Raw genomic sequence first — 96782 nt, 5'->3', positions numbered from 1 at the left:
CTGAACAAGAATTATATGTTAATCCTTTGCCTGTCTCTTTGTATACGTTATTCCACTTCTCTAAAAAGTGATTGAATACAAACCGAGAACAACCGATTGTTTTTGCAATTAGAATTTCTTGTTCTTTATTCGGGTAGATACGGAATTTATATGCCTTTTTGACCAACATTGATTTCTACCTCCTTCTTGGTATACACTAATTATATATTTAATATATAATTAGTGTCGAGTATATACTGAAAGGGTCTTTTAAGTTTCCTTTATACATTACTCCTAAATAGTAATGGAACCATAAAGTAGTAACGTAAAGAAGCACTCCAAATCCAGCTTCCTCCCTGTAAATCCATTGCCGGGTTTAAAATAAACGTAAAGGCAAAGAAAAAACGATGCCAATATCCCTGCTGCAATTGCTTTCATCCTAAAATCCCTTATACTTTTCTTCTACTATATAATGAAGCATAATCAATTCGAAGAAAAATCTGAAAAAATACAAATCTTTCCTTATCATCTTTTTCTTTCACAAAAATAACACCATATATTCGTCATCATGGTACATACCGTTCATTTTTAGCGCATTTTTTTCTATTCCATACGTTCTAAAGCCGATAGATTGATACAGTTTCTTTGCTGCGTTGTTATCGGAAACGACTCCTAAATGGATTTGCTCTGTGTCTATTCCTTTTGCCTTTTCTATTAATGCTTCAATTAATGCTTTCGCAATTCCTCTTCCTCTACTTCGATGATCAACATACATCGCAACAAGATGGCCCTTGTGCTTATATACCGCTTTTTGCTCTAGCAATAACGTTACTACCCCTACCAGTTGATTATCGTTCTGAAAAGCACCAAATGTGTAACTAGTATTTGAACTTAAATTTCGCTTAATCTCTTCAAGAGGTTTTTCTTTTTGTAGCGCTTCTTCGTAAGTGGTTACAAATGCACCTGGACTCATTTGTAATGCTTGTAAACGTAAGTCCCAATATTGTAACGCGTCTTCTTTTGTTAAAATACGAATCATATCTTTTCACCCCTTCATCAAACTAAGTAACGAACAATTAATTTACATAATAATATTATGATTATCTATCTTTCCCAATCGAAAATCCTTCAAACAATCTCCCTCCATAACGATCTAATGTTTGTTCAATAAAATAAATAAGCTCTCTCTTTTCTCCAGTTCTATAAAAATAATCAAACGCCGCTACAAACGCTTCAGCAAATGTTTCATCATATTTTCTTAACACACGAAAAAACCATTTTGAATTTCCAACCCATTGTCTATTTACTCTCAGTACAAATTCATGTAATAAATCTGCTAGGAGATTTGCAATAAACAATTCCTCCTCCCTTTTTGTTGCACCAATAAAATCATCTAATGCGTCTGTAAGGAAATAGCGCTTTCTTCTAATTATTTCTTCTGTCCAAGTTTCAGGACCTTTCTCTAATAATTGCTGCGCTTCCTTCTTCACATGTGACACGATTTCCTTTTCTCCCTTTAACATAATCCCTTCTAAAACAAGTTGAGGAAGCGTTGGTCTTCCCCTCTCACAATCACTTTTAAAATATTGTTTATAGGTTTCAAAATTATGTACAAACACCTCAACTGGCCAACCGTTGCAAAAGAATGATTCTCGATAACAAGACGGCAGCTTTCTATCTAATACAACGATGTCGAGATCTGATGTTATTGTTTCTTCTCCTCTTGCAACGCTACCTCCTAATAAAGCAACATCACAATTTGGAAATCGAACTTCGATTATGTTTTGTGCAGCCTCAATCGCTTTCATCTCTCTCTCTCCTTTTTTCTCTATATACATACAAACATTCGACGCTATTTCTAAATTTCCTATTTTTATTTTTACAATACGATATGTGAAATTTTCAAAGTGATGATCTTATCTTTTTTATTCAGCCCTTATCACTTAACCATATAACAATGACGAAATGAAAGAATCTTATACAATTTTTATAAACTTTCTTTGCATTTCCCTACCTAAAATTGCTAATATAGTAGAGTAGAATTTTTATAGAGAGAAGGAAAATTATGCACAATGGAATTCCAATGACAACTTTAGTAAAAAGGGTACTGCTACTTTGCATCGGGGCTATTTTTTTATCCGAAATGGTTTTAGGATTAGGGAATGCTGTTCATGCAAGTACAGAAGATGATGCAAAATCTGTTCAACTTGTAAGTGAAATTCAGACAGCTCTTGCTCCGAAAGAAGCACCGAAGCAATATAACGGGCAAGTTCGAAAAGTCGCTTACTTAACATTTGACGATGGTCCTGGAAAATACACTGCTGAACTTTTAGATATGTTGAAAAAAGAAGATGCAAAAGCCACATTTTTCCTAATCGGTTCAAATGTCAAAGCATTCCCTGATTTAGTTAAACGTGAACACGCAGAAGGTCATTATGTTGGTATGCACAGTATGACGCATAACTACAAAAAACTTTACACAGAAGGTCGTTACGTTGATGAAATGAAAGAGGATCAGGGCTTAATTGCCGGCGTTATCGGAAAATCACCAGTTTTAACACGCCCATCTTACGGATCTATGCCTGGATTAAATGAAGCTCTTCGCAATAAAGTAGTCGAAAACGGCTTAAAAGTGTGGGACTGGACAATTGATTCTTTAGACTGGAAATATAATAAAATGCCAGTCGATGCAGCATCTGCTCAAATTGTTCAAAACGTGCTTGCTGGTGCAAACAAGCCAACGGAAGTTATTCTTATGCATGACATTCATCCACAATCCGTAAAAGCAGTGCCTGCTATTATTAAAGGCTTAAAAGAAAAAGGATACGAGTTAGAAAGCTATAAAGAGGACGAACACTTCCCATTAAACTTCTGGCATGATCATCGTATCTAATTGAAAAAGACTTGATTTTCTTTATTAGAAAATCAAGTCTCTTTTCTTTCTGCCTTAGTTAAAATAATTTTGTAATTTCGCTAATCAAAATACCAATAACAGCGAAATCAGAGTCACCAAATGTTGTATTTTCAAATCCTAATCCGCCTAATACTGGCAACAATAATGCTGGAAGGAACGAAATTAATAATCCGTTCACAAATGAACCTAAAATTGCTCCCCTTCTTCCTCCCGCTGCATTTCCAAATACAGCAGCTGTTGCTCCTGTAAAGAAATGAGGAATCAGTCCTGGTACGATAACACTTAAACCAATAACAGGTAAAATGAACATAGATAGTAATCCAGCAATGAAGCTTGTTAAAAATCCAATAATAACTGCGTTTGGTGCGAATGGGAAAATAGTCGGACAGTCAAGTGCTGGCTTTGCATTCGGCACAAGCTTATCTGCAATTCCTTTAAATGCAGGTACAATTTCTGCAATTAACATACGAACACCTGCTAAAATAATATATACTCCCGCTGCAAATGTAATGGCTTGCATAAAAGAATAAACTAAAAAGTTTTGGCCATTACTTAACTCTGCTTCAATAAATTGCTTTCCAGCAAATGGTGCAACAATGAAGAAAAGAACAGCCATTGTTAGTGACATAGAAACAGATGTATCACGTAAAAAGCCTAAAGATTTCGGTACTTGAATTAGCTCTGTAGATTTTTCTTTATTTCCAAACTTGCTACCAACAAAACCAGCCGCTAAATAACCAACAGAACCAAAATGTCCAATTGCAATATCATCCATACCTGTAATTTTTCTAACATATGGCTGTAATAGTGCTGGAAAAATGACCATCAGTACTCCTAAAAGAATGGATCCGATCAATACAAGTGAAAAACCTTTTAGCCCCGCTGTAGAAAATACAGCTGAAATTAAACAGGCCATAAAAAGTGTATGGTGCCCTGTTAAAAATACATATTTCAGTTTCGTAAATCGCGCAATCAATAAATTTACAATCATCCCAAATACCATAATAAATGCTGTTTCTTTCCCTAACGTTTGCTGTGCGATTGCAACGATTGCTTCATTATTTGGAATAATCCCTTTAATATGGAATGCCTTGTCAAACATTTTACCAAAAATATCTAAAGAACCTGTTAATATTGTAGCTCCGCCACCTAATACGATAAATCCCATAATCGTTTTAAGCGTACCAGATACGGTATCTGCAAAGTTTTTCTTTTGTAACAATAAACCACACATGGCAAATAATCCAACTAAAATAGCTGGTTGTCCTAAAATGTCTTTCATAATCAAATCAAACATGGCACCGCTCCCCTTCAGCTCAGAATCAGTAGGACATCAAATCATCCCACTGATTAAAGTTTCTCTTTATTCAACTGTGTTACATGAGGTGTTTTTGCAATGCTTCTTTAATTTCATTTTGATCTAAAATATTTGTCAATCCAGCAACAGTACGAACACCATCTTCTAAATTGCAAATAATATCTTTTGATCCTAAATATAAATCCGCTTGCTCAGATTTGCTCGATGCTAAATCTGTATGCGAAACTTCCGCTTGTAAACCAAGTTCATCTAGTATTTTCTTCACATTCATTTCAACAATAAAACTACTTCCTAATCCATTTCCGCATACAACTAAGATTTTTTTCATTTTAACTTCCTCCTAATTTGAATACTTCGCTATCATTTCTAGCATTTGTTCTTTTGAATTTGAACGAATTAACAGATCGACATTTTCAGGTTGTGATAACATATCACTTAATTGGGCCAACGCCTTCAAATGCGTTTCATTATCAATAGCAGCTAATACAATAATTAAATTAGCCGCATGCTCTTGTTTTTCAGAAAATGAAACACTTTCTTTTAATTGCAATAAGCTCATTCCTAATTTTTTCACACCTGATTCAGGTCGTGCATGAGGAATTGCTATTTTAGGTGCAATGACAATATAAGGACCTAATTTTTTTACATTTGCAATCATTTCTTGCACATATTCTTCAGAAATATATTCCGTTTGTAACAGCGGCTTTGCTGCAATTCGAATTGCACCTTCCCAAGAATCAACATGATCTTGAAGCTGAATATATTCTTTTGTTAATAACTCGTTTAACATCGGCTTGTATTTCTCCTCTCTTCCGAAATGCACTGGTCCACTTATAAATTCTCTCAGTTCCCTTTTTAAAGCATGTTCATCTCTCACATCTGCATATTTGTGAATCATCTGCATAATAATATCAGCTGAATCATTTTGATCCTCACGAAATAAAGTAGCATTCACTTTTCGAAATAAGGATGCCTTTTCAGCATCTGTCAAAATGGGATTTACCATAAAAATAGGTATCAATCCCTTCTCTAATTCAGTAGTTGTAATAATACAATCTACATCAAATGTATTAGATTCATATTCTCTCTTTGAGATTGCTTGTAAAATATCTATATTTGAGAATAATTGTTCTAGCTGATATTGCAACATACGTGACGTACCAATACCATTTGGACATACAAGTAAAGCTGTTTTCCTCGGACTGGGAACGATTCCTTCTTTCCTCATCCAAGCGCTAAAATGCATCGTAATAAACGCAATTTCATCTTCTGAAATTTCTTTCCCTACATATTGTTCAAAATGATGAACCACTTTTTTTGTTAAATGATATACTTCCGCATAACTGTTTCGAATTATCTGCAATAATGGATTTTTAATTTCAATTCCATATTTCACACGATAGAAAGCTGGCTTCATATGTAAATATAAGTCAGAAGCAAGACCTGTAAAATCTCGGAATATGACACAAGCATAATGCTGAAAATCTTGTATCATGCAATCGACAATATGCCAAATGCCGTGAACATCATTCTTTTCATATTCTTTTTGCTGCGCGTTCACTTTTGCTCCCAATAAGTGCGTTGTAATATAATAAATCTCATTCTTTGGAAACTTTATATATAACAATTTTTCAAACTGTGTTCCAATATAGGTAGCTGCTTGAAAATGCTTTGTTTCGCGGAGAACAGCTTTCTCAGTTTCCTCCATTTCAATATATCGCCCTTTCACAATACGGCTACAAAACAAATACATGTAAACGCTTAAATTCTCAAGCACCTCGTCTGTATATTGAACGCCCAAAAATTCCTCACACTTCGATAAAATACCTTTTATTACATGAAGTTTGTCTTGTGCTGTTTGCTTCTTTTCTCCTTCTCCATGATTCACAATGTTCCTCATATGAGAAACTACATATTCCCAGCCATGCTTTGCAATTAACTGTGAAAGATATGCTATTAATACATTTCGCTTCCCTTGCTCCATTCCTTTAATGTAATACCCTTGCTTACGGTGAAACTGTAGAGATAACTTGAACTTTCCTAACTCTGCTTTCAATTTTTTCAAATCAGCTAGTGTTGTATTTCGGCTTACTTGAATGAGTTTTATTAAATCTTCCAGCAAAATTCTTTTTTCTTCCGTTAATAAATATAACGCAAGCCACGCCTTTCGTTCTTGTGGAGAATACTCATATTGAACTGTTAGCAATCCTTGTAACTTTTGAGCTACTTTTTGTTTTGTTTTCTTATCTAAACAATATCCTAACGGACGAACATATTGAATCGGTTCTAGATGTTCGGTAATTAACCAGTCATCTACTTTTTTCATATCATAATAAATTGTTCTTTTCGACACTTGTAGTACTTCTGTCAATTGATCAACAGAAGTATAGCTATCCGCTTGCATCATTTGTTGCAAAATTGCAGCACTACGATAATCTAATATCATATGATGTACACCCTTTCTATACTTGTTCTTTCTTCACCTTGCAAGTATAGATACTAACTTTGCAAAATTAGATAATTGACATCACCTTCTACTAATATAGTATCTCTTATTTCTTGCAAAATTAAGTCCAAATTATCGTTTATGTACGGTGCAATAATTGTACTGTTTTTTCATCTTCTTCATTTTATGTCTTACTGATTTTCTTATATTTGTTTATGATATATTTACAATACGGTATGTGAAATTATAATTTCTCCCTTCCAAATAGATTGCTATGAAGGGGCTTAAGAGCTTTGAATTCAAAAGCCTCCCCTCTCCTTATGTCGCACTGCAACAAATACACGCACGAATTTTCCTTATAACAATTTCCGCATCTTTTTCATCAAATATTGAAAACTCTATATCTGCCCCTGATACATGTTTTGGAACCTCTATTAACTCTTGGTTATGTTTTTCCAATTGTTAAGATTACATATATTTCCATCATATACCATCCCTCTTCTCCCTTTAATCAGCACCTCTATACTTATTATATATAAAATCACATATTTCCTTTTCTAATTGACTCATAATTAAAATAAAAAATCCTACTCATCATGCTTTATTTCATATGAGTAGGATTTCTTATTTATACTTTATTCTGTTTTCGTATCTTGCGTTGTTTTCACCTTCGTTTTATTTTTATCACGATGGTTATAATTGTACTTCGAACGATCTACAGGTGTGAACCCTTCTGGTGTATAGAATCGTAATAAATCACCATTTACCACTTGGTCAGAAAGTTTAAGTGTTTGCTGAACCATTTGTTCATTTTGTTTTATTTCTTCTGTAACCTCTACTGGTTCTCCAGTTGTTGTATCATAATATCTTCCGTTAAGTGCAGTAACAGTCGGACTTACGTAATTACCGTTACGGAATGCTACGACTTGTTTGTGCTCTGGTGATAATAAATCTGTACCAAATTGGATATAATCCTTTGTATCGATGCCTAATAAATGTAATAGCGTTGGGAGAACATCGATTTCTCCGCCATACTGATGTTGAACGCCACCTTTTATCCCTGGCACACGAACAATGAGAGGTACGCGTTGTAATTGTGCGTTTTCAAAGGAATGAATTTCCTTACCCATAATCTGTGACATCGCTCTATTATGGTTATCTGAAATACCATAATGGTCCCCATACATTACGATAATGGAATTGTCATATAAACCAGATTGTTTCAAGTAATCGACAAACCCTTTGACTGCTTCATCTAGATAACGCGCTGTTTGAAAATACGTATCTACAGATGAATCGCCTGTTGTTGCTGGCTCAATTGTTGCTTCTTCCTTATCAATTGGATAAGGGAAATGGTTTGATAGCGTAATAAACTTCGTATAGAACGGTTGCTTGACTGTTTCTAATAATGGAATTGACTCATTAAAGAACGGTTTATCTTTTAAACCATAGTTAACAACGTCTTTCTCGTTCATATCATAGTATGATGCATCAAAGAATTTATTAAATCCAAATGATTTATAAATGTCATCACGGTTCCAGAATGTTTTGTAGTTACCGTGGAACACCGCTGAAGTATATCCTTGTTGCCCCAAAATAGCGGGTGCTGCTTGATACGTATTATGCGATTTTGTTGTAAATACAGAACCTTGCGGTAATCCAAACATGGAATTCTCTAGCATAAATTCCGCATCCGATGTTTTCCCTTGCCCCGTTTGATGGAAGAAGTTGTCAAAATACAACGTATTTGCATCTTTTGTAAATGAGTTAATAAATGGTGTGACCTCTTGCCCATTTAACTTGTAATCAATTAAAAAGTTTTGGAACGATTCCAGATGAATATAGATAACATTCATCCCTTTTCCTTTTCCAAAATACTCTGCGCTTGGGCTTGCATAGTTTGAAGCGATGTAATTTCTGACCTCTGTCATACTGTCACCATCTGCCATAGCTCGTTCTGTTGATGCTTTCATACTTTGAATACCATCATAAATGGTATAATTGTAAGCACCTAAATATTTCACAATGTAGTTGCGGTCAAATGTTCTTGTTAACAATTGCGGGCGATCAGATTCTGCCAGTCCTAAATTAATGCTGAAAATTAAAATTGCTGAAATAAATACAAGTGACAATTTATACTTTGCAACACGAATTGGCTTTGGATTCGCAACTTTTGTTAAAACAAGTACAAGTAAAACGATTGTGTCTAAGAAATATAGAGGATCATACGGTTGTAGCAATGCTAAAACACTGCCGCCTATTTCCCCAAAGTTATTCGTTTGAGTCAATGTTGGAAACGTAATAAAATCGCTGAAGAAACGATAGTATACAACATTTGCATACAAAAGAATTGACAGTAGCAAATTAATAACAATCAACAAAATATAAGATCGTTTCCCTTTTGCAAATAATGCAAGTCCTAGAAACAAAATGGCTGAGCTTAACGGGTTAAAGAAAAGCAAAAACTTTTGAATTGTGTTCGATATTCCTAAGTTGAATTCCGTCACATATGCTGCATATGTTTTCAACCAGAATAAAACAACCGCAAAAATAAAGAACCCAAAGTGATTACTTAGCACTCGTTTGCTCTTTTGTAATAATTGTTTCATCTCTCCACCTCTTTTAATTATCCAAGGCTTATTTTTATAAGTCTATCTCTATTTTTTATCTATTTTCTTCATGTCGTTCATTTATTTAACCATATGAAGAATATTAGTAATTATAATTTGAATCTTTTATTTATTCAACTATTTCCTACTAAACATTTTGACCTTACTTTCCATTTAACAAAATAAATTTGTAATATTTCCACTTCCCCCCGAAACCAATCCAGTAACGAAAACATACATCACTATAAACCTTTGCGGTTCCATTCGCAAACATTTTTATTTCCAAAATTACCAATTGGATTGGTAATGGTTTATTTATATAGGTAGAGAAAGTCTATCCATACTTCATTTCCGATTAAGTGAAACTTTAATCAATGGAGGATTCGCCCTCCACTGATTATATTCTGGCTGTTACTATCTTAAAATGGCGGAATAAAAAATCCCCCCTATATACTTTCTTAGTAAAGGGGGGATTTCATCCGTTTATTTATTTTGGTACATTGCGCTTACTTGCTTTTGTAGCTCTTCATTTTCTAAGTACTCATCGTAAGTCGTTTCTTTATCGATTACACCATTTGGTGTGACTTCAATAATACGATTTGCAATTGTTTGTACAAATTGATGGTCATGAGATGTAAATAAAATTGTACCTTTAAATGCGATTAAACCGTTGTTTAATGCTGTAATAGATTCAAGATCTAAATGGTTCGTTGGATCATCAAGTACCAATACGTTCGCACCGCTTAGCATCATTTTTGATAACATACAACGTACTTTTTCTCCCCCAGATAATACAGAAACATTCTTCTTCACTTCTTCACCAGAGAATAACATACGGCCTAAGAAGCCACGTAAGAAGCTTTCAGATTCATCTTGTGGTGAGAATTGGCGCAGCCATTCAACTAGATTATATTCGCTGTTTTCAAAGTATGCAGAATTATCTCTTGGGAAGTACGATTGAGATGTTGTCACACCCCATTTGAACGAACCGCTATCTGGCTCCATTTCACCCATAAGAATTTTAAATAATGTTGTCATCGCAATATCGTTACGTCCGATAAATGCAACTTTATCACCTTTATTTAAAGTGAAGTACACATTATCTAACACTTTTTCTCCATCAATTGTTTTTGAAAGACCTTCAACCGTTAATAAGTCATTTCCTACTTCGCGTTCTGGCGTGAAACCAACGAATGGGTAACGGCGTGATGATGGTTTAATATCATCTAATGTAATTTTATCTAATAATTTTTTACGAGAAGTTGCTTGCTTTGCTTTTGATGCATTTGAACTAAAGCGTGCAATAAAGTTTTGTAACTCTTTTATTTTCTCTTCTTTTTTCTTATTTGCATCTTGCGTTAATTTTAACGCTAATTGACTTGATTCATACCAGAAGTCATAGTTACCAACGTACAGTTGAATTTTACCGAAATCAAGGTCAGCCATGTGCGTACATACTTTATTTAAGAAATGACGATCATGGGATACAACGATAACCGTATTTTCAAAGTTCATTAAAAAGTTTTCTAACCATTGAATTGCTTTTAAATCTAAGTGGTTGGTAGGCTCATCTAATAATAGAACATCTGGTTGACCGAATAACGCTTGCGCCAGTAATACTTTTACTTTCTCTGCACCTGTTAATTCAGACATCTTCTTATCATGAAGCTCTTCACCAATTCCAAGCCCCTTTAAAAGAATAGCAGCTTCTGATTCCGCTTCCCAGCCGTTAAGTTCAGCAAACTCACCTTCAAGCTCTGCAGCGCGCATACCATCTTCATCACTGAAATCTTCTTTCATATAAATCGCATTTTTCTCTTGCATCACTTCGTATAAACGAGTGTGACCCATAATAACTGTTTCTAGTACTGGAAACTCTTCATATTCGAAGTGGTTCTGTTTTAATACTGCTAAACGCTCACCTGGCGTAATATGTACATCCCCTGTTGTCGGCTCAATTTCTCCAGATAAAATCTTTAAAAATGTTGATTTACCAGCACCATTTGCTCCAATTAAGCCGTAGCAATTACCCGGCGTGAATTTTATGTTAACATCTTCAAACAATTTGCGATCCGCAAAACGCAAACTAACGTTACTTACTGTAATCATTTGGTTCCTCCAATTTCGATACTTTTATTACATACTCCACTTACTATACCATATTTAACATGTTAAAGGTATATCCAATCATCTTTGTATATTGTCAACTAAAATTTTTCTTTTTACATACTTTTCGCCTCCTATCCTCCTTCTTTCATTCGAACTAGTGCCTCTATAATCCTATATAAAAATAAAAAAACGAAGATGCTTTATACGTGCATCTTCGTTTTTTCACTTTTACTCGCGATCCATAAGTAATGGTACCCCATCTCACCTTTCACTCCATTCTTCGCATATTCTATATGAACTTACGATAATTTATTTTTGAATTCTTTTAACTCTTCCATGAATCTATGGAATTCTGGAATATCCATTTGCTGTGCTGAGTCAGATAATGCAACAGCTGGGTCTGGATGTACTTCTGCCATTACTGCATCTGCTCCAATTGCTAACGCTGCTTTTGCAGTCGGTAATAATAAATCTCTGCGTCCTGTTGAATGTGTTACATCCACAACAACTGGCAAATGTGTTTCTTTTTTCAAAATTGGTACTGCTGAAATATCTAACGTATTACGAGTTGCTTTTTCGTATGTGCGAATGCCGCGTTCACATAAAATAATTTGATCATTACCTTGTGCAATAATGTATTCAGCTGCATGCATGAACTCATCAATTGTCGCTGCTAAACCTCTTTTTAGCAATACAGGTTTATTCACTTTTCCTACAGCTCTTAATAAGTCAAAGTTTTGCATATTTCGTGCCCCAACTTGAATGACATCAACGTAATCAAGAGCCATTTCCACATCGTTCGGATTTAAAATTTCACTAATAATCGCTAAATCAAACTCATCAGCCACTTGTCGTAAAATTTGTAATCCTTCTACCCCTAAACCTTGGAAATCATATGGTGATGTTCTCGGTTTGAACGCTCCCCCGCGCATTAATTTTAATCCTTGCTCTTTTATCGCTTGCGCAACTTGACGAACTTGCTCTAAACTTTCTACCGCACAAGGTCCCATAATGAATGATTGTGTTCCACTACCTAATCGCTCACCTTTTACATCCACAATTGTATTTTCTTGTTTTTTCTTACGGGAAACAAGAAGCGCTTTACGGTTATCGTCCTCTTGAAGCTCTAAGCTTGCTTTGAAAATCGTTTTGAAAATGTGTTGAACCGTCGATGTCTCAAATGGCCCTTCATTACGCTCCGCAATCATATCTAGTACTTCGCGCTCGCGAACGGGATCAAAGCGCTTCGTTCCTTGCAGTTGCTTTTGTTCACCAATTTTTTGAACAATTCTACCTCTTTCATTTAAAAGCTTTAATAGCTGTAAATTAATTTCATCCACCTGTTTACGTAATTGTTCTAATTCATGATTTGCCATTTTCATATCCTCCTCAAATGTGTAAAAGTATAGTAAGAGAAATAAAATTCCTTATTTTCTGAATCCATAAACTAAATCGTTATCATATGAAATCGATACCGCCTTTTCTGTGTACAAAAAAGCCCTACTGATCTCTTCAGTAGGGACGATATTTATCGCGGTACCACCCTAGTTGCAGACTAACTTCGTCTACCTCTCTTCACTGTTAACGATCAATCGACCGTCTTTCCCTTCATAAAGATGTTTCTCTTTACTACAAAAAAGATGCTCCAGGACTGTAATTCGCACTTGTTTTTGTACTGGTTCACACCACCCACCAGCTCTCTGTTACAGGGAAACAACTACTACTATTATTCCTTTCATTGCATTTCCTATTCCTTTTTCAAGTTGGGCCACAAAAATACAAAAAGTCCCTACTGATCCAATCAGTAGGGACGATATTTATCGCGGTACCACCCTAGTTGTAGACTAACTTCGTCTACCTCTCTTCACTGTTAACGATCAAATGACCGCCTTTTCTTCATAAAGATATATCACTCTATTCCGAAAAAGGTGCTCCAAGACTGTAATTCATGATAACCCCTGTACTGATTCACACCAACCATCAGCTCTCTGTTACAGGAAGATTCTCACTACTGTGATCTCTTCATTGCACGTTATTTATTCAAATGTTTTCGAAATTAAATAAGTATGATTCGTATTATAGAACTCTTTTTTGAATACTGTCAATAACTTTTTATCTATTTTTTTAAAATTCCACTTTCCACTTATGATTCTTGCTGAAAATTTGTTACTACAATGCCAATTCGAATCATTTCGTTTTGAATTGCGGTCAATATGTCATCATCTACATGACAAGTCTCTAACATTTCTTTCATTTGTATCATTTCATTTTCAATGGAGCTAGCGTCTTGCACAATTTGTAACAAAATAAAAAATAGTTTCGCATATGCTTGTACATGAGCTATGACCTTTTCTTTTCTCGTTAAAATCGTCAACAGTAATTGTTTCATTTCCGCCTCTGAACAATGTTCGATCGGAATTGGAAAGCAGTTCAAAATGGTGTACACCCCTTTTTCTGCTACTTCATCCATATAGAAAACAAAACGCAATAACATTACGTATTCTCGGCCAGTGATCAAACTCATTTTCGGGCGTTCTTTTAAAAATGTAGCTAACCACGAATCCCAAAATTTTCGTTTCTCTCGCGCGCTCAATGTTTTTACATAATAGCACAAGTGTTTCAGAAACTTTATTTTGTCATGCTCTTTTTCTTCTATAAATATCATATAAACCCAGTCTGTTCTCTGCCCCCAGTACAACACACACTTAATACATACAAAGCTTAACCATTTTAAAAAGACTTGTTTTGTATGTGGATGCAATAACTCTAAGTGCTCAACTGCATATTTAATATATTTTTTTATCTCTGTAAATAACGGCAAATTAATTTGTGTATAGCATAGCCCTGCCCATGCATATTTCACTGCTTTATGTTCTCTATTTAATTTAAGATAAGGAAGCACATACTTTCTGCACCATTGTTTTTCAATGTGAAACAAAAATGTAACATCAGCCGTTAAACGCGCTAACATAAAATGCGTTCTCTCAGAAGCAACCTTAATTTGCTCTTCAAATAAAAATAAATATTCATGTATATTGCGATCGTATAAATGGTCGTATGCTAATAATTTCAATAAAACTGACGTCATTTTTCCGACTGGATGCTGGATTGATTCATTATAAAAATCAAGCTCTCCTACTTTAAAACTGCTCTCTCCTTTCATGATATGCGGGAATAAAGAAAATGCAAATCGCTTCACTGCCCGAATCTGATTTTCTTGAAAGTCTTCTAGTCGATTACTAATCTCATATAAGAAGCTACTAATCAACCAATAAAATGCGGGATTTCGTACAAACTGTTGCAATAGTGGAATAATCTTTTGAATCTGCTCATTTGTCAACTTTCGATTATTCCTCCATTCCCTAATGCAAACAAACCATATCTCATCACTTACTCTCTGCTCTCCTATAAGCTGGTAGGCAAGTGCAATACTCCAATCTACATTCAACTTACAAGCCTTTGATAACATCTCTAAAAAATGACGTTGTTCAAATGAATCATCATTTGAAAATAACAAAATTTGTTTCTTGATTTCATGACCTTTCAATTTTAATAACCCGTCAGCTGTTACGTCACATATAATGTTTGGCGCTCTTACTTCTTCTTTTTTCTCACCGTATTGATTCGAAGTAAAATGCGGATGCGTCCGTTTCATTATGCGATAGGCTCTGGCAGTACTCGTACTGTTTGCATCACATGTGTACAGTAAATCTAACACAAGGCACGCATCAAAGAACCTTTCATTTTCAAGATGTTTCATCACTTCTTGAATGACTTCCTTCTTCGTTTTTTCTAATGCATTTTGATAGTGTTTTTTTAGAAATTGAAACACTTCATGCTTATATGTAAAATCAAAAATAAGTTGTTGTTTTCGCAACCACATTAATTTTTCATCAGCTGTTACAAATGTATTTTCACTCATTGCTTCAATCGCAATTTTCTTTTGTAATATACTATCTGTGTCGATCATTTGTGCGATATAATATGCTGCTTTCTCTTTATTATGCTCACATAAATAGGCGAGACATTCTTTCATAATTCGGATTAGAAAAGTAAAATCTTTTGGTTGTAAATCGTGTTCTGAAAATTCCATTGTATGATAAAGAACACCATCTCTTTTTTGTAAAGCTGTTTGTCTTAGCGATAACATTTGTAACTTTTCCAGTCCCATAACTAAAATAGGACCTGCAAAATAGGAAATATGTGGTTTCATTTTTTCTTCCCAAATGCGTTGTACATGTGAAAACACCGATACTGGTAGGCAGCTTGATTCCTCTAACTCAACAGAATCCTGCATATCATCTTCCCATCGCTTTACTCGTTTCAACTTAATTTTCCCGTCTAAAATAAACGTTAATAATAAAACGCTAATTTCTTTATGCTCTGGAAACGAACATTTCTGCAATAGATAGGAAATCTTTTCTATCGACTGACTATTATTCTCAGCTGTCTCTAATAAAAGTAGCGTCCATTTTGCAAATAATATTGGATCCACCGGTTTTTTTGTTTCTTTTAAATAGGTGCAAATGCTCTTCCAAAGTAGCGGTGATATTTTAGAATGATTTTTAAAAATGAGTTGAAATAGTTCTTTTTGATGGCTAACAAGAAATTGTTCAACAAGCCACGCAGCAAGTAATTCATCCACTTCATCGTAATGGGAAGTCATGCGAAATAAATTTTGCAGCTTTCCCTCTGCTTCTAGCCATTCCACCCACCCATAATCACGTGCAAATTCCACAAAGTATCTAAGCATTTCAATTTTTTTAATCGCTTGTTTAATATAAGATAATTGTTCTTGTTCAACAGATGGTGGAACTGTTACAATATCGCGAATACGCATTCTTTTTGTAATATAATTATCTCCCATTAATTCCGCCCATCGTTTTACTGCTCTAACAAGTGCTTGATGGTTATTTGCTTTATTCGGATAGACAATCGGCTTTACTCCCAAATGTTCCCAATGATACGTATTATCCCCGTGTGCAACAAAAGCATAGCGCCTTGTACTAGGCGGTAAACCTGTCGCTAAATATTTCATAACCGGATCATTATGGCTATATCCAATAAACAAAACTGTGTAATTCGAGAATAAATCAACTAAAAAACGACGCGCCCATCCTTCTGTCAAATAAGCCCTTCCAAAATCACCATCTGTTAAAATTAAATTTTCTTTTTCTTGCTCCACATTTCCGTGTATATATGCTAATCCTTTAAACGCTCTTCCCGTCGGCAAAGCAGGCGCATAGTAAATATTAAAATCCCGGTCACTCTCTCGCATAGCAGTAGTAAAATGCTGGTCGAAGTTCGTTGTTACAATTCGCACATCCGTATCTTTCGGAAAAAGTCTTGGAATCGCATAATGTAGCGGATTCGGTTTCGATCCTTCCACGTTTACGAGATCTTTCGCAATTTGATGAACATCTTTCGTCTTTGCAATTTTACCAAGATAGTAATCGTGCGGTTCTGTTATTTCACGTTTTTCAACGTATAAAGCCTTCGCAATTTCATCAACTAAATCATCAAAATTTGGTAAGTTTGATTTTCCTTTCATAGAAACTCCCGCTCCGACAAACAATACGAGCTTCCCTTGTTCAAGATGATCAAATAACTCCTCTGGAATTTCTACTTCTGAAGTAATCCACATTCGGATTCCCTCCTTACCTAAAAATGTCATAACTCCTCAGTTTACTATAACATTTTTCTTATGATATTTCTCAATATTTAGTCAAATTGCTGGCATGAAAAAATGCAAATCTCTCGCCTCAATATCGCTATAGCATGTATGAAGTTATTGCGTTAGAGAAAAACTATGTAGAAACGGGAGGTGTACACGTTGAGTGATATTGCTTTAGTGCTCATAAAATTTATATCTTGTATCATTGCTTTTGCAATCGGACTTGCTTTGTTTTTTCCGGCCACACTCGTTCAAATTATTTCCTTTAGTTTATTTGTAACGATTGTTTCATACGTATTTGTAGATAAAATAATCTTAGAACGCATTGGTCGATCCGCAGCTATTATGACGGATTTCCTGTTAACTTATTTAAGTGTATGGATTTTTGGAAGCATTTTGTTAGATCATTACATGCAAATTGCATGGGGAAGCATTCTTTCTGCTTTAGTCTTTACTTTATGTGAAGTCATTGTTCAGCGCTTTTCCCATGCTTACGAACGGCATAACAGTGATAACATCCATCTTAACCGCCGCTTCTCATACGGAACAGAATTTGCGGAAGAACAAAATCCATTAGACAAAAACAAGAAAAAATAAACAAAAAGACGTCATCATTTAAAATGACGTCCTTTTTGTACACGATTTACTGATTTTGATAATACTCATCGAACACGGATTTCGGTACCATTCCACCGCCTGTTGCCCACATCATATGTGTCGAACGATTCATCTTACCTTCTAATTTATGTTTCTTCACATAATTTTCTTGTCGATACAATTGCACTGGACCATAGACTGCTGCTAATGCAGACGGTTCTAAGCGTATATTCTCCGTGTCTACCATTGCCTTTAATAATTCATAAAGTTGTTGATCTTCAACTGTATAGCAACCACTAAGAAGCGGCTCCATAATCTTTCCAACAAAACCAGATGCCCTTCCAACCGCAAGACCATCTGCTTCTGTTACATTATCAATCTCAAAATCTTGAACTGCAATTTCATCATGAAGCCCTGTCACTAAACCGAGCAACATGCATGGTGAATGTGTTGGTTCTGCAAAGAAACAATGTACAGCATCACCAAATAGTAATTTCAAGCCAAAAGCGACTCCTCCAGGTCCTCCGCCAACACCACATGGCAAATAGACAAATAAAGGATGGTCTTTATCTACTCTAATATTCTTATCTTCAAGCTGCTGCTTTACCCTGGAAGCCGCAACTGCATAACCTAAAAATAAATGTTTCGAGTTCTCATCATCAATAAAATAACAATGAGGATCTTGCCCTGCTTGTTTTCTCCCCTCTTCTACTGCTTTACTATAATCAGATTCATATTCGACAACCGTTACCCCTTTATTACGAAGCAGTTCTTTTTTCCATTCCTTTGCATCAGCTGACATATGTACTGTTACTTGAAAACCTAACTTCGCACTCATAATACCGATACTTAGTCCTAAATTACCTGTTGATCCAACCGCAATGGAATATTGAGAAAAGAATTCTCGAAACCTATCGCTATCTAACTTTGCATAATGATCTTCTTCACAAAGCAAATTGTGCTCTATCGCCAACTTCTCTGCATGCTGCAACACTTCATAAATACCGCCGCGCGCTTTTATCGATCCGGAAATTGGTAAATTGTTATCACATTTTAATAAAAACCTACCTGGCATTTCCTGCGCAAAGGCATCCTCTAAATATTGCTTCATATGCATCGTTTCAACAAGAGGAGATTCGATAATTCCATCCATCTCTTTTGTTTCTGGAAACACTTTCGCAATATACGGCGCAAAACGAAGCAAACGTGCCTCTGCTTCTTTCACATCTTCCGTCGTTAAAACAAAATCCTGTCTCGCTTTTTCATAGGAACTATAATTGGGATTTTCCCAAAACACTTCACTTGTTTCGATTAACTGCCGTAAAATCGGATTCTCCTCAGTCCACTTTCTTATTGTTTTTCCTTTTATCATTTTTTCCCACATATCATTTCCTCCCCCAAATGCCTCTATTTTACGATTCATTAACATTGGAATCTGCATATTATTAACACCAAGTAAGTCCTTTCAATCGAAATACTATGTAGTAATAAACAGCAATACTCTATATGAAGTTTCACTACAACATGCTTGATATTACGTTTGACATCCATCTCTTTTAGAGCGCTTTCATCCCTGCTCGATTCATCATTATACAAAGAACGTTTCGGATTGTCATCCTACAAAAAAGACCCTGTAAAACAGGATCAAAACAACCTTTAACACCTCTTACTGTTATTTCATATTAAGACTTTTCCATAATGGCAAAATAATTCCCTTCATCGTCAGCAAAATTAAAAGCCTTGCCCGTAGGCATATTTACAATTTCGCCAACCTCCACCTTTTTATCAACAAGTTGTTTATGTAACTGCTCAATATTTTCTGTAAAAAACAGCATAGAAGGTGTATTCAAGTTTAATTCTGGCTGCATTTTCGCAATAAATTCTTTATTATGTAACACAATACTTGTTTCAGCTTCCTTCGTTGGCGCAATTTCGATCCATCTAAATCCCTTACCGTTATCTTCTTCAGCAATTAGATGAAAGCCCATCTTTTCCGTCCAAAATTGTACAGCTTCATCTTGATCCTTTACATATAACATAATTTGACCAACTTTATGAATCATCATCTTCTCTCCTTTTCTAGTCACATAGTTATATTTAGTATATAAGAACATTCATTCCCTTTAAAATATTTTTTGAAATGATTTTATGCTCCCTACCCAAAACCTTCTCAATCTATCACCCTTTTTATTGTAACCGATTTATTTAGACGAAACATGCCATGAAAACCGAAAAAATAATCTAACATAATTTTATTATGTAAACAAAATGAAATTATGCTTAACGCCAATTTCTTTTATTTATTCTATTAATCCATGTTTTACACTTTCAGACATTTGCTTTGCGACATGCGTATGAAAAATACATATCGCAAATTCTTTTGGGATTTTTTCTACGATTTCTGCAAGGAGAGCTACTCTATCTCCTTCTATCAGTTTCACTGATATGAACGAAACTTTCAAGTCCTTCCCCATATTTCGGGTTAAAACAATATTTTAAGCAACTCAAAGTAGAGGGTACAAAATTTGGTGTTCCCTCTAGAAAACTTTATACGGAAAGGCGCGCATGATAACCTTACGGGTAAGCGCCAACTTCCTTTAGGAATTTGGCAGCTCGGCGTATGAATCATGCCCGCAGAGGCTCCATGTCAAGTTTTTTAAGGTCTTTACACGATTTCCAGGTTTTTAGGGAGCTATCACTGCGCAATCTACTCCTAAGCTGAAAAGTAAGCGGTAAATCCCATAGCCAGTTGAACCAGCCTCATAGCATGCTTTTAGGTGTTCAACGGCACCTAATTTTTTTATCAGCTTTCTTAGAGATTCAGGTGTATGAGGGATCATTCCTAAATATCTAGGTTCTTCTCTTCCTTCATCCGCGATAGCAACAGCAATTTTTTCCTTTGAAACGTCTAAACCTACGTATTTTGTGGTATCCTTCATAATAAACTAGCTCCTTTCGTAATGTAGCTCTGATTTGGTTTGTTTTTTATAGTTATTCAGTGTAACCAAATTAACCTACGAAATTACGGGTAAGGAGCTAGTTTCGTTCACGATAACTTCTTTCTTTTCTAAAAAACTAGCCACTATTTTAAAAGGTTCTATACCGCTCAGATAAGCATAAATGGCGACTAATTTTGTTTCCATGGGTTATTTAACCATAAGAAAACTGCCTTTCTATTCCACTACGTTCAGATAAAACTCTTCTGCCACCTTTTGGTCATCCACTAGAGCGTTTCTTTATATCCCACTACGTTCAGATAAAACCCCGTTCTGTTCCAACCAATACCTACATACATCTATTCTTTATATCCCACTACGTTCAGATAAAACTTGCCCGCAATAGAGTCAATAATTTGCGTTGTTTGACCTTTATATCCCACTACGTTCAGATAAAACGTTGTTATCACAACAACTGGTAACTATGAAGATGGCTTTATATCCCACTACGTTCAGATAAAACATTTTATCTATGAAAGTACGTTATATTTTAAATCAACTTTATATCCCACTACGTTCAGATAAAACCAACAACTTTAGCTGTAAAAACGTTTTTGTCATCAGTCTTTATATCCCACTACGTTCAGATAAAACCGCTTCCATGACTCTTTTTTGATTTGGTTCATATCGCTTTATATCCCACTACGTTCAGATAAAACTTGATTCGCTAAAAATAGATACAACAAAAAAAGAAATAACTTTATATCCCACTACGTTCAGATAAAACCCCTATAAAAAAACACTATAATCCCTTTTAAATCAAGGAACACATTACATTAAGACTTCCAAATCTTGCAGCGGATGTTGAGTCGTGTTTCAAAAGTATTTTCAAAAATACGCTCCATCCTTTAACAGACAAGAGGTTGGCAGTTTACTCGCTAAAAAACGATGCACTGCAAACTTCTCACTAATAAGAAAAAAACTACTCCTAATATATTATAAAATCGTGTTTAGAGAAATAGCTCTTCGTAACTTTTCTCAATACCAAATACCTTTTTCTTTATATTACGTGGATTATTTACTTCATATAAGTAAATAGAATCCTCACTCGATATTATAATCTGATCTAATTCAGCTAAGCATTTTAAGAGTTGTGTCCTAGATAATTCTCCTTCAAAAACAGAGTTTTGCGTCCAAGTTAAATACTGTTTTAATTTCTTGCACGCTTTTCCTACTCTTTTTTCTCCAATATCATAAGTAATTATAACAAACATTTTTTTACCACCACGCTTTTAAAGGTTTATACAATTCATCACCAATCATATGTTTAATGAGTTTATAACACTCTAAACGTATAAAATATTTGTAAGACACTTTTCGTTTCAAACGACGATGCATCACCGTCTGTCCCAGTTTTCCTTCCCATGCCTGCAAAAACTTTTTTCGTCCTTGTTCATTTAATAATACCATCTCATCAAGACTCTCAAAATGCTTTAAGCTAATCATTTTCTTATTAACAAGTGTAAAGATTAGTGGATCCACAATAAGCGGCTTAAAAATTTCTGCAATGTCAAGACTTAACGAATAACGCTTTGATGATGGTTCATGTAAGTAACTAATTGTTGGATTTAATTGCGTTTTGTAAATTTCTGATAAAACTGTTGTATAGCATAAACTATTCCCAAATGAAATCAATGCATTGATCTCATCTTGAGGTGGTTTCTTAGAACGCTTATAAAACGAAAATTCAGGTGGTAAAATATAATTAAACATAGAATAATACTGTTGTCGAATAAGTCCTTCAACACCCATGAGCTGCTGGATTGTGCTAGCTTGTGATATTTGTGGAGTTAATCGTATGATTTCTCCTAGCATTTCAGCGGTTATTTGTTTATATCCTCTTAAAGTTCTAAGCATATGAAATACAGCTGAAGAGACAAATGCTTTGGCAAGTATTAATCGTTTGTCTGTATCTAAATAGTGAGCACTTTGCTGCACCAATGTAAAGCCTGATAAATTACTTTCGCGTGGTGTAAAACTACCGCTATAAAAACCATAATAGTTGAAAAAATGCACATGAATTTGATGTTGATTTAAAAAATTTAATAATTTCGTATTGAAATCCACCTGTCCAAATACATATAAATTATCAATTTGTGCAATCGGTAGTGATCTCTTCTTTTCCTCCTCATTAATAAAATAAAATGTATTGTCTTTCCTTTTCATTCTTCCGTTTGAAAAAATATAGAAATCTCTCAGCATCCTTCTCCCTCCCCAGAAAAACAAAAATCATAATATGCACACGATGAGCAATACTTTTTCTTTTCCAGTTTTGGAGGTTTATCACTCAATATAATGGCTTGAATACGTTTTTGAATATTTTCTAATTCTTGTTGATTAGCTTCTGTTAAATGAACTTCTTCTGTCCTTTTTTCTTTCTTATAACTTAATAACCCTTTCTTTGTAACTCCTCGTTTCTTCAATTCTGCTAAATAATAAAGTAATTGCCAACGATCCGCTTCTTGCATTTTGCTGGTTAACTTAATTTCGCGAATATATTCCCCTTCAATTCCGTCGATCTTACCTACACCGTCAATATCCAATTCACGGTGTTCCATACGTTGATATGTAGAGTCGTGAAGAATTTTCCCTTCTATCACCCGCTCACTTTCTTTTTCTAATTGAATTTGATGCACAAATAACCAAAGTTTACGATGACAAACAAAATAGTAATGAATGTAAGTCCCTTTCACCTTACCACCTCATTTTAAATTTGTTATGTAACATCCCACTCCGGTTCAATAAACTTATAAAATCAAATAAAATTATCTAGTTCCTGATCTAGTAATACACCTGTACCTGTTTTACTTTTCTCATCAAAATCGTACTGTAGTTCTAAAATTTTAATCCATGGTAGCAAGTTATATTTTTTTCCGTTACTTTGTATACGTTCATGAGGTATTCTAGATGTTTTCCCTCTGACTCTATTTTTCCGCAAACTAACTGTTAACTTTGCAATTTCACGATACAATCTTGCTCGTTCTTCTCTATTCACTATTTTAAGCTGTTCAAATAAATGCTCGTTTTCATCATAAATATTTCTAGGAATTACAAGTTCAGCCTGAATATCGCGAAGTAACTTTTGAGCATCCTTCGAAGATAATGTATAATCCTCAAATGTTTGCAATTGCTCTAGAGCATCGTCGAATGTTTTAAGAAATTCCGTTCCTTTTAAATTTTCCCTGCTATACAATTGAGACACAAGTTCAATCTTTTGAGATTCAAGTAATATTTTTCGATTAAAGGGTCGTAAAATATCTAATGATTTCATTAGAATTTCTTCATCATATACATATTTCACACCACTCATATCAACTGCATATATAAACACATTTGGCTCTTGATGCATCATATATTGTCTTCTTCGATAACAACGTCCAAATCGCTGACATAAGCTATCTAATGTTGCAGCTTCAGTAAATAAAACATCAAAATCAATATCGATAGATGCTTCGACAAGCTGTGTTGTGATCCAAATTCCAGTTGCTTCTTTATTTTCATCAAAGAGAAGTAATTCTTTTTCAATTAGAGTTCTATGTTTTTGAATATACATAGAATGAAAGACATGAACATTGTCACTATGTTCCTTGATTTTGTTATACAACTCCATTGCACGTTTTACTGTATTAGCGATAACCAATATTTTCTTTTGCTTCCCTAAATCTACAATTTTCTCAAAATCATCTACTATTGGCTTTTCTACAACCTCAATACAATGTCGTATAACGCAATCATCTATAAATGTATCTACTCGAAATCCATCGCTAGAGATAATTTCGCTCTCATTCAAGGTTTCTAAATAGATGCTAGGAAGTGTCGCTGTCATGAGTAGAAATTTCCCACCTACTAGATAAATCATTTCTAACGCACGAACCAATACAGCTGCAATTTTCGGATCATATGCTTGAATTTCATCAATGACAACGGAAGAATATGCCATTGTTGCAAGTTCTTTTTCGTAACCACGATAAAGAAACGGGAATTTCAATATTTGATCAATTGTAGTAAACAGCAATTTACTTGAAAAATGCTTAGATTGTTCTGCAATTACTTCCCAGTCTTCTTCAAGATTCTCTGTTAAATAATCCATTGATGATGAATGCAACAAACCAACATTTTTATAGTTCATTTTTTCATACACTCTATGAAATAGTGCATTAATACTAACCCTTAACGGTAGTGTGAAGAATGTTTTGCTGTCACTAGCCCAAAGAAGAGCAGCTTCCGTTTTCCCCATACCCGTTTGTGCTACAATGATTAAATTTTCTTTACGATGTTTATGTGCATGTTTTTGTAAATCGCGATATACTTCTTCAACTGGCACTCTCTTTTTCTCTGCAATTTTTTGAAATCCAGCATCCACAAGTTTCTTAAAATCTTGTTTTGCATCAATTTCAATATCTACATGAGCAGAAGCTGCATGATCAATACGATGAAGCAAACCTTTCAGAATAACATAATCTACATAATTTTCTTTATTATCACTATACTTAATTCGCCTATGTAGTTGAGCTAAAATACGATTAAATTTCTTTTCTAAATTTGCGCCATTAATATTTAAATGTTTATTAATTTCATCCATTTTCGGCCAAAGGTCCTGCCAAAGAGCTTGTCTAATTAATGTATCATTAGGTTCGATATCCCGTTCATGATGATATGCAATTGCTTGAATAAGGGCTTGATAGTCTTTTTTCGGTAATGAAAAAATCGATTCTGGCAATAAGAAAGGAGATAAATAGTTGTGTGGAACTTCTAAATTCCTTTGCAACTTTACTCCTTCTCCAAGAGCACGCCTTATTTTTAATTGAAATGGCTCATGAGCTTTACCAGCATCATGATAATCAACAGCATAAAGAAGTAACTCCCAAATACGTTCATCAAAATAATGACCATATGATTCTTTTAACTTTTTATAGCGTGAGCGTAATTCATCTGTATGTTCGCGTAATGTTTCTTTCGGATTAGATTTCGCTAAAAACATCATCATCACCTCAAAAATAAGTTCGTATTCTTCAAAAAGAATACGAACCCTTTTTATTCATTCCAAAGAACGATATGCTCTCCATCTGTATGAAATAATTTCCCATCTTCAAAATGAGGATTATTTCCATTCACATAAAGAGAAGGAATCTTATTCCATTCTCTTATTCCATTCACAATCTTATATGTCCAATTTAAACGATATGGAATGCCCGCAGGAAAATCCGTTTTATAATAATATTTCGGAACATATATGGCATATTTCGAATACCACTCATCACACTCTTCTAATTCTACAAATGTTACTTCATCTACTCGTACTAAATCCTCATGACGACCAAGAGACAAGTGCTGGTTCAATTCAATAAAGTGTTGGTAAATACGTTCTAGTAACGCTTCTTCCCCAGCAATATGAATAACAAGCTCCACATTAAAAAGCATATGTGTATATAAAGGCATGGAAGTCATATGTTCTTGTTCTGGTACCTCCATTGCTAGCCCATCAAAAATAATAGGCATAGAAACGGATTTCTTTTTCACCATATAACTTTTTCTATAATCTATTAGCTTTGTTTCATAGTTTCCTTGTATTGAAAAACGTAAAGGTAACAGTTCATTTGCTTGTAATAGTTGATGGATCATTCCTTTAACCGTGGAATACGGAGGTAGTGGATATGTTTCCGCTACCTTGTTTGCAAATGGCTTTGTATAGCAAGCTGTTTCTTGAAAAAGTTTTAATCGAATTACCTTCATACTAACACCTTATAAAATTGTTCTACTTCATTCATTACATGCTGATAAAACTCTTCTACGGATACAGTGTCTGTAAGTTGAGAAATCTCCTCTTCATTTGCAAATACTCCATCAACTAAACCAATTTTTGTACAAGTACGTACATCATGACCTAATACTGTTTGTCCTAATACCGATGCTAATGACTTCACATTCAATAAATTCGAATCAAAGTTTTGCAAAGAAATTCGGCCTAAGAAAAACGGATTTGCAATTGGATACACACCGCCAATCACAAATAATGGAGATAAATTTTCTTGCCGCCCACGAATTTCACGATTTAAATACTTCGTAAGCTCAATTAATTGTTTAACTCGATTTACTTTTTCGTCTACTGGTAATTCGATTTCTCCATCTACCCCAACTTTTGATAAATCCACTGTTAATGTGTAAGTATATAAACTTTCATGCTGTTCTAATGTAGCTAAGTTGGGATTCTCCTGAATACGTGAAGCTAATCCCATGTTATTTAAAAATTCTAAATCACTACGATATGGTTCTAATGAGACCGCATGACTTAATCGTACTACAGCTGAACGCTTATCTGCCCCTGCTTTCGCTTTTGTTTTCATATATCCAAATAAATCCATTTCAACAGAATCAGCAATTGTACAATCATCTTTAAATTGAACAACACCTTTGCTTTTATCAACAACATTTAAGTTCCAGTTAAACAATTGATTACCTAAGCGTACAATATCATAACGAATCGCTTGACGAGAGGCGAAAGAATAAACCTCTCCATTCCCACGATGGAACTTTTTTAACTCAGAAATATTCGCTGTGCCTTCCCCATAATTTAAAGAGCTTGCCTTAAATATGATTGTTAATGTTAAAGCTTTATTATTCATTTATCTTCTCCTCCTCTTTTGAAATTAGCCCTGCAATAAACGAATCCCCAATAGAAGCAAAATCAATATTTGATTCGTCTAATATATTCATAAACACTCTTGGGAACGGTTTTTCTACAGACATATATAACCGCATTACTGTATCTAAAAACATCTTCTTATCATTCGATCGAATTGCATTTAATAATCGGTAAGCAACAGATCGTATTTTCCCTTCTTCTACTATGTTTTTTATTGCTACCCCCTCATAAAAAGCACTCCAGATTCTGTTCTTACTAGTTTTCAAATCTGTATTCATTTTCCCCTCTCCTTTTACAAAGAACAAATAGTAACACCGTAATAAACAGGCATAAACAATTTCATTTGCTAATTTCTGTTCTTGCAACTTCTTACGCAAAGCATTATGAATGATATGCTTTGAATCTTGATAGCGTAAAAATGCATGAACAATTTGATTCCTAAGTACGTAATTTAATCTACTAAACCATTTCGTACAATTTTTTTCTTTAAAGAATGAACATAATCCTGGGGTTAAATGTAGGTATTGCAAATCTGTTTTTTTTGCATTATATTCCGAAGAGTATTCTAAAATTAAATAACTATCTCCAGTGTGCTGTGCCTTCGTTTTCTGCTCAGCAATTAAATCAAAAATAATTTCATCAAATGCTTTATCTTTACTTCGCCCTATTTCATATGTTTCATTTGCATAAATAACTTGTTCAAATCGTCCTTCTCGCTGAACAAATAAAGATTTCCCTCCAATAATCGAAGCTCCAGCAGGTGCACAAAATAAAATTAATTTTGCCAATTTGCTTACTGGAATGGTTAATGTTCCATTGGCATTCCAGTAAAAGTTAAGCGCTTTCGAAGCACTCATAGATAAAGGAGAAAAATGCAACTCAGAATACTGTTCAAATGCCCACTGCGAGTCAAAAAAACTACAACAATTTATTTCATTAGATACATAATCTTTTATTTGCTGAATTGTCATCTTTTTAAACTTCGTTTTTAATTTTTTTGCCATTTCATGTGTACTTATTTCAAGATATTTCATAATTTCATCTGAATCTTCAGCTCTTGCAATCATTTGTTGCAACTCTAAATCAGCAAGTAAACTTTCAATATAATCTTTTCTAAAAATTTCTTTTTGTTCTTCAATATCTTTCGATGTATGTGATACATTTAAAAAACTAACTTGTCCAAAATATGTACCTAAAACAGTTGCTTTAAAATAATTTAATGTTAATTTTTCATTAATATTCGGTTCCGATAAAGCTTGGATATACTCTTCAATCCATTTATCCATTTCTGGATTATATGTCTTTTGATTCCGAATTAAAGTAGCATATTCTACTAATCTTTTTTTATGCGAAGAATCCTCAAATTTCTTTTCAACTTTTTCAATAGCCGTTTTTTTTATCGTTTCATCAAGACTCTTTTTAGCCGCTTGCATCCGCCGTTTCGCTTCTTTGCTTCCCTTTAATTCACTTTCTGCTCTAAACTTCAAAAAAGTTCTCCTAATATTTTGTTCATCACGCTTAGCTACACTAAATCGATCCAAAAAGTAGTCAAAATAATAGTGTTCAAAGTTTCTTAAATGTTCAGGGTTAAACAAAATCCCCTCATCAGTCGTTTTCACTTTTATACCCGCATGCTTCAAAATTCGATAATATCCAACTAACCCTTGAGTTATTGTCCATTCCTCTGCCGCTAAAGGAATCTCTTCCGTTACAAATATCATTATACCACCTCCACAGCACCGAATCCTTGACTAGATCTAAAGCCTAATCCAATTTCCGAAAGTATTTTCAAATCTTCCACAGCACCTTGTAAGGAAAAAATCCCATGATAGCCCGTAAAAAATAGCGTATCATGATCACTATGAATTTTCTCCTTGACCACTACTTTTTTCATATTCTTACTTGTAAAAATAAGTGGTTGTTTTAGTCCATACCCACGAAATTCTTTCAGAACTGTGTCAGAAATATAGTTTAATTCTTTTTCAAACTTATCATCATCTATGAAAATTGGCTTGGCGTGTTTATCACGGATTAATAGAGGGGATAGTGTTTTAAAATACACATGATTTTGATTAATATCCGCACTATTTACCATTTGTACCTTCATTCGTTTTAGACTAAAGCCTTTATATCGAAAGTCGTTCATTTTCATAAGCCCATTGTAAAAGTGCAACATAAATTGAGCATCTGGAGAAGTTATTGTAAGACCAACATATCCTTTAATATGAAACTCTGTTGCATTAAGTTTATAATCATGTATATATACGCCGTAAGAGAATGGTCGATTCGCTTTACTTTCTTGGTATATCTGTTGAAAATATGCAGCATCGGATAACTTCAAAGCTTCTTTAATAAAACTCACCATCATCATTCTATATGAAATCGGAAACCGATTCGTTTGTAATTTAATATGTAACCTCATATGCTATCCTCCTTCATTGTATTTGATTTTATTATACCGCCCAATATATTCTATATAAGTGCTTTTTGGTTAACAATTTGTGAATATGCAAAATCCCCTTAGAAGGGTTATAGCCATGAACTTAAGAAAGTGAGCAAAATAATTAAATTACACACCAATTAAGGAATTTATCAGGTATATATATCGATTAAAACACAAACATAGAACTCGACTATCTTATATCGTTTGAAATAGAATGAACGATATAAACGCTTGATGCATCAAAAAAATGAAAAAATACCAAATCTGTGAGCAGAGTAACTCTATTAGTTACCAACACTTCGACAGAAAAACTGCTAGCTACAAAGGGAGGCACTGAAAAAGTCCACTTCATAATAATAAAAAGGCGCCCGCCATCTACTATGTAGGTAAAAGCCTCAAGAAATCGAACATTTACCTGCAAAAATCGATTAGTGCCCGCCATCTACTATGTAGGTAAAAGCCCCCCTTGTATCCTTAACATTTCGATAAAATGCGTGTTATTTTTCAAAACCACCATTTTTCAGTATCCTCTCACAGAAGTGTATGCTTTTTATTCATTACGACAGCAAATAGAACTTCTATTTAAAATAAATTTATACTCCTTGCGTTTATGTTTATTTGCAAGCGTTACACCTATCAACTACAAAGACCTTTATGAGAGACACAAGGAAAAAATGAGTAAGTTGAAATATGCTTATATGGTGCAAATCTATCAAAAAAATATACACCGCAACTTTTTTGTACTTAGCAACCTCTTTCAAGCTATCAGTAAACAAAACATAGAAAAATCAGCGAATCGGCTTCAAATAGCGCCATAAAATATATATCATAGGAAGTTCTATTTGAATATACCCAAAATCCAGGATTGCATTCAAAGATTACAAAAAAGTGTCCCGATACTTTTTTTAGGGGAAGCACTTCTCTAAAGTTGATAGCTATGCCCTAGAAGGACTATTATCATCTGAAGTTTTTTATCTTATCCACTACGTTCAGATAAAACTTTCTAACAATGTCCAAAAACCATTGAATACATTGGATTTATATCCCACTACGTTCAGATAAAACTAATTCATCAAATTCTTTTCCGCCTGCGCTAATTACCTTTATATCCCACTACGTTCAGATAAAACGTACTCATTAAACAAAAATAAATCTATAAAATCCGACTTTATATCCCACTACGTTCAGATAAAACAATGTTATGTTGTAGCGTAAATCCGCCACGTTTATACTTTATATCCCACTACGTTCAGATAAAACAAAAGCGTGGTCGTGAAACTGGTAAAGAGGTAACGCTCTTTATATCCCACTACGTTCAGATAAAACCGTCGCATTGGTTCCGAATTGGACAAGTTCACCGCCTTTATATCCCACTACGTTCAGATAAAACCCGTTGATTATTTACTTGGATTAACTTCTGCAAGACGCTTTATATCCCACTACGTTCAGATAAAACTTATTTTCTCAAAGTGTGAAATAAACTCGCGAAAAATCTTTATATCCCACTACGTTCAGATAAAACCAAGTCGTGGACAGTCTACCCACAACGATTCGACTTTCTTTATATCCCACTACGTTCAGATAAAACCCTATAAAAAATCACCATAATTCTCTTTAAAATCAATACATTTATTATATAATACACTGAAAGTTTTGCAGCACACTGTTAGTTTTGTTTCATATGCATTTTCAAAAATAAAGTCTATCCCTTGAAACATAAGGGTTTTGACTCCTTTCTTTCAAAAATTGATATGCTGCAAAATGAGTATTGGTATAGGTACACTCTTATTTTCTAATATAATACAAAACTACATTTAAGAAAAGAATTCTTTAATCATTAAAAAAAGGGCTAAATCGCCCCCTTTTCATCCACATTATGATTGCTGATAAGCCGATTTCGTTGCTTTCACATAATAAACAGCATGTTCAGCATTTAAAATATGTTCTGGCTTTGGTTTTCCGCGATTTGCACGATGACCAGCCAAATGTTCTTCGCTTGTCTCCCAATTTTTCCATGCTTCTTCAGATTCCCAACGAATCATAATAACGACTTCTTCGTCTCCTCTTCTTACCTTTTTCACAAGAACGTTTAAATCAATAAAACCTTCAAATTTTTCAATCATGCCTTCTCCAGAAAAACGCTGCACAACAAGATCTGAAGTACCTTCTTTTACTGTAAGTGTCTTTGTTTCAATAAACATACATCCCACTCCCTTAATTTCCAAATCACTTTCATATTCTTCTATTATAATTGATTTTGATAATTATTTTCAATTAAAATATTTCATTTGATTTTTGCTGAGTGAATTCATTAAAAAAGGTAAAGTATGGAAGCAGGATTTCTTAAATACATAAATTTAAGAATTGCAAACAAAAAGTAGCTCTTTTTGTTTGCAATACGTGTTTCCCTAATCAGTGTTGCCACCCCTAAAGAGCACTAATGTTAAATAAATCAAAGACACATACTTCCTTTTTCGCATGATATGGGAACTAATCACATATCATTTATAACTGTATCCAAGAAAAGAAAGGGGATTTTTAAATGAGAAAGGCGATTTTAATATTTATTGTCGCTATTTTTATCATTGGAATCGTTCATATTGCTGTAACTCCAATAAATTATAAGTCATATACAATCGAGGCCCTTTGGTTTGCAAGTGCCGGTTGTACACTCATCTTCCTTGCTTTTTTAAACTATGTTCTTATTAGCATCAAACAAAGACAAACAAGATTTTTTGTCATTTGTCATACAGCAAATATTTTATGTACTATTTTGGTTGCTTTCATTCTTACGATTGCATTCGCTCCTCACATAATCCTCTTGTTTGTTTTATTAGTTTCTAAAACTTTACTTGTCATTGGATTTCAATTCTCTTCAAAATCTTAAGAATGTCCATAAATTACGGCATGCTTAAGGTAGGAAACGATAAGAATATAAATAAAGATTCTATTTTTAGTGCGTGTTTAATTAGCAAATTTCTAACAGGAATTCTTGTTTTTGGGTGAGAGAGCTAGCTGGGGGTTTTGGGGCTAGCTCCTAGAAACCGAAACTGTTCTTTCCACTTTAATTGCTGAAAAAAATGATATCGTAACCATTCTATATCCCACTGTAAATAGTAATATTCGTACCATTCTTCAAATTTAGTATGATAGCGTTTGTTCCTTTCTACAATATGATCATCTATATGAAATATATAAAATGATGCACCCTTTTGTTTTAACTTTTGTTCAAGCTGCTTCACCAAAGTTGTTCTCCCTAAGCGACTTAATCCATCTATTCCTAAAACAAATCGTTTACCTATATTCTCATCAATCACTTTTAATACTTGATTGAAAGACATGATTTTTTCTCCCAATCTTCTGCTAATAAGGAATAGATGATGGTATCATACTCTACATTATTTTGAATCATATATTTCCGAAGCAGTCCTTCTTTTTGAAATCCAATCTTTTTCAATAATTTATGAGAAGCCTCGTTCTCTTTATAGACAACAGCTCCAATTCTGATAAGTTTCATCGTTTGAAAAGCATATGTAACGATTGTCTGTACCGCTTCAGTTGCATATCCTTTTCCCCAATATGCATCATCGAGTTCGTAACCAATTTCGGCTCGCTTATGATTAAGATTAATAAAGTGAAATCCACATGTACCAATGAATCGATTTGTCCCTTTCAGTTCAATTCCCCAGCGCACTTGGCTTCCTTCTTTATATTTTTTGCTAAACATCTGAATCATTCTTTTTACCTGCTCCATATTTCGAATAGCGTCCATACCAAAATAGCGCATGACAGATTCTTTTTGAAAATAATGAAACATATTCTCTGCATCTAATAACGTTAATTCTCTTAGTATAAAACGCTCCGTCTCTAAAGTTGGAAATCCCATTCTTTCTCTCCTTTTCCTCCTGAATTCTATTCAACATATGTGCTATGTTCCTCTTTTAGTAATAAACGTTCTTCATACTTTTTAACGTATAACCATCTTCTCTAACATTCGACAAATTATTTTTAAACACCTTGTTTTCAACAAATGATAGCATAAAAAATAAGACCGATTACTCGGTCTCAAACATATTGGCATAAACAGGAGATTGGACATAACCAATTCATGTTTTATTATATTTTATATTTTCAGATTTTTGAACCTTTTATCACATGATCGATATTGAGAAAATTGTTTAGCCCTTTTTATGTAGTGCGCCCTTTTGAATAAATTTTTCCATTCCGCACATGCTAAAGATGGAGGTGTGCACAAATGGAACCAATGTTATGTCCAAATTGTAAAACAAACCGTACTCGCTTTAATATTCTTGAACAACAAGTCAAACCGGTAAAACTCAACCCACAAACAGGACAAATCGAAGAAGAATATACAAACGAAACATTAAATGTGTTTCATATGTCTTACCAAGGTCCTACATACCGTGTACAATGCGCTGTATGTGGATTAGTTGAAAATCCAGAACAATTTATAAAACCTGCACAAAACAAATTATTTTAACATTAGAAAGCTCGGTTCATATTTCATAGCCGAAAAAGTAATAAAACAAGCTCGTTACTTTTTCGGCTGTTTGTCCATTACTCACTTTTTATCCCCTTATCCCTACCTTCATAATATCACGTACAATGAATCTAATAAAAAACAAGAATCGCTCCTTTCACAATCCTTTCTTCTAAAGTCAATTATAGAAATACTATAGTCAAACCAACACTCTAATTCTCTCTTTTTCACACTATTTTATATTATTTCTTTTTTTAACTTTCTAATTTTCAAAATCAATCGCACAAACATATACATATGTATACAAACTACAAATCCTATGAAACCTTTTATGATAATCGACAATTTGTTTGCAGGAGACTCTAAACAAGAAATAGATATGGCTGGTAGGATCGATAAAAAAATAATTACAAGGTGGTTTAATAGGTCTTTTAATTTTTCAATTCTCGTTTCTGTTTCAGAATAAATATCTGGTAGCTCATTCTTATCCACAACTTCTTTACAAAAATAATGCCATTTTGTAAAACTAGATACATATTTCCAACCGGACATCTCATATATTTCCAAATATTCTCTCTGATTCTTTAAAGATTTTTGAAAATCAAAGTTAAAGTCAGCTTTATACACAACATCTTTCGGTTCTGTTTTCTTAAATGTATACATGAAATGATATTTCTGAAATGCCCAACCTTTTTGATGCATTTCTCTTAAGTATGCCTCTTCCTTTTCTAAGTTCCACGCTGTAAAAAATTTAAAGGTTTTCTTAATTTCCATATTACATCTTCTCCCTTAAAATTTGTTTTCCATTTTGAACAGAGCGTTGTAATCTTTTAAATTCAAGTTCTAATACCTCTCTACCAAATGGAGTTAACATATAACATTTTTTTCTATCTGTAGAATCTACTTCTACGATTAATTTTTCCGTCAATAACTTTGTTATGTTTCCATATAATGTACCAGGCCCAAGCTTAACTTCCCCATCTGTCATTTCTTCCACCATCTGCATAACTCCATACCCATGTATTCGCTTTGCGAATGACAACAAAATATAATAGGTTGCTTCTGTTAATGGAATATATTTTTTTGCTTTCTCATCCACTCTATCTACCTCCATTATATCGCCAACATCTATATCAACCAGCGATATATCGATTAACGATATTATATAATGATTGTATTGAAAATGCAATACACATACTCTTTCTAGGGCTCAACGAAGCAAGGAATTTATTAGTATCCATTTAAAACAAAATCCCCCTCGATTAAGTTCCACTAACTTCACCAAGGGAGGGAAAACATACTTTCCTTATTTGATTGGCTACCCATCATACACGTTACTATTTCACGATGCTGTTAAATACCGATTTGTGTTAACAAAGTTTTACAAGTCATCACATACAGCCATCACTGCTGAGGAAGTTCCTATTCGTCGTTGATTACATTTAGTGAGAGATGCAAGTGTTGTTTTTCCTTCTTTACTATCAATAATAAGAAAACGCCAAAGGTTTGTATGTTTACTGTTTTGTTTTTACTTATTCTATTACATTCCTTATGACGTATTATTGCGTCTTCTCAATTTGAATATAAAAAAGACTATTCCTTATAGAAATAGCCTTTACATTCAGAATAAATCCCCTTACTAGTAGCCAGACTACTGTTAATTTTGAAAAGTCTTATAATAACATACAGCAACTAATTCGTTATGAATTACTGCTTGCAGAAGTCGCGGCAGTAGAAGCCGAAATTGCTGCGATGAAAGCTGCTTGTTGCGCCTGTATGAGAATCTCAATCATTGTTTGTAATCCTGTGTTAGCTGCTTGATGTTCCATACCTTTTTGACTCACAAATAGTTGGATCGCAATCAAAATATTTGTATCCGTCTGCCAACGGAATAGCTTATCCCCCTGCAATTTCTCCATAAATGTTCGAATAGAAGAAACTTCTTTTTCTCCATCTTCAAGCAATGCTAGTAGCCCAATAGCTGGATAGTGCATTTGTTTCACTTTTACTTTTTCTTGCTTAAATAAATTCCATATGTTTGTACATCGCGCCACTAACATATCTTCACGAATATCCTTCTTTAGAGAGAGAATATGACTTAAAAATTGAAGATCATTTCCTTTGCGCAAACCAGATGTCGCCAGTTTCTGATAGAGGCGCTCCACCCGGTCCATAAGCGGTCCTATTTCTTCTTGTTGTCCTGCTAATAAAACTGCGAGCGGATAATCACTTGTACTTGTAAGGAAGAAGTGATCCTCTTTCATACGTTTATATACCTTCACGGAACGCTGAATACGTGCTTCATATTGCTCACGATCATCTGGCAAAAGCGTAGCTGCGGCTAAATAAGTAAAGATACTGCGGCTAAAACCACTAGCGATAAACCGTTCATATAAGTCTAAAAACTGCTGAAATGCCGTTTTATAATGCGTAAAGTGAATATCTAACGTTGCCGCAACTACAAAGCGATGATAAGATTTCAAATAGGAAAACATACCTACCTGAGATTTAATATAATGACTAATTTGTAAAAAACGTTCTAAATCAAAAGGTTTATCGCTACTTGTATACATAGCAGCAATCATCATCCCTGTTCGAGAATCACTCGTTTTCCACTTTAGTTCTCTCTTCAACTGTTTATATATGCTCGTATACTGCTCTAATTTTTGTTGCAATGTAATCATAGATGCCCTCCATTTTTTGTTTTTTCTTCTCTATCATAATACGGTTCCATATTTAGGAATATCTTTTTCATATAACTGCCCTATTGACTCTTAACAATATGTTCCACATGAAGTGGCAACTGCGTCATTTTATCTTTTAAAAACTCTGGTTTTACGTTATATTCACATATTTGTTCTAAAGGTATCCATTGAAATTTATATTTTCTCCCTTCTTCTTCAAAAAGAAAAGAATCTGCTCCTTTTACTGGTAACGTAAGTAAATTGACTTCATAATACAAACTTATTTCATGGAACTGCCTTGAATCATACGTAAAGAAATTTTCTACAATCCATAAAGGTCGTTTCACTGCAACATCGACTCCAAGCTCTTCTTTTAGCTCTCTTTTTATTGCTACTTCACTCGTCTCTAGCAATTGTACGCGACCACCTGGTACATACCAGAAATCTTCTCCCTCATTTTGAAGCATTAAAATTTTATTATCATGTTTACATATTGCACCAACTCTATAATTAAAACATGATTGATTGACTTGAAATGTAAGATCCATGATAATCCCCTCTTCATATTATGTTAGATTGAAAAATTACTATATTTTATTTACATTGTCCCTTACTCGCAATCATGATGGACAATACTCCATTGATTCCTAAAAAAATTACAACGCCAACACATACGCAAACATATAAATCACATGTCACGGAGAATTTGTGCTATAAATGAGTGCTGGAATGATAATAAGAGCTATCAGAAAGAAAACAATACCGAAAATATCCACTTATTCCTTTTGTAACGTTTCTTTCATCTTTATTAAGTAAGGAAATGATTCTAAATAGAATCCACTGAACACTCGGTGTACTTGCTGGAATATGTACCGGTTTATTTCCATGTAATGTATTTATTATCCCTTATTTCAATTGAGGGAGCGCTTCCTCTTCAAAAATATGATTCTTATTCGTTAAAATAACGCCGCCCCAATCTGTTTTAGGTATAAAAAACATTTTTGCATGTGAATTCGGTGTTAAACCTGAATGCCGTATCACTTTCTCTTCAGAATGTGAATTGGTAATTCTTACTCCTAGTCCGTAGTAAAGTGTTTCACCCATTCGAACATGCAGCGACATATATAAATTCAACCAAAATATACCTTTCAAAAAATAATTTTCAGTTCATTCAAACAATCCCCCCTGCCTTCAATGAAGGCGGGGGATATACCTTATATTTCAATCATTTATATAAAATTCCTAAACACAATCCACCTCTGCATTCTAACCTTATCTTCTCATCGCATTTTCTCTTGTTGAAACCAAAGCTTTAACAATTCCCTCTCTTTTTCTCTTGCCATACCTGCTTTTCGTTCTGTATCTTTCCTCGATTTTTCCCATTGATACACATCAGAAATCGTATTTTGAATGGGTCTAAAAGAAAGTCCAGCGTTAACAGCTTTTTCAATACTTATAAAAAAACTCCCCTTCCACGGTTCTGTTTCTCCTTCTAACGGAAAAGTTTCAGGAATCCATAGAGGCATCTCCGTCCATGGCTGCACTTTATTTTCTAGTAAAAATTGTTCTTCCACCCATACAAATTCAGCATCGCTGTTGGTAACAGCTTTGCAAGTATTTAATAACTCTCCTATCGTCAATTCATTATTCGGTCCTGTTACATTAAACGTGCCTACTTTTCTGCCTTCTGCCATATTAAACGCCCACGTTGCCACATCTTTTACGTCAATCAATTGAACAGGACGGTTGGAATGCTCTGGAACCAATACTTCCCCCCCTTGTGCTACACGCTGAATCCAGTACGGAAGCCGGTCTGTGTAATCAAATGCCCCAACTAAAAGTCCTGCTCTCATATGCAAAACTCGCCCTGGCCAATATTTTTCTGCTTCCTTCTCACATAACACTTTTAATCCTCCGTAATACTCGTAAGGAGATGCCTCCCCGTCCTCAATCGCTTTCAACTTCTCCCTAGGTGGAATAGACTGTAATTGATAGTCTTCCTTAATATGCAGTGGAATCCAATCTTTATAGGTAGACATGCTTGAAATAAATGTATAATGTTCGATATTTCCTCCAAGTATGGTGGCAATGTTACGAATTTGATGTGGTGCAAATCCACATGTATCCATCACAATATCCCAATTTCGATTCTTTAAAGCAGACACATCTCCATCTCTATCGCCAATTAGCTGTTCTACTTTAGGAAATATTTCTTTATTTGTACCGCGATTAAACAAAGTTACTTCATGTCCTCGTTTCAAAGCTTCTTCTACTAATGCTCTTCCTAAAAAGCGCGTACCTCCTAATATAAGCACCTTCATATCTTTCCCCCATTTCACAAACTAAAAAATTAGCATTCAATTTATATAACGATTTTCCTAGTTAAAAAGTTACGGGAGAATAACGAAATTATTTGTCGCTATTTATACTTTCTTTACAAATAAAACTCTACTCTCTCCATTCCCATCATAATTTGTATGTACAGATACACCATCAACCTCGCTATCACCTGCTTCAATTTCAAATCCAAATTCTTGATGAAATTGAATTGATTTTTTATTTACTAGAGAGGTTACTGCTTTAACGGTATGACGATTATTTGCACGAGCCACATCAAAAAAATAAGAATAGAGTGTAGAGGCTATCCCTTTTCTTCGATACTTTGGGTCCACTCCAATAAAATGAACGTACGCTTCATCGGGATGTGTTTGCGATAAGAATCCACATAAAAAACCTACTATCTCTCCATCCTCTTCCATAACAAAACTCGTTTCTTGAAAATGAATGAAGAATAGTTTTGGTAACATATCCGCCATATTCCGTCCACCCCACCATTCGTTAAGGACAGAATGGATGGCTGTATAATCTTCACTTTGTATATTCCTAACCCTCATTTTTTCCTCCTCATTCGTAGAAACTCAATATTCTCATAAAAGGCAACACCTTATAGTATTTGCTGCTTACTGTATCACTTCCTTCAAACTTTGACACAAAAATTTTTTTCATATAAAATATTCACAATAATCAAAAAATAAAATAAAAAGAGGTGAATTCATGCAACAACAAAGTTCCACTCAAAAAAGAGCATTAATAGCTAGTTTAATTGGCAGTTCTATCGAATGGTTTGATTTCTTTTTATACGGAACAGCTGCCGCGCTTGTATTTAACAAGTTGTTTTTTGTAAACGAGGACCCTCTTATCGCACTTATGCTTTCCTATCTTTCTTTTGGTATCCCGTTTTTCATTCGCCCTCTTGGAGGTATTATTTTCAGTCATATCGGTGACAAAATCGGCCGAAAAAAGACACTTGTTTTAACCTTATCGCTTATGGGAGGAGCGACAGTATGTATTGGCTTACTTCCTTCTTATGAGACGATCGGTATATTGGCTCCCATTCTTTTAATCTTACTGCGAATTATTCAAGGACTAGGAATTGGCGGTGAATGGGGTGGCGCTTTACTACTAGCAGTCGAATATGCACCAAAAGATAAAAAGGGATTTTTCGGCAGTATTCCGCAAACAGGTGTTACAATTGGAATGTTACTTGGAACTGCAGCAATCTCCTTTATGACAATGATTTCTGGTGATAACTTTGTGACGTGGGGATGGAGAGTTCCATTTATTCTGAGTGCCGTACTCGTATTCATAGGATTATGGATTCGAAATGGATTAGATGAAACACCTGATTTCAAAAAAGCGAAGGAAAGCGGAAATATTGCTAAACTGCCAATTGTCGATACGCTGCGCTATCATTGGAAGTCTGTTCTAAGCGCTACAGGTGCAAAGGTAGCGGAAACAGGTCCTTTCTATATTTTCTCAACATTCATTGTTTCTTACGGTACACTGCAACTTAAATTACCGCATACAACTGTTTTAAATGCTGTTACGATTGCTATGCTCATTACGACGATTATGATCCCGTTAATGGGAAAACTTTCAGATACAATTGGGAGAAAGAAAATGTACATATGGGGTACAGTTGCCATTCTTTTATATGCCTTCCCCTATTTCTTCCTATTAAATCAAGGAACCTCTTTTTCTATCATAATCGCAACTGTTATTGGTTTAGGTATTTTATGGGCACCTGTCACAGCTGTATTAGGTACATTATTCTCTGAAATTTTTTCTACTCAAGTTCGCTATACTGGTGTTACATTAGGTTATCAACTAGGCGCTGCACTTGCTGGCGGAACGGCACCAATGATTGCTGTTTATTTAATGAATGTGTATAACAATTCATGGATTCCAGTAGCGCTATATATTGTACTTACTTGCTGTATCTCTTTAATCGCAATTGCTGCCGTTTCAACGAAGCAAATGGCAGAAAATATACAAAATCAAGATATACAAGCTTAATCAATCGGGGGATTTCTAGCTCCCCCTTTTCTATTAAAAAGAAAGGTGATTAGAATGATTCATATTATAGAAGAAATGGTAAAAGAAATTTATAAAATGAAAGATTGCTTACAAGATGTAGAAAGGGCATTCCAATATTACATGAACAATGAAATTGCAACGCCGGTACGACTAAATATACAGCACTCTCAAGAAGAAGCAAACTCCCTTTATATGCCTTCTTATGTAGCTCCCATCGAATTTGCTTCTACGAAAATCGTTAGTGTCTTTCCCAAAAATACGCAAAAAGGGAAAAAAGCACTACAAAGCTTAATCGTTTTAACAGAAACAAATACTGGTGATCATGTCGCAACAATTGAAGCTTCCTATTTAACAACACTTCGCACAGGAGCAATGAGCGGTATCGCGACAAAACATTTCGCTCGTCAAAATGCTAATGTCTGCGTTGTCATTGGGTGCGGCGCTCAAGCGCTCGGACAAATACAAGCCGTTATGGAAGTTCGCCCGGTAACTCGCATTCTCCTCGTCAATCGGACAATGCAAAAAGCATTTGAATTTAAAAATATCTTACTCTCCTTATATCCGAATTGGAGCGGGTCGATTGAAATTATGGAATCAGCTAATGATGCTGTTGCAATAGCTGATATTGTGATTTGTAGCACTACTTCAACTACCCCTGTATTAAATGGAAACTATCTCAAACCTGGTACTCATATAAATGGAATTGGTTCTTATCAGCCCCATATGCAAGAACTTGATGTCACTACATTACAGCGTAGTGATAAAATTATTGTAGATACAATAGAAGGTGTACAACATGAAGCTGGAGATTTCTTGATTGCAAGCAAACAAAATGAATGGGATTTTTCAAACATATATAGTGAACTTGGGGATATTATTATAGGGAAGAAACAAGGACGAGCAAATCCGAATGAGATTACTTTATTTAAATCAGTTGGGGTTGCCTTTTTGGATACAGTAGTGGCGGCTTCGATTTATGAAAAGTATAGAGAGATTGTGAATATCTAAATTATATTTTTTACTTTCCCTGTACGAACAGAACTGTTATAAATACCCCTATTATATTCTTTAACGAACAGTAAGACTCCCACCTCAAAGTTCAGCGAAAGCAAAAAAATGAGGTGGGAGTAAGACTTTTAATCACTTGAAGATGAATCGCAACAGTTTTTCTAACTGTATTCACCTACTAGAATCATTCCTTTACATTTTATTTTAAATCTATTTATTTTAATGTATAATTATATAATAAATTTTAAAAGTGAGGTGTCAATTATGAGAAGTTTTGGTTCAATCGTTACCTCTACGATCTGTTCAATCATTCTTGTTATATGGAATATCTTAACCTTCTATAATAAGTATACAACTGGCAGCAAATATGCATGGATTAGTGGTATTCTAGCTGTTCTTTTCCTTGCGTTCCTTATTAACAACGCGAAAGATATTATTAAGAAAAATTACATAACTTCAATGAATCAGTAGTGAATCCCATTTATGTGGAAAACAATTAGCAAATATTAATACCGTTTATTGGTTAACATTAATTTGCACACTAATAATGATCCTTTCCTTTATAGAAATTAGAAAGAAACTTAAACATAAGGATTATAGAACAACATAATAAAAACCGATTCCTTTGAAAAACAACACGTATTTTACCGAAATGCTGGAGATAAAAAGGAGTCCATCACCTACTGTATATAGATGATGGACTCCTTTTTCTTATGAAGTAAACGTCTTCATTGGCTTCTTCTGCACAAGAGGTCATTTTCATCATTCACTCACCTTGTTCAAATGGAAAGAAGACTTTTTAATTGTTCCTTTTTTCACAACATATAAACCGATAAATATAACAAGGCCACCTATTAGCTGCATGATCGTTATTCTCTCTCCGATGGTCATCGCTGCAAAAATAACCGCAAACAACGGAACAAGATACATATAAACCATTACTTTTGTAGAACCAATTTGACTAATGCCAACGTACCACATTGCAAGACCGAAAATGGTCGCAAATACAATTGAATATGTTAATGATCCCCAGCTTAATAGATCTGCCGGCCATGTTAATGCACTGGCATGGAATAAACAATATATAACGAGTGGTACAATTCCAATTAATGTAGACCAAGAAGTTACTCGCATCGCTGAATACTTTGTAATAAGTGGTTGCGCAAGGATTGGATACCATCCCCATGCAATGGCAGCGACTAGTCCGATTCCATTTCCAAGCCAAGCATACTCATATGTAGATTGACTCGTATGTCCAGTTAATAATACGAGCGCTGCCCCGCCAAACGATAGTACCGAACCAACTTGGATTTTCATTGAAAAGCGTTCTTGTTTGTGTAATACTGCTAAAATCCCTGTAAAAATTGGTGACATTGCGATTAATAATGATGCATTTGTTGCTGAAGTGTATTTGACAGATAACATAAATAACGTTTGATATAACGTTGTTCCAACAATTCCAACGACTACTAATCTAAGCCAGTCTTTTCTTTCAATACGTAACGAGCGCTCCAACATAAATGTAATAACTAATAATACCGGAGAAGCTACTAAAAACCGTAAACTGTTAAATTGAATGGATGACATATATGCCACTCCATATTTTCCAATTGTATAGTTCGCTCCCCATACTAAAGCAACTGATATGAGGAGCCATTCCATTTGCCATCGCTTCATCTTAATCTCCCCTTCCACTACTAGCATAGTAAAATTGGCTGGACACTACACCATCCAATTGGCTGTTTTTTCACCCAACCAATTTGTTATAATGACGATAGATGAGAAATAAGGGGACGATATAAATGGAGTGGAAATTAGATACGAATAGTAAAGTTCCGATTTATCAACAAGTTGTTGATTTCATTGAAAGACGTATTATGTACGGAGAGCTTCCTCCTGGTAGTTTTCTGCCTTCAGAGCGAAAGCTTGCAATGCATCTCAATATCAATCGCAGTACTGTTACAACTGCTTATAATGAACTTCGCGCTATGGGAATTGTAGAGAGTACAACAGGGAGAGGCACACGTGTGAGTACGCATATGTGGGGCGTTTCTCCTACATTAACACCGAACTGGAGAGGATTCGTAGAAGGAGGTACGTTCTTACCAAATTTACCGCTCCTTCGCCATATTCGGGAACAAGTACAACAAAATGAAAATATCATTGATTTTGCCAACGGAGAACTTGGGTATGATCTATTTCCCCATGAACAACTGCAAATGATTTTACAAAAGCAACCTTTCACTCAGTCGCTTAGCTATGATCATCCACAAGGCTATCTTCCGTTAAGACAGGCAGCGGTAAAATACATGAGAGAGTATCTATATATTGATGCAACAGAACAATCCATTATGATTACATCTGGTGCACAGCAAGCACTTCACCTAATTGTACAATGTTTATTAAACCCAGGCGATGCGGTTGCATTTGAAAGCCCATCGCATTGTTATTCTTTACCGCTCTTCCAGTCTGCTGGTATTCGAATTTTCCCATTACCTGTTGATGAGCATGGAATTCATCCAGAAGATGTGCATGAATTATATCGTAAGCACCGTATTAAAATGATTTTTTTAAACCCAAATTTTCAAAATCCAACAGGTACGATGCTGCATCCAAACCGGAGAAAAAAACTATTATCACTATGCGCAGATTTACGTATTCCAATTGTAGAAGATGATCCATCCAGTTTGCTAACACTGGAAAAGAAAAAGCCTTGTCCGACTTTAAAATCCATTGATGAAAATGGTACAGTTATTTATGTTCATTCCTTATCCAAAATGATTGCACCAGGCCTTCGAATCGGCTGGCTCGTTGCTCCGCAGTCTGTAGTGGAAAGATTATCGGACGCGCGTCACCAAATGGAGTTAGGAATGAGCGTGCTCCCGCAGTGGCTCATGCAACAGTTTTTTGAAACCGTTCCGTTTCATATACATATGGAACAACTGCGAAGACAACTAGCGCAAAAAAGAAATCTTCTTGTTCATTCCTTAAACTGTTATCTTCAAGACTACATTTCTTTTTCAAATCCAAATGGCGGAATCTACATATGGGGAAAAGTAAAGAAACCTATTAATGAAAAACAACTTATTATGCAAAGTTTAAAACAAGGTATTGCCTTTATGCCCGGTAGTATTTTTGGCGCAAAGAATGGCTATATTCGATTATCATATGGAAAAGTAAATATCAATCAAATAGATGAGGGGATCTCTCGTTTACATCGTGCAATGAAAACTTGTCTAAAATAGAAAAAAGCGTAAGGAAATTCCTTGCGCCTTTTCTATTTATAGCTTATTTCCCCATATTTGTTTAAAAGATTTCACATATAGGAGAGCAAGCACAGATTGAATCATAATAAATAATGATGCGGTTATCATTTTTACATTCTGATCGAATACGCCCAATACTCCCATTGTTAAACCAATCAACAGAAAAACTACACTAAACGGTGGTGTAATTTTCATTAATATCCCAAACTTTTTGTTCATACTATTCCTCCCTTTCCCCATAATCTTTTCAACAACTATATGTATTCATTATAATTTATATACCAAAAGCTGTATATTAATATATCAAAATAGAACTTTCTATTACAAGCCCTTACGTGACTGTATGAATCTATTTTTTTAATCCGCGATATTGAGCTGTCGTCAATTCTTGTATATAAGCATCAATTTCTGGCATATTACATTCTTTCGCTATTTGTATCGCAAGTTCAATGTTATATGGGAGGCGGACAAGTTGAATCGAAAAACTCGCCGGCTCTTTTTGATCATATATACCTTCAAAGATTAAATAAGAAGATTGTGTAATCTCAAGTGGATTTCCTACACTCCCAGCATTACATAATGTTTTTCCTTTAAAGTTTTGCACAAACGCTTGGTGGACATCTCCATAGCAAACAACATCTGGCTTTCTATCACCTTCTATATTTTGTGTCACATGACTATTTTCAAACATACTCATCCGCTCTTCTCTTGTAGCATGTGGCTGAATTCTTTCATATACACTTCTAGGCGAAGCATGAAACATCCGAATCAATTTTCCGCTCATCATAAATTCTATTGAAAACGGCAGTTCTCTTAAATAATCCATTTGTTCTTCTGAAAGCTGATTTTGATGCCACTTTAATGTTTCAAATTCAGTCGGCTTTGTGATGAAGTCATCCCAGTTTCCCATTACAACTTGCTCGCATTCTTTACGAACAATATCAATGACATCGCTAGACTGCGGCCCTTTCCCTACTAAGTCACCTAAACAAAAAATTCGCTCTATCCCTCTTAATTTTATATCTTCAAGAACTGTCTCTAACGCAGGAATATTGCCGTGAATATCTGAAATAATTGCTATTTTATCCATACGTACACCTCCTGTTATTCTATATTTATTAAAGGTTTATACCAATTTGGAATATACGATGTAAAACCATTATGCTCTTCTACAATTCTTCTTAACCTTATTTTCATTTTCTCTACTAAGTTAGGTGTGATTCGATGTGTCCACACAATATCTGCGGGAAAAATCATTGCTGCGTACAAGGCATATAACTTCCAAAAATGAAGCGGTGGTTCACCCTCGCAATATCCGTGAATTTGTCCAACTGCAAATGGTACACTCGTATCGACTGTAAACAAAGGTAATTTATAAAAATCATGAATTGGATCTCCAAAATCAAATCTTGCAAAGTCAATAACAGCACGAAACTCATTACGATAAAACATAAGATTCGCTGGGTGAAAGTCGTCATGTAAAAATACAACCGGACGGTCTTGTAATAGATGTTTATGAGTTTCTACAAAAGTTAACACTTGTTTTATATCAATAAAATCCGTCTCATATTCTTCTAATGCTTGCAAGTATTTCTTATATTTATTCCATCGTAACGTTTTCCAAGATTCTTCTACATTCTTTTCCTTCACAGTATGAATTGCCTTTAATACTTCTCCCGCTCTTTTTCCAGCTATGTATTGCTCTTTCTTAGTCAATTTAGCAAGTATATCTTTTCCATCTTCTCCTTCCATCCATTCAAACACTTGTACACATTGATTGCATGAATCAAGATTTACAACATGAAGTAGTTTAGACATTGGTATCGCTAATAATTCCAAACGACTCATATATCCGTATTCTTCCTCTTTACGTTTACGAGCTACACGATCACATACTTTTATAAAATAACGCTCACGGTTTTCTAGTTCAATTTTATACTTTTGATCTGGCGAAAACCCTTTTGAAATAACGGTACACTTTACGATATGAGATCAATTTAATCGTTTTTCTAATTCAGTTAAAACTTCTTGCACATCGATTCCTCTGCTTAATAGATGTATACACTACCTAACACTTGTTTTTTACTCTTAAGATGATGCGTTCCTTGTAATTCCACTGCAAAAGGATATTCCCCATTTTGTTCTAACTGTTCCTGTATAATCCCTTCACCGATTGGCTCACAAAATTGAATCGTTACATTTCCAAGAAATACACTTTGACAAATCGCATTCCATTCTTTATAAACTTGAGGAGAATTTACTTGTACTTCCAATAGCTCCTTCCATCGTTCCACGGTTTCACATACATTTTTCACAGTATAGTATATAGTTTGCATTTCTTTTACATCATTACGATGCGGTGCAATGACGCCACATTGTTGTAAATCTCTCCTTCTATCTGTATCACATTCTTCCCATTGTATAAAGAACGGTAATTTCGGACTACTTTCTTCCTGCTCCACAAATAACATTTTCCATTCTATGAGATGTTCATCATTTCTCATTCGTTTACCTTCGAATGGTCCTTTCACTTGTATGCCTTTTTCTACGAATTTTGTAGCTAATTCTTCAATACGATTTGTACGAAGCGCAATTTGGAGCATTCCTTCTCCATTTTGTAGTTTCTCCACAGTCTCCTGAACGAGTGGATTATCCGCTTGCTTTGCTTGTTCCTCATCCCTAACTGCTAAAAATTCAATATACGATAAATCAAAATAACTTAAACTATTCCATGTTCCCCAGTTCGTATGTTCTCCGCCTTGTACTGTATGAAATCCGAGTTCCTTCATTTGTCTTTCCGCTTCTTTTGGTGTACACCGAACAGCATGAACAAGATGATCAAATGCTAACATGCTTTTCCCTCCTCTCATCTACATCTTTTTATTATATAATCATTCCGTTATTTCAATCAATTCAAAAAACTTTTCAAAACCTAGTTGATTTATGGTTTTAATATGCATTATAATAATTAAAAATTTATATTATGCTGATTGGAAAAACCAAAGGCTCTTTTCTCAAGTGAGAAAAGAGCCTTTTTATTTATTATTACAGGGGGATTATATATGCAGAAATTAATTGTCTTTGCTATTATTGGTTTTTTTGCTCAACTCATTGATGGAGCACTTGGAATGGCGTACGGGGTCACATCTACCTCATTATTATTAATGTTTGGAATCGCACCAGCCGTTGCCTCTGCTTCTGTTCATTTAGCTGAAGTGGTCACAACAGCCGCATCTGGATTTTCTCATGCACGCTTTGGAAATGTCGATAAATATACTGTTTCAAGGCTTACATTACCAGGGGCAATCGGCGCTTTTGTCGGAGCTTGTTTTTTAAGCAATTTACCTGGTGACGTAATTAAACCATACATTTCTTTATTTTTATTCTCTTTAGGTGTCTATATTTTATTACGATTTATTATTCAAAAACAAATTGTTACATCTAATACACGTATGTCTAGCAAACAACTGATTCCTCTCGGTTTATTTGCGGGATTCATTGACTCAACTGGCGGCGGGGGCTGGGGCCCTATCACTACACCAGTACTTCTCGCGCGTGGGAATGAAGCAAGAAAAGTGATTGGTTCTGTAGATACGAGCGAATTTCCTGTCGCATTAGCAGCGACAATTGGTTTTTTTATTTCTTTAGGATGGGAACAAGTAAGCTGGATTTGGGTATTCGCTTTAATGCTAGGTGGGATTATTGCCGCTCCGATTGCAGCATGGTTAGTTCGAATTGTACCGTCTCATTTACTTGGCGTACTTGTTGGTGGATTGATTATCTTCACAAATATTCGAACACTTCTTACAGCACTCCAAGTAGATCCAACGATTATTACACTTTCTTATATCGCTGTAGGACTTATCATTATTATCGCTCTATTTTTATCTATTCGTAACCACTCCCAGTTAACAAAGCAAAGCGTTAACTATCCAACTGACCAAAAACAAATATTACCTTAATACCAAAAGCATGATACCGCTTAAAGGATCATGCTTTTTTATCTATTCTACGCTATCTTAATTGTTGCTTTATCATCTTTCCCGTTTTGCCTACTTGTTTCGTATTTCATGTTTCCAGCACACGAATAGACTTGATGTTATTATGAAGTATTTTAGCTCGCATTGTTTCAACTTTTGAAGTCTGAAATGCCCAGAGAACCAGCACTTCAGCTGCTTCCGTTGCATATCTCTTGTTCCAACGTTCCTCAAGACCCCCTATCCAATTTCCACTTCTTTCTATCTATTTGGTGCGCCTTTAAATCCAATGTCACCAATCATCACACCATCGCTTTTTCGAACAACAAACTAACTTCCTCAATACAACAAAGAAGCATCTTCTTTTAATTTCCGCACATAAATTTCAATATGTGATCCGTTATCGTATCTTTGTTCAGCCGTAATATACAGCGTTTCTCCTGTACATGATATAATCTGTTTGTTGCTAAACGCATTCCCCTTCCTTCAATACGCTTTTTAAAAGTCCATCAATAAATAATGAATGTTCATTTAACATTACATATCTCGTTACATTTTGTCTTTTTCTGAATTTTCTTTTAATTTTTAAAGGATTTTCTCTTCTTTTTTGCGAAACATTTGTATAACAACTTTTTTATCATTCTATTTACATACAAAATAGGTTCGGGCGGAGTTTTGAAAACGTTTCCGATGTAATAACCAACTTTTTTGATCCTTTCCTACAAAAATCCCTTGCAATATTTTCAAAAAGTCATTACAATTGCCATATATTAAAAATCATAACAATAAACAAATCCTCATCAATCCGATGAGGTAGAGGTTGCGGCTTTTAAGAGTAAAGCGGATGAGACACAGAGAATGTCTATGACCCCGTTTGAAAGGAAAAGTTGCCGAAGTTTATATTTCTTCTCTGGGAATATAAGTTGGGGCTGTCTCCGAATAGGAACAGAACTGTCACGTTTACAAAATACCGTGTAAACGTGGGGTGCTATCTTAACGGAAGGGTATGATGGGGTGGTTATTTTGAAACGTTCCGCCAAAGTCCTTTGGCGTTTTTTTATATTCCCCCGCTCCTTCCTATCTTAAAAAAAGGAGTGTTATACATGAATAACATAGCAGATCAAGCTACCTCTAAAACGCAACAATCCACACAAAATCAAGGTGAACTGAGACGAGGTCTGAAATCGCGTCACCTTACAATGATTTCTCTCGGCGGTACAATTGGTACTGGTTTATTTCTTGCCAGCGGTGGTGTTATTCACTCAGCTGGTCCTGGCGGTGCACTTGTCGCATATGTCGCAATTGGAATTATGGTTTATTTTTTAATGACAAGCTTAGCTGAATTAGCAGCATATATGCCTGTCGCTGGGTCTTTTAGCACATACGCAACAAAATTCGTTGATCCATCACTCGGATTTGCACTTGGCTGGAATTATTGGTATAACTGGGCAATCACAATTGCAGCAGAGCTTGCTGCTGTGACATTAATTATGAAATTTTGGTTTCCAAATACTCCTTCTCTTATTTGGAGTGCCATTTGTTTAGCTATTATGTTTCTTTTAAACTATTTATCTGTTAAAGGATTTGGCGAAGCGGAATATTGGTTTGCACTCATTAAAGTAGCAACTGTTATTCTCTTTTTAATTGTTGGATTTATGATGATTTTCGGCATTATGGGCGGAGAGCCAGTCGGTTTTAAAAATTTCACAGTTGCAGATGCACCATTTAGCGGCGGCATTATGGCTATTATCGGTGTCTTTATGGCAGCTGGATTCTCATTCCAAGGAACTGAATTATTAGGTGTAGCCGCAGGCGAAACTTCTGATCCAGAGCGCAGCATTCCAAAAGCAATTCGTTCTATCTTTTGGCGCATTTTACTATTTTATATTTTTGCTATTCTTGTAATCGGATTATTGATTCCTTATACAACAGATAGTCTTGCTGCAAGCGATGTTACCGTGAGTCCATTTACACTTGTATTTGAAAAAGCTGGTGTCGCTTTCGCTGCTTCTGTTATGAATGCTGTTATTTTAACTGCTGTTCTATCTGCTGGAAACTCTGGAATGTATGCTTCTACTCGTATGCTTTGGGATTTAGCTCGTCAAGGAAAAGCACCGAAGTTTTTAGGAAAACTAAATAAACGTGGTGTACCAGTAAATGCTTTAATCGCTACATCATTAGTTGGTAGCGCAGCATTCTTAGCTTCATTATTCGGAGATGGTATTGTATACGTTTGGTTATTAAACGCATCTGGAATGTCCGGCTTTATTGCTTGGATCGGAATCGCTATTAGTCACTACCGCTTCCGTAAAGCATATATTGCCCAAGGAAAAGACTTAAATGATTTACCGTATAAAGCAAAATGGTTCCCATTTGGTCCAATCTTCGCCTTTACACTTTGCCTAATCGTTATTTTGGGACAAAACTATGGCGCATTTATGGGGGAATCTATCGATTGGAACGGTGTACTCGTTTCCTATATTGGACTTCCACTCTTCCTTATCATTTGGCTTGGTTATAAATTTGTAAAGAAAACTAAAATCGTTCCACTTGATAAATGTGAACTATAATAAATGCATACCAGCAAGCATACTTATGTTTGCTGGTATTTTTCCTCTCTTCCCCTCGCCTTTCTTTTAATGATTTTCATTTACAGGATATACTTATTTCTTGTCAAATAGCGTATTCTAAATAATTTTTAAATCAATAATTCGTTATACCTCTCTTCCCATTTCATATGTTTTATTTAAACATACTTCTTAAAATACAAAAAACTTTTTCCCTCTTAATAAAAGGGGCCTGATGTCAAAACGCGGAAATCGTACGTCTCAAGACCGAAATTCAAAGAAACCTAAAATATAAGAGTCCTAACATATTATATATGACTAGTATGTTAGGCTTTTTTATTTTTGGACCTGAGTTTGCGTAATATTTTTTATCCCGCATTAACGGTCGTTTTGGGTACTTCCCTTAATTCTTTGTAGGTTTAAATTAAAGCTCGATCAAAAACGTGTATTAGAAATATAGAATTTTTCTTATTGAATTAACAGCGGATAGGTGTCTGCAAATACATTATATCAATCAGAAGTTGCTTACAAAGAAATATGTGATTCTAAAATTGTTGCGGAACTAGCCATTGTATACCGAAAGACGAATATAAACCCAGAGTTACAAGAGTTTTTGAAAATAGCGAAAGGTAAGGTGATGAACACATTTACAAAATGACAAAGCTGTAAGAATACACGAATGTATGTAAGAAAGTTCGATGTTTTCCTTTTTCTTTTTTTATTATAGTGAAAAAGAAGAAATAAGAAGGAGATATCATACTCATGGTGATACCTATTTTTATGAAAGTAAAAAAGTATGGGAGAGGAAGGAAGATGACGTTTTCTCAGCTCGCATTTAAAAACGTTAGTCGAAATATACGTACGTATGCCGCTTATTTTTTTAAGTGAAAACGTCATGTTAGAGGAAGAAACAGTACATTCACATAGTTAAGAAATAATTAAGAAGTAGTTAAGTCCCATTTAAACCTCTTTTCCTATAATAAAATTATAAGCGTACAAGAAGGTTGGTATGTTTAGATGGATACAATAATCAAAACTATTCATGTAATGAAGGGATAGAGCAATTGGTTAAACACCTTACTATAAAGGAGGGATTTGAAAATGTCTTTTTCTCAATTCAATATTGATATTTTTCGAGCAATTAATGATTTAGGTAAACAATATTCATTCCTAAACTCAGCCATGGTATTTTTGGCAGAATATATGGTATATATTTTTGGTTTAATTATTATAGCTTATTGGTTTACCGGGGTCAGAAAAAGTAGGATGATGGTTATTCAAGCGATGGTTGCTTTTGTGATTGCTGAGGTGATTGGAAAAATAGCAGGGAAATTTCATTTGAATTATCAACCGTTTGCAGTATTGCCTAATGTTAATAAACTTGTCGACCATGCTGTAGATAATTCATTCCCTAGTGACCATACGATTCTCTTTTTTTCGATTTGTTTTTCGTTTTGGCTTGTTCGTAAAAAGACTGGATGGTTATGGCTTATCCTTGCATTTTGTGTAGCGATTTCTCGTATTTGGGTAGGAGTTCATTATCCTTTTGATGTTGCAATAGGGTCTTTAATAGGATGTGTTTCAGCGTTATTTTCGTATTGGTTAGTACCAAAATCTTCTTTTATCAAACAATTTCTTACTCTATATGAAAGAATAGAGAAACATGTTTTGCCATCAAAAAACAAATCAAAGGAATTTTGAGTATACAAGTATAAAAGTTAGCGTGAAAAAAACAGATGCTAACGACCTATATATGGAGTGTATTCATGTTGCAGCTATTGCTGAACAAATTAAAGAGCAACAACGAATGAAGAAGGCTTCTTCATTTTGTGTGTTTGTGGATGTGATAAGCGCCCTAGTTTTAGGCAGTGTTGCGGTTCTCTTTCGTTACTTTTTTTCGGCACTCTACAGCTAGATGATATTACTGACACGTACAAGTTATCAACAATCTTTATGTTGAAAGAATCTTAGCATACGCTAAGGTATCTTTTGAGAGATAACCCCCTGATTTCCTTACGATAAGCAGGAAATCAGGGCATTTTTATATCCTAATGAATGAGGGGGTGCTGACAGCAGCAAGGTTGTATGCACCTAGAAAATTAATATGCTCCCAGCCATTGTGATATGAGGAGGCAACTCTTCTCGGTATTCACCAATCTTCTTCATATGTTCAATAGCTTGAGGCAGATACACAGTATTCTAGATGCTGATTACATAGATTATTTTTAATACGCTGGCACGCTGCAACTGGCCTTGTATTGTTCGTTCTCGAAATTCACCTTGTTTTCCGCACGTGCGAATGCATTCGTAACTTCTCCTCCATTTAATCTCCTTTGAATTCATCGGCGTAAGATTTCGCTAGAAAGATAGATGAGATATTCTACTGTTTTCACTTCGTCTATTAATTTTGCTTTTGAAAAAGGAGTGCGTGAATTTTTTACATTCTCTTTGCAAAGTCACCAATCTTAAGCTGAAATACATAATCGAAATGATGTTCTTGCCCCGTTAATTCCTCGTTTACTAAAATGGTTGTTGCTCCTACTTCTCTCTTTGCAATTTGCGGAAATGATGCAACTGGTTGTACTTTTAAGGACGTTCCCATAACTAATAATACATCCGTTTCATATAAACGTTGAAGTGCATTTTGATATTGTGGCAGTGTATCGCCATATAAAACAACATCTGGATTTAAAATAAAATTACACATTTCACAGCGCGGTACTTCATGATGAATCATATATTGTAAATCGTATTTCGTTTTACATTTCGGACAATGCGCTGTTTGCAATGTTCCATGTAAATCGATTACATGTTTACTACCACCTAATTGGTGTAAGCCATCAATATTTTGTGTTAATATAGTCACATCTTTTCCTTCTTCTTCTAACTTTGCTAAAAATATATGTCCACGATTCGGCTTATATTGATGAAATGTACGAATTTGAAAAATCTCTTTATAATGTTTCCAAAATTCTTTCGGATCGCGATTATAATATCCCCTCGATAAATACATTTCTACTTTTGCATCCGCATATAATCCATTTGCTGAGCGAAAATCAGGTATTCCACTTTCTGTACTTGCACCTGCGCCAGTTAATACCGTTATTTTCTTTGCATTTTCTAGAATGGAGCGAACTTCTTCGTATTGTTGCATAACTCTCACCTCTATGTAGATTTCTTTCTACATTATACCAGTTATCATTGTCTTAATGTGTAGTTCCCCCGCACTCTACAATATCTTTTTCCACTTGTAATGCAACTTCAATTAATAATTGGATACCCGCTATAATCGTAGAAAGCGACATGCTTGGCTGATTAGCATGAAGACTAGCTTGCTCAGGAAGAAATGGAATATGTACAAAGCCACCGCGCGTACTTTTATTCTTTATCGCTAATCGATGCATCAGTCCATAGAAAAGGTGGTTACAAACAAAAGTACCAGCAGTTTGTGATACAGAAGCTGGTATTCCTTCCTCCCGAAGTTTCTTTACAATCGCCTTTATAGGAAGTGTCGACCAATATGCAACAGGCCCATCTTCTATAATTGGAACATCGATTGGTTGATAATTCTCATTATCTGGAATCCTTGCATCATCGACATTAATTGCAACACGCTCTACTGTTATATCAGCCCTTCCTCCAGCTTGTCCAATGCAAATGATTAGTTCTGGATTAAACTCATCTATATATGACTCTAGCTGTTCGATTGACTTATGAAATACTGTTGGAATCTGTTTGCTAATTACCTTATATCCATTTCCTTCTTTTTCATGTAATGCTTTGGCTACTTCCCACGCAGGATTGATTTTTTCTCCTCCAAAAGGGTCAAACCCTGTTAACAATACCGTTTTCATCTACAACACTCCCTATTAAAAGTGATATACAAGTCCGTACATAATTAACATATTGATTACAAAAATAGTAATAGCAATCGGTGCTTGTGCCTTAATGACTGCATTTTTATCTTTTAACTCTAATAACATTGCTGGGACAATATTAAAGTTGGCTGCCATTGGCGTTAACAATGTTCCACAATATCCTGCAAACATACCAAGTGCTGCCATAATAGCCGGATTACCGCCATGCATTTGAACGATTAAAGGCAGCCCTATTCCACCTGTAATTACAGCAAAAGCAGCAAAGGCATTTCCCATTACAACTGTAAATAACATCATCCCTAAACAATACGCCATCACAGCAATAAATGGATATTCTGTCGGCAACACTTGACCAACTAAATCAGAAACAACTTGTCCAACACCTGACTTTGAAAAAATCCCACCAAGCGCCGCTAACATTTGTGGCAAAATCACAGCCCAGCCGACAGCTTGTAATAGTCTACTTCCTTCTTGTACAGGCGCCGTCATTTTCGCCTTTGTAATTCCCATTGCCATAGCGAAAGCAAGCAATGCTCCTAATGCTAATGCAATTAATGTTACTTTTTCAGGGTCTACTAAAGACACATTTCCAAATTTCATTTTACCTAATGTCAATGTACCAACGATTGTAAAAATCGGGATTAAAATTGCTGGTAGAAAGATTTTATTTTTAAGTTTTTCTGCCTGTTTTACACGTTCTTCAGTAGGAGCTTCTTTCTCATTTGATTTCGTTACTTTATTGATAGATGCTAAAATAACCATCACTAACACCATACAACCAATGTAAAAAGGAGCGATTATTTTTCCAAATAGAAATGTAATAGAAAATAATGCCCAAAATAAACTAGAGCCAATCCGATTTGGATGCTGTTTATCAAATGCCACGCGAATAGCTATAAAAGCTACAATAAATCCTAACAAATAATAAATTGTATCTAGCGTAATAAGGCTCACTCTACATTACCTCCTTACTTGGTTGTTTTTCTTTTTTCATAACAACTGCAATTTGTTTATCAAACTGTCTAAATCGAACCCAACTGACAAAAAAGGCTGAAAGAGCCGTCGGAATTCCCCATAGTGCCATATCCCAAACACCTACATGCATTCCTACAGAGTCAAAAAAACCTTTCATTAATAAAATAGCACCCGTTGCGATGAAAATATCTTCCCCAAAAAACCATGCTGTATTTTCCGCTGCCGCCGCATTCGCTTTAATTTTCTCTTTCAATGTTTCAGGAAGCTTTCCATATCGTCCTTGCGCAGCCCCTTCTGCCATCGGTGCAACTAAGGGTCTTACTGTTTGTGCATGCCCACCAATATTAAGACCTACTGCCGCTGAAGCTTCCCGAATGGTAAAATAGGACATAAGTACTCTCCCAGTTGTAGCTCCTTTCGATTTCGTAATCAATGCTTCTGCTCGTTCCTTTAACCCATATCGCTCTAATATACCGATCACCGGAAGAGTCAACAAAATAGGCATAGACATATATCTGTTCTCTATAAAAAATGTTCCAAACATGCTTATAACCTCATAAAAACTCATCCCCGACACCATACCTGTTACAACTCCTGCTACCATAACAACTAGCAATGTATTTAAGCGAAATAAAAATCCTACAGCAACAAGCAATATCCCTATTAACTTCACCATCTCTATCATCTCCTTGTATTATTTAGGTGCACAAACAAAAATACCATTTAGCCTAAATGTTCTGTATATTCTCTCCGCAAATTGCACAGCTTTCTCACCATCACCATGCAAACAAATCGTTTGTGGATGCATCGTAATAACCGTTCCATCCATAGCCTTTATCTTACCTTCTTGTACCATCTGTAACACTTGATGGATTGCCGTCTCTTCATTTTTAATAAGCGCATACTTCTCGGTACGGCTCGTTAATGTCCCATCGGGTTGATAGGTACGATCGGCAAAAGCTTCTTGTACAAGACGTAATTCGTATTTTTTTACAGCTTGTATAAATGCGCTATTGGCTAAGCCATACAAATATAACTTTGGATTTATATCATGAATGGCTCTTGCAATTGCTTCTGCAATTTCTAAGTTAGTAGCAGCCATATTATAGAGCGCGCCATGTGGTTTTACATGATGCATCTTTCCTCCCGCCGCTCTTACAAATCCATCTAACGCCCCTATTTGATATACAACATAGTTATATACTTCATCTGGTGACACTCCTATTATCCTTCTACCGAATCCAATTAAATCCGGAAAACCAGGGTGAGCACCTATCTCCACATCATGTTGCAATGCTTTTTCAACTGTTTGTCGCATAATAGATGGATCACCTGCATGAAAACCACATGCGATATTTACAGATGAAACAAACGGAAGAATGGCATCATCATTTCCAATTTGATATGCTCCAAATCCTTCTCCTAAATCACAATTTAAATCAATAGAAATCATTCCTCTCTTCCTCTCCTATTCTTGTAGATTGATAAATTTTTGTAATAGCCTTACATTTCTTTCTTGCTCTATGTAAAGCGCCGCTGCTTCTTCCATGGAAGTTTGGACAAATGTAACATAATCACTTGGCTTTAATTGTGCTAAAATAGGCAAGTCAACGGAAATAACATTTCCGATTCGCGGGTATCCACCCGTCGTTTGTCTATCAGCCATTAAAATAATAGGTTGTCCACCTGGTGGCACTTGAACCGTTCCAAATGTTACAGCGCTCGATAAAACCTCATAATCTTCTATTCTCTTTAAATGCTCACCTTTCAAACGATACCCCATGCGATCAGCATAATGAGATACCTTATATTCCTTTGTAAAAAAGGAGGCCTGGCTTTCTTTACTAAATTCATTCCATTCAAAATCAGTTATAATGCGAATGACTGGATAACGACTATATTTTGGTAGTATATGTCTACATACTCCCCATTGCGTATATATTCTTTTTTCATCTAACAATTTCTCTATCATACAAGTTGCAACAGAGGAAGGGATTCCAATTTGTAACTGATCCCCTTTCTTTAGCGCTCTTCCTTCGATTCCTCCTATAGAAGCACGCACATATGTACTTTTACTTCCCATACTGCATGCTACATCAATTCCACCTGCAAATGCAACATATGTTCTACACCCAAATTCCCCCCTCCTAAAGCAAAGCATACTTCCTTCTTTTGCTACAATCGGCCGCCATAATGGAATAGGCTCCCCATTTAATACAGCCCCTATATCCGCTCCCCCAGTTGCAAGTAACGTTGTCTTTTTAATAAGCAGTTTTGGACCCATCATTGTAATTTCTAATCCTGCTTCATTCTCTTTATTCCCCACTAATATATTTGCAATTCGCAATGCCATCCGATCCATGGCACCGCCAACAGGAACACCATATTGTTGATAATGATATCTCCCTATATCTTGAACAGTTGTAAACATTCCAGCATGTAAAACCTCTACATTCATGTCTAATCTCCCTCTAAAGCTACATACTCTTCTTCTGTTATTGGGATAAATCGTAAATACATTCCACTTTGTACATATGTAGGCGGATTTTCATGTGGCTGAAATAAAGAAATAGGTGTTCGGCCAATAATATGCCAACCTCCTGGTGTTTCTAATGGATAGATGCCTGTTTGACTTCCGCCGATTCCGACCGAACCTGGTGCGATTTGTAAACATGGTGTTTCTTTTCTTGGTGTTTCTAGCTCGCTCGGTAACCCGCCCAAATATGGGAACCCCGGCGTAAAGCCTAGCATATAAACAAAATAAGTTACCTCGCTATGGATGCGGATTACATCCTCTACCTGCAAATTATGATATGCGGCAACATCTTCTAAATCCGGACCATATTGTCCACCGTAACAAACAGGTATGAAAATAGAATCCTCTACTTTTCTTATCGTCTTCTCACAACTTAAGAACAAATCACGGATATAATTACATATGTAGTCATATGGCATTGCATTGCTTTCATTATGTTTCCAAACTGTATACAAATCATAATAAACCGCTAAAGATGTAAAAGATGGTACACACTCAATCATTCCTATAAATGGCTTTTTGTTTAATAATTGAAATAACTTTTGCACTTTCTTATATACTTCTATACGAATTCTTTCTCCAAATGTCACAACTACTGCTTGATCTCCCAATGCTGAAAATTTCATCATGCCCCTTCTTTCTCTTCCCTCCAGCCAAGTTCTTTTGAAATATTTTGTGCGGTTTCTTGTATTTCTGTAATAAACTTCGGAATCGTTGTTTCGTTATACTCGATTGCTAATCCTGAGATACTAATTCCTGCCACTACTTCCCCATCAGCTGCCAATATTGGTGCTGCAATAGCCGCGGTATGATTTTCCAATTCAGAATAGCTTATTGTATACCCCTTATTCTTTGCAGCACGCAGCACTTCTAACAATCGCTCTTTATGAACGATTGTTCCATCTGCAAATCGTTCTAAATTCGTTTCCTCTATATATTTCTTTTGCTCTTCTTCTGAAAAATAAGACAATAAAATGCGTGGACATGCTCCAGCATATAAAGGTGCTCGTTTCCCGATTTCTGTATAGACTCGAACAGGCTTATCTCCATCTATCTTTTCAATATAAATCGCTTCATTGCCATCTTGAATAATTAAATTAACAGCTTGTCCAAGACGATTCCTTAGTCGTTTCATATGCGGTTTGGCAATATTTCGTACAGATAATCGCTTTGACACAAGTTGTCCAAAACGTAAAAATATAAAACCGAGCCGATAGCTTCCTCTCACTGTTTTCTGTAAAAATTCCATTTCTTCAAGCGATCCAATTAAACGATGCACCGTTGTCTTTGGCATTCCTGCAAGCTGAACCATCTCCGTTAATGTTAACTCTTCATGTTCATAAAATAATGCTAAAATATCCATGGTTTTTATCGCTGTTTTGTTTATACTCATCTTAACTCCCCTAAGTTCTGAAAAATGGAACTACAATCCCATCTTTCGAAATAAACGTATAATTTGAAATTATAAAACATTCTTTCAATTTATACAATATTTCTTGAAATTTCACAAAGATTACTCTCTGAATCTATTTCAGTAAAGCAAACAAAAAGCAGAAGTCAAAGACTCCTGCTTTTTTATAATGCTCTTATATGTTGCACTGGCCAAAAGACCGCTTCGCCTTTTCCGACAATTTCATCCTCCGAAATAAATCCAAACATACGACCATCTTTTGAAACTTTACGGTTATCCCCTAATACAAAAACTTGTCCTTTCGGCACTTTCGTTTTTCCTGTAATTTGTTCTAATGTAAAGTCAGGTGTTAATATTCCATTTGCTTTCTTTTTATACTTTGCCAAATATGGTTCATCAACTGGTTTTCCATTTACATATAAAACATCATTTTTATATTCAATTGTATCACCAGGTAAGCCAATTACTCGTTTCACTAAATCATAACCTTCTTTTCCATGGAAAATAACAATATCAAAACGCTCTAATCCTTTTATATTGTATCCAATTTTATTCACTAGAACACGTTCATTATTTTCTAAAGTTGGCATCATCGATTCACCTTGTACAAGTGAAGGAATAAATAAAACTTCTCGAATAATAAAAACAAGTCCTAATGTAATTGCTATTGTTTTAATCCATGAAATCAATTCTTTTTTTGTATCTTTCTTCTTATCTTTTTCCATTTTCTCGCTACTCTCCTATCATTATACTATTACATTTAATAGACTTCGAATTGCATTTTGATCAATTTCAGCAAAACAAGATTTTCCTTCGCGAGCAGCAGTACCTACGTGCACTTGCTTAATTCCTGTATCATGTAGCAATTTCTCGATATTTTCTCGCGTCACACCGCTACCAATAATTAGCTCGATCTCTTCCTCACTTGCTTTTTTCATTTCAGCAAGAACAGGAATATTTTCTACAATATATCCAGTACCACCAGAAGTTAAAATATGCGTAACTTTATCGAACTTTCGCAATATTTCTACCGCTCCTACTAGATCCTCTACCTCATCGATAGCACGGTGAAACGTTACATTTACTCCATCCACCACAGACAATAAGTCCGCTAGTTTCTCTTCGTCAATCTTGTTTTCTTCCGTTAGTACACCGAGTACAACCCCTGCTACCCCAAGGCTTTGTGCAATTTGAATATCTTCTTTCATTAATTCAATTTCTTCTTGTGTATATATAAATGATTTTGCATGAGGACGAATCATAACGTGAATAGGTATATTTACTGCCTCCACCGCCGCTTTTATCAATGCATAACTAGGCGTCAATCCACCTTCCGTATATGCTGCAATCAGTTCTATTCGATTTCCGCCAGCTTTTTCAATTCGTTTCACATCTTCTAGACAAGTTGCAATGACTTCCAGCATGAACATACCTCGTTTCGTACTTTTTCATTCCTATTATACAGGAGTACTATGCAGAAACATAGCTTTCTCTAATAAAACATCAAAATGATATTGCAAAAGAAAGATTTTTAAATCCTTATAATCAAAAAGGATGAATAATCGTAGCATATTAAACTAACTTCTTCCCACTACCTTTATGATACCATCATCCCTCATGTAAAAGTGCACTCTTAATAAAAGATAGCATCTAAAAAGGACAAATGTATTCCCCTTTTTAGATGCCTATTTTTCTCTTATCCTATTGAGTGAAAAGCAGAATTAGCCATCAATGAGATTGTCACATCATCCATTGGTGGATTGTGTAATCCTGCCCTCACATTTAAATAATAACGGTGTAATGGATTTTTTTCTGATAAACTTTTCGCACCAACAATGCGCATCGCTTTATCAACAACGGAAATTGCTGCATTCGTTGCAATATATTTCGCCGCTGCTAATTCTGCTTGTAAGGACTGCTTATCATCAACTTCATCATACTTTTTTGCTATTTGATATAGAAACATACGAGCTTGCATCAATTCAAGTTCTAACTCTCCTACTAATCTTCTAATATTGGGCAGTGAGCTGATTGGATGCTTTAAACTATTCGGTTGATACGATTCAGCAAACCGGAGCGCATAGTTCCGAGCAGCTTGTGCAATTCCTAAATAACATGCCGGTATATGAAGTAACCATCCCACTCCTTTTGGTTTTGATTGCGATCCTTTTATATCCGTAAAATATTTATCAGAAATTTCTACATTTCGCAATACGAGATCATGACTCGCTGTTCCCCGCATCGCAACACTATCCCATGTTTCTTCAATGGAAACACCTTTTTGTGCTCTTGGAACGACAAACTCTCCAATCTCCTCCCGTCCTTCAATACTTGCAGAAATAATGAAATAATCAAGCATTGGCGCCATCGTTGTAAATGTCTTTCTTCCGTTTATAATCCACTTTTCACCCTTTTTCACCGCTAACGTTTCTGGTCGCCCGCCACGTGTCGGGCTTCCTGTCTTTCGTTCTGTCGCGGCTCGATTAAAAAGGGCACCTTTCTTCACTTCCTCACAAAACCATGCGAACATATCCGGCTTCCAAGATTGATTTTCCGTAAGTTCTTTCACGATACCAAGATGCCATCCAATTGATAAAGCAGTCGCTCCATCTCCTTCTGCAATTTTCTCTTGATATAAAACAAAATCATAGAGCGAAATCTCTTGTCCCCCGCAGTCTTTCGGAAGCGTTAAAGTTGTATAACCGATATCTTTTAACTCGTTTATATTCTCAAACGGAAAAGAGCCTAATTCACGAAGTTCACACTCCCTTTCCTGAAACTTTGGAAGAAACTTCTGTATCTTTTCAATCCATAAAGATTGTTCTTCTGTTTCTACAAATGAAATTGTCATCTTACTATCCCCTTTATTTCGAGTTATTGAAACGAAAATTTCTATTCGTTGGCGAAAGTATACTCTTTCTTCTTTTTCTTATATGTAAATAATCAAAAAATCGTTTCTCTTTCTACCGTATACTATTCATAAAGTGAAACTTTAATCAGTGGGGGTTTTCTTCATCCCCCACTGATTATGAGCCCTCACCAATCGGGCTGCCCTAAAATAGCGGGATAAAAGTTCCATACTGTCATTCTCTCAACTACTATATGAAATCCCACAATCATTGTTACATTATTCCGATAAAAATACAATGTTTTAAAGCGATAAGAAAACTTCCCATCAAAAGATAGGAAATTCTCTCATACTACTCTCCTTTTAATGCACGTATCGGTAAAGAAGTCATGTAACCAATATAGGAGCATAATTCTTTAAAAAAGAAAGGAATCTCTGTATCTAGCGACTTATATGCTGACGTAGGTGTCGGGGACGCGTATGCATCCATCCCTATATGCTTGGCAATTTGCATCGCTCGCTTCATATGAAGAGGGTCACTTACAATCGTGTATGTTTGCAATCCATGCTCCATACCAACCTGTTTTGCATTTTTTAAATTATCTTCTGTAAAACGTGACTTTGTTTCAATTAAAATATCTTCGTCTTTTACATTACGTTTCAATGCGTACGCTTTCGCAGTACGAGCTTCTTCCAGTTCCGCTTCAAATTTTGTTCCACCTGTAAAAATAATTTTTTTAATATTACCGTTCTGATACAAGGAGATCGCATGGTTAATTCGTTCACGAAATACAGGAGATGGTTTTCCGTTCCAAGCAGCTGCTCCAAGTACAACAGCAGCATCTGTATCCACCTTATCTGTTTTAAATCGATAGCTCCAAATATCGTAAGCTGCATAACTTACAAAGAGAATCATAGAGCTAATCATAAGCAAGAATACTTGTAACACTCTTCTTTTTTTACTTTTCTTCTTTTGTTCCATTTGTACTAGCCTCCGCGCATCATCCATACTTCTAAAAAATATATGTAAATTATTTCATTTGAATTTATTTGAAAGAAGGCACTTTTTAGCCTATGTGCAGTAAAGGGTTTTCATTCAAATAGAGGATTGTTTATTCATTCTTATTTATGGAGCATTTTACATATCAAACACTTACAAATTGTATTTCATACTACTCCATTGTAACGAATTTTTCTATAGAAGGGAATGATGAAACAAAAGTATCTAAAAGAAGATACCATTTTGTAAGAAAAAAGGTATACATTCTGCCTTTATGGCGTATATACTTTTGTATCATTATTGATATGCATGTAATTTTTGATGAAGCTGTTCTTTTATAAGCGGCATTCCCTCACAATGATACTATATACAACCGCATCTCTTACATAGCCATTTGATAGCTATCTTTCATTTCATAATATTCCCTCTTTAATAGCACGCTGCGCTTTTGTATTTCGTGCATTTGTCTTAATCTGTACGGCGTAGCCTTTTCAGTTCTTCAAAGGCGTATGCAATAAGAGAAACTTTAATCAATGAAGCTTTCCTTCCTCCTCACTGATAGTTAACTCTTAGCAGTTGGACTTTCCTAAAATAGCGAAAATATGTAAAACTCCCTTCAAATACTTTCAAAAGGCCCACTTTTGGTGAGCCTTTCGTTACAACAATATATAGGCAATTGGCGTAATAATGAGTACAGTTAAAATTGTTCTTTCTACGTATAAAATGATAAGTTCAGAAACCTTTAATGGAATATCTGTAGATAAAATACAAGGAATTGAAGCTGAGAAAAAGAGAATAGAAGATACCGAGACCACTGCGATAACAAATTTCGTGACGAGCGGTGCACTCGTTACGAGCAAAGATGGCAAAAACATTTCAGCGATTCCAACAGAAGCTGATTTCGCCGCCAAATCAGCTTCTGGAACTTGCATCAATAACATAAATGGATAAAATATATAGCTAATCCAATCAAACACTGGTGTATATTTTGCTAATAAGATTCCGATTAATCCAACAGACATAATAGATGGTAAAATTCCCATTGTCATAATGAACCCATCTTTTAAATTGATTGCAATATTTTTCAGTAGACTCGGTGCTGATTTCGAAACTTCCAGCGCATCTTCCCAAGCGCGTGCGAACATCCTTTCCTTATAAATCGGCTCTGGAAATCCTTCTTTTGTAATATATGTATCTGGTTTTGTTCGAAGTGGTGGGATTCTGACTGTGATAGCGGTTACAATAAATGTTACGATAAGCGTGGTCCAAAAATATAAATTCCATATGTACATAATATTTAATGTTTTTGCAATGATGATCATAAATGTGGCAGATACAGTTGAAAAACCAGTTGCGATAATCGCCGCTTCCTTTATCGTATACTTTCCTTCTTTAAAAACACGATTCGTAATGAGAAGAGCGAGCGAATAGCTTCCGACAAAAGAAGCAACCGCATCAATCGCAGAGCGCCCTGGTGTCTTCCATAATGGCCTCATAATTGGTCGGCAAAACGTACCGATGAATTCAAGTAAGCCATATCCTACTAATAGTGCTAAAAATGCCGAACCGATTGGAACAAGTAAACTTACTGATATAACTAACTTCTCATACAAAAATGGGCCTACATCCGGCGCAAAAAACCAAGTTGGTCCGACTTTCAAACAATATAATGCCCCAAATACAACTCCAATCACTTTCAAAAAAGAAAAACAAATATCCACAAATGATGCCTTCCATTTCTTCGTGTAAAAAGGATAAATCGCACCAATTACCATTACACCGAAAGCGTAGTACGGTACAGCTAATGAAGCGGCTGATCGAATCCATGATACAATATGGTCAATCATAATAGATGAAGTACCATTCATTGTTACAGGCACAAAAAACATAAATACTCCCACAAAACTAGCAAAAATAAAACGAACAATAATTCCTTTCCCTACACCAGCTTTTAAGACTTTGTTTTCTAATTCCATTTGCCCCATTTCTCTTACACCTCCTAGTTTTCTAAATATTCTGCATAAACATTTTATATTCCTTTTTTACTGTAATATTTTGAATAACAACTGAAAGGATATAAGAGAATGAATGATAAGAAATACTTTTAAATGAAAAGTTATTTTTTCACCCTTTTTCGATATTTATATCCGTGCTTTTCGTAAAAAACATTTAACTTCGGATGATAAGCAACACAATCCCGCTGTACGTACTCTTTCTCTTTTTCTCATGAATCTACTCGATTCCTTTTGTGCTGATTTCATATTTTACAAAAGAAGAAAGAAGTTTAAAGATGCCTTCAAACTTCTTTCCCGTTCTTTTATTGATTTCTCTTCACTTCTTTAAATTCTTCTTTCACCTGCTCAAGCGTTCCTTCTTCCGTCATTAAACGATATGCTGTATAAGCGAGCGCTTTCGCAGCTGTAATGAGCGCCTTATCTCCCAATTCAGAACGAGCTGCTTCTCTAAACTCATTTGTATGAGCGATTAAATCGTCTGGGCCAATTTTAATATATGGATGGATGGTTGGAACAACTTGACTGACGTTCCCTGCATCTGTTGAGCCAATACCAAATCTTTCTTTTCGATGCACGTTTTCTCCAAGCGATTCTAATTCTTCAGCAACTACTTCATTCAATGTTTTTGTTATAAGCAACTCATCAATTTCATTTTGAAATGGATCTATTTTTACTGTTGTCCCGGTAGCTAATGCCGCTCCTTGTGCAATATTTTTCACCTTTTCCGTCACTTCTGTACATCTTTTCCGCGTTGCTGCACGAATAAAGAAACGAGCCACCGCATAATCTGGAATAATATTTGGAGCCTTTCCTCCTTCTGTAATCACACCGTGAATTTTCACATCCGTAGGTAGCTGCTGGCGAAGTGCATTAATGCCATTGTACAATTGAATGATGGCATCTAATGCATTAATCCCTTCCTCCGGTGAAGCTGCTGCATGCGCTGATTTCCCGTAAAAGTGAAAATCAAGTGGATCTACCGCAAGAGACGGACTTGTTGTTGCTGTTTTCCCACTAGGATGAATCATAAGCGCCGCATCAACATGATGAAATAATCCCGCTTTCACATAGCTAGCTTTTGCACTTCCATTTGGTCCCCCTTCTTCCGCTGGCGTGCCAAACACAACAATCTCACCGCCAATCTCTTCAAGCGTTTCTGATAAAGCAATCGCCGCCGCCACGCTAATTGTTCCAATTAAATTATGACCACAAGCATGACCTAGTCCAGGCAATGCATCATACTCTGCTAAAAAAGCGATGGTAGGCCCTGCTTTTCCTGAACTTTTTCTTGCAATAAATCCTGTTTCATGTCCAGCGATATTGTGTTGCAATTGAAATCCCGCGCTGCCGAGTAGTAAACTTAACGTTCGAGATGCGAAGAATTCTTGATTACCGATTTCAGGATTCGCATGAATAGCATGACTTGTTTGAATATACTTTTCTTTATGTTTTTCAATACTCTCTTGAATGATGTTACGATGTGATGTTACTTTTGTTATTCCCATTTCCTTTACTCCCCCTTTTATTTACACGTAAAAAAGCCTCTTTCCTAAAAGATAGAAAGAGGCTTTCGCATATACATTCAAACTACGCTTCTTTCTTATCTTTCAAGTCTATTACTTGCTGGAATTGGCACAGTATTCATAAAGAATCCGCTGCCGAGGCTTCATAGGGCCAGTCCCTCCACCTCTCGAGATAAGAATTTTCACAAAATTATATTAAATTATTTTTATTCTATTGTTATTCCGAGTAAATGTCAAGGAATTCCTATCTGATTTTACCGAATATCTAAAAATCCTGTTAATACACCAATTGTTTCTGGTGCTTCCAGTCTTGCACATATATACGGAAATTCCGGACTCCCTTCAAACATCATTTGCGATGTTAACGGAGCTCCTGCCCAAAAGATTTCATCATCAATGACTAAAAACGGGAACGATTTATTTTGTCTTTGTACTCTTACATTTTTTAGCGGAATAGAACCATCACTATAAATCGTTACTTGTGCATTCGTACGCATTAACGCTTGCCATACTCTCTTATCAATTTTCCTTGTACTTGGCAACGATAAAACAATTTTTCGTTTTGCCGTCAAAATATCTTTTAGTACCCCTTTTGGTTCCTCTAGATTCATTTCCATAAACCAACGTAAGCGCTTCGTAATTTTCCGCTCCCATATTTGACGTGATGTTGTGCGATCATACACATTTCCGTGGCGCTCTATATGAGCGGTTAACTGTGATAATGCTTGTTTTCTTGAAAGATTTTTACGCATATATTGACAATCTGACAGCTGAATGAACTTCCCTCTCGCCCTTGTTACGGCCACATTCACAAGGCGATGATTTTTGTGATCAAAAAATAGCACACCAGGGCGCTCTTGCGGGTAACTATCAACCGTATCAAATATTATCATATCCCTTTCAGAACCTTGAAATTTATGAACCGTTGCTGCTAAAACTGGTACATTCCGATATTTCGTTTTTTGCAACATCTCTCTTATACCTGTTGATAAAAAGCGAGATTGCGCTCGGTACGGCGTCACAACACCAATTGATTGAACACCATCTAATACTCCAATTAAAATCATTTGTATCGCCACTAAGCCAGACATCATATTAAAACGCGATCCGGAAGCAGCATCTTTTAAAGAATAAGCCCCCATTAGGCTCGTATCAAATAAAACAGTTGCCTCGTTTGCGAACGGTTGTAACTTTGCTAGTTCTTTACGCTTTGAAACAGACGGATGATCATAGACTCTATTTTTATATATAAATGAATTTGTAAATTTCGCGATATCCGCATGCATCCGTCTTTGTTCCTGCAACATATATACATTCGGATGCGCTTCAGATTGATTGACAGATTCTACAATTCCCACATGATAAAATATATCTTCACAAAGCCATTTTCGAACAAGTTCATGGTTCGCCATTGCGATTGGCGGCAACTGCAAGAAATCTCCGCAGATGACAATTCGTTTTCCAAGTGCAGCTGCTAAAGCAATTTGCGGAACATACGCCATACTGACTTCATCTACTATAACTAGATCAAATGTACGTTCATAAATCAGCGCATCAATTGCGCATTTTGATAATGTTGCACCAATTACTTGTGCATTTTCAATATACTCTCTTTCTACTTCTTTCATTTTCGCTCTCTGTTTTCGAAGATCACTTTCAATTTCTTGCATGCGTTTCTTATCAGAAGCAGTCGCTTTATAAGATAGTATTTTTTCGCGCAAATCTTGGCGCATCTCTTCTAAATAAAGTCTTTCTTCCCCCCATGAACCATTTGTCGTTTCTACAAGTCTTGAAGCAAGTAATGTCTCGTGATTACGTATATGTTCATGTTGGCTAAAACCATAACGAACAATTTCTCCTGGCGTCCATTTATTTTTCTTCTCAATTTGCTTCGTAACTTCACTCATTAACACGTCCACTGCCGCATTACTATGCGCTAATACAAGAACCGATTTTCCTTTTTGATAATGAGCAGAAATAATCCGTGATAAATTATACGACTTTCCTGTTCCAGGTGGTCCCCAAACGTATGTTGTCGCATTGTAAAACGCTCGATACGCTAATTCATTTTTCGGATTTTTCATTTTTTCAATATGCTTCGGCGTGTTCGTTCCATCTAATAAACGTCTTATACGTTGACGCTTCTGCTTTTCTTTTCTCGCTTCTTTTAATCGCTCCTGAAGTTGTTCTAACAGTTGCCACGGTTCACTGTATAAAACAGCTTCTCTAATTTCACCTTGAATATAATCATTTAATTTCAATTCTATTTCTAACCCATGTGCTGATAATACTTCCCCGGTCGCTTCCTCGCCGTCGAACTCAATTCGAATAGGTGAACCTTCAGGTAAGCTGACCTCCGAAATAAGCTGAAATACGTAAACTGTATTTTCATAATCTGTATATAAAAAACGACCATTTATGATAGAAATATTACTTCCACCTATCGTTTTCCAATGTTTAATTTCATAAGCTAACGCTTGATGCCACTCTTTCATCGTTTCCGTTAATGAAGGAGTTTGCTGAGTTGTATTCATAAAATCGTCTCCTTCCTTCTCTCCAAACATACTTTCTCACTATATCATATATCACACTAATATTTGTAAGATTTATATCTTGCTTATTTTCTTAACATTCCATATTATGATATATATAAAATTTTCAGAAAGAAGGATTCTATATGCCAGTAAGAAGAATTGAACACGTAGGTCTTATGGTTGCAAACTTAGAAACTTCGATTTCCTTTTACAAAGAAGTAGTTGGATTACAACTGCTGAAACGTATGGGACATCCCGATCCCAATCTAAAACTTGCTTTTTTAGGTGCAGAAGAATCAAAAGAAACAATATTAGAACTTATTGAAGGCTATAACGCTTCTCTTCCAACAGAAGGAAAAGTACATCACATTTGCTTTAAAGTAGATTCCTTAGAAGATGAAATTCAAAGGCTAAAACATTTACAAGTAACTTTTTTATTAGGAGAAGAAATTGAAACATTGCCAGACGGAACACGTTACATATTCTTCGCTGGTCCTGATGGAGAATGGATTGAATTTTTTGAGACGGAGCGATAGTAATTAAAAGAAACCAAAAAATCAAGTTTTAGTAATGTTTCGGTTTCACTATTATTATCGTATACTACCCTTTTTCATTTTACTTAATCTTGTCATTGCATCTGAAAACACTTAAAATCATGTACATAAAAAAAGGAAGCATGGAAATTTCCGATGCCTCCTTTTTATCTACTTATACAAAAAGAGAAGTATTCGCATACAAAGCTGGTGAACCACCTGAATGTACGAATAAAATGTTGTCTTCTTTTTTAAACTTCCCTTTTTGAATGAAGTCGATTAGTCCTGCTACTGCTTTACCCTACACACAAGTTTGTCCAAAGTGGTCTAAGATTTATTCACCCATTCTTTGGAATATTGGTATAAAAATAAATCTATCAGCCTCTTTCAAATCAATACACTCTCTACGCTAGAATTAGAGTACTTTTACTATGTTTAATCTAAATACATTACAGAAAAATAAAAAGAACAAAGTAACTTCTGTAAACCCTTTCTTTATAAATTGTTACATGAATAAGTGTTTTTTAATTCGTGTTTGCTCTATTTTTTCCATGTATATAATTAAGAAGATGAACATAATCATTTTCTTGTCCAATATCAAATCGCTTCCCATCGATAATTTTCCCATATACTTTTTGGATAGCAATTAAAGAATGAATTGCATCGGTTAGTTGATACTCACCTCCGACACCAGGCTGCACATTTTGTAACAAAGAAAAAATATCAGGTGTAAAAACATACCTTCCAATAACCGCCATATTAGATGGGGGATTTATTTTTGGTTTTTCAACAATATTTGTAATGTCCATATACCCCTCTTTTATCATATCGCCTTTCACAACCCCATACTTATCTAAAAATTCATTTGGTACTGTGTGGACGCCGATTACACTACTTTTTGTCTCTTTATATATCTTAATTAATTGATTTAAAGCAGTACCTTTATCCGAAATGATAATATCATCTGGCAAAAGTACAGCAAAAGGTTCATTACCAATGAATGCTTCACCTAATTTTATCGCTTCACCAAGGCCTCTCGCGTACGGCTGTCTCGTATATAGTATTTGAATGTCAGGAATCACAAAACTCTTTAATAAATAAGATTTTTGTTCTCTTTCTAAGAAAGCTTCTAACTCTAATGAATGATCAAAGTAATCAACTATTAAATTTTTTCTTTTTGAAACCACAATTAATATTTGCTCAATCCCTGATTTTACAGCCTCTTCTACAATATAATGAATCGCAGGTTTATTCCCTATTGGAAACATTTCTTTCGGGACTACTTTGGTAATTGGAAGACTTCTCGTACCATAACCTGCAGCTGGAATGATTGCTTTTTTAATCACTATCCTCTCTCCTTCTGCATATTTATCATATTATATTCAATATTCCTCTTACCTGCTCATCACAAAATTTAAAAAGGCTTTTACCCCTTACTTTTTCACTTGTACAAATAGGGCCTCCTTATATGTCACCAATTATACTTCTCCATCAATATACTATACTAACGGGTACTCATTTTAGAAAGGTGGACATCATATGAATATATGCATTATAGGATCTGGTTATGTGGGGCTAACATCAGCAGCAGTACTAGCTGATTTAGGACACCATGTTATTTGTGTAGATAAGGATCAAAATAAAATTCGTTCTCTTCAAAAAGGAGAGTGTCCCATTTACGAGCCAGATTTAAAAGAACTTATTCACAAAAATCGTAATCGTTTAAAATACTGTCATGAGATTGATCAAGCTATTAAACTCTCCTCAGTTATTATCATCACCGTAGGAACTCCTTCAACATCAAATGGAAAAACAGATTTAACATATTTCTACTCTGTTATTGATTCGTTAGTTCCGGCTATAACATCATATAAAACAATTATTACGAAAAGTACAGTTCCACCAGGCACAAATCAATATTTATATGAAACACTCATTAAAAAAGGTGTTTCACCATCCCTTTTTAATGTTGTTTCTAATCCTGAGTTCCTTCGCGAAGGCTCTGCTGTACATGACATGTTCTTTCCGGATAGAACAATTATAGGGGTTCAAAAAAATGATAAAAAATCATTTGAGATCATGAAAAAAATATATAAAAATATTCATGCTCCGTTCTTTTGGACTGGTTTAGATGAAGCAGAAATGATTAAATATGCAGCAAATGCTTTTTTAGCTACAAAAATATCTTTTATAAATGAGATTGCTCGAATTTGTGACGTATACCACATTGATGTTGTTGAAGTAGCGAAAGGGATTGGCTATGATTTTCGAATTAATCCTCATTTTCTGCAAGCTGGACTGGGGTATGGTGGATCATGCTTTCCAAAAGACTTGCAATCACTTATCTATACAGCAACTGATAGGCAAGTCACTGTCCCTATTTTACAAGCAGTCCAATCTATTAATTCTACACAAGTAGATCTCTATATTGAAAAAATCAAAAACTGTATAGAACAATCTGCAAAAAAAATAACTATTTTAGGGATTTCCTTTAAGCCACATACGGACGATATTCGCAATTCACTTGCAATAACACTTCTCGAAAAATTAGTGCCTCTTGGCTACGATCTTCACACTTATGATCCAAAAGCCGTTCTTCCTATCCATTTAAATAAGTACGTTACCCAACATGAGCAATTAGAACCCTCTATTATAAACTCTGATTGTGTTGTTATTGCCACGGAATGGGACGAATTTAAATCACTGAATTGGAAACAAGTGAAACAAGCGATGAAAGGAGACCTAATTGTTGATGGACGAAACTGCCTTACTAAAGAGGAAATAGAGAAATCCAGATTACGCTATGTAGGAGTTGGTCGCTCATGAAAATACTTGTTACTGGAGCAGCTGGTTTCATCGGTTCTCATTTATGTGAAGAATTACTAAAAGATAAATCCTATTCCGTAATCGGAATAGATCATTTTATTGGCCCTACTCCGATGCAATTAAAGATCAATAATATCCGTTCTCTCATAACAAACTCACGTTTTGAATTTATACAAGAAAATATTTTAAGTGCAAACTTATCAAAAATTTTAAAAGATGTCAGTGCCGTATATCATTTAGCTGCTATTCCTGGGGTCAGAACAAGTTGGGGGAAAGATTTCCATCCCTACGTTACGAATAATATACTCGCTACGCAACGTTTACTTGAAGCATGTAAAAACAAAGACTTAGATAAATTTATTTATATATCAACATCTTCTGTTTATGGTGAAAAATCTGGTGCAGTTTCTGAAGATTTATTACCGATTCCACTTTCTCCGTATGGTGTGACCAAATTAAGCGGAGAACACTTGTGTCATATTTATCATACAAATTTTCATATACCAACTATTATTTTACGATACTTCACAGTATATGGTCCAAAACAACGTACAGATATGGCATTTCATAGATTTATAAAACAACTAATAGAAAATAAACCTCTTACCATATTTGGTGATGGAACACAAACACGCGATTTCACTTATATCGATGATTGTATAAAAGGAACAGTAGCTACTTTAAAAACAAGAAAAAATATAATTGGTGAAGTAATAAATATTGGTGGAAAAGAGCAAGCATCGATTTTAGATATTATTTCTATGTTAGAAAAAATTGTAGGTCAACGTGCAATACTGAATTTTTCAAAAGGTGTACCCGGCGAGCCGAAACAAACATGGGCAGACATATCTAAAGCACAATCATTACTACAATATTCCCCATCGGTTTCATTATTTCATGGATTAAAAGCAGAATATGAGTATATGAAGCAATTATATTAAGGAGGCTTGTTTATGAAAATCGCATATATATGTACAGAAAAATTACCGTCTCCGGCCGTAAAAGGCGGTGCTATTCAAATGATGATTGATGGTGTTTCCCCTTATATTAGTCAAGAGCATGAACTTACTATCTTCTCTATTTCAGACCCCATTCTGCCAAAACAAGAAACAAAGGGGCGTATCCATTACATCCGATTTCCTCAAGAGGAATATGAACAACAAATTATAAAAATACTCCCGACTAAAAATTTTGATATTATACATGTATTTAATCGCCCTAAAAATATACCACTATATAAACAAGCTTCTCCCAACAGTCGATTTGTACTTGGACTTCATAACGATATGTTTGCAGAACACAAGATGACACTCTCTGAAGGAAATCTTATTATCGAAATGGTTACTGCTATTGTAACTGTTAGTAATTATATTAAACAAACAGTAATCGAAAGATTCCCTCAAGCCGAAGAAAAAATTTCGATTGTCTACTCAGGAGTAGATTTAACACACTCCCCTTCTATCTGGACACCAACTGGACAAGAAATCAGAAATAAATTTCGTAAAAAATATGCTATACAAAATAAGAAAGTCATCTTATTTGTAGGGAGATTAACAAAAAATAAAGGTCCCCATATTCTCATTCAAGCTATGAAAGAAATTATTCAAGCACACCAAGACACTGTTCTAGTCATTGTGGGTGGAAAATGGTTTAGTGATAATAGTGTGAATAAATATATTAGAGATTTACACAAACTTGCCCGCCCTGTTAAAGAACATGTGATTTTCACCAAATTTATTCCTGCAGATCAAATTCATAACATTTTTTTAATGGGAGATATATTTATTTGTAGTTCACAATGGAATGAACCGTTAGCACGTGTTCATTACGAAGCAATGGCAGCTGGCATTCCCATCATTACAACAAATCGTGGCGGAAATGCAGAAGTTATAACAGATGAATATAACGGATTGTTAGTACAACAGTATAATAACCCAGCAGAATTTACTAGGCTGACTAATGCTCTATTATCTCAACAAGAATTCGCGAACTGGATTGCTAAAAATGGCCGTTGCGTTGTTGAAAAAAATTTCACATTTATGCATACAGCTCAAAGACTAAAACAAGTATATAAACAAGCAGCAACTTCTATTAATTTATCTACCACTAAATTCAAATACTCTTTTAAAATTCAAATTATCTAAAATATTATTTTCCTTTAACATCGTAGTATAAAATAAATCCCCCTTCTCAAAGGGGGATTTATTTTAAGCATCGTCTTCTTCATCTTCTTCATCTTCATCTTCTTCATCTTCATCTTCTTCATCTTCGTCTTCTTCATCTTCGTCTTCTTCATCTTCTTCATCTTCGTCTTCTTCATCTTCGTCTTCTTCATCTTCTTCCGTAAAGCTTACTTCTGTTCCATCGATATATTCAATTTCAACTTCTATACCAGAATGTGCTCCAGATTGAATTACTTCAGCTAAAGCTTTTAATACATTCTGTATCTCTTCTTCTGAATTAACAGTAAATTCATTCTCAAAATCTATTTTTATTTTTGCTTTTTTTACCTCTTCCATGTCATTTACTCCTTTTTACAGATTTATATATAATATGTTAAAAATACATAAAAAGATTGATTTATATGCGGACTTTTTGCTATTCTTTTTCCGATTTATTTTTTACTATTTTCGCTATCCACGGACCATTTAATAGTGGCTTTGGTACAATCATTTCAATTTCTTCGTTTCGCTTTTTTAATTCCGTTACTACAGTATTTTGTTTTCCTTCTAGCTTTATAGTATTTTGAATATCCTCTTCGTTTATTGGATTAACGATTTCCTTAGTTATTGAGGGAGATTTCGGATTATTTATTTCTTCAATTACTTCACTAGTAATTTGCGTTGTTTTCGTATTATGTTCTTCTAAATCTAACAAGCTAACTGTCGGAAATTCCACTAACTCTATCTCTTTTATAGACATTATATTTTCTATTACAGATGCTTCATCTAATACAATATTATCTTGTTCTTCTAACGCCTTTTCGTACTCTGAAAGCGCCCAACCCATTGGTCCTGGTGGAGAAAAAGCAAACTTATCTAAATTTAAAATAGGGATTACTATTTCTTCTTGCCTTGGCTTCATTTTATTTCCCCTCCATTTCTACTCTTGATTTCACGATAAATATCAGAAAACTGTTGTAGAAATTCCTCCTTCGAATCTTCAAGCGCAATAACATTTTGTAACGCCCAAATATATTTTTCATCAGACCAAGAGCGTTTTTGTTTTAAATAATATTTATGTGCAATCGAACAAAATAAATGAGGAAAAGATAAATCAGTCCATAATATACGAAATTGCTTTTCTGATAAACTGTTTTCTAAATCATATGCACTCAGCATATGAATCGCTAAATCTATATCCCAAGTTGCCATTTTTTTCATTACTTTATTTAAAATAATTCGCAGATCTCTCACTGGTAAATCATGTGTAATAGAATGTAGTTCTTTCATAAAAATCGCATTATCTATTTCTGTAAATCTCGCTAAAGTGAAATCTTGTTGGCAAAAACTCTTATTTGTAATAATTTCTTTTGTCCATTGGTTATAAAATGGATCATCTATTTCTTGTAAAGCTCGTTTACCACGTGCTAACATTTTATCAACGTACTCTAAAAACATAGTTGAAAACATATCATTAGGAAAAGATTGGGCAATTCTTTTGTTACCTTCTAGCTCTTGTAATTTCCATCTATATAATTTATGCCATTTCCCTAACCGACTCCGTGTTTTACTTTCTATTTGTGGTATATACCCTTCCGATGCTTTATGGAATTTTCCAGCGTATATAAGCACCTTCTCTAATTGCTCTTTATTATAGTAAATAACTTCTTTTCCTTGATATTTATCATATAATACATATGCATACTCCCCCGATCCAATACAAAACCCGCCCCTTTTTGTTTTATGAATTTGCGTAATTGGTAGTCCATTTTGAAGAAGGTGTAAATGTGCTCCAGCAATAAATAACATCCGTTCGGGTTTCATTTGTGCTTGTTTTAATATTTTCACCCCTTCCTCTGTTTCTACTTCCCAAATTGTTCTCCCACTTCTACTTGATTGTAGAGTAATATTATTAATTTCAAATGGATAAAAACCTAGTACCTTATTTAAATGCTCTCGCTCTAATGCAGGTGTTTCTTCCAACATTCTTCATCTCCTCTTAAAAACTATAAAACTCCCTTATACACTTCTAATAAATTCATAGCCACTCGATCCCAACTAAATTCTTTCTCAACTTTTAAACGTCCATATTTCCCCATACGTTCTCTTTTGTTTTCATTACTCAATAGATGAATAATTTTTTCTGCATACGCATCGGGGTTCTCAAAATCATCAACAACATAGCCATTCTTTCCCTCTTCAATTACTTCAGGATTTCCACCTCTATTGCTTGTGATAATTGGTAACCCAGCAGCCATTGCCTCATAATGTACTCTAGCAAGTGGCTCTTGCCACTGGGAAGAACATACAAAAATATCCGACATAGCATAAAGAGTTGGAATATCTTTTGGCTTTACAAATTTAATAAATACTACATTTTTTTTAAACATCGCACCTAATGTATATAAATGTTTCACGTAATTATTTACATTGTTATCTCCAAACCATTTTGAACCGATAAAAACCATTACAATCTCTGGATACTGCTCAATGATTTTCGGAAGAGCTTGCAATAAAATATGAGGACCTTTCACTTTACTCAAACGTCCAACAAACAAAACAATTTTTTTATTTTGCAACTGTAACTCTTTTTGTACATAATGTTTAAGTTCTTTTCCATTCGTTGTCCAGGAGGGATCATATTGATTCACGTCTACACCTGAATATACTGTTTGCGTCTTAGATTTTGCTGTTGAAAAGCGAGAAGTAATCGTTTCTCCTATATAATCGCTGACTGTAACAATCTTTGAAACAATTGAAATGCATACTTCTCCTTCTTTATCACTTATTTTTTCATGTGCAAACATTTCATTGTGCACACTTAATACGAATTTTGTTTGTGGTGCCACTCCATATAACAATGAAACCCAACTAGGACGATTACACAGGTGAATCACATCATATTTTTCTTTTTTCAAATGCTCAATTATATTCGGAAGGTATTCATTTTCTGGGAAACGTATATATCGTACATTTTGCTTTGTTTCCTCAGTTTGTAAATCTGGATCTGCTATTGAAATAACTGTTATATTTTTCCCCTTTGAGGCAATAATGGTTGCGACAGAATCTATATAAATTTGAATAGCTCCACCTCGTACAGCTGGCACCGGTAACTTTTCAGTAGATATTATCGCAATTTTCATCCAAACCCCTCCTTTTTGATAAAAATCCAATTCCCTTCAACATATGTTACGAACTTCGCCTTACGAATGTGAATTATTTAGATAAATTTCGATTTTTATAACCAAAATTAGGAAAAGCATTCCTTTTTTCTACTTAAAGGCAAACGGCTAGCACAAAAGTGGTCATGCACCATAAATTAGTAAGAGAGTATAAAAAGGATGGTGACATATTTGGAGAATTACAATCAGGAAGAGGGGGATACATTATCACCTGAGGAAGAACAAAAGTTAGTAGCGTTAGCTGAAACTATGATTAAACATTGGGATATTGATCCAACTACAATTGAGTTAATACAAGGTGGACAACTTGCACTAGTATGGAAAATTCATACTTCAAATGGAGCATTTTGCTTAAAAAGAATTCACCGCCCTGAAAAAAAAGCTTTATTTTCGATTCATGCTCAAGATTACCTTGCCAAAAAGGGCATGCATGTTCCAAGTATCATTCCAAATAAAAAGAATCAGCTTTATACAAAACACAGTCCATTTCTATTTGTTGTTTACGATTGGATTGAAGGAAGACCATTTGAATTGACAATGAAAGAAGACCTTGAAATGATTATGAAGGGATTAGCAGATTTTCATTTAGCGTCTATCGGCTACAAACCACCACCAGGGGTACCTATCTTTACAAAACTAGGACGTTGGCCAAATCATTATATTAAGAGATTTCAACAGATGGAAATTTGGAAAAATCTATCTGCAACATTAATTGATGATCCTTTTTCACAATTGTACTTGGAAGAAATTACCCCTTTTATTACAGAAGCGAAACACACCTATCAACGATTATTAGAATCTGAATATGGACAATGGACCGAACAATTACAATCAGCCCCGAACTTATGTCATCAAGATTACGGAACTGGAAACTCTTTACTAGCCCCGAACAATCAAATTTGGGTAATCGATTTAGATACAGTTTCTTATGATCTTCCGATTCGTGATTTACGGAAAATGATTATTCCATTATTAGATACAACCGGTGTTTGGAACGAAGATCAATTTCATATTATGATTAACGCGTATGAATCTGTCTCTCCGTTAACAGCCGAGCAAAAAAAAATCATGTTTATAGATATGCTATTTCCATATGAATTATATGATGTAATTCGTGAAAAATACGTTCGAAAAACACCATTACTTGCTGAAGAACTAGCTGGAGCTATGGAGTACGAACGAATCAAATCAAAAGCTTTAAATATATTATTAAAAGACTTCTAATTTTAAGAAATACTCTCCTTTAAATGAAATAGTATGAATAGAAATGTAACATAACTATCTTTCAAAACAAATAGAAGTAACCGTAATACAGTGAGACTTTAATCAGTGGGGGTTTTCTTCATCCCCCACTGATTATGAGCCCTCACCAATCCGGCTGTTACGGGCAGTCCTACTCCTACCTATCTTCCTGGCTATTCTTTGAACTTTGAGGCGGGAGTCTTACTGCCCTAAAATAGCGGGATAAAAATAGAGCAGCGAAGACACCCCTTAACAAAATGAAACTGTACCTCGAATCATAGACATGAAAAAAAGCCTATTATTCAGAGTACAGTTCTATATGATGAGTGAGTCTTCTCTACTCTATTCTAATGAATGTATAAAAAGCCCGCTACGAAGTTTCGGTTCAAACCATGTTGATTTTGGTGGCATCACTTCTCCAGCATCTGCGATTGCTAATAACTCTTCCATTGACGTTGGATATAATGAAAAGGCAACTTTATACGGGCCACTATCTACAAGGTGCTCGAGTTCTTCTAGTCCACGAATACCCCCAACAAAGTCAATGCGTGCATCTGTGCGCGGATCATGAATTTGCAATACTTTACTTAATACATAATCCTGTAAAATCGCGACATCTAGACGTTTCACAACATCTTGAGCGTCAAATATTTCTTCTTTCGCAGTTAACTGATACCATACTCGATTCATATACATGCCAAATGTATGTCGCTTATTTGGTTTCAGTGGCGATGTATGTGCTATTTCTACATAAAAAAATTGGGAAATTTGTTGTAAAAACTGCTCTTCGGTTAAGCCATTTAAATCTTTTACAACACGGTTATAATCCCAGATTGATAATTCCTCATGAGGGAATAACACCGATAAAAAGAAGTTGAACTCTTCATCTCCTGTATAATTGGGATGTTCCTCTCTACGCATGAGCCCTACTTGAACAGCGGATGCCGAGCGATGATGTCCATCCGCAATATATAAAGCAGGGATTTCTTCAAAAGATTGTATCAATGCAGCAATAGTATCGGCTTCTGCGATTTTCCATACTACATGCTCAACCCCATCATCTGCAGTAAATCGGTACACCGGTGCGTGATGTTCTTGCCAATCTACCAGTAATTTTGCGACCGATTCCTTTGCACGATATGTTAAAAAAATCGGTCCCGTGTTTGCATTACATGCATCTACATGACGAATGCGATCTTGTTCTTTATCATGACGAGTTCGTTCATGTTTTTTTATTGTATTATCCATATACTCATCAATGGATGTACAAACAACAAGCCCAGCTTGCCTTCTTCCTTGCATCGTCAACTGATAAATATAAAAACACGGCTCTTCATCTTGCATCAGTATCCCTTCTCGGATTAAACGCTGTAAATTTTCATTTGCCTTTTCATATACACTGTCATCGTATGGGGAAATCGATATTGATAAGTCAATCTCTGCCTTATCAATATGTAAAAACGAATATGGATTTCCCTTTACCACTTCTCTTGCTTCTGTACTATTTAATACATCATATGGTAAAGCTGCAACTTGCGCCGCCTTATTTTGCACCGGACGAATAGCCCGAAATGGTCGAATTGTCGCCATTTTCCTCTCCCCTTTATACAATCATTCGAACGGCTACAACACCTGTAATTCTCCTTATATTCTCAACAATATTTTCCTTCATTCTATCATCCATCCCATTATCAATATCAATCATTGTATATGCCCAAGAGTTTTTACTACGGTTAATCATATCCGCAATGTTAATATGATGCTCCGCTAAGCACCCTGTAATTTGTCCAACCATGTTCGGAACGTTTTGATGCATAATCGTAATCCGTTTTTTTCCAACATACGGAAGTTCTACATTCGGATAGTTAACTGAATTCCGAATATTTCCTGTTTCCAAATAATCTCGCAATTGGCACGCAGCCATAACAGCGCAATTTTCTTCTGATTCATATGTTGAAGCGCCAAGGTGTGGCGTTGCAACTACATTTTTCATCTTTATGACATTCTCATTTGGAAAGTCTGTCATATAATGATTGATCGTTTCTTCTTCTAAAGCCTTTTCTAAGGCCGTCTCATCAACAAGCTCTCCTCTTGAAAAATTGAATAAACGCACACCTTTTTTCATCATACGAACCGCATGTTCTCCAATGATTCCTCGCGTTTGCTCTGTAAGCGGAATATGTAATGTAATATAATCACAAGTCGCAAAAATTTCATCTAAGCTAAACGCTCTTTGCACATGTGTAGATAAACGCCATGCCGTTTCCACTGAAATATAAGGGTCATATCCGACAACATCCATTCCCAAAGATAGCGCATCATTCGCAACAAGTGCACCGATTGCACCAAGACCAATCACTCCTAATCGTTTTCCGGCGATTTCCGATCCAACAAACTGTTTTTTTCCTGCTTCGACAAGCTGAGGAATCTCTTTTCCCTCTAATCCCTTTGTCCAACTAACTCCATTTATAATATTTCGAGAAGACAGAATGAAACTTGCCAGTATCAATTCTTTTACTGCATTCGCATTTGCACCCGGTGTATTAAATACAACAATCCCTTTTTCTGTGCATCGATCTATAGGAATATTATTTACACCCGCTCCGGCTCTTGCAATTGCCTTTAAGTTCTTTGAAAGCTCTTCTTGATGTAAAGAATAACTGCGAAGTAAAATTCCATCAGGATGCTCTATCCTTTGTCCGATGTTATATCGTTCTGCTGCAAAAACTTGTAAACCTTTTTCGGCAATTTGATTCAATGTTTGAATATGAAACATATCCTCATCCCCCTATCTATTCTCTAACTCAAAGGTCTTCATATACGCTACTAATTTTTTCACCCCTTCTATCGGCATTGCATTATAAATACTTGCACGCATACCACCAACAGAACGATGCCCTTTTAATGTTACAAGTCCCATTTCTTTTGCTTTTTGTAAAAATTGTTCATTCAATTTTTCCGATGGTGTTGTAAAAGGAATATTCATAAGGGAACGATATTTCGGATCAACTGGTGAGGTAAATAATTGTGATTCATCCAAAAATTGATACAGAAGTGCTGCTTTCTTTCTATTTTGTTGTTCCATTACAGATACCCCGCCCTGTTCTTTTAACCATTCTAACACGAGCTTTGTCACATAAATACTAAAGGACGGCGGTGTATTATATAAAGAATTATTTTTACTATAAGTTTCATAGTTTAACATAACTGGACAAAAAGCCTTTGCTTTCCCCACTAGCTCCTTTTTCACAATTACAATGGTTAATCCAGCAGGTCCTAGATTTTTTTGTGCTCCTGCATAAATCACTCCGAACTGATTCACATCATATTCTTCCGATAAAATATTAGAAGACATATCAGCGACAAGCGGAATAGTTGCAACTTGTGGTATTTCTGTATACTTTGTTCCTTCAATTGTATTATTCGTTGTAATATGTAGATAGTCTAAGTTTGAAGGAATCATAGAAGCACTTATATAAGGAATTGTCGTAAAATTATCTTCCTCTGAAGAAGCTACAATAACAGCCTCGCCGACTTTTTTCGCCTCTTGCAATGCCTTTTTAGCCCATGTTCCTGTTAATACATATCCAGCTCTTTTATGCTTATTCATTACATTCAGTGGAACCATTGAAAATTGCAAAGATGCTCCCCCTTGTAAAAATAAAACATCATATGAATCTGGAATATACATTAATTCTCGAAGCAGACTACTTGTTTCTTCGATAATCTCTTGAAAATATGAAGATCGGTGACTCATTTCCATTATAGACATCCCTGTCCCATTATAATTTAAAAGCTCCGCTTGCACTTTTTCTAACACTGGCAAAGGGAGCATTGACGGCCCCGCTGAAAAATTATACCCCCGCTCCATCACCTAGATGACCTCCTACTTCCTTACATTCGATATTATTAAAACTTTCTGAATTATAACCCGTATCGAATATTCAGTCAATTCATTTTGCTTAATTATAACTTAAGACGCATTGGAATCGTTTACAGATGCAGAAGATTTTATAAACATGCAAAAAAAGTGTTAGGCTATTCCTTCTACCTAACACTCTAGTTATATAAAAATTGCTAACTATTCGTAAAGAACCGGTCATAAATTTGATAAAGAGCAGAAAGACCAAATAACCAATAAATTGTATCAACAAGGGCTGGCATAGAGCCAAACCAATTCTCAATTACATTATAATCCAAAGCCACACCTAGCCAATTTAAACCGCCTAAAATCACCAAAACCGCTGTAAGGTAAGACAAAAATTTCATTATGATTGCCCCCTAGGTGATAAAATGGTGAAAGGCCTTTCACTAAAATATATGTAAAAAATTACAAAACTTGCTTATTTTTTATTAAATTTATTTTGAGTAAAAACATGTAGGATATTTACTCATAATCGTACTAAAAAGACCATATAGATACGCTGTTAGCCTAAAAAGTAGTCCTCTTTACATCTTGCAAATTTAAAGCTCACCTCTATATTGACAAAGTACAATGAATCATCAAAAGGAGCTGCATCCTCTCGTTTGTAACAATTTATTTTGACATTCAAATTTAGTGATATAAAAAATATAGTTGATATTTCTTTTTGTTGTAACTATAATGATTACAGGTTGGTGAAAATACATAACCACCTTCACATACAACACGAATAGAGAGGTTATAAAATGAATATTAAAAAAGTGATTTTAGCTAGTGCATTAGGACTTACAACACTTGCAGGTGTAAATGTATCAAGTTTAGAAATTCCAAAAGCTAGTGCAGCTTCTGTTGAATTGGATACAATTCAAGGGCAGATTGTCGACGTAGTAGATGGTACAATTTATATTCAGTCTAAAGAATATAATGACCATATGGATTATATGATTCAAATTATACTGGACAACCCGACTCATACATTTAAAGTAGGTGATACAGTAAAAGCAACTGGTACACTATGGAGAAATATGGCTACATATATGAGAGCAAACGCAGTGGAAAAAGTGAACAAAGATGATTCATTCACTCCAGGAATTCATTACGATCAACAAGGCACACCAGCATATATAATTGGTACAATTACAAAACACTATAACTTCCTTTATGATATAAATAAATCACAAGATTTTGTAGTAGTTACATACCCAAACAAGGAAGGAAAACCTTTGACAGTACATGTTTCCTTAACATCGAATAATAAATTTAACGTTGGCGATACAGTAAAAGTAAAAAACATCATGGAATGGTTCAGAAGTGATCAGTTTGAAACGGACGAAGTAAATATGGAAAAAATCAATGAAACGAAAACATCAAATGTACAGGATGACCGCTGGATTTGGTCTTAATTTCAACTCTTTAGAACTATAAAAACCAATAAATCCCGCAACGATTCTTTTTGTTCTTAAAATTGACAAAACATCTCCAAGTCTATAATACTGACACATGATATAATATCATTGCCAGGTCATATGTTCCCTTAACTGAAAAATCTTTGTAAAACCCTGTTCCCTTTACAGGGTTTTTTCTTTCTCCTTACTTATAAAGATCGTTTTCGTCATTCCGAGTGACTATACCTTTAACTTTAATGATTTTGTTACCATGTTTTATATGTATATACTTCATGTATCTCCTCCCCTGCCTCCTCTATGTCATTTTAAAATGATGATATGATTCTTACTACTTCATTTATACAACCTCAAATATTCACATCAGCTTTACGAAATAATATTTGTTTTTTCTAATCCTTTCATTAAGATTTTAGTTTATAATATAGAAAGTGTTACATTTTTGAAGGTGGTTATAAAATATGCAGAAAAGATTTTTACCAATACTATTAGTCTCTTTGAGCTTATCAATAGGCGGATGTAGTATAAGTACAAAAAAAGAAGAGGTAGTAACTGAAAAGCATCAAGAAAAAAAAATCATTCCAAAGTATAATGTTTCTGACAATTACTTCAAAACTGTTATTCCTTTGAATGAACAGATTTTAGGCGGAGAAATCAACCAGGCTACGAATTCCAAGTTAGATGTAACTGCCTTTGAAGAAGGTTTATTTCACATTGCATCGAAACAATTCGATAGAGAAACTCATTATCTACAAAGAGGGGAATTTATTTCTCAAAAAAAGATACATGAATTACTTAAAAAGCAAGAAGTTCCATATGTATCTAACATTATAGAGCATGATTATTTTACAAGAAAAGATGCAGGAGAATTAAGTTTAGCAGGCATCATAATAGGTTTAGCTATGACTGCTGATCATTCAAATGAGGAGGCTATGACCAAAGCAACCGAAATGTCAAATCATGTTTTACAGCTTATTCATAGTAATAAAAATTTCAAAAATGTTCCTATCACATTTGCTGTATTCAAACAAGAACCAACAACATCTATAAAACCAGGTGTGTTTATTTCTAGTACAACCGTACAACAAAATGAAAAAAATATATCACAATGGACTAGTATGCACGAACAAAAGTTTATTTATCCTTCTGATGAGTTTCAAAAAGCACATGATACCGATAAGAAAAAATTAGATGAATTTAAGGATGCCATAAGTGAATTCTATAAAAAAGATTATTATCCTGTTAAAGCTGTTGTAACTTATAATAATGAGAAATTAGATACGCTCACTTTAGATACTGTAATTAAATTTAATGGTAAATCAGAATTACTTGCTTATACACAAGTCGTTTCTGAAAGTATGTTAGAAAAGTTACCTAAAGATGCTAAAATTCAAGTTACAATAAAATCCGAACAACAAGATGAAGCTGTTATAGTGAAAGAAAAAAATAAAGAAAAACCGTTTGTTTATTTTTTTGAAGCTAAAAAATAAGTGGTCATTATTCTACTAATGAACTGTACCCCGAATCATGGACACTTAAAAAAGTCCATGATTCGTTTTTTTTTGTGTATGTTTATAAGCAAACCTCGTTATAATGGATACAACGATATAAGTGCGGTACAAAACATGAGTAAAATGATTTTTCATGATCAACAACGGAAACAACTAGAAAAGAATGAAAATGTGGTAAAAATATCAGAACGTTCGATTCGCTATTGCCCAGATCTTAAAGTATGTATAGTAAAATGAGCGATTTTTTTAAGTACGACTGTTATATAATTGCTGGATGTTTCCCATTTGTTTGTATTTGCCCGTATGTATACACCCCTCGATAAAAGTTCTCTCTATTTAACATGCGTTTCACTTGTACTTTCGTAAACCGCTTCCCTTTCTCTGTACGATAGCCTTCCCTATTCAGTCGTTCTGCCAATTGAGCTAACGACCAGTGCCTACAAAAGCGTCTTAATTCAAATAGTCTGCGTACAATAATTGCTTTATTAGCATCTACTTCTAACACTTTCTGTCCCTTCTTTACTCTATAACCAAACATCACACCGCCCCCCTGCATATCCACCGTGTTCCACTTTCTTCTTTCTGCCTCTACTTAGCTTTCATGCAATCTCAAGACGTTGATATTGATCTAATAGCTCTAACATACCATTTACTAAAAAGTCATTTGGGTCATGCGTGTATATACTATAATTTGGTTGTTCAATTGCCTTCACATCTACTTCATGTTTCTTTAGTTCTCGTTGTATCAATACTTTCGCCATATCCGACAATAGCTCTTGTAGTTCATCACGTTCAACTGTTAATCCCTCTTCATCAACAGTCGCTCCGCTTAATCCTCTATCTTCATACACACGAAGTAGTTCTAAATTATTTTCGTTACAGTAACGTTCAATCTCTTCTACTTGATACGCTAAACTATACCCATCACGTACTTGTCCTTCCGTTGAAACTCGTATGTAACCAACTCCTTTCTTTCCCATCATAAATTCCCTCCCGTTACCGTAATTTGAGTCCCTGTAACGTTTACCCGTTTTTTGCGGATAACGTGTGCATAACGTCCATCCGTTAAAACGTACTTTACGATGACTTCAAAACATAATACAATCCTTTAGTTTTTCCTCTACTATTTTCATACACTGTTCACAGCCATTACAATCTATAAAACAACAATAAAAATTTAACACTTAATGCACTGATAAAATTATAATGCTCTTTTAAATTTCTACGCTAAAACGCAAAAAGCACTTGTTGCCTTTAATTGACAATCAAGTGCTTTAAGTTCATATGTTTTTAAATTGCGTAAATTTGTAAGTTTTGTAGTAACAGTATGACACCTTTTGTACATCATGACAAATACTATATTAAAACTTACGAGTTTGTACGAGTTCGTTAGTTTTATGTACATTCCATGTCTTTATATTCGTCGCACAGTAAAATGTCATCTCGCCTAAGCTCGTACTTCTTTTTCTATTCTATCATTGCACACAGTACTCCATGACGGTACAACCATCATAAGTCTTTACTTTTTAACAGCCTGTTTTAAATTGCAACATCCTGATAACCTACTTCAATTATTTTTTCATTTAATAGACGAAGCCCTAATCCATTTTCTATATCCCATGTACAGTTAAATGTAATTCCAATATCTCGCCCTTCAAAAATATCCGCATATGGAACAACAATTCCATCTAAAGTTATCATTTCTAGTATTTGATCAGGTGTTTCAATTAATGGATAATTTTCATTTAATCCAATATCATAACCTAGTTCATGTCGCTTTTGTTTGTAATAGTCTAATATTGATTGCAATAAACTTGGCTGTAAATCCTCCCAATTCTGCATTAATGCTTGATATGCCATATACTGCTCTTCATCAAACTCTCCATCTTCTTCACCATCTATCATCAAAGATATCTCAGATTCTTTTCCAAAAAAACGAATAATGGTATCCTTAGTCCAACCATACTCATACTCAAGTTCACCAAAAATCGGATCGTTTATAGTCATTTTAAAATCTCCTCTTTTTATTTATTAGCAAACCCTCCAGGTTTAAAAGCTCCTGCGTTTATTTCCCCTACACCACCAAAGTGTCCGAATTCACTATTTATTTTTGTTGGCACGAGTTGCATTGTTTTAACATCATTTAATTCATGCCATGTTAATTTATTTTTTTCTCGATATTTTTTTATATCTCTTGCACTGATTTTACCAGATTCCATCCCAAATTGACTTGCTAATTCAGGTGAACCATTAATCTGGTCAGCTAATTTTTGGTCTGATTGAACAAAATTAGCTCGTCTGGCTTTCCCTCCATAAGTTCCTTTTCCTCCAAGCATATAGTTGATTTCAACTTGTGCCTTTGCTGTTGGTGAAAAGTCAGGAACTGCATTTTTATATTGAATACCCTCAATCCCAACTTCATCTAAAATTTGTTTTAATTGACGGTCTGGTGGTGGCTTAAGTATGCACTTAGATTCACCCCGTATTCCCTCAAATTCAACCTTTGGATTCTCTAATGCAGGTGTCTGATTAAGCCTTGCCTCATAAGAACTAGCAAAATCAGTTTGTCTAAAAGCAGGTGGAACTTCAGCCTCTCTATTACCTGTACCCTTAACTCCCGAACCACCATTCCCCTTCGCAAGTTGATAAGCATCCTCTTTAGCGGTTGCTCGCACTCTTGCAAAGTTTTTTGCTATTTCTCCAACAGTTGCATGTTCTATATGAGGAAATTTTATTCCCATTCCAGTGTCTGCTGACCTGATTCCTACGGGGACCTTCGTTTTTTCCATGTATGTAATGCATTCTTTAACGTCTCATTACCCTTTAACGATTACACCACATTTTTCCACATGTAATTTGAGTACCTGTAACGTTTCCACGTTTTTTGCGAATAACATGTGCATAACGTCCATCCGTTAAAACGTACTTTACGATGACTTCAAAACATAACACAACCTTTTATTTCTCCCCCTACTATCGTCATACCCTATTCCCAGCCATTACAATCTATAAAACAACAATAAAAATTTAACACTTAATACACTTATAAAATTATAATGCTCTTTTAAATTTCTACGCTAAAACGCAAAAAGCACTTGTTGTCTTTAATTGACAATCAAGTGCTTTAAGTTCATATGTTTTTTAGTAGCATAAATTTTGTAGGTCTTCGCTTGATTTTATATTACATCTTTCTATAAAAAACTGCAGTCCAATTATATCTAACACTTGGGCTACACTTCATATCAGACATTTTTTCATATAAATGTTCTTAGTATATTATTTTTGTAACTTTAAACTAGCAATTAACTCATCTAAACTATCCGAAATCTCTTCAAATGAACCTCGTTCAAAATCCTCCAATTCAACCTTACCACTTACATTATCTAAAACAACTATCAAACCGTTCCCCTCTACACCTATTGGAGTCTTATCAACCTTATTATGATTGTTTTTATACCCTTCTAAATTACTTTCGAAGGAATCCAATTCAATATTTGGTAATACAGGTTCTAGCCTAATATAATGATTACCAATAAATCCATCTAAATCAGCAAACCAATAAGAATTAAAATAATCATCAATTGAAGTGTGCAGTTTAATTTCAAATCTTTCCTCAATCTTCGTTAAATCATTCTTATTATTTTTTTCAATAGGTTTCCATGAAATTTCTTCTTCATCATCCATTTCACCCTGATATATAAATGAATCAACTTCTTCGTTATATGGCGTTTTAAATAAAAAATCTAACCCTTTATCAAAATATTCTTTTCTTAAATTAAAATATTTGCTCATAGCATCCTTCATTACCAAAATAATCACCCTTACTTTTCTAAGAATTTTTCTAATAGTTCAGCATATTTTTGGTCATTTCCCCAAACTCCTGCGCTTTTCTCAGCATTATGAATCCCTCCTAAACCTGGATGTAGCTTTGAGGGTACAGCCACAGCTTGACCTCCACCATCAATGTGATGATGTATTAAAGTGTCATTATATAATTCTTTTAAATCATATTGGGGAAAATGTTTTCTAAACGTTGGATTGTTTATAGGTGCGAATCCTAATTCTATTTTTTGTCTATTTGACCTATTAAACGCTTCTGGGTACTTCTCTAACATCTCTTTCCAATAAAAATCTTTATCGCGTAACCAACCCTCTGCATTGGTGTTTTTTTGCCCTTTACCAACATAGGGCATCTCAACAGTTAAGCGAGGATCCGCAGTATATTTAGCCTCTAGCTTACCTAAATCAGCACCACGATATGTTCTAATAGGATCATTAATATCACCTATCTTCTTAACCGTTTCACCCGTACCCTTAACTCCCGAACCACCATTCCCCTTCGCAAGTTGATAAGCATCCTCTTTAGCGGTTGCTCGCACTCTTGCAAAGTTTTTTGCTATTTCTCCAACAGTTGCATGTTCTATATGAGGAATTTTTATTCCCATTCCAGTGTCTGCTGACCTGATTCCTACGGGGACCTTCGTTTTTTTCCATGTATGTAATGCATTCTTTAACGTCTCATTCTCCTTTAACGATTGTACCACATTTTTCCCCATATTTGGATGGAAGTCAGCGATTCCCTCTTTCCATTTTGTGAGTTTTGCCAGGGATCCAAGGTCGAGTGTTCCTTTGAATGCTTTTGTTGCTGAACCGAGTCCTGGGATAAGGTCAAGTGCTCCGAAGAAGCCAGCTTCTACTTGTTCTTCTTTGCTTAGTTTTCGGTGTGTCCCCCAGTCCTCCCCTTCGATGGCACTTTTTACTTGTAGACCACCGTAGACAACTGACGCTGCGATTCCGAGTGGTGGACAGAAGATTGTCGTGACGATGAGTGCTCCGCTGATTGCTACATCACGCCATGCTTCTAATTTTTTCTGTTCGTCTTCTATAGAGGTATACTCGAATCCTCGCATAGATGGGACTAGTTGACGATATTCTTTGTAGTTTAGTTTCGCATCTGGATTTTGCTTTTTGACTTCTTTATACTGCGCGCGAAGTACGTGATCAAAGGCCAGTGAATCTTTGAAAATATCATCTACTGTTATTTTTTCTTTTTTTGTCGTAATGGTTTGCGGGATCCCATACGCATGCTCACTTGATGATACGTCATATCCGACAATAGCTCTTGTAAACCTTCACGTTCAACTGTTAAACCATCTTCATCTACTACCGCTCCGCTGATTCCTTTATCTTCGTATATGTGAAGCAGCTGTAGTTTATTTTCAATGCAGTACCGTTCAATTTCTTCTACTTGATACTTAGGCTGTATCCTTCACGTACTTGTCCTCCTGTTGAAACTCGTACATAGCCAACTACTTTCTCTTCCATATCAAACTCCCTCCCGTTACAGCAATTACAATCCATGTAACGTTTACCCGTTTTTTGCGGATAACATGTGCATAACGTTCATCCGTTAAAGCGTACTTTACGATGACTTCAAAAAATAATACAACCCTTTATTTTTTCCTCTACTATCGTCGTACACTGTAGATAGCCATTACAATCTATAAAACAACAATAAAAATTTAACACTTAATGCACTTATAGAATTATATTGCTCTGTTAAATTTCTACGCTAAAACGCAAAAAAGCACTTGTTTCCTTTAATTGACAATCAAGTGCTTTAAGTTCATATGTTTTTAAATTGCGTAAATTTGTAAGTTTTGTAGTAACAGTATGACACCTTTTGTACATCATGACAAATACTATATTAATCTCTCTTACTTAACTCTTCACTTACTTCTTTTTATTCAGTATCATCATCAAACATTAATTTATCCATTTCTTCCCTATCTCTTGCAACTCCTTCTATCGTCTCAATTAAATTTTTTACCATTTCAAGTGTAATCTCTTCTTCATCTTCGTAAATTTTGATACTTGCTCCCATTAGAAGCAATTCCTCAGCAGACGTCACTAAAAATTTCAATTCTTCTTCATCATAATAATCACATTCAATCACAGGATTTCCCATACTGATATTTTGTTTTATGTCACTTATAGATTTAGATGTTTTTTTTCTTAACAAAGGAATATATTTATTAGCATTCGAGTCATTAAGAACTACTAAATTAATTGTTTCCATATCTATCATTCCTTCCGTAATAATTAAAATTCTATTATTTCCTTAATCGGTTTTCCAGGCAAACTATTTTTATAATTCCTTCCATGCCATCCATAAAAATGTTCTTTATATGTTAAAGGATATATAACTTCTCCTTTATCTGCTAAATGAGGGTATTTTGCAGCACTATATGTTTGATGCCCTTGTAACGTTTGTCCATTAAATTTAGCTCTCTTTTTATTTAAAATATCCTCTATTTGTTCATTAGACCAATTCCTTGTCGGTGTTTCTCCATTTAGAATTCTTATTCTTTCCTGTTTCCAGAATTCTACTACACCCTTATCCCTTCTTCTCGCAAACTTTTTATTCCAAATATAAGATTGATATTCCTCTTTTGTAATAGTTCTATTTTCTATTTTTAATTTTAATTCTTTCATCTTCTTAGCACTAAGTTGCTTATATGAAACTGGATGTTCTCTTAAGTCAAAATCTTTAACCCTTTCGGCTATAACATCCTCTGCCTTTACAGTGTATACTTCACCCGTACCCTATGTTGTAATATTAAAATAAAAAGCACTCATTGCCTTTAGTCGACAATCAAGCGCTTTAAGTTCATGTATTTTTAAATAGCATAAATTTGTAAGTTTTATAGTAACAGTATGACACCTTTTATATATCGTAACAACTACTACGTTAAAACTTACGAGCTTGTACGGTTCATTACTTTCATGTTCATTCCATGTGTTTATATTCGCCGCTCAATAAAATGTCATCTCGCCTAAACTCGTACTTCGTTTTCTATTCTTTCATTGTACACAGTACTCCATGATGGTACAACCATCATGAGGTCTTTACTTTTTAACAGCCTATTTTAAATAGCGACATCTTGATAACCTACTTCATCTACCTTTTCATTTATAAGACGAATTCCTAAACCATTTTCCTCATCCCATGAACAATCAAATGAGACTCCTATATCACGTCCATCGCGAAGGAAATCATATGGAACAGAAATACCTACTAATGTTATATGTTCTATTAATTGATCAACTGTTTCAATTAATGGATAGTCTTCATTAAATGCAACATCATAACCAAGCTCATGCCTTTTTTCTTTATAATAATCTAAAATTGGTTGTAATATGCTATGTTGGATTTTTTCCCAATTATCCATTAATGAATTATATGCCACATATTGCCCTTCATCAAAATCTCCATCTTCTGTACCTCCTACTAATAATGCTATCTCTGTGTCCTTTCCCAAAAACTTTATGGTTCTGTATCCTACCCATTTATATTGGTAATCAAGTTCTCCAAAAACTTTATCATTTATTGTCATTTTAAGATCTCCTTATTATTTATTTGCAAATCCTCCAGGCTCAAAGGCTCCTGCGTTTATCTCACCAACTCCGCCAAGGTGTCCAAATTTGGCGTTTATTTCTGTTGGCACAAGTTGCATAGTAACTCCATCATTTAACTCATGCCATGTTAATTTATTTTTCACTCGATATTTTTCTATGTCTTTTGCTGTAATTCCACCAGATTCCATTCCAAATTGGTGTGCCAATTCTGGTGAATTATTAAGTTGACTTGCCAATCTTTCATTTGCTTGCTCAAAATTATAACCTCTAGCAGCATTTCCTTTAGCCCCTTTTCCACCTAACATATAATCAATCTCAATTTGTGCTTTTGCTACAGGTGAAAAATCAGGAACTCCATTTTTATACTCAATTCCATTAATACCAGCTTCATTTAAGATTTTCTGTAACGTAGGATCTGGTGATGGTTTTAGGATACATAAAGACTCACCTCTATCCCCTTCAAAAACGACCTTTGAATTCGTTTCTGCGGGTGTTTGCTTAAATCTTGATTCATATGCACTAGCAAATTCTTCTTGCTTGAAGGCTGGCGGAATATCAACCTCTCTATTACCCGTACCCTTAACTCCCGAACCACCATTCCCCTTCGATGGCACTTTTTACTTGTAGACCACCGTATACAACTGAAGCTGCGATTCCGAGCGGCGGACAGAAGATTGTCGTGACGATCAGTGCTCCGCTGATTGCTACATCACGCCATGCTTCTAATTTTTTCTGTTCGTCTTCTATAGAAGTATACTCAAATCCTCGCATAGATGGGATTAGTTGACGATATTCTTTGTAGTTTAGTTTCGCATCTGGATTTTGCTTTTTGACTTCTTTATACTGCGCGCGAAGTACGTGATCAAAGGCCAGTGAATCTTTGAAAATGTCATCTACTGTTATTTTTTCTTTTTTGTCGTAATGGTTTGCGGGGCACCATAGGCATGCTCACTTGATGATACGCCATATCCGACAATAGCTCTTGTAAACCTTCACGTTCAACTGTTAATCCATCTTTATCTACTGTCGCTCCGCTGAATTTCTTCTACTTGATACATCCAGCTGTATCCGTCACGTACTTGTTCTTCTGTTGAAACTCGTACATAACCAACTCCTTTCTCTTCCATATTGAATTCCTTCCCGTTACGGCAATTAAAATCCCCGTAACGTTTACCTGTTCGTGTGCATAACCTCCATCCGTTAAAACGTACTTTACGATGACTTCAAAAAGTAACACAACCCTTTATTTTTTCCTCTACTATCGTCGTACACTGTTTTCACAGCCACTACAGTCTATAAAACAACAATAAAAATTTAACACTTAATGCACTTATAAAATTATATTGCTCTGTTAAATTTCTACGCTAAAACGCAAAAAAGCACTTGTTTCCTTTAATTGACAATCAAGTGCTTTCAGTTCATATGTTTTTAAGTAGCATAAATTTGTAAGTTTTATAGTAACAGTATGACACCTTTTATATGTCGTGACAACTGCTATGTTAAAACTTACGAGTTCGTTAGTTTTATGTCCATTCCATGTCTTTGTATTCGTCGCACAGTAAAATCTCATCTCGCCTAAGCTCGTATTTCGTTTTCTATTCTAGAATTACACATAATACTCTATGATGTTACAACCATCATGGAGTATCTATTTTCAAACAACCTATTATTTTTTCTATCCACTTCACATAAACTTTGTTTTTCATTGATTTATATATGTGTTAATGTGTTTCGTTATCATATTCGCTTGTAAA

General features: G+C 35.0%; 87 protein-coding genes, 10 pseudogenes, 2 CRISPR repeat arrays, 2 riboswitches and 2 other annotated features. Of the genes and pseudogenes, 18 read left to right on the top strand and 79 right to left on the bottom strand.

Annotated features, from left to right (window positions below; translation table 11 throughout):
- From MR056_RS14680 to MR056_RS14665, 4 genes and pseudogenes are all read right to left on the bottom strand, one after another.
- Nucleotides 1-169: helix-turn-helix domain-containing protein (locus tag MR056_RS14680; RefSeq protein WP_242136573.1), on the bottom strand; the 169-nt coding region annotated here is incomplete at its 3' end.
- 69 nt (nucleotides 170-238) lie between these two features.
- Nucleotides 239-417, bottom strand: a pseudogene (locus MR056_RS14675) (multidrug resistance efflux transporter family protein); the annotation flags it as partial.
- A 100-nt stretch (nucleotides 418-517) separates the two neighbouring features.
- A complete protein-coding gene (locus tag MR056_RS14670) occupies nucleotides 518-1018 on the bottom strand; it encodes a GNAT family N-acetyltransferase (protein ID WP_087098792.1) in 501 nt (166 codons plus the stop codon).
- Between the two features lie 61 nt (nucleotides 1019-1079).
- A complete protein-coding gene (locus MR056_RS14665) occupies nucleotides 1080-1787 on the bottom strand; it encodes a nucleotidyltransferase domain-containing protein (RefSeq protein ID WP_012094472.1) in 708 nt (235 codons plus the stop codon).
- Nucleotides 1788-2044: 257 nt separating this feature from the next.
- Here MR056_RS14665 and MR056_RS14660 point away from each other — a divergent pair, with 257 nt between their 5' ends.
- On the top strand, nucleotides 2045-2872 hold the full coding sequence (locus MR056_RS14660) for a peptidoglycan-N-acetylglucosamine deacetylase (RefSeq protein ID WP_012094473.1): 828 nt from the start codon (nucleotides 2045-2047) through the stop codon (nucleotides 2870-2872).
- Between the two features lie 58 nt (nucleotides 2873-2930).
- On the opposite strand, the gene MR056_RS14655 is transcribed toward MR056_RS14660, so the two are convergent.
- From MR056_RS14655 to MR056_RS14625, 7 genes are all read right to left on the bottom strand, one after another.
- The gene (locus MR056_RS14655; RefSeq protein ID WP_087098794.1) at nucleotides 2931-4190 is read right to left on the bottom strand and encodes a PTS ascorbate transporter subunit IIC; all 1260 of its coding nucleotides are present in this window, start codon (nucleotides 4188-4190) and stop codon (nucleotides 2931-2933) included.
- Between the two features lie 79 nt (nucleotides 4191-4269).
- On the bottom strand, nucleotides 4270-4539 hold the full coding sequence (locus MR056_RS14650) for a PTS sugar transporter subunit IIB (RefSeq protein ID WP_012094475.1): 270 nt from the start codon (nucleotides 4537-4539) through the stop codon (nucleotides 4270-4272).
- Between the two features lie 12 nt (nucleotides 4540-4551).
- Entirely contained in the window at nucleotides 4552-6657 is a 2106-nt protein-coding gene (locus tag MR056_RS14645) for a BglG family transcription antiterminator (RefSeq protein WP_087098796.1), read from the bottom strand.
- A 635-nt stretch (nucleotides 6658-7292) separates the two neighbouring features.
- Nucleotides 7293-9266, bottom strand: a complete 1974-nt coding sequence (ltaS, locus tag MR056_RS14640; protein ID WP_012094477.1) for a lipoteichoic acid synthase — start codon at nucleotides 9264-9266, stop codon at nucleotides 7293-7295.
- Nucleotides 9267-9749: 483 nt separating this feature from the next.
- The gene (locus MR056_RS14635; RefSeq protein WP_012094478.1) at nucleotides 9750-11375 is read right to left on the bottom strand and encodes an ABC-F family ATP-binding cassette domain-containing protein; all 1626 of its coding nucleotides are present in this window, start codon (nucleotides 11373-11375) and stop codon (nucleotides 9750-9752) included.
- A 299-nt stretch (nucleotides 11376-11674) separates the two neighbouring features.
- Nucleotides 11675-12751, bottom strand: coding sequence for a bifunctional 3-deoxy-7-phosphoheptulonate synthase/chorismate mutase (locus tag MR056_RS14630; protein ID WP_012094479.1), 1077 nt, complete (start codon nucleotides 12749-12751; stop codon nucleotides 11675-11677).
- A 138-nt stretch (nucleotides 12752-12889) separates the two neighbouring features.
- Nucleotides 12890-13123 (bottom strand) — a binding site (T-box leader).
- 55 nt (nucleotides 13124-13178) lie between these two features.
- Nucleotides 13179-13410: a binding site (T-box leader), on the bottom strand.
- 108 nt (nucleotides 13411-13518) lie between these two features.
- Nucleotides 13519-17049 carry a DUF4020 domain-containing protein gene (locus MR056_RS14625; protein ID WP_087098798.1) on the bottom strand — a complete coding sequence of 1177 codons (3531 nt, stop codon included), beginning with the start codon at nucleotides 17047-17049 and terminating at the stop codon, nucleotides 13519-13521.
- A 159-nt stretch (nucleotides 17050-17208) separates the two neighbouring features.
- Here MR056_RS14625 and MR056_RS14620 point away from each other — a divergent pair, with 159 nt between their 5' ends.
- Nucleotides 17209-17646 carry a YndM family protein gene (locus MR056_RS14620; protein ID WP_087098800.1) on the top strand — a complete coding sequence of 146 codons (438 nt, stop codon included), beginning with the start codon at nucleotides 17209-17211 and terminating at the stop codon, nucleotides 17644-17646.
- A gap of 46 nt (nucleotides 17647-17692) precedes the next feature.
- On the opposite strand, the gene MR056_RS14615 is transcribed toward MR056_RS14620, so the two are convergent.
- From MR056_RS14615 to MR056_RS14555, 13 genes and pseudogenes are all read right to left on the bottom strand, one after another.
- Nucleotides 17693-19030 (bottom strand): D-serine ammonia-lyase, encoded by a 1338-nt coding sequence (locus tag MR056_RS14615; RefSeq protein WP_087098850.1) that lies wholly within the window; start codon nucleotides 19028-19030, stop codon nucleotides 17693-17695.
- Nucleotides 19031-19328: 298 nt separating this feature from the next.
- Nucleotides 19329-19709 carry a VOC family protein gene (locus MR056_RS14610; RefSeq protein ID WP_041809787.1) on the bottom strand — a complete coding sequence of 127 codons (381 nt, stop codon included), beginning with the start codon at nucleotides 19707-19709 and terminating at the stop codon, nucleotides 19329-19331.
- A gap of 240 nt (nucleotides 19710-19949) precedes the next feature.
- Nucleotides 19950-20090: pseudogene (locus MR056_RS14605) on the bottom strand (DUF2332 family protein); the annotation flags it as partial.
- A gap of 240 nt (nucleotides 20091-20330) precedes the next feature.
- On the bottom strand, nucleotides 20331-20585 hold the full coding sequence (locus tag MR056_RS14600) for a hypothetical protein (RefSeq protein WP_087098804.1): 255 nt from the start codon (nucleotides 20583-20585) through the stop codon (nucleotides 20331-20333).
- A 230-nt stretch (nucleotides 20586-20815) separates the two neighbouring features.
- Nucleotides 20816-21369: direct repeats of the CRISPR family, unit length 29 nt; unit sequence CTTTATATCCCACTACGTTCAGATAAAAC.
- Between the two features lie 223 nt (nucleotides 21370-21592).
- Nucleotides 21593-21856 (bottom strand): CRISPR-associated endonuclease Cas2, encoded by a 264-nt coding sequence (gene cas2 / locus MR056_RS14595; RefSeq protein WP_012094486.1) that lies wholly within the window; start codon nucleotides 21854-21856, stop codon nucleotides 21593-21595.
- Between the two features lie 4 nt (nucleotides 21857-21860).
- Complete coding sequence (gene cas1b, locus MR056_RS14590; protein ID WP_087098806.1) at nucleotides 21861-22844, bottom strand: type I-B CRISPR-associated endonuclease Cas1b; 984 nt, start codon at nucleotides 22842-22844, stop codon at nucleotides 21861-21863.
- Nucleotides 22838-23335, bottom strand: coding sequence for a CRISPR-associated protein Cas4 (cas4, locus tag MR056_RS14585; protein ID WP_087095029.1), 498 nt, complete (start codon nucleotides 23333-23335; stop codon nucleotides 22838-22840). Before cas4 ends, cas1b begins: the two co-directional genes overlap by 7 nt.
- A 62-nt stretch (nucleotides 23336-23397) precedes the next feature.
- The gene (locus MR056_RS14580; RefSeq protein WP_087098808.1) at nucleotides 23398-25623 is read right to left on the bottom strand and encodes a CRISPR-associated helicase/endonuclease Cas3; all 2226 of its coding nucleotides are present in this window, start codon (nucleotides 25621-25623) and stop codon (nucleotides 23398-23400) included.
- 53 nt (nucleotides 25624-25676) lie between these two features.
- Nucleotides 25677-26375 (bottom strand): type I-B CRISPR-associated protein Cas5b, encoded by a 699-nt coding sequence (cas5b, locus tag MR056_RS14575; RefSeq protein WP_012094490.1) that lies wholly within the window; start codon nucleotides 26373-26375, stop codon nucleotides 25677-25679.
- Nucleotides 26372-27265 (bottom strand): type I-B CRISPR-associated protein Cas7/Cst2/DevR, encoded by an 894-nt coding sequence (gene cas7i, locus MR056_RS14570; RefSeq protein WP_012094491.1) that lies wholly within the window; start codon nucleotides 27263-27265, stop codon nucleotides 26372-26374. Before cas7i ends, cas5b begins: the two co-directional genes overlap by 4 nt.
- Nucleotides 27258-29006 (bottom strand): type I-B CRISPR-associated protein Cas8b1/Cst1, encoded by a 1749-nt coding sequence (cas8a1, locus tag MR056_RS14565; RefSeq protein ID WP_087098810.1) that lies wholly within the window; start codon nucleotides 29004-29006, stop codon nucleotides 27258-27260. Before cas8a1 ends, cas7i begins: the two co-directional genes overlap by 8 nt.
- The gene (cas6, locus tag MR056_RS14560) at nucleotides 29006-29707 is read right to left on the bottom strand and encodes a CRISPR-associated endoribonuclease Cas6 (RefSeq protein ID WP_012094493.1); all 702 of its coding nucleotides are present in this window, start codon (nucleotides 29705-29707) and stop codon (nucleotides 29006-29008) included. Before cas6 ends, cas8a1 begins: the two co-directional genes overlap by 1 nt.
- A 1057-nt stretch (nucleotides 29708-30764) precedes the next feature.
- A CRISPR array of direct repeats spans nucleotides 30765-31316; the repeat unit is 29 nt; unit sequence CTTTATATCCCACTACGTTCAGATAAAAC.
- A gap of 286 nt (nucleotides 31317-31602) precedes the next feature.
- On the bottom strand, nucleotides 31603-31929 hold the full coding sequence (locus MR056_RS14555; protein WP_012094494.1) for an antibiotic biosynthesis monooxygenase family protein: 327 nt from the start codon (nucleotides 31927-31929) through the stop codon (nucleotides 31603-31605).
- A 341-nt stretch (nucleotides 31930-32270) separates the two neighbouring features.
- On the opposite strand from MR056_RS14555, the gene MR056_RS14550 reads away from it, so the two are divergent.
- Nucleotides 32271-32615: a hypothetical protein gene (locus MR056_RS14550; RefSeq protein ID WP_012094495.1), complete on the top strand. Its 345-nt coding sequence runs from the start codon at nucleotides 32271-32273 to the stop codon at nucleotides 32613-32615.
- Between the two features lie 163 nt (nucleotides 32616-32778).
- Here MR056_RS14550 and MR056_RS14545 read toward each other — a convergent pair.
- Together MR056_RS14545 and MR056_RS14540 are read right to left on the bottom strand one after the other, a co-directional pair.
- Nucleotides 32779-33069: pseudogene (locus MR056_RS14545) on the bottom strand (nucleoside/nucleotide kinase family protein); the annotation flags it as partial.
- Nucleotides 33048-33614 carry a GNAT family N-acetyltransferase gene (locus tag MR056_RS14540; RefSeq protein ID WP_048724339.1) on the bottom strand — a complete coding sequence of 189 codons (567 nt, stop codon included), beginning with the start codon at nucleotides 33612-33614 and terminating at the stop codon, nucleotides 33048-33050. The gene MR056_RS14540 and the pseudogene MR056_RS14545, both read right to left, overlap by 22 nt.
- A 369-nt stretch (nucleotides 33615-33983) precedes the next feature.
- Here MR056_RS14540 and MR056_RS14535 point away from each other — a divergent pair, with 369 nt between their 5' ends.
- The gene (locus MR056_RS14535; RefSeq protein ID WP_012094498.1) at nucleotides 33984-34229 is read left to right on the top strand and encodes a hypothetical protein; all 246 of its coding nucleotides are present in this window, start codon (nucleotides 33984-33986) and stop codon (nucleotides 34227-34229) included.
- Nucleotides 34230-34466: 237 nt separating this feature from the next.
- Here MR056_RS14535 and MR056_RS14530 read toward each other — a convergent pair whose 3' ends face one another.
- From MR056_RS14530 to MR056_RS14495, 7 genes are all read right to left on the bottom strand, one after another.
- The gene (locus tag MR056_RS14530; RefSeq protein WP_012094499.1) at nucleotides 34467-35003 is read right to left on the bottom strand and encodes a DUF2812 domain-containing protein; all 537 of its coding nucleotides are present in this window, start codon (nucleotides 35001-35003) and stop codon (nucleotides 34467-34469) included.
- Between the two features lies 1 nt (nucleotide 35004).
- Nucleotides 35005-35328: a PadR family transcriptional regulator gene (locus MR056_RS14525; RefSeq protein ID WP_012094500.1), complete on the bottom strand. Its 324-nt coding sequence runs from the start codon at nucleotides 35326-35328 to the stop codon at nucleotides 35005-35007.
- Between the two features lie 601 nt (nucleotides 35329-35929).
- On the bottom strand, nucleotides 35930-36913 hold the full coding sequence (locus MR056_RS14515; protein ID WP_048724342.1) for a DUF4003 domain-containing protein: 984 nt from the start codon (nucleotides 36911-36913) through the stop codon (nucleotides 35930-35932).
- An 80-nt stretch (nucleotides 36914-36993) separates the two neighbouring features.
- Nucleotides 36994-37461, bottom strand: coding sequence for an NUDIX hydrolase (locus MR056_RS14510; RefSeq protein WP_048724344.1), 468 nt, complete (start codon nucleotides 37459-37461; stop codon nucleotides 36994-36996).
- 358 nt (nucleotides 37462-37819) lie between these two features.
- A complete protein-coding gene (locus MR056_RS14505) occupies nucleotides 37820-38047 on the bottom strand; it encodes a serine hydrolase (protein ID WP_237701305.1) in 228 nt (75 codons plus the stop codon).
- 146 nt (nucleotides 38048-38193) lie between these two features.
- The gene (locus MR056_RS14500) at nucleotides 38194-39234 is read right to left on the bottom strand and encodes an SDR family oxidoreductase (RefSeq protein WP_012094504.1); all 1041 of its coding nucleotides are present in this window, start codon (nucleotides 39232-39234) and stop codon (nucleotides 38194-38196) included.
- A gap of 102 nt (nucleotides 39235-39336) precedes the next feature.
- Nucleotides 39337-39807 carry a GNAT family N-acetyltransferase gene (locus MR056_RS14495; RefSeq protein WP_012094505.1) on the bottom strand — a complete coding sequence of 157 codons (471 nt, stop codon included), beginning with the start codon at nucleotides 39805-39807 and terminating at the stop codon, nucleotides 39337-39339.
- 160 nt (nucleotides 39808-39967) lie between these two features.
- Here MR056_RS14495 and MR056_RS14490 point away from each other — a divergent pair, with 160 nt between their 5' ends.
- Complete coding sequence (locus MR056_RS14490) at nucleotides 39968-41269, top strand: MFS transporter (RefSeq protein WP_087098812.1); 1302 nt, start codon at nucleotides 39968-39970, stop codon at nucleotides 41267-41269.
- Nucleotides 41270-41323: 54 nt separating this feature from the next.
- Nucleotides 41324-42298 (top strand): ornithine cyclodeaminase family protein, encoded by a 975-nt coding sequence (locus MR056_RS14485; RefSeq protein ID WP_210351322.1) that lies wholly within the window; start codon nucleotides 41324-41326, stop codon nucleotides 42296-42298.
- Between the two features lie 762 nt (nucleotides 42299-43060).
- Here MR056_RS14485 and MR056_RS14475 read toward each other — a convergent pair.
- Entirely contained in the window at nucleotides 43061-43975 is a 915-nt protein-coding gene (locus MR056_RS14475) for a DMT family transporter (protein WP_012094507.1), read from the bottom strand.
- Between the two features lie 125 nt (nucleotides 43976-44100).
- Here MR056_RS14475 and pdxR point away from each other — a divergent pair, with 125 nt between their 5' ends.
- The gene (gene pdxR / locus MR056_RS14470; RefSeq protein WP_087095038.1) at nucleotides 44101-45543 is read left to right on the top strand and encodes a MocR-like pyridoxine biosynthesis transcription factor PdxR; all 1443 of its coding nucleotides are present in this window, start codon (nucleotides 44101-44103) and stop codon (nucleotides 45541-45543) included.
- 36 nt (nucleotides 45544-45579) lie between these two features.
- Here the strand turns inward: pdxR and MR056_RS14465 are convergent, their stop codons facing one another.
- The 4 genes from MR056_RS14465 to MR056_RS14450 form a co-directional block, all read right to left on the bottom strand.
- Complete coding sequence (locus tag MR056_RS14465; RefSeq protein ID WP_041809796.1) at nucleotides 45580-45783, bottom strand: hypothetical protein; 204 nt, start codon at nucleotides 45781-45783, stop codon at nucleotides 45580-45582.
- A gap of 130 nt (nucleotides 45784-45913) precedes the next feature.
- Nucleotides 45914-46654 (bottom strand): metallophosphoesterase family protein, encoded by a 741-nt coding sequence (locus tag MR056_RS14460; protein WP_048724354.1) that lies wholly within the window; start codon nucleotides 46652-46654, stop codon nucleotides 45914-45916.
- A 14-nt stretch (nucleotides 46655-46668) separates the two neighbouring features.
- A complete protein-coding gene (locus tag MR056_RS14455; RefSeq protein ID WP_242136572.1) occupies nucleotides 46669-47550 on the bottom strand; it encodes an aminoglycoside phosphotransferase family protein in 882 nt (293 codons plus the stop codon).
- A gap of 62 nt (nucleotides 47551-47612) precedes the next feature.
- On the bottom strand, nucleotides 47613-48416 hold the full coding sequence (locus MR056_RS14450; RefSeq protein WP_012094511.1) for a VOC family protein: 804 nt from the start codon (nucleotides 48414-48416) through the stop codon (nucleotides 47613-47615).
- A gap of 210 nt (nucleotides 48417-48626) precedes the next feature.
- Here MR056_RS14450 and MR056_RS14445 point away from each other — a divergent pair, with 210 nt between their 5' ends.
- Entirely contained in the window at nucleotides 48627-49526 is a 900-nt protein-coding gene (locus tag MR056_RS14445; protein ID WP_012094512.1) for a sulfite exporter TauE/SafE family protein, read from the top strand.
- A 106-nt stretch (nucleotides 49527-49632) separates the two neighbouring features.
- Here the strand turns inward: MR056_RS14445 and MR056_RS22710 are convergent, their stop codons facing one another.
- The gene (locus MR056_RS22710; RefSeq protein WP_375293719.1) at nucleotides 49633-49785 is read right to left on the bottom strand and encodes a GNAT family N-acetyltransferase; all 153 of its coding nucleotides are present in this window, start codon (nucleotides 49783-49785) and stop codon (nucleotides 49633-49635) included.
- A gap of 562 nt (nucleotides 49786-50347) precedes the next feature.
- Nucleotides 50348-50540, top strand: a riboswitch (Lysine riboswitch).
- Between the two features lie 104 nt (nucleotides 50541-50644).
- Between MR056_RS22710 and MR056_RS14435 the strand changes: the two genes are divergently transcribed.
- From MR056_RS14435 to MR056_RS14425, 3 genes are all read left to right on the top strand, one after another.
- Nucleotides 50645-52111 (top strand): amino acid permease, encoded by a 1467-nt coding sequence (locus MR056_RS14435; RefSeq protein WP_012094513.1) that lies wholly within the window; start codon nucleotides 50645-50647, stop codon nucleotides 52109-52111.
- A gap of 487 nt (nucleotides 52112-52598) precedes the next feature.
- Entirely contained in the window at nucleotides 52599-52766 is a 168-nt protein-coding gene (locus MR056_RS14430; protein WP_012094514.1) for a type 2 periplasmic-binding domain-containing protein, read from the top strand.
- Nucleotides 52767-53209: 443 nt separating this feature from the next.
- Nucleotides 53210-53809 (top strand): undecaprenyl-diphosphatase, encoded by a 600-nt coding sequence (locus MR056_RS14425; RefSeq protein WP_012094515.1) that lies wholly within the window; start codon nucleotides 53210-53212, stop codon nucleotides 53807-53809.
- Nucleotides 53810-54149: 340 nt separating this feature from the next.
- Here MR056_RS14425 and MR056_RS22705 read toward each other — a convergent pair.
- From MR056_RS22705 to MR056_RS14350, 16 genes and pseudogenes are all read right to left on the bottom strand, one after another.
- A pseudogene (locus MR056_RS22705) lies at nucleotides 54150-54498 on the bottom strand (Tn3 family transposase); the annotation flags it as partial.
- Nucleotides 54499-54545: 47 nt separating this feature from the next.
- Nucleotides 54546-55262 carry an NAD-dependent protein deacylase gene (locus MR056_RS14420; protein WP_012094516.1) on the bottom strand — a complete coding sequence of 239 codons (717 nt, stop codon included), beginning with the start codon at nucleotides 55260-55262 and terminating at the stop codon, nucleotides 54546-54548.
- A 52-nt stretch (nucleotides 55263-55314) separates the two neighbouring features.
- Nucleotides 55315-55962 carry a pyroglutamyl-peptidase I gene (gene pcp, locus MR056_RS14415; RefSeq protein ID WP_012094517.1) on the bottom strand — a complete coding sequence of 216 codons (648 nt, stop codon included), beginning with the start codon at nucleotides 55960-55962 and terminating at the stop codon, nucleotides 55315-55317.
- Between the two features lie 15 nt (nucleotides 55963-55977).
- Nucleotides 55978-56940 (bottom strand): DUF979 domain-containing protein, encoded by a 963-nt coding sequence (locus tag MR056_RS14410; RefSeq protein ID WP_012094518.1) that lies wholly within the window; start codon nucleotides 56938-56940, stop codon nucleotides 55978-55980.
- 1 nt (nucleotide 56941) lies between these two features.
- Nucleotides 56942-57637 carry a DUF969 domain-containing protein gene (locus MR056_RS14405; RefSeq protein ID WP_048724370.1) on the bottom strand — a complete coding sequence of 232 codons (696 nt, stop codon included), beginning with the start codon at nucleotides 57635-57637 and terminating at the stop codon, nucleotides 56942-56944.
- Between the two features lie 18 nt (nucleotides 57638-57655).
- Nucleotides 57656-58414 carry a 5-oxoprolinase subunit PxpA gene (gene pxpA, locus MR056_RS14400; RefSeq protein WP_012094519.1) on the bottom strand — a complete coding sequence of 253 codons (759 nt, stop codon included), beginning with the start codon at nucleotides 58412-58414 and terminating at the stop codon, nucleotides 57656-57658.
- Nucleotides 58415-58429: 15 nt separating this feature from the next.
- Nucleotides 58430-59419 carry a 5-oxoprolinase subunit C family protein gene (locus MR056_RS14395; RefSeq protein ID WP_048724372.1) on the bottom strand — a complete coding sequence of 330 codons (990 nt, stop codon included), beginning with the start codon at nucleotides 59417-59419 and terminating at the stop codon, nucleotides 58430-58432.
- A gap of 2 nt (nucleotides 59420-59421) precedes the next feature.
- Nucleotides 59422-60123: a 5-oxoprolinase subunit PxpB gene (gene pxpB, locus MR056_RS14390; RefSeq protein ID WP_012094521.1), complete on the bottom strand. Its 702-nt coding sequence runs from the start codon at nucleotides 60121-60123 to the stop codon at nucleotides 59422-59424.
- Nucleotides 60123-60890 carry an IclR family transcriptional regulator gene (locus tag MR056_RS14385; RefSeq protein WP_012094522.1) on the bottom strand — a complete coding sequence of 256 codons (768 nt, stop codon included), beginning with the start codon at nucleotides 60888-60890 and terminating at the stop codon, nucleotides 60123-60125. The genes pxpB and MR056_RS14385 overlap by 1 nt, the downstream gene beginning before the upstream one ends.
- Before the next feature lie 182 nt (nucleotides 60891-61072).
- The gene (gene lepB, locus MR056_RS14380; protein ID WP_012094523.1) at nucleotides 61073-61633 is read right to left on the bottom strand and encodes a signal peptidase I; all 561 of its coding nucleotides are present in this window, start codon (nucleotides 61631-61633) and stop codon (nucleotides 61073-61075) included.
- A gap of 21 nt (nucleotides 61634-61654) precedes the next feature.
- Nucleotides 61655-62332: a copper homeostasis protein CutC gene (locus MR056_RS14375; protein ID WP_012094524.1), complete on the bottom strand. Its 678-nt coding sequence runs from the start codon at nucleotides 62330-62332 to the stop codon at nucleotides 61655-61657.
- A 272-nt stretch (nucleotides 62333-62604) separates the two neighbouring features.
- On the bottom strand, nucleotides 62605-63759 hold the full coding sequence (locus tag MR056_RS14370; RefSeq protein WP_012094525.1) for an acyl-CoA dehydrogenase family protein: 1155 nt from the start codon (nucleotides 63757-63759) through the stop codon (nucleotides 62605-62607).
- Nucleotides 63760-64108: 349 nt separating this feature from the next.
- On the bottom strand, nucleotides 64109-64738 hold the full coding sequence (locus tag MR056_RS14365; RefSeq protein ID WP_012094526.1) for a YdcF family protein: 630 nt from the start codon (nucleotides 64736-64738) through the stop codon (nucleotides 64109-64111).
- 674 nt (nucleotides 64739-65412) lie between these two features.
- The gene (locus tag MR056_RS14360; protein WP_012094528.1) at nucleotides 65413-66741 is read right to left on the bottom strand and encodes a YjiH family protein; all 1329 of its coding nucleotides are present in this window, start codon (nucleotides 66739-66741) and stop codon (nucleotides 65413-65415) included.
- Nucleotides 66742-67073: 332 nt separating this feature from the next.
- Complete coding sequence (locus MR056_RS14355) at nucleotides 67074-68276, bottom strand: M20 family metallopeptidase (protein ID WP_048724378.1); 1203 nt, start codon at nucleotides 68274-68276, stop codon at nucleotides 67074-67076.
- Nucleotides 68277-68368: 92 nt separating this feature from the next.
- Nucleotides 68369-68473: riboswitch (SAM riboswitch) on the bottom strand.
- Nucleotides 68474-68548: 75 nt separating this feature from the next.
- Complete coding sequence (locus tag MR056_RS14350; RefSeq protein WP_012094530.1) at nucleotides 68549-70858, bottom strand: AAA domain-containing protein; 2310 nt, start codon at nucleotides 70856-70858, stop codon at nucleotides 68549-68551.
- A gap of 113 nt (nucleotides 70859-70971) precedes the next feature.
- Here MR056_RS14350 and MR056_RS14345 point away from each other — a divergent pair, with 113 nt between their 5' ends.
- Entirely contained in the window at nucleotides 70972-71364 is a 393-nt protein-coding gene (locus MR056_RS14345; protein WP_012094531.1) for a VOC family protein, read from the top strand.
- A 172-nt stretch (nucleotides 71365-71536) separates the two neighbouring features.
- On the opposite strand, the pseudogene MR056_RS14340 reads toward MR056_RS14345, so the two are convergent.
- Together MR056_RS14340 and MR056_RS14335 are read right to left on the bottom strand one after the other, a co-directional pair.
- Nucleotides 71537-71662: pseudogene (locus tag MR056_RS14340) on the bottom strand (D-cysteine desulfhydrase); the annotation flags it as partial.
- A 223-nt stretch (nucleotides 71663-71885) separates the two neighbouring features.
- Complete coding sequence (locus MR056_RS14335; RefSeq protein ID WP_087098818.1) at nucleotides 71886-72707, bottom strand: UTP--glucose-1-phosphate uridylyltransferase; 822 nt, start codon at nucleotides 72705-72707, stop codon at nucleotides 71886-71888.
- 193 nt (nucleotides 72708-72900) lie between these two features.
- Between MR056_RS14335 and MR056_RS14330 the strand changes: the two genes are divergently transcribed.
- The 3 genes from MR056_RS14330 to MR056_RS14320 are packed head-to-tail and all read left to right on the top strand — an operon-like array spanning nucleotide 72901 to nucleotide 76331.
- Nucleotides 72901-74187, top strand: coding sequence for a UDP-glucose dehydrogenase family protein (locus tag MR056_RS14330; protein WP_012094533.1), 1287 nt, complete (start codon nucleotides 72901-72903; stop codon nucleotides 74185-74187).
- Nucleotides 74184-75128: an NAD-dependent epimerase/dehydratase family protein gene (locus MR056_RS14325; RefSeq protein WP_087095043.1), complete on the top strand. Its 945-nt coding sequence runs from the start codon at nucleotides 74184-74186 to the stop codon at nucleotides 75126-75128. The genes MR056_RS14330 and MR056_RS14325 overlap by 4 nt, the downstream gene beginning before the upstream one ends.
- A gap of 12 nt (nucleotides 75129-75140) precedes the next feature.
- On the top strand, nucleotides 75141-76331 hold the full coding sequence (locus MR056_RS14320; protein ID WP_087095044.1) for a glycosyltransferase family 4 protein: 1191 nt from the start codon (nucleotides 75141-75143) through the stop codon (nucleotides 76329-76331).
- A gap of 63 nt (nucleotides 76332-76394) precedes the next feature.
- On the opposite strand, the gene MR056_RS14315 is transcribed toward MR056_RS14320, so the two are convergent.
- From MR056_RS14315 to MR056_RS14300, 4 genes are all read right to left on the bottom strand, one after another.
- Nucleotides 76395-76706, bottom strand: coding sequence for a hypothetical protein (locus tag MR056_RS14315; RefSeq protein WP_087098820.1), 312 nt, complete (start codon nucleotides 76704-76706; stop codon nucleotides 76395-76397).
- A gap of 79 nt (nucleotides 76707-76785) precedes the next feature.
- Nucleotides 76786-77271 carry a hypothetical protein gene (locus tag MR056_RS14310; RefSeq protein ID WP_012094537.1) on the bottom strand — a complete coding sequence of 162 codons (486 nt, stop codon included), beginning with the start codon at nucleotides 77269-77271 and terminating at the stop codon, nucleotides 76786-76788.
- Nucleotides 77268-78332 carry a spore coat putative kinase CotS gene (gene cotS / locus MR056_RS14305; protein WP_087095066.1) on the bottom strand — a complete coding sequence of 355 codons (1065 nt, stop codon included), beginning with the start codon at nucleotides 78330-78332 and terminating at the stop codon, nucleotides 77268-77270. The genes MR056_RS14310 and cotS overlap by 4 nt, the downstream gene beginning before the upstream one ends.
- Nucleotides 78333-78355: 23 nt before the next feature.
- On the bottom strand, nucleotides 78356-79492 hold the full coding sequence (locus tag MR056_RS14300; protein WP_087098822.1) for a glycosyltransferase family 4 protein: 1137 nt from the start codon (nucleotides 79490-79492) through the stop codon (nucleotides 78356-78358).
- A 198-nt stretch (nucleotides 79493-79690) separates the two neighbouring features.
- Between MR056_RS14300 and MR056_RS14295 the strand changes: the two genes are divergently transcribed.
- Nucleotides 79691-80755: a CotS family spore coat protein gene (locus tag MR056_RS14295; protein ID WP_087098825.1), complete on the top strand. Its 1065-nt coding sequence runs from the start codon at nucleotides 79691-79693 to the stop codon at nucleotides 80753-80755.
- Between the two features lie 360 nt (nucleotides 80756-81115).
- Here MR056_RS14295 and MR056_RS14290 read toward each other — a convergent pair whose 3' ends face one another.
- The 4 genes from MR056_RS14290 to MR056_RS14275 all read right to left on the bottom strand — a co-directional run bounded on the left by MR056_RS14290 (nucleotide 81116) and on the right by MR056_RS14275 (nucleotide 85042).
- Complete coding sequence (locus tag MR056_RS14290; RefSeq protein ID WP_087095045.1) at nucleotides 81116-82363, bottom strand: DUF1015 domain-containing protein; 1248 nt, start codon at nucleotides 82361-82363, stop codon at nucleotides 81116-81118.
- 13 nt (nucleotides 82364-82376) lie between these two features.
- The gene (locus MR056_RS14285) at nucleotides 82377-83549 is read right to left on the bottom strand and encodes a phosphoglycerate dehydrogenase (RefSeq protein WP_012094542.1); all 1173 of its coding nucleotides are present in this window, start codon (nucleotides 83547-83549) and stop codon (nucleotides 82377-82379) included.
- Nucleotides 83550-83561: 12 nt separating this feature from the next.
- The gene (serC, locus tag MR056_RS14280) at nucleotides 83562-84644 is read right to left on the bottom strand and encodes a 3-phosphoserine/phosphohydroxythreonine transaminase (RefSeq protein WP_012094543.1); all 1083 of its coding nucleotides are present in this window, start codon (nucleotides 84642-84644) and stop codon (nucleotides 83562-83564) included.
- A gap of 206 nt (nucleotides 84645-84850) precedes the next feature.
- Nucleotides 84851-85042 carry a DUF378 domain-containing protein gene (locus MR056_RS14275; protein ID WP_012094544.1) on the bottom strand — a complete coding sequence of 64 codons (192 nt, stop codon included), beginning with the start codon at nucleotides 85040-85042 and terminating at the stop codon, nucleotides 84851-84853.
- A gap of 399 nt (nucleotides 85043-85441) precedes the next feature.
- On the opposite strand from MR056_RS14275, the gene MR056_RS14270 reads away from it, so the two are divergent.
- Both MR056_RS14270 and MR056_RS14265 read left to right on the top strand, forming a co-directional pair.
- Nucleotides 85442-86098 (top strand): F0F1 ATP synthase subunit alpha, encoded by a 657-nt coding sequence (locus tag MR056_RS14270; RefSeq protein ID WP_012094545.1) that lies wholly within the window; start codon nucleotides 85442-85444, stop codon nucleotides 86096-86098.
- Between the two features lie 461 nt (nucleotides 86099-86559).
- On the top strand, nucleotides 86560-87588 hold the full coding sequence (locus MR056_RS14265) for a CamS family sex pheromone protein (protein ID WP_048724393.1): 1029 nt from the start codon (nucleotides 86560-86562) through the stop codon (nucleotides 87586-87588).
- A gap of 280 nt (nucleotides 87589-87868) precedes the next feature.
- On the opposite strand, the pseudogene MR056_RS14260 reads toward MR056_RS14265, so the two are convergent.
- From MR056_RS14260 to MR056_RS14200, 14 genes and pseudogenes are all read right to left on the bottom strand, one after another.
- Nucleotides 87869-88589: pseudogene (locus MR056_RS14260) on the bottom strand (recombinase family protein).
- Between the two features lie 559 nt (nucleotides 88590-89148).
- A complete protein-coding gene (locus MR056_RS14255) occupies nucleotides 89149-89616 on the bottom strand; it encodes a DUF6985 domain-containing protein (protein WP_000154329.1) in 468 nt (155 codons plus the stop codon).
- Nucleotides 89617-89633: 17 nt separating this feature from the next.
- Nucleotides 89634-90398 (bottom strand): HNH endonuclease, encoded by a 765-nt coding sequence (locus tag MR056_RS14250; RefSeq protein WP_242136571.1) that lies wholly within the window; start codon nucleotides 90396-90398, stop codon nucleotides 89634-89636.
- A 34-nt stretch (nucleotides 90399-90432) separates the two neighbouring features.
- A complete protein-coding gene (locus MR056_RS22285) occupies nucleotides 90433-90561 on the bottom strand; it encodes a hypothetical protein (protein WP_087098830.1) in 129 nt (42 codons plus the stop codon).
- A 324-nt stretch (nucleotides 90562-90885) separates the two neighbouring features.
- Complete coding sequence (locus MR056_RS14245; RefSeq protein ID WP_002101116.1) at nucleotides 90886-91401, bottom strand: SecY-interacting protein Syd; 516 nt, start codon at nucleotides 91399-91401, stop codon at nucleotides 90886-90888.
- Nucleotides 91402-91430: 29 nt separating this feature from the next.
- Nucleotides 91431-92690: pseudogene (locus tag MR056_RS14240) on the bottom strand (hypothetical protein); the annotation flags it as partial.
- Nucleotides 92691-92695: 5 nt separating this feature from the next.
- Nucleotides 92696-92934: pseudogene (locus tag MR056_RS14235) on the bottom strand (recombinase family protein); the annotation flags it as partial.
- 418 nt (nucleotides 92935-93352) lie between these two features.
- Nucleotides 93353-93688 (bottom strand): hypothetical protein, encoded by a 336-nt coding sequence (locus MR056_RS14230; RefSeq protein WP_048724396.1) that lies wholly within the window; start codon nucleotides 93686-93688, stop codon nucleotides 93353-93355.
- A 23-nt stretch (nucleotides 93689-93711) separates the two neighbouring features.
- A complete protein-coding gene (locus tag MR056_RS14225) occupies nucleotides 93712-94104 on the bottom strand; it encodes a hypothetical protein (RefSeq protein WP_087098838.1) in 393 nt (130 codons plus the stop codon).
- Between the two features lie 111 nt (nucleotides 94105-94215).
- Nucleotides 94216-94416: a hypothetical protein gene (locus MR056_RS22445; protein ID WP_087098862.1), complete on the bottom strand. Its 201-nt coding sequence runs from the start codon at nucleotides 94414-94416 to the stop codon at nucleotides 94216-94218.
- A 122-nt stretch (nucleotides 94417-94538) separates the two neighbouring features.
- Nucleotides 94539-95006 carry a DUF6985 domain-containing protein gene (locus MR056_RS14215; RefSeq protein WP_044792549.1) on the bottom strand — a complete coding sequence of 156 codons (468 nt, stop codon included), beginning with the start codon at nucleotides 95004-95006 and terminating at the stop codon, nucleotides 94539-94541.
- 15 nt (nucleotides 95007-95021) lie between these two features.
- A complete protein-coding gene (locus MR056_RS14210; RefSeq protein ID WP_242136570.1) occupies nucleotides 95022-95642 on the bottom strand; it encodes an HNH endonuclease in 621 nt (206 codons plus the stop codon).
- Nucleotides 95620-95943: pseudogene (locus tag MR056_RS22440) on the bottom strand (hypothetical protein); the annotation flags it as partial. The pseudogene MR056_RS22440 and the gene MR056_RS14210, both read right to left, overlap by 23 nt.
- Before the next feature lie 19 nt (nucleotides 95944-95962).
- Nucleotides 95963-96155, bottom strand: a pseudogene (locus tag MR056_RS14200) (recombinase family protein); the annotation flags it as partial.
- Nucleotides 96156-96782: the final 627 nt, after the last annotated feature.

The organism is Bacillus cereus group sp. BfR-BA-01360 (assembly GCF_022663595.1).
GTDB lineage: Bacteria > Bacillota > Bacilli > Bacillales > Bacillaceae_G > Bacillus_A > Bacillus_A cytotoxicus.
Note: the sequence above shows the minus strand (reverse complement) of the source record. Positions and strands in the feature narration are given on the sequence as shown.

Bases quoted from the DNA above. Each gene is read 5' to 3' on its own strand.
- MR056_RS14345 (WP_012094531.1), top strand. From the start codon at position 70,972: ATGCCAGTAAGAAGAATTGAACACGTAGGTCTTATGGTTGCAAACTTA.
- MR056_RS14325 (WP_087095043.1), top strand. From the start codon at position 74,184: ATGAAAATACTTGTTACTGGAGCAGCTGGTTTCATCGGTTCTCATTTA.
- cas2 (WP_012094486.1), bottom strand. From the start codon at position 21,856: ATGTTTGTTATAATTACTTATGATATTGGAGAAAAAAGAGTAGGAAAA.
- MR056_RS14510 (WP_048724344.1), bottom strand. From the start codon at position 37,461: ATGGATCTTACATTTCAAGTCAATCAATCATGTTTTAATTATAGAGTT.
- MR056_RS14500 (WP_012094504.1), bottom strand. From the start codon at position 39,234: ATGAAGGTGCTTATATTAGGAGGTACGCGCTTTTTAGGAAGAGCATTA.
- MR056_RS14320 (WP_087095044.1), top strand. From the start codon at position 75,141: ATGAAAATCGCATATATATGTACAGAAAAATTACCGTCTCCGGCCGTA.
- MR056_RS14535 (WP_012094498.1), top strand. From the start codon at position 33,984: ATGGAACCAATGTTATGTCCAAATTGTAAAACAAACCGTACTCGCTTT.
- MR056_RS14290 (WP_087095045.1), bottom strand. From the start codon at position 82,363: ATGGCGACAATTCGACCATTTCGGGCTATTCGTCCGGTGCAAAATAAG.
- MR056_RS14425 (WP_012094515.1), top strand. From the start codon at position 53,210: ATGTCTTTTTCTCAATTCAATATTGATATTTTTCGAGCAATTAATGAT.
- MR056_RS14300 (WP_087098822.1), bottom strand. From the start codon at position 79,492: ATGAAAATTGCGATAATATCTACTGAAAAGTTACCGGTGCCAGCTGTA.
- MR056_RS14475 (WP_012094507.1), bottom strand. From the start codon at position 43,975: ATGAAGCGATGGCAAATGGAATGGCTCCTCATATCAGTTGCTTTAGTA.
- MR056_RS14540 (WP_048724339.1), bottom strand. From the start codon at position 33,614: ATGGGATTTCCAACTTTAGAGACGGAGCGTTTTATACTAAGAGAATTA.
- MR056_RS14405 (WP_048724370.1), bottom strand. From the start codon at position 57,637: ATGGTGAAGTTAATAGGGATATTGCTTGTTGCTGTAGGATTTTTATTT.
- cas6 (WP_012094493.1), bottom strand. From the start codon at position 29,707: ATGAGGTTACATATTAAATTACAAACGAATCGGTTTCCGATTTCATAT.
- MR056_RS14445 (WP_012094512.1), top strand. From the start codon at position 48,627: ATGCAGAAATTAATTGTCTTTGCTATTATTGGTTTTTTTGCTCAACTC.
- cas1b (WP_087098806.1), bottom strand. From the start codon at position 22,844: ATGCTGAGAGATTTCTATATTTTTTCAAACGGAAGAATGAAAAGGAAA.
- MR056_RS14670 (WP_087098792.1), bottom strand. From the start codon at position 1,018: ATGATTCGTATTTTAACAAAAGAAGACGCGTTACAATATTGGGACTTA.
- MR056_RS14310 (WP_012094537.1), bottom strand. From the start codon at position 77,271: ATGAAGCCAAGGCAAGAAGAAATAGTAATCCCTATTTTAAATTTAGAT.
- MR056_RS14665 (WP_012094472.1), bottom strand. From the start codon at position 1,787: ATGAAAGCGATTGAGGCTGCACAAAACATAATCGAAGTTCGATTTCCA.
- MR056_RS14485 (WP_210351322.1), top strand. From the start codon at position 41,324: ATGATTCATATTATAGAAGAAATGGTAAAAGAAATTTATAAAATGAAA.
- pxpA (WP_012094519.1), bottom strand. From the start codon at position 58,414: ATGATTTCTATTGATTTAAATTGTGATTTAGGAGAAGGATTTGGAGCA.
- MR056_RS14550 (WP_012094495.1), top strand. From the start codon at position 32,271: ATGAGAAAGGCGATTTTAATATTTATTGTCGCTATTTTTATCATTGGA.
- MR056_RS14630 (WP_012094479.1), bottom strand. From the start codon at position 12,751: ATGGCAAATCATGAATTAGAACAATTACGTAAACAGGTGGATGAAATT.
- MR056_RS14635 (WP_012094478.1), bottom strand. From the start codon at position 11,375: ATGATTACAGTAAGTAACGTTAGTTTGCGTTTTGCGGATCGCAAATTG.
- lepB (WP_012094523.1), bottom strand. From the start codon at position 61,633: ATGGAAAAAGATAAGAAGAAAGATACAAAAAAAGAATTGATTTCATGG.
- MR056_RS14270 (WP_012094545.1), top strand. From the start codon at position 85,442: ATGAATATTAAAAAAGTGATTTTAGCTAGTGCATTAGGACTTACAACA.
- MR056_RS14285 (WP_012094542.1), bottom strand. From the start codon at position 83,549: ATGTTTCATATTCAAACATTGAATCAAATTGCCGAAAAAGGTTTACAA.
- MR056_RS14225 (WP_087098838.1), bottom strand. From the start codon at position 94,104: ATGAAAGAATTAAAATTAAAAATAGAAAATAGAACTATTACAAAAGAG.
- MR056_RS14515 (WP_048724342.1), bottom strand. From the start codon at position 36,913: ATGATTACATTGCAACAAAAATTAGAGCAGTATACGAGCATATATAAA.
- MR056_RS14580 (WP_087098808.1), bottom strand. From the start codon at position 25,623: ATGTTTTTAGCGAAATCTAATCCGAAAGAAACATTACGCGAACATACA.
- MR056_RS14295 (WP_087098825.1), top strand. From the start codon at position 79,691: ATGGTGACATATTTGGAGAATTACAATCAGGAAGAGGGGGATACATTA.
- MR056_RS14330 (WP_012094533.1), top strand. From the start codon at position 72,901: ATGAATATATGCATTATAGGATCTGGTTATGTGGGGCTAACATCAGCA.
- MR056_RS14650 (WP_012094475.1), bottom strand. From the start codon at position 4,539: ATGAAAAAAATCTTAGTTGTATGCGGAAATGGATTAGGAAGTAGTTTT.
- MR056_RS14435 (WP_012094513.1), top strand. From the start codon at position 50,645: ATGAATAACATAGCAGATCAAGCTACCTCTAAAACGCAACAATCCACA.
- MR056_RS14645 (WP_087098796.1), bottom strand. From the start codon at position 6,657: ATGATATTAGATTATCGTAGTGCTGCAATTTTGCAACAAATGATGCAA.
- MR056_RS14600 (WP_087098804.1), bottom strand. From the start codon at position 20,585: ATGAAGGATACCACAAAATACGTAGGTTTAGACGTTTCAAAGGAAAAA.
- MR056_RS14315 (WP_087098820.1), bottom strand. From the start codon at position 76,706: ATGGAAGAGGTAAAAAAAGCAAAAATAAAAATAGATTTTGAGAATGAA.
- MR056_RS14615 (WP_087098850.1), bottom strand. From the start codon at position 19,030: ATGTGGGAAAAAATGATAAAAGGAAAAACAATAAGAAAGTGGACTGAG.
- MR056_RS14395 (WP_048724372.1), bottom strand. From the start codon at position 59,419: ATGAATGTAGAGGTTTTACATGCTGGAATGTTTACAACTGTTCAAGAT.
- MR056_RS14230 (WP_048724396.1), bottom strand. From the start codon at position 93,688: ATGGAAACAATTAATTTAGTAGTTCTTAATGACTCGAATGCTAATAAA.
- MR056_RS14495 (WP_012094505.1), bottom strand. From the start codon at position 39,807: ATGAGGGTTAGGAATATACAAAGTGAAGATTATACAGCCATCCATTCT.
- MR056_RS14385 (WP_012094522.1), bottom strand. From the start codon at position 60,890: ATGAGTATAAACAAAACAGCGATAAAAACCATGGATATTTTAGCATTA.
- MR056_RS14215 (WP_044792549.1), bottom strand. From the start codon at position 95,006: ATGACAATAAATGATAAAGTTTTTGGAGAACTTGATTACCAATATAAA.
- MR056_RS14375 (WP_012094524.1), bottom strand. From the start codon at position 62,332: ATGCTGGAAGTCATTGCAACTTGTCTAGAAGATGTGAAACGAATTGAA.
- ltaS (WP_012094477.1), bottom strand. From the start codon at position 9,266: ATGAAACAATTATTACAAAAGAGCAAACGAGTGCTAAGTAATCACTTT.
- cas8a1 (WP_087098810.1), bottom strand. From the start codon at position 29,006: ATGATATTTGTAACGGAAGAGATTCCTTTAGCGGCAGAGGAATGGACA.
- MR056_RS14450 (WP_012094511.1), bottom strand. From the start codon at position 48,416: ATGTTAGCATTTGATCATCTTGTTCATGCTGTTCGGTGTACACCAAAA.
- MR056_RS14490 (WP_087098812.1), top strand. From the start codon at position 39,968: ATGCAACAACAAAGTTCCACTCAAAAAAGAGCATTAATAGCTAGTTTA.
- cas7i (WP_012094491.1), bottom strand. From the start codon at position 27,265: ATGAATAATAAAGCTTTAACATTAACAATCATATTTAAGGCAAGCTCT.
- MR056_RS14555 (WP_012094494.1), bottom strand. From the start codon at position 31,929: ATGTTTATTGAAACAAAGACACTTACAGTAAAAGAAGGTACTTCAGAT.
- MR056_RS14365 (WP_012094526.1), bottom strand. From the start codon at position 64,738: ATGGAACAAAAGAAGAAAAGTAAAAAAAGAAGAGTGTTACAAGTATTC.
- MR056_RS14275 (WP_012094544.1), bottom strand. From the start codon at position 85,042: ATGAAATTTTTGTCTTACCTTACAGCGGTTTTGGTGATTTTAGGCGGT.
- MR056_RS14245 (WP_002101116.1), bottom strand. From the start codon at position 91,401: ATGAGCAAATATTTTAATTTAAGAAAAGAATATTTTGATAAAGGGTTA.
- MR056_RS14350 (WP_012094530.1), bottom strand. From the start codon at position 70,858: ATGTTTGGAGAGAAGGAAGGAGACGATTTTATGAATACAACTCAGCAA.
- MR056_RS14370 (WP_012094525.1), bottom strand. From the start codon at position 63,759: ATGACAATTTCATTTGTAGAAACAGAAGAACAATCTTTATGGATTGAA.
- MR056_RS14625 (WP_087098798.1), bottom strand. From the start codon at position 17,049: ATGACATTTTTAGGTAAGGAGGGAATCCGAATGTGGATTACTTCAGAA.
- MR056_RS14265 (WP_048724393.1), top strand. From the start codon at position 86,560: ATGCAGAAAAGATTTTTACCAATACTATTAGTCTCTTTGAGCTTATCA.
- MR056_RS14530 (WP_012094499.1), bottom strand. From the start codon at position 35,003: ATGGAAATTAAGAAAACCTTTAAATTTTTTACAGCGTGGAACTTAGAA.
- MR056_RS14610 (WP_041809787.1), bottom strand. From the start codon at position 19,709: ATGATTCATAAAGTTGGTCAAATTATGTTATATGTAAAGGATCAAGAT.
- MR056_RS14355 (WP_048724378.1), bottom strand. From the start codon at position 68,276: ATGGGAATAACAAAAGTAACATCACATCGTAACATCATTCAAGAGAGT.
- pcp (WP_012094517.1), bottom strand. From the start codon at position 55,962: ATGAAAACGGTATTGTTAACAGGGTTTGACCCTTTTGGAGGAGAAAAA.
- serC (WP_012094543.1), bottom strand. From the start codon at position 84,644: ATGGAGCGGGGGTATAATTTTTCAGCGGGGCCGTCAATGCTCCCTTTG.
- MR056_RS14420 (WP_012094516.1), bottom strand. From the start codon at position 55,262: ATGCAACAATACGAAGAAGTTCGCTCCATTCTAGAAAATGCAAAGAAA.
- pxpB (WP_012094521.1), bottom strand. From the start codon at position 60,123: ATGAAATTTTCAGCATTGGGAGATCAAGCAGTAGTTGTGACATTTGGA.
- MR056_RS14460 (WP_048724354.1), bottom strand. From the start codon at position 46,654: ATGGATAAAATAGCAATTATTTCAGATATTCACGGCAATATTCCTGCG.
- MR056_RS14465 (WP_041809796.1), bottom strand. From the start codon at position 45,783: ATGAACAAAAAGTTTGGGATATTAATGAAAATTACACCACCGTTTAGT.
- cas5b (WP_012094490.1), bottom strand. From the start codon at position 26,375: ATGAAGGTAATTCGATTAAAACTTTTTCAAGAAACAGCTTGCTATACA.
- MR056_RS14255 (WP_000154329.1), bottom strand. From the start codon at position 89,616: ATGACTATAAACGATCCGATTTTTGGTGAACTTGAGTATGAGTATGGT.
- pdxR (WP_087095038.1), top strand. From the start codon at position 44,101: ATGGAGTGGAAATTAGATACGAATAGTAAAGTTCCGATTTATCAACAA.
- MR056_RS14250 (WP_242136571.1), bottom strand. From the start codon at position 90,398: ATGGAAAAAACGAAGGTCCCCGTAGGAATCAGGTCAGCAGACACTGGA.
- MR056_RS14360 (WP_012094528.1), bottom strand. From the start codon at position 66,741: ATGGGGCAAATGGAATTAGAAAACAAAGTCTTAAAAGCTGGTGTAGGG.
- MR056_RS14660 (WP_012094473.1), top strand. From the start codon at position 2,045: ATGCACAATGGAATTCCAATGACAACTTTAGTAAAAAGGGTACTGCTA.
- MR056_RS14655 (WP_087098794.1), bottom strand. From the start codon at position 4,190: ATGTTTGATTTGATTATGAAAGACATTTTAGGACAACCAGCTATTTTA.